95 protein-coding genes and 3 pseudogenes (1 of these 98 running past the window's edge) are annotated in these 115343 nt (G+C 66.7%); 36 read left to right on the top strand and 62 right to left on the bottom strand.

Annotated elements, in window-relative coordinates; all coding sequences use genetic code 11:
• A protein-coding gene (locus tag IPK20_10615; protein ID MBK8017106.1) for a transporter substrate-binding domain-containing protein crosses the window boundary here: on the top strand, positions 1-908 show its 3' portion. Its footprint begins 37 nt before the window's first position; the window shows 908 of its 945 coding nt (coding positions 38-945); its start codon lies beyond the left edge, outside the window; the stop codon is at positions 906-908.
• Between the two features lie 143 nt (positions 909-1051).
• On the opposite strand, the gene IPK20_10610 is transcribed toward IPK20_10615, so the two are convergent.
• The 6 genes from IPK20_10610 to IPK20_10585 form a co-directional block, all read right to left on the bottom strand.
• Positions 1052-2473, bottom strand: a complete 1422-nt coding sequence (locus IPK20_10610; GenBank protein ID MBK8017105.1) for a DUF839 domain-containing protein — start codon at positions 2471-2473, stop codon at positions 1052-1054.
• A 602-nt stretch (positions 2474-3075) separates the two neighbouring features.
• The gene (locus IPK20_10605) at positions 3076-4437 is read right to left on the bottom strand and encodes a TIGR03118 family protein (GenBank protein ID MBK8017104.1); all 1362 of its coding nucleotides are present in this window, start codon (positions 4435-4437) and stop codon (positions 3076-3078) included.
• A 135-nt stretch (positions 4438-4572) separates the two neighbouring features.
• Complete coding sequence (locus tag IPK20_10600) at positions 4573-6030, bottom strand: DUF839 domain-containing protein (GenBank protein MBK8017103.1); 1458 nt, start codon at positions 6028-6030, stop codon at positions 4573-4575.
• A 250-nt stretch (positions 6031-6280) separates the two neighbouring features.
• Positions 6281-7402 (bottom strand): PEP-CTERM sorting domain-containing protein, encoded by a 1122-nt coding sequence (locus IPK20_10595; protein MBK8017102.1) that lies wholly within the window; start codon positions 7400-7402, stop codon positions 6281-6283.
• Positions 7403-7597: 195 nt separating this feature from the next.
• Positions 7598-8104 (bottom strand): DUF111 family protein, encoded by a 507-nt coding sequence (locus IPK20_10590; GenBank protein ID MBK8017101.1) that lies wholly within the window; start codon positions 8102-8104, stop codon positions 7598-7600.
• Positions 8101-9882 carry a hypothetical protein gene (locus tag IPK20_10585; protein ID MBK8017100.1) on the bottom strand — a complete coding sequence of 594 codons (1782 nt, stop codon included), beginning with the start codon at positions 9880-9882 and terminating at the stop codon, positions 8101-8103. Before IPK20_10585 ends, IPK20_10590 begins: the two co-directional genes overlap by 4 nt.
• A 266-nt stretch (positions 9883-10148) precedes the next feature.
• On the opposite strand from IPK20_10585, the gene IPK20_10580 reads away from it, so the two are divergent.
• On the top strand, positions 10149-10352 hold the full coding sequence (locus IPK20_10580) for a hypothetical protein (GenBank protein ID MBK8017099.1): 204 nt from the start codon (positions 10149-10151) through the stop codon (positions 10350-10352).
• 46 nt (positions 10353-10398) lie between these two features.
• Here IPK20_10580 and IPK20_10575 read toward each other — a convergent pair whose 3' ends face one another.
• A complete protein-coding gene (locus IPK20_10575) occupies positions 10399-10938 on the bottom strand; it encodes a hypothetical protein (protein MBK8017098.1) in 540 nt (179 codons plus the stop codon).
• A 137-nt stretch (positions 10939-11075) separates the two neighbouring features.
• On the opposite strand from IPK20_10575, the gene thrH reads away from it, so the two are divergent.
• On the top strand, positions 11076-11687 hold the full coding sequence (gene thrH / locus IPK20_10570) for a bifunctional phosphoserine phosphatase/homoserine phosphotransferase ThrH (GenBank protein MBK8017097.1): 612 nt from the start codon (positions 11076-11078) through the stop codon (positions 11685-11687).
• 114 nt (positions 11688-11801) lie between these two features.
• Here the strand turns inward: thrH and IPK20_10565 are convergent, their stop codons facing one another.
• From IPK20_10565 to IPK20_10505, 13 genes are all read right to left on the bottom strand, one after another.
• Complete coding sequence (locus IPK20_10565; GenBank protein ID MBK8017096.1) at positions 11802-13262, bottom strand: SRPBCC family protein; 1461 nt, start codon at positions 13260-13262, stop codon at positions 11802-11804.
• Between the two features lie 33 nt (positions 13263-13295).
• Positions 13296-13736, bottom strand: a complete 441-nt coding sequence (locus IPK20_10560) for an SRPBCC family protein (protein ID MBK8017095.1) — start codon at positions 13734-13736, stop codon at positions 13296-13298.
• Between the two features lie 10 nt (positions 13737-13746).
• Positions 13747-15426, bottom strand: a complete 1680-nt coding sequence (locus tag IPK20_10555; GenBank protein MBK8017094.1) for a flotillin family protein — start codon at positions 15424-15426, stop codon at positions 13747-13749.
• A gap of 40 nt (positions 15427-15466) precedes the next feature.
• Entirely contained in the window at positions 15467-16297 is an 831-nt protein-coding gene (locus tag IPK20_10550) for a phosphoenolpyruvate hydrolase family protein (GenBank protein ID MBK8017093.1), read from the bottom strand.
• 15 nt (positions 16298-16312) lie between these two features.
• On the bottom strand, positions 16313-18559 hold the full coding sequence (locus tag IPK20_10545) for an ABC transporter permease (protein ID MBK8017092.1): 2247 nt from the start codon (positions 18557-18559) through the stop codon (positions 16313-16315).
• A gap of 8 nt (positions 18560-18567) precedes the next feature.
• Positions 18568-19323: an ABC transporter ATP-binding protein gene (locus tag IPK20_10540; GenBank protein MBK8017091.1), complete on the bottom strand. Its 756-nt coding sequence runs from the start codon at positions 19321-19323 to the stop codon at positions 18568-18570.
• Positions 19324-19442: 119 nt separating this feature from the next.
• Positions 19443-20693, bottom strand: a complete 1251-nt coding sequence (locus IPK20_10535; protein ID MBK8017090.1) for an ABC transporter substrate-binding protein — start codon at positions 20691-20693, stop codon at positions 19443-19445.
• Complete coding sequence (locus IPK20_10530; protein MBK8017089.1) at positions 20687-21682, bottom strand: branched-chain amino acid ABC transporter permease; 996 nt, start codon at positions 21680-21682, stop codon at positions 20687-20689. The genes IPK20_10535 and IPK20_10530 overlap by 7 nt, the downstream gene beginning before the upstream one ends.
• A gap of 146 nt (positions 21683-21828) precedes the next feature.
• Positions 21829-22779: a branched-chain amino acid ABC transporter permease gene (locus IPK20_10525; GenBank protein ID MBK8017088.1), complete on the bottom strand. Its 951-nt coding sequence runs from the start codon at positions 22777-22779 to the stop codon at positions 21829-21831.
• 136 nt (positions 22780-22915) lie between these two features.
• Positions 22916-24196: an amidohydrolase family protein gene (locus tag IPK20_10520; GenBank protein MBK8017087.1), complete on the bottom strand. Its 1281-nt coding sequence runs from the start codon at positions 24194-24196 to the stop codon at positions 22916-22918.
• A gap of 10 nt (positions 24197-24206) precedes the next feature.
• Complete coding sequence (locus IPK20_10515) at positions 24207-25493, bottom strand: amidohydrolase family protein (protein ID MBK8017086.1); 1287 nt, start codon at positions 25491-25493, stop codon at positions 24207-24209.
• Between the two features lie 20 nt (positions 25494-25513).
• Complete coding sequence (locus tag IPK20_10510) at positions 25514-26302, bottom strand: alpha/beta fold hydrolase (protein MBK8017085.1); 789 nt, start codon at positions 26300-26302, stop codon at positions 25514-25516.
• Between the two features lie 2 nt (positions 26303-26304).
• Positions 26305-27051, bottom strand: coding sequence for a fumarylacetoacetate hydrolase family protein (locus IPK20_10505; GenBank protein ID MBK8017084.1), 747 nt, complete (start codon positions 27049-27051; stop codon positions 26305-26307).
• A gap of 344 nt (positions 27052-27395) precedes the next feature.
• Here IPK20_10505 and IPK20_10500 point away from each other — a divergent pair, with 344 nt between their 5' ends.
• Positions 27396-28088, top strand: a complete 693-nt coding sequence (locus IPK20_10500) for a TetR family transcriptional regulator (protein ID MBK8017083.1) — start codon at positions 27396-27398, stop codon at positions 28086-28088.
• Positions 28089-28107: 19 nt separating this feature from the next.
• Here IPK20_10500 and IPK20_10495 read toward each other — a convergent pair whose 3' ends face one another.
• The 8 genes and pseudogenes from IPK20_10495 to IPK20_10460 all read right to left on the bottom strand — a co-directional run bounded on the left by IPK20_10495 (position 28108) and on the right by IPK20_10460 (position 35855).
• On the bottom strand, positions 28108-28707 hold the full coding sequence (locus IPK20_10495) for a cupin domain-containing protein (protein ID MBK8017082.1): 600 nt from the start codon (positions 28705-28707) through the stop codon (positions 28108-28110).
• Positions 28708-28788: 81 nt separating this feature from the next.
• Positions 28789-29373: a sigma-70 family RNA polymerase sigma factor gene (locus IPK20_10490; protein ID MBK8017081.1), complete on the bottom strand. Its 585-nt coding sequence runs from the start codon at positions 29371-29373 to the stop codon at positions 28789-28791.
• 960 nt (positions 29374-30333) lie between these two features.
• Positions 30334-31734, bottom strand: a pseudogene (locus IPK20_10485) (DUF4331 domain-containing protein).
• A 75-nt stretch (positions 31735-31809) separates the two neighbouring features.
• A complete protein-coding gene (locus IPK20_10480) occupies positions 31810-33042 on the bottom strand; it encodes a tetratricopeptide repeat protein (GenBank protein ID MBK8017080.1) in 1233 nt (410 codons plus the stop codon).
• 3 nt (positions 33043-33045) lie between these two features.
• Positions 33046-34164, bottom strand: a complete 1119-nt coding sequence (locus IPK20_10475) for a HupE/UreJ family protein (GenBank protein ID MBK8017079.1) — start codon at positions 34162-34164, stop codon at positions 33046-33048.
• An 87-nt stretch (positions 34165-34251) separates the two neighbouring features.
• Positions 34252-34398 carry a hypothetical protein gene (locus tag IPK20_10470; protein MBK8017078.1) on the bottom strand — a complete coding sequence of 49 codons (147 nt, stop codon included), beginning with the start codon at positions 34396-34398 and terminating at the stop codon, positions 34252-34254.
• 138 nt (positions 34399-34536) lie between these two features.
• On the bottom strand, positions 34537-35004 hold the full coding sequence (locus tag IPK20_10465) for a diacylglycerol kinase (protein ID MBK8017077.1): 468 nt from the start codon (positions 35002-35004) through the stop codon (positions 34537-34539).
• Positions 35001-35855 carry a UDP-2,3-diacylglucosamine diphosphatase gene (locus IPK20_10460; GenBank protein ID MBK8017076.1) on the bottom strand — a complete coding sequence of 285 codons (855 nt, stop codon included), beginning with the start codon at positions 35853-35855 and terminating at the stop codon, positions 35001-35003. Before IPK20_10460 ends, IPK20_10465 begins: the two co-directional genes overlap by 4 nt.
• Before the next feature lie 135 nt (positions 35856-35990).
• Here IPK20_10460 and IPK20_10455 point away from each other — a divergent pair, with 135 nt between their 5' ends.
• From IPK20_10455 to IPK20_10445, 3 genes are all read left to right on the top strand, one after another.
• Positions 35991-36521 (top strand): PepSY domain-containing protein, encoded by a 531-nt coding sequence (locus IPK20_10455; GenBank protein ID MBK8017075.1) that lies wholly within the window; start codon positions 35991-35993, stop codon positions 36519-36521.
• Positions 36522-36855: 334 nt separating this feature from the next.
• Positions 36856-38931, top strand: coding sequence for a TonB-dependent siderophore receptor (locus IPK20_10450; GenBank protein ID MBK8017074.1), 2076 nt, complete (start codon positions 36856-36858; stop codon positions 38929-38931).
• Positions 38932-38944: 13 nt separating this feature from the next.
• On the top strand, positions 38945-39628 hold the full coding sequence (locus IPK20_10445) for a Fe2+-dependent dioxygenase (GenBank protein MBK8017073.1): 684 nt from the start codon (positions 38945-38947) through the stop codon (positions 39626-39628).
• Positions 39629-39707: 79 nt separating this feature from the next.
• Here IPK20_10445 and IPK20_10440 read toward each other — a convergent pair whose 3' ends face one another.
• The 12 genes from IPK20_10440 to IPK20_10385 all read right to left on the bottom strand — a co-directional run bounded on the left by IPK20_10440 (position 39708) and on the right by IPK20_10385 (position 56204).
• Entirely contained in the window at positions 39708-40904 is a 1197-nt protein-coding gene (locus IPK20_10440; protein ID MBK8017072.1) for a DUF1343 domain-containing protein, read from the bottom strand.
• Entirely contained in the window at positions 40901-41482 is a 582-nt protein-coding gene (locus tag IPK20_10435) for a DOMON-like domain-containing protein (GenBank protein MBK8017071.1), read from the bottom strand. Before IPK20_10435 ends, IPK20_10440 begins: the two co-directional genes overlap by 4 nt.
• Positions 41482-42858 carry a sodium-dependent transporter gene (locus IPK20_10430; protein MBK8017070.1) on the bottom strand — a complete coding sequence of 459 codons (1377 nt, stop codon included), beginning with the start codon at positions 42856-42858 and terminating at the stop codon, positions 41482-41484. The genes IPK20_10435 and IPK20_10430 overlap by 1 nt, the downstream gene beginning before the upstream one ends.
• A gap of 40 nt (positions 42859-42898) precedes the next feature.
• Positions 42899-44701, bottom strand: coding sequence for an allophanate hydrolase (gene atzF, locus IPK20_10425; GenBank protein MBK8017069.1), 1803 nt, complete (start codon positions 44699-44701; stop codon positions 42899-42901).
• Positions 44702-44718: 17 nt separating this feature from the next.
• Entirely contained in the window at positions 44719-48318 is a 3600-nt protein-coding gene (uca, locus tag IPK20_10420) for an urea carboxylase (GenBank protein MBK8017068.1), read from the bottom strand.
• Positions 48319-48396: 78 nt separating this feature from the next.
• A complete protein-coding gene (locus IPK20_10415; GenBank protein ID MBK8017067.1) occupies positions 48397-49047 on the bottom strand; it encodes an urea carboxylase-associated family protein in 651 nt (216 codons plus the stop codon).
• Between the two features lie 77 nt (positions 49048-49124).
• Positions 49125-49862: an urea carboxylase-associated family protein gene (locus tag IPK20_10410; protein MBK8017066.1), complete on the bottom strand. Its 738-nt coding sequence runs from the start codon at positions 49860-49862 to the stop codon at positions 49125-49127.
• A 514-nt stretch (positions 49863-50376) separates the two neighbouring features.
• Entirely contained in the window at positions 50377-51738 is a 1362-nt protein-coding gene (gene glnT / locus IPK20_10405) for a type III glutamate--ammonia ligase (protein ID MBK8017065.1), read from the bottom strand.
• 35 nt (positions 51739-51773) lie between these two features.
• Positions 51774-52622: an ABC transporter ATP-binding protein gene (locus tag IPK20_10400; GenBank protein MBK8017064.1), complete on the bottom strand. Its 849-nt coding sequence runs from the start codon at positions 52620-52622 to the stop codon at positions 51774-51776.
• Positions 52601-53416 (bottom strand): ABC transporter permease, encoded by an 816-nt coding sequence (locus IPK20_10395; protein MBK8017063.1) that lies wholly within the window; start codon positions 53414-53416, stop codon positions 52601-52603. The genes IPK20_10400 and IPK20_10395 overlap by 22 nt, the downstream gene beginning before the upstream one ends.
• Positions 53417-53430: 14 nt before the next feature.
• A complete protein-coding gene (locus tag IPK20_10390; GenBank protein MBK8017062.1) occupies positions 53431-54420 on the bottom strand; it encodes an ABC transporter substrate-binding protein in 990 nt (329 codons plus the stop codon).
• Positions 54421-54824: 404 nt separating this feature from the next.
• The gene (locus tag IPK20_10385) at positions 54825-56204 is read right to left on the bottom strand and encodes a bifunctional diguanylate cyclase/phosphodiesterase (protein ID MBK8017061.1); all 1380 of its coding nucleotides are present in this window, start codon (positions 56202-56204) and stop codon (positions 54825-54827) included.
• Between the two features lie 507 nt (positions 56205-56711).
• Between IPK20_10385 and IPK20_10380 the strand changes: the two genes are divergently transcribed.
• From IPK20_10380 to IPK20_10365, 4 genes are all read left to right on the top strand, one after another.
• Positions 56712-57716, top strand: a complete 1005-nt coding sequence (locus IPK20_10380) for an ABC transporter substrate-binding protein (protein ID MBK8017060.1) — start codon at positions 56712-56714, stop codon at positions 57714-57716.
• A gap of 162 nt (positions 57717-57878) precedes the next feature.
• Positions 57879-58883, top strand: coding sequence for a fatty acid desaturase (locus tag IPK20_10375; protein ID MBK8017059.1), 1005 nt, complete (start codon positions 57879-57881; stop codon positions 58881-58883).
• Positions 58884-58923: 40 nt separating this feature from the next.
• Positions 58924-59721 carry an SDR family oxidoreductase gene (locus IPK20_10370; GenBank protein MBK8017058.1) on the top strand — a complete coding sequence of 266 codons (798 nt, stop codon included), beginning with the start codon at positions 58924-58926 and terminating at the stop codon, positions 59719-59721.
• Positions 59722-59931: 210 nt separating this feature from the next.
• Entirely contained in the window at positions 59932-60699 is a 768-nt protein-coding gene (locus IPK20_10365) for a 3-oxoacyl-ACP reductase FabG (protein MBK8017057.1), read from the top strand.
• Between the two features lie 499 nt (positions 60700-61198).
• Here IPK20_10365 and IPK20_10360 read toward each other — a convergent pair whose 3' ends face one another.
• Positions 61199-61672, bottom strand: coding sequence for a hypothetical protein (locus IPK20_10360; protein ID MBK8017056.1), 474 nt, complete (start codon positions 61670-61672; stop codon positions 61199-61201).
• A gap of 122 nt (positions 61673-61794) precedes the next feature.
• On the opposite strand from IPK20_10360, the gene IPK20_10355 reads away from it, so the two are divergent.
• From IPK20_10355 to IPK20_10305, 11 genes are all read left to right on the top strand, one after another.
• The gene (locus IPK20_10355) at positions 61795-62826 is read left to right on the top strand and encodes a fatty acid desaturase (GenBank protein ID MBK8017055.1); all 1032 of its coding nucleotides are present in this window, start codon (positions 61795-61797) and stop codon (positions 62824-62826) included.
• Positions 62827-62851: 25 nt separating this feature from the next.
• Positions 62852-63718: a DMT family transporter gene (locus tag IPK20_10350; GenBank protein ID MBK8017054.1), complete on the top strand. Its 867-nt coding sequence runs from the start codon at positions 62852-62854 to the stop codon at positions 63716-63718.
• 82 nt (positions 63719-63800) lie between these two features.
• Positions 63801-64571: a creatininase gene (locus IPK20_10345; GenBank protein MBK8017053.1), complete on the top strand. Its 771-nt coding sequence runs from the start codon at positions 63801-63803 to the stop codon at positions 64569-64571.
• A gap of 37 nt (positions 64572-64608) precedes the next feature.
• The gene (locus tag IPK20_10340) at positions 64609-65079 is read left to right on the top strand and encodes a nucleoside deaminase (GenBank protein ID MBK8017052.1); all 471 of its coding nucleotides are present in this window, start codon (positions 64609-64611) and stop codon (positions 65077-65079) included.
• A complete protein-coding gene (locus IPK20_10335) occupies positions 65076-65717 on the top strand; it encodes a cysteine hydrolase (protein ID MBK8017051.1) in 642 nt (213 codons plus the stop codon). The genes IPK20_10340 and IPK20_10335 overlap by 4 nt, the downstream gene beginning before the upstream one ends.
• A gap of 1 nt (position 65718) precedes the next feature.
• Positions 65719-66495, top strand: a complete 777-nt coding sequence (locus IPK20_10330; GenBank protein ID MBK8017050.1) for an N-acyl homoserine lactonase family protein — start codon at positions 65719-65721, stop codon at positions 66493-66495.
• 70 nt (positions 66496-66565) lie between these two features.
• On the top strand, positions 66566-67567 hold the full coding sequence (locus tag IPK20_10325; protein MBK8017049.1) for an ABC transporter substrate-binding protein: 1002 nt from the start codon (positions 66566-66568) through the stop codon (positions 67565-67567).
• Complete coding sequence (locus tag IPK20_10320) at positions 67564-68292, top strand: hypothetical protein (GenBank protein MBK8017048.1); 729 nt, start codon at positions 67564-67566, stop codon at positions 68290-68292. The genes IPK20_10325 and IPK20_10320 overlap by 4 nt, the downstream gene beginning before the upstream one ends.
• A gap of 164 nt (positions 68293-68456) precedes the next feature.
• Complete coding sequence (locus tag IPK20_10315) at positions 68457-68993, top strand: heme NO-binding domain-containing protein (GenBank protein MBK8017047.1); 537 nt, start codon at positions 68457-68459, stop codon at positions 68991-68993.
• Positions 68990-70333, top strand: a complete 1344-nt coding sequence (locus IPK20_10310; GenBank protein MBK8017046.1) for a response regulator — start codon at positions 68990-68992, stop codon at positions 70331-70333. The genes IPK20_10315 and IPK20_10310 overlap by 4 nt, the downstream gene beginning before the upstream one ends.
• Before the next feature lie 110 nt (positions 70334-70443).
• Positions 70444-71859: a mannose-1-phosphate guanylyltransferase/mannose-6-phosphate isomerase gene (locus tag IPK20_10305; protein MBK8017045.1), complete on the top strand. Its 1416-nt coding sequence runs from the start codon at positions 70444-70446 to the stop codon at positions 71857-71859.
• Between the two features lie 445 nt (positions 71860-72304).
• Here IPK20_10305 and IPK20_10300 read toward each other — a convergent pair whose 3' ends face one another.
• On the bottom strand, positions 72305-73198 hold the full coding sequence (locus IPK20_10300; protein MBK8017044.1) for a peptidyl-prolyl cis-trans isomerase: 894 nt from the start codon (positions 73196-73198) through the stop codon (positions 72305-72307).
• 381 nt (positions 73199-73579) lie between these two features.
• Here IPK20_10300 and IPK20_10295 point away from each other — a divergent pair, with 381 nt between their 5' ends.
• The 5 genes from IPK20_10295 (at position 73580) to bioD (ending at position 81099) form a co-directional block, all read left to right on the top strand.
• Complete coding sequence (locus IPK20_10295) at positions 73580-76708, top strand: hypothetical protein (protein MBK8017043.1); 3129 nt, start codon at positions 73580-73582, stop codon at positions 76706-76708.
• Positions 76709-76868: 160 nt separating this feature from the next.
• The gene (bioB, locus tag IPK20_10290) at positions 76869-77882 is read left to right on the top strand and encodes a biotin synthase BioB (protein ID MBK8017042.1); all 1014 of its coding nucleotides are present in this window, start codon (positions 76869-76871) and stop codon (positions 77880-77882) included.
• Between the two features lie 3 nt (positions 77883-77885).
• Positions 77886-79061 (top strand): 8-amino-7-oxononanoate synthase, encoded by a 1176-nt coding sequence (bioF, locus tag IPK20_10285; protein MBK8017041.1) that lies wholly within the window; start codon positions 77886-77888, stop codon positions 79059-79061.
• Positions 79061-80386 (top strand): adenosylmethionine--8-amino-7-oxononanoate transaminase, encoded by a 1326-nt coding sequence (locus IPK20_10280; GenBank protein MBK8017040.1) that lies wholly within the window; start codon positions 79061-79063, stop codon positions 80384-80386. The genes bioF and IPK20_10280 overlap by 1 nt, the downstream gene beginning before the upstream one ends.
• A 50-nt stretch (positions 80387-80436) precedes the next feature.
• Positions 80437-81099: a dethiobiotin synthase gene (gene bioD, locus IPK20_10275; protein ID MBK8017039.1), complete on the top strand. Its 663-nt coding sequence runs from the start codon at positions 80437-80439 to the stop codon at positions 81097-81099.
• A gap of 70 nt (positions 81100-81169) precedes the next feature.
• Here the strand turns inward: bioD and IPK20_10270 are convergent, their stop codons facing one another.
• The 11 genes from IPK20_10270 to IPK20_10220 form a co-directional block, all read right to left on the bottom strand.
• Complete coding sequence (locus tag IPK20_10270) at positions 81170-82054, bottom strand: alpha/beta hydrolase (GenBank protein ID MBK8017038.1); 885 nt, start codon at positions 82052-82054, stop codon at positions 81170-81172.
• A 4-nt stretch (positions 82055-82058) separates the two neighbouring features.
• Positions 82059-83801, bottom strand: a complete 1743-nt coding sequence (locus IPK20_10265; protein ID MBK8017037.1) for a DUF4105 domain-containing protein — start codon at positions 83799-83801, stop codon at positions 82059-82061.
• Between the two features lie 200 nt (positions 83802-84001).
• The gene (locus IPK20_10260) at positions 84002-84511 is read right to left on the bottom strand and encodes a DUF3015 domain-containing protein (protein MBK8017036.1); all 510 of its coding nucleotides are present in this window, start codon (positions 84509-84511) and stop codon (positions 84002-84004) included.
• Positions 84512-84555: 44 nt separating this feature from the next.
• Entirely contained in the window at positions 84556-85050 is a 495-nt protein-coding gene (locus tag IPK20_10255) for a DUF3015 family protein (GenBank protein ID MBK8017035.1), read from the bottom strand.
• Between the two features lie 146 nt (positions 85051-85196).
• A complete protein-coding gene (locus IPK20_10250; protein MBK8017034.1) occupies positions 85197-85856 on the bottom strand; it encodes an RraA family protein in 660 nt (219 codons plus the stop codon).
• 108 nt (positions 85857-85964) lie between these two features.
• Positions 85965-86858 (bottom strand): EamA family transporter, encoded by an 894-nt coding sequence (locus IPK20_10245; GenBank protein ID MBK8017033.1) that lies wholly within the window; start codon positions 86856-86858, stop codon positions 85965-85967.
• Positions 86855-87901, bottom strand: a complete 1047-nt coding sequence (locus tag IPK20_10240; protein ID MBK8017032.1) for an Ldh family oxidoreductase — start codon at positions 87899-87901, stop codon at positions 86855-86857. The genes IPK20_10245 and IPK20_10240 overlap by 4 nt, the downstream gene beginning before the upstream one ends.
• A gap of 13 nt (positions 87902-87914) precedes the next feature.
• Positions 87915-89039, bottom strand: coding sequence for a zinc-dependent alcohol dehydrogenase family protein (locus IPK20_10235; protein MBK8017031.1), 1125 nt, complete (start codon positions 89037-89039; stop codon positions 87915-87917).
• Positions 89040-89244: 205 nt separating this feature from the next.
• Positions 89245-91368 carry an SDR family oxidoreductase gene (locus IPK20_10230; protein MBK8017030.1) on the bottom strand — a complete coding sequence of 708 codons (2124 nt, stop codon included), beginning with the start codon at positions 91366-91368 and terminating at the stop codon, positions 89245-89247.
• A gap of 96 nt (positions 91369-91464) precedes the next feature.
• Positions 91465-92004: a carbon monoxide dehydrogenase subunit G gene (locus IPK20_10225; GenBank protein MBK8017029.1), complete on the bottom strand. Its 540-nt coding sequence runs from the start codon at positions 92002-92004 to the stop codon at positions 91465-91467.
• Between the two features lie 122 nt (positions 92005-92126).
• The gene (locus IPK20_10220) at positions 92127-93209 is read right to left on the bottom strand and encodes a VWA domain-containing protein (protein MBK8017028.1); all 1083 of its coding nucleotides are present in this window, start codon (positions 93207-93209) and stop codon (positions 92127-92129) included.
• Between the two features lie 304 nt (positions 93210-93513).
• On the opposite strand from IPK20_10220, the gene IPK20_10215 reads away from it, so the two are divergent.
• Positions 93514-93672, top strand: a complete 159-nt coding sequence (locus tag IPK20_10215) for a hypothetical protein (protein MBK8017027.1) — start codon at positions 93514-93516, stop codon at positions 93670-93672.
• A gap of 250 nt (positions 93673-93922) precedes the next feature.
• Here IPK20_10215 and IPK20_10210 read toward each other — a convergent pair whose 3' ends face one another.
• From IPK20_10210 to IPK20_10195, 4 genes are all read right to left on the bottom strand, one after another.
• Positions 93923-95104: an MFS transporter gene (locus IPK20_10210; protein ID MBK8017026.1), complete on the bottom strand. Its 1182-nt coding sequence runs from the start codon at positions 95102-95104 to the stop codon at positions 93923-93925.
• A gap of 99 nt (positions 95105-95203) precedes the next feature.
• Complete coding sequence (locus IPK20_10205; GenBank protein MBK8017025.1) at positions 95204-96031, bottom strand: DUF1223 domain-containing protein; 828 nt, start codon at positions 96029-96031, stop codon at positions 95204-95206.
• Between the two features lie 91 nt (positions 96032-96122).
• Complete coding sequence (locus IPK20_10200; protein ID MBK8017024.1) at positions 96123-97490, bottom strand: pyridoxal-phosphate dependent enzyme; 1368 nt, start codon at positions 97488-97490, stop codon at positions 96123-96125.
• A gap of 28 nt (positions 97491-97518) precedes the next feature.
• Positions 97519-98310, bottom strand: a complete 792-nt coding sequence (locus IPK20_10195; GenBank protein ID MBK8017023.1) for a DUF3025 domain-containing protein — start codon at positions 98308-98310, stop codon at positions 97519-97521.
• Between the two features lie 182 nt (positions 98311-98492).
• On the opposite strand from IPK20_10195, the gene IPK20_10190 reads away from it, so the two are divergent.
• Positions 98493-99602 (top strand): NAD(P)/FAD-dependent oxidoreductase, encoded by a 1110-nt coding sequence (locus IPK20_10190; GenBank protein ID MBK8017022.1) that lies wholly within the window; start codon positions 98493-98495, stop codon positions 99600-99602.
• Between the two features lie 599 nt (positions 99603-100201).
• Here the strand turns inward: IPK20_10190 and IPK20_10185 are convergent.
• From IPK20_10185 to IPK20_10165, 5 genes and pseudogenes are all read right to left on the bottom strand, one after another.
• Positions 100202-101035 carry a trypsin-like peptidase domain-containing protein gene (locus tag IPK20_10185; GenBank protein ID MBK8017021.1) on the bottom strand — a complete coding sequence of 278 codons (834 nt, stop codon included), beginning with the start codon at positions 101033-101035 and terminating at the stop codon, positions 100202-100204.
• Between the two features lie 5 nt (positions 101036-101040).
• Complete coding sequence (locus IPK20_10180) at positions 101041-103338, bottom strand: xanthine dehydrogenase family protein molybdopterin-binding subunit (protein ID MBK8017020.1); 2298 nt, start codon at positions 103336-103338, stop codon at positions 101041-101043.
• A 222-nt stretch (positions 103339-103560) separates the two neighbouring features.
• A complete protein-coding gene (locus IPK20_10175; protein ID MBK8017019.1) occupies positions 103561-103821 on the bottom strand; it encodes a hypothetical protein in 261 nt (86 codons plus the stop codon).
• Between the two features lie 77 nt (positions 103822-103898).
• Positions 103899-105715: pseudogene (locus IPK20_10170) on the bottom strand (tetratricopeptide repeat protein).
• Between the two features lie 78 nt (positions 105716-105793).
• Positions 105794-107197, bottom strand: a complete 1404-nt coding sequence (locus IPK20_10165; GenBank protein MBK8017018.1) for a tetratricopeptide repeat protein — start codon at positions 107195-107197, stop codon at positions 105794-105796.
• A 146-nt stretch (positions 107198-107343) separates the two neighbouring features.
• Between IPK20_10165 and IPK20_10160 the strand changes: the two genes are divergently transcribed.
• The 7 genes and pseudogenes from IPK20_10160 (at position 107344) to IPK20_10130 (ending at position 115256) form a co-directional block, all read left to right on the top strand.
• Positions 107344-108699, top strand: coding sequence for a hypothetical protein (locus IPK20_10160; protein MBK8017017.1), 1356 nt, complete (start codon positions 107344-107346; stop codon positions 108697-108699).
• Complete coding sequence (locus IPK20_10155; GenBank protein MBK8017016.1) at positions 108696-111194, top strand: AAA family ATPase; 2499 nt, start codon at positions 108696-108698, stop codon at positions 111192-111194. The genes IPK20_10160 and IPK20_10155 overlap by 4 nt, the downstream gene beginning before the upstream one ends.
• 56 nt (positions 111195-111250) lie before the next feature.
• Complete coding sequence (locus IPK20_10150) at positions 111251-111724, top strand: (2Fe-2S)-binding protein (protein ID MBK8017015.1); 474 nt, start codon at positions 111251-111253, stop codon at positions 111722-111724.
• A gap of 13 nt (positions 111725-111737) precedes the next feature.
• Complete coding sequence (locus tag IPK20_10145; protein ID MBK8017014.1) at positions 111738-112541, top strand: xanthine dehydrogenase family protein subunit M; 804 nt, start codon at positions 111738-111740, stop codon at positions 112539-112541.
• A gap of 301 nt (positions 112542-112842) precedes the next feature.
• A complete protein-coding gene (locus IPK20_10140; protein MBK8017013.1) occupies positions 112843-113727 on the top strand; it encodes a MoxR family ATPase in 885 nt (294 codons plus the stop codon).
• A 118-nt stretch (positions 113728-113845) separates the two neighbouring features.
• Entirely contained in the window at positions 113846-114859 is a 1014-nt protein-coding gene (galE, locus tag IPK20_10135; GenBank protein ID MBK8017012.1) for a UDP-glucose 4-epimerase GalE, read from the top strand.
• 69 nt (positions 114860-114928) lie between these two features.
• A pseudogene (locus tag IPK20_10130) lies at positions 114929-115256 on the top strand (endonuclease domain-containing protein).
• Positions 115257-115343 lie beyond the last annotated feature (87 nt).

Here is a 115343-nt window from a genome sequence, read left to right as displayed (position 1 = left end):
CCGCGCTCGTACTGGCCGCAGCCGCACTGGCCGGCATCAGCCGGCCTGTCGTGGCGCAGACGTCCACCGCCGATCCGTTCAAGGATCCTCGCTACATGAGCGGCCACCGGGACGTGCTGCCGCCCGAACTCCCCGAGGAACTGAAGGACGCCGATATCCTGACGCGCGTGAAGGGTGTGAAGCGGGTGACCGCCTGCGCCGACCCCTTCGCTTTCCCTTCCTCCGAAATGACCGACAAGCCCACCGGCTACGACGTCGACCTGCTCAAGGCCATCGCCAAGGAAGAAGGCTGGGAAACATTCTTCATCTGGGTCAACACGGCCGGCCGTGGCGGCATGAACCGCGCCTTCCGCACGTCCATCCGCAAGGGCATCTGCGACGTCTTCCTGGGCCTGGGTACGGGCGGCATGGAAGACATCCTCGGACGCTCCAAGCTGGCGCTGCTCAAGCCGGCCTTTGGCGTGAACTATGTGCTGGCCACGTACGATCCCGCACTGAAAGGCAAGACGCTGGCGGACATTGCGAAGGAGAAGATCCCCACCGGGGCCACGTACTTCTCGCCGACGGACACTTTCCTCACCGAACACAATGTTGCGCACGAGACGTTCCCCCAGTCTCGCCGCGCGCTCGACGCCATGGCCGAAGGAAAGGTGCGTGTGGTGCTCGTGCCGTCGACCATGCTGGCCGACGCGAAGCGTGATCACCCCGAGAAGGAAATCATCCTGCTCGAGTCCTTCGCGCCCAAGGAGATGGAACTCGACTGGAACTCGACCTGGGCCGTGAAGGCCTCCGAGAAGCCGTGGCGCGAGTACCTCGAAGCGCGGATCGCCCAGTTCTCGACGAACGGCACGCTGAAGACGATCCTGGCCGGCTACGGCATTCCCTACGTAGCGCCGTCGGTTCGCTGACGGCCTGCTGCTGCAAGCAGCCCTTCCGGCTTTGCGCAGCGCCAGGTCCGAGATGCCGTTGTTCCCACCCTCGAAAGAAAAAAGGCCGCGATCTTGCGATCGCGGCCAATGGAGTCGAACAGACTACAGCTTGCGAACTTCGATTACTTGACGCTGCGACGGCGGCCGCGCAGGAGCGCCATCAGGCCGAGGCCGGCGCCCATCATGGCGTAGGTCTCGGGTTCGGGCACGGCGGTGATTTCGATGGTGCGATCGACACCGCTGGCCGGATGCTGGATGTTCACCCAGGCACGGTTCGGGTTCATCGGGTCAAAGTACAGACCCGTGAACTCGGAACCCTGCGTGCCGTTGGAAGCCCAGCGGCCGATCCCTTCGCCGGCGTCGAGCAGGTCGCCGTCCTTGTTGAGGTCCTTGGCAAACCAGATGTCGTCGTCGACACCACCGTTGCGGTCTTCGACGATGTAGATGTTGCCTTCGGAGTCGACGGCCAGGTTGTCGGGGCTCGTCAGGGCATTGCCGACAGCAGCGCCGGTGGCGAGGTCGATCGTGTCGCGGTTGATGAAAACGGAGATCTGCTGGGTGGTCAGATCGAGGCTGTAGACCTCGTTGGTGGTCGTCGTCGCCATGTACAGACGCTCCACCCCGCCCGCGTTCTGAATCTGCAGGTCTTCCGGACGCTGGTAGTCTGTGCCCTTGAGGGCTGCCACATCGGCCGACGCGCGACCGTCCACGGAGGTTACGCCATTCGGATCGGTGATCACCACCGAGTTCGCCAACGGATCGCCAGCCGCATCGGTGATCGGGACCCACGTTAGGGCGCCCGTGGCGTTCGGCGTGAAGCCATCACCCACGCGCAGGACAGACGTCTGCCCGGCGCTGAAGTAGGTCTGGCCGTTCGTCGGCGTCATGGACGTGTACTTGAACACCGTGCCGCCGTTCAGCTCGTCGATGAAGTACATGTTGTTGGCGCTGTCGAACTGGATGCCTTCGTGCGACGTGCGCGGGATGATGTTCCGGTGCACGACATCGACGGTTCCGGAGGCCTTCAGCGGGTTCGTGACTTCGAACAGACGGCCGTAGGGCTGCGGCTGACTACCCCAGGATTCTTCCGCGGTGATGTAGGTGCCCCACGGAGTCCAGAAGGACGCATCGAAGGCCACATGGCTGTTGAGCGCCGGCGCAGCGGCCGGGCTGAACCAAAGGGTGCGGGCCGTGTTGGTGGTGAGGTCGATACGCTGGATGCCCGAACGATCGGTCTCATAGACGGTGAACAGGTAGCGGCCAGCGTCTGGGCCATTGGTGTTCACGGTATTCATGTCCCAGTTGCCGCTGTTGAACTGGCCGGCGCCGAGCTGCGTCGTGCGATCGGCAATGCTCATCTGGCTGAAGTTGGGGCTGGACAGGGTGATCGGCGTGGCTTCACCGGCGCCGTTGACCGGGATCGGACCCGCCGAGGCGGCCAGCGGCGTGAAGTTGTCGAAGTAGGTGTTGGCGGCATGGGCGCCGCCGGCGATGGACATCAGGGCGCCGGCAACGGCCAGCGCGATCCCTTTACGTTGGAACATATGGACCTCTCCTCTTGCCACATCCGCGCAGTCACGCATGTCTGCCGGATGTCGGGTGGGTGTGAAAATCGATTGCGAGTGGAAGCGTTTGCGTCCCATCGCCCTGACGACGGATTCCGTCTACGGGGCAAAGACGCGTCAGAGCCGCCCCCCGCTCAGGGAACAGCCGGAACTGCGGGTACCGAGTCTGATAGGCGGTTGTTACCTGCCGGTGAATTCGCTGGCGGGGAAAGGACAATCCGTACGGATCAGGATGCAAGACGCGACGATCGCGAGAAGGAGATCTACCTGCTGGAGTCCTCCTGACGAAGAAGATGGCCGGTGACTGGCAAGTCACCTGTGCCGTGAACGCGTCCGAGAAGCCCTGGCGCGAGCACCTCCAAGCGAGGACCGCCCAGTGCGCGGAGAACGGCGTGCTGAAGACGATCCTGGCCTGCTTCGAGATACCAAACGTTGCGCCGCCGGCGCGCTCAGCGCGGTTCCAGTCGAGGGGAGCCCGGTCATGGCAAGCCCCCCGACCGGACCTGCAATGAAAAAGGCCGCGACCTGAAGGTCGCGGCCCATCGCATCGAGGGGAAACGCCGCCTCGCAAGTACCGGCGACTAGCTGGCCCGGCGGCGACGCACGCGAAGCATCGCGATGAGTCCCAGACCCGCGCCCATCATCGCGTAGGTCTCGGGTTCGGGCACTGCGGCAACTTCCAGTTTTCCGAAGATTCCATCCCGCTCCTCGTTCGGTCCGGCCGTGAAGTAAAGGCTGTCCGCCTTGCCCAGCGACCAGCCGTTGCCGAACGTGAGCCCCCAGATCCCATCGATGCTGATCACGTTTCCGTCCGCGTCGCGAAGGTAACCGAGTTCCTCGCCGGTCTCGAGGTTGTAGGCCGCGATGGTCCCGTCACCGAAGTTGGCGATCAGCAGTGCTCCGCTGAATGCGCCGAAGCCCTGCGGCGCGATCGCCATGCCCCAGGGCGCGTTCAGCAGATCGTGATCGGAGTAGTCCTGCAGCAGATTGCCGTTCCGGTCGTAGGCGGCGATACGACCGAAACCGGCACCCGGAATCTCTTCGGTGGGCTCGTCGATCTCGTAGGAATTCTCTGCCCAGGCGACGTAGATCCGGCCGTCCGAAAGCTGCTGGACATTGAACGGCATGTAGTTGACACCCAGACCATCGGGCCGTTCGAACATGCCGGGCGCGCTGATGTCGTTCCACTGGTTGTCGAACGTCATGATCCGGCCGTTCGCGAAATCCGCTACATAGAGGCGGTTGTCCGCAACCTTGTTTCCCTGCGAATCCGTCGTCCAGCGATCCGTGGTCATGGCGACCCCGTTGAAACCCGGCAATGCGCGCAGCCCTTGTGCGGCCGGGTCGATCGTCGAGTAGTCCTTGATGACAACAGCCTCCAGCATGCCGGGGTCCGTCTTCGTCCGCCACGCGTTGATGGTGCCGTCCTGAGTGACGAAGATGAACTTGGCGGAGCCGGAATCGATACCGTAGGAGGAACCGTTCGAATAGTTGATGGCGGGACCGCTCACGTGGAATTCCATGGGCTGACCCGCGAAGTCACTCGCGGCGTTGTAGACCTGGCCGGTCACTTGTGCAATCCCGTCGGTCGGTCCCTGACTGCCTCCCAGGTCCAGCAGATCTCGCTCGGATGTCACGATGGGCACCACCTTCAGGCCGTCCTGGTACAACGGAACACCGGGGACATCGCCGATATAGGTGGTCGTCGTTCCGCTGCCGGCATTGCTTGTCCAGAAATGCCCGCCAGCGCCGGGAGGGCGCAGGGCGATTCCCCAGGGGTTGAGCAGATACGGATCGACGAACGCGGTGGGGTTGTACTTGGCGTCGTTGGCGACCAGATTGGTCTGGACGTACGCATTGGGCCCGGCCGCGAAAGTACCGGCCGAGTAGAGGATCTGCACGGCGGCCGCTACCACGGCAAGCCGGCCAGGAATGGTCTTCATGGTCTCTCCTGTATTCCGCGTCTTGCTGGCTGGCCCACCGACAGGCGGTCAGGCGCTGGCTGGCTGCGCTTCTAGTAGTTCGTGCGAACACGGAACTTCGCCTCGCGAGGCGAAATTCCGTGTTGCTGACGGCTCTTACTGCTTGCGACGACGGGCGGCGAATCCGAGGATCCCCAGGCCAGCGGCCATCAGGGCATACGTCTCGGGCTCGGGAACGGCCGTGATCTGGATCGTGCGGTCGATGTCGGAGTCGGGATGCTGCACGTTCACGTAGGCGACATTCGGGTTGAACTTGTCGAAGTACAGACCCGTGGGTTCCGCACCCGCGGTGCTCAGCGTGGCCCACATGCCGACGGATTCGGCCACACCGTCGCGATCCGCATCCTTGGCGAACCAGATGTCGGCACGGCCGCCCGGGTTGTCCTCGATGATGTAGATGTTGCCTTCGGCGTCGATCGCCAGGTTGTCGGGGTTGGAGAAGGTGTTGCCTACCGCGAGACCCGTCGCCATGTCGAGGGTGTTGCGGTCTGCGAACAGCTTGACGGTCGTGCTGCCGTCGGTGCCGAGGATCATCGAGAAGACCTGATGCGTGTCGGTCGTCGTGAAGTAGATCGCCTGCGAACCGTCGGCGCGGTCCTGAATCTCCAGGTCCTCCGGCCGGTTGTATTCCGTGCCCAGGAAGCTGGTGGTCGGGTTGGCGATCTCGGCACCCAGGTTGCCGTTGCGACCCACGTCCGCCGTGGCCCGTGCGTCGACGATCGTGATCGAACCTTCACCGGGATTCGCCGGATTGACCGGCACGCTGGCCGAGACCGTGCCGGCAAGACCGGCGCCGTTGGTGTCGGTAATCGCGATCCAGCTTGCCGAGCCCGTCCCGCCGAAGGCGGCACCGTCGCCCACTCGCATCACGAAACTCTGACCGGAGGCGAAGTAGTCGTCGCCGTTGGTGGCGTTGGGGGTGTTCGAAACGTACTTGTAGACCGAGCCGCCGTTCAGCTCGTCGATGTAGTACATGGTGTTGCTCTTGTCGAACGCCAGTCCTTCGTGAGAGGTGCGGGGAATGACGTTGCGAACGACGAAATTGCCGCCGTTGGCGCCGGCCGTCGTCGGATTCGTGACTTCGAACAGGCGGCCACGGCTGCTACCCGTTCCCCATGACTCCTCGGCGGTCAGGTAGCTGCCCCACGGCGTCCAACGGGAAGCGTCGCCGGCAACGAAGCTCTGCGTGCCGGGGGCGACGATGGTCACCGTGCGGGTGTTGTAGTTGGCATCCCACAAGTCGATCCGTTGCACGCCAGCCGTGTTCGTCTCGAACGGCGTGAACAGGTAACGTCCCGCATCCGGGCCCGTCTCGTTCGCCGTCTGCATGTCCCAGTTGCCGGAATTGGACGCCGGGACGAGGGAGTTCTGCGTGGCGCGATCGGCGATGGTGACCTGGGAGAAGTTCGGCGACGAAAGACGGAAGGGCTCCGCTTCCGGCAGGCTGCCGGCAGCGATGGTGCCCGTGAGCGGCGTGAAACTGTCGAAGTAAGTCGTGGCTGCATTGGCTTGCGACGCCAATGCCATGAGAACGGCAACGTGGAGTTTGTTCATGGTCTTCCTTCCCTTGAGCTGGCTGATGGAGGCTTGCTGCTGCAAACGCTTCGCGGAGAGCCGCTCGGGACGTCGGTCGTCCGAGGCGGCAACGGGCGCGCGTCCTCGTTGAGTTTCAAGGGCCAGGATGTAAGGCTGATGACCAGCCTGCTTCGGCAGCGTGATCCGAAAGAACCACACGACTCGCCCCTTCGGGAAAGCGAAACGGGCACCCGCGGGTGCCCGTTTCCAGGAGGGAGCCTCCGGCGTTTCAGCGCCGCTTGCGAACCGAGTGAAGGCGTCCGGCCATGAACAGGAAGCCCAGTCCCAGCATGGCCCATGTCTCCGGCTCGGGCACGGGCACGAGGTTCACGCCGGCCATCTGGGCGCCAAGATAGGCACCGCGGTAGGGAGCGACGTCGTCGTCGGTCATGTCGGCGCCGTTCAGCCCGAGGTCTTCGCAGTTGGCCTCATCACTGCACCAAGCCTCGTGACTCTCCGGATCGTACGTGCCCCCGAACTCGTAGAACTCGTAACGGATGGCCACGGACTTCTTGCCGTTCCCGGGCTTGATGTCCATCACGTGCTCCCCGGAATCCAGCACCCCGTTCTTGCTCTGCATGAGGTACCACTCGTACTCGGTCTCGGTTTCGACGTTGAACAGCATGTTGGGGTCGTCGCCGTTGAGGAGCTGTTCGAGCTTCAGCTCGTCTTCGGTTTCCACGGAGGTCTTGATGCGCTTCATCCAGAAGGCATCGCTGTAGCGGCCTTCTCCACCTTCCACTTCGTTCTCGGGGATGGGCGCCGGAATCACGGCCTGAACGACGGGAGCCTGCGCAGGATCCGCATTGGGGGTGACGTTGAAGATCGGCGCGGGCAGGCGAACGTTGTTGCCACCCACGAAGCTGCCCGGGTTGGCGACATCGGCGACCAGCCAGCGGTACGTCGTGGCGCCCTGCGGCGCCCCGAGACTTATGCCGAAGTGCTCACAGCCGCTCGACAGATAGTTGCCCACCGGTCCGCCGCTGTAGCAGTCGTGTCCGCCCGGCGAAATGCCGGCCGGTGCGATCGGTGTCCCGTGGCCACCCAGGATGTCCTTGAAAGTGGACGAGGCCGAATCCCAGCCCGCCACCCAGCGCACGATGGCACCGGTCCCCGTTCCGTTGGCGTGGACGGTGGGGTCTCCGTATCGGCTGTACGGTCCACCGAAGGTGTACAGCACGTCGGAACTGTGGATGTCCTCGATCTCGATCTCGAAGCCGATGGTCTCGCCACCGGTATCGTTGATTGCATCGAAGTTGCTCAGCGAACCCACGGTGTTGACGGCATGTGCGGTGGAAAGCGATCCGGCCAGCGCGGTCGCGACTGCAACGGACAACAGAAGTGGTCTCATGAAGGAATCCCCTGGTGGTGCGACGGACGCGCCTCTCGGAAGAGTGCGCGCGCGATGCCGGTCTTGGTCCCCTCAGCCGGTCATCTACGGGGGCAATTTTTCCACGCCATGAACTGACGCGTCAAGGAATTGTGGGAAAAAAATACACGAACAGAGAACGGTTCTCACTTCCGGAACCACGTCCGGCCCGGTTGGCTAAAGGCTGACTTCCAGCGGCCCACCATCGGAGATCTCACGCAGCCCTTCCTCCAGGGCAGCCCGCAGTCTCGGGAGCGCCACCCGCTCGCCACACGATTCGAGCTTGTCACGCAGTGCCGCGAGATCGTCGTGTTCCACCTTGAGGCCCAGAAGCCGGCCGCCGGAACTGATCCGCTTCACGCCCACCGATGCACTCGCCTCGACCTTGCCCATCCGCACCACGGCGTGCCTGCGTTCCTTGACGATCTCGAAGTGGCGATGACGCGATTCGAGCACCCGGTATCCCCACAGGCCCAGTTCGATCCCCAGCAGCAGCGCGATCTCTTCCTCCAGCGTCTCGTCGGCATCGATGAGCAGGACATGGGCAGGCCGTGCCTTCTTGCCCACGCTGGCGAGGATCTGCAGATTCCGCGCACCCAGCCCGTGCAACCGTTCGGCGACGTCCTGCAGCACTTCGCCCGAGGCATCGTCGACCTGCGCAAGGATCAGGATCTGGCGGCTCATCGACCGCCGCCCGCCATGGCCGTGGCGATGTCCCGCGCCATGGTCGCGGCACTCTCCGCGCGGGCCTTGGCGCCGGGTATTCCGGCACTCAGGAAAGCCGCGTTCACGGCGCTTTCTGCGGCCGATTCGACGGACTCGATGCCCAGCACCGCCGCCATGGCCGCGGGTACCGTCACGTTGGTGATGACGTTGCCGGCCACGAGGATCTCCCCCACGGCGGGAGCCACCAGCGGAACCGCCCAGGCGACGTCGCTGCGTTCTCCCTTCACCACGGCAGGCACGACGTCGTTCACGAAGCCCCGAAGATGCGTCGTGACCCCCTCGACGGTGATGGAAACGTCGATGGCAGGATCGAACGCCAGCCACCTGCGCGCCATCTTGCTGTCGCGACGGGCGCCGGCAGCGACGCGATCGACCGTGATCGTCACGCTCTTGCGCAGCGCCGTGCTTTGCCGGGCACTCAGGCGAGCGCAGATGGTCGTGAGCCGGGACCGGTCGAGTTCCTCGACCACTTCTGCCAGCGGAACGCCTGCCGCAAGCCGGTCGTGCGCCAGGGCCGCGCGCCGGTACAGCGCAGCGGTGGCCAGGGGCGTCGAGGCGGCCAGCAGCGCGTCGGACACCGGCCCCCGCCGCACCTGCATGGCCTTGCGGGCCACGATGTTCATCGCGGTGATCGTGGTGTCCGGGTCGATGGACGTGGCGAGGCGCGCGTCCGCCAGACGGCGCGCCACATCTCTGGGGTCGGCTCCCGGGACGATGAGTGACCGGAACGCGACCACGGCGTCGGCGCACAGGTGCCCAAGGGGCGGATCGGTGTAGCGCGCGAATTCCTCGAAGAGCTGCAGCACCTCGTCGAGCGCCATCATGCCGATCACGGTCGGGCCGCCCACGTCCTTCAGGATGAGTCCGAGGTCGCCGATGAGCCGCGCCGTCGGCACCTCTTCCCCCGTGAGCCGGACATGCAGCATTTCCGGCAGGCCCGCCGTGCGGGCAGCGGACTGCCCGGCGACGAACGCGCTCGTGACCTTGCCGTAGGGGCCGTAACGGTCCGCCACGTCGGCATCGGGATGGATGATCTCGAGGATCGCCGCGGCACCGAACATGGCCGCGGTCAGGCCCGCCACGGGCATGCCCGCACCCGCCAGCGCATCCAGCATGGCCTGAGTTCCGATGCGCGCCCCGTTCTCCGCCATGGCAGGAAAGACGACATCCTCGCCCAGAGTGCTGTGGCCGAAGATGGGACCGCCCCCCACACCCACCGGCACATTGCGGCCCGAAATCGGAGAGAGCTGGCCGGCCCGCATGGCTTCGTAGATGGCCTGCACGGCGGGGAAGCCCGAGATCTTGTTGTTCTTCTTTCCCGTGGGGATCGCCGCCACGCCACAGCGGTCGACGCCGGCGATCATCCGGGCAGTCGCGCCGAGCTTGCGGTTTCCGGCGGGAATGCCGACCTGTGCCTGCGCGCCGGCCAGGTACAGCACCACCGCGGAAAGCAGGGCTGCGTTGGCGGAATCCGCGCCGGCCGCCCGTGCCGCGCCGATGGCCTTTTCCAGAAGATCGTCCACCGGCTGCCTCTGCGCATTCGCGAACTTCACGTTCACGTCCGTGCCACGGAGGATTTCCACGGCCAGCGCGTCGGCAATCGCCACGACAGGCAGGTTGAGCATCCCATGGCCGCCGGTCAGCGCCTCGATGCGGTCGGAGGTGAGCCAGTCGACGTTGGCCGTCGCACCGGCCATGGCGGCAGTGATCGCCGCGTCACGGTCCAGCGTTCCCATGGCTTGCGTGTTCATTTTGTCTCTCGCCGTTTCGGATGAACGTGACGGTCATCATCCCGAAAATGCGCTCCGGATGCATCCCTCCGCCACCGGCGGGAGCGCGTCGTGACGGGGCCATGCACGACCGGAATCGCGGCAGGGCGAATCTCCGGCCGGCACCGCGCCCGGTCCGCTGGGGCGCTCATCGATTCGTCATGGCCGTCGCTCAAGCCCGGCGCGGGACATCCGTAAAGGAGGGTGTGTCCTGCCTGCCCTGGAGCCCGCCCATGCCCCTGGATCCCACCACGAAGAACCGGATCGCGCCGTCGCCGTCGCCGGATCTGACGCCGCGCCTGCTGATCGCCGCCGTGCTGTTCGCCACGGCGCCCACGACACCGCCCGACTACCAGGAATTCACCGGCGAAGTGTCGGCATCGACTGCCCTGGGCATCGGCTCCGCGCACCGGACCGAGCGCTCGTTCCTCGAGTAAGCCCCCGCGCGCCGGCAGCCGTCGGCCTCGACGGAGCTGGGGACCGCTACCGCTGGACCGGCGGGAAGAACAGCAGCCCCGCCTTGAACACGAGGCAGCCTTCCTGCGTGGACACGAAGGCCGCGACAACAGAGCTCGAGGTCGGATCCTCGTGCAGCGGCGTCGTACCCAGATCGGCGTAGTGCTTCCAGTCCTTGAAGCTCGTCTCCCGCAGGCGTGCGCACGTCTCCCGCAGCAGAAACACCTGAGCGAAACTCGCGTCGCAGCTCCCGGCGGTGGTCGGTGACATCCCCACGGCCGCGATCGACGAGCCGTCGGCGTACGCAGTCGTCGAGATGGTCATCACGGCGTGCCGGTTGGGGTCTTCCTGATTCCAGGTATTGAGGTAGGGGTAGTCGTCCTCCGAGTTGAGCACCCCCGTCATGGCCTGGAGCGCCTGGCCGCATTGCTTCGCACCCGCCGTCTTGAGCGCGGTGACCGAGCGGTGCTCCTGCAGGGCGGCGGGAGGGGGATCTTCCGCCCTCGCCTGCGTGAGGGCGCAAAGGGAAAGAATCGAACAGGAAATCAGGGGAATCAAGGCGCGCATGTGGTTTCCTCCGGCGGCAGATCGGAACGGTCCGAAGGTAACCCAGAATCGCGACCCGGCGCAGAAATGTCCGTTCGCCCGCGACCGCGCATTTCATTAAACTTCGGCGCTTTGCCAACCTGCCCCGGCGGCTCACCGTGAAACAATCGATCGTTACCCTGGACATGGAGGGCGTGCTGACGCCGGAAATCTGGATCGCCGTGGCGGAGAAGACCGGCATCCCCGAACTGCGGCGCACCACGCGCGACGAACCCGACTACGACAAGCTGATGCGCGGGCGCCTTGACATCCTCGACCGGCACGGACTCACGCTGTCGGCGATCCAGGAAGTCATCGGCACCCTCGAACCGCTGCCCGGCGCGCGTGCCTTTCTCGACGAGATCCGCTCGTTCACCCAGCTCCTGATCCTCTCGGACACCTTCGAGCAGTTCGCCGCGCCGTTGATGCGCCAGCTCGGCATGCCCACGCTGCTGTGCCACCGGCTGGTGGTGGAGAACGACCGTATCGTCGACTACCGGCTGCGAATTCCGGAGCAGAAGAAAGCGGCCGTGCAGGCCTTCAAGAGCATGAACTACCGCGTGATCGCCGCGGGCGACTCGTTCAACGACACGTCCATGCTGATCGAGGCCGATCACGGCTATCTGTTCCACGCACCGGACAACGTGAAGAAGCTCTTCCCCCAGTTTCCGGCGCTCGACGAGTACGGCGCCCTCTTGAACCTGATCCGGGCGGCTGCAACACGCGACTGACGGGGCCCGGGGCGAGTATGCCGGACCCACGGCGCATTCCTTCAGCTTCCACGTAAGACCGGAGTCTGGTGGTCTCGGGTCCGGGGACCAGGGACCAGGGACCCGGGCCTGCCTTCAAGGAACCAGCACCAGCGCTCCCGTCGTCGCTCTCGATTCGAGCCGCCGGTGCGCCTCCGCGGCCGACTGCAAGGGAAACGTCGTCCCCGGCGGGGGACGGATCACGCTCCTGCCCAGGGCATCCCACAACCGTTCGGCCATCGCGGACAGTCGGACCGGATCCTCGGTGTAGTGGAAGATCACGGGGCGCGAGAACGTCGCGCTCTGGTGGATGAGCGCATCCGGGGACAGGGGCGGCAGGGGACCGCTGGCATCGCCGATGCTGATCCAGTGGCCGAACCGGGCAAGCGAGGCGACGTTGTCCCGAACCCCCTTCTCGCCCAGCCCATCGATGATGAGATCGGCACCGCGGCCACCGGTGGCGCGCTTGAGCGCATCGGCGAAGTTGTACTCGCGCGTCACGATGACTTCGTGGCAGCCGCGTTCGCGCGCCTCGCGCGCCTTGCTCTCCGACGACACGGTCCCGATCACGCGGGCGCCGAGGGCACGGGCCCAGGGACACACCAGCGATCCCAGACCCCCGGCCGCCGCGTGCACTAGCACCGTCTCCCCCGCCCGCAACGGATGCAGGCGAAACAGCAGGAACTCCGCGGTCAGCCCCTTCAGCAGCACCGATGCCGCCGCGACGTCGTCGACGGAATCCGGCAGACGGACGAGTTGCGACGCCGGCACCGTGCGCACCTGGCAATAGGCGCCGGGAGGAAGCATCGCGTACGCCACGCGGTCTCCGGGGACGACATTGGCGACTTCCGCGCCGACGTCCACGACCACTCCGGCGGCCTCCACGCCCAGAGGCATCCCCGGCGACGCCAGCGGAACGCTGCCGCGACGCACATAGACGTCGAGGAAGTTCACCCCGATGGCGGTATGGCGGACGCGCGCCTCGCCGGGAGCGGGCGGACGGGCAGCGGCGCGGCCCATCACCAGCACGTCAGGCCCGCCCGTGCGTTCGAATGTGACGGCGTCTCCCTCCAGAATCCGGTCGCCCGCGACGTCGGGCTGCGCGAAACGCGCCCCCTGCTGCAGGTATCGCCGCAAGCCCGCGATGCCGCCCTCGTAGACGTCGCGCCCGACGAGATCGGCAAGCTCGCGTTCTCGTCCCGCCGGCGTCCGAAATGTCGATTGCCAGTGCCAGAACGTCCGGTTGCCGTCGGTGACCGGTTTCAGCTGAACGGTTGCCACATACCGTTCCAGCGGCACGTCGGCGTCGAGGATGCAGTACGTGAAACGGTGTTCGCGGTCCGACAGCGCGATCAGTTGCTCGCGCACGTGCGCGCCGTCCCGAAGCACGAAACTGCGCACGCAACCGACCCGGTCGGACGGTTCCCCGCCTTCGATCGACGAACTTGCGACGATCGGATGCCATTCCGTATGGCTGTTGAAATCGCGCAGGATCTCCCACACGCGCCCGATCGGCGCATCGATGATGGCCGAGCGCTGGACCCTCTGCATCGTCATGGCGGTACCTTGAACCGGCGCCGGGTGCCGCGGTCAGCGACGGCCGAAGCGCGTCTTGAGGGCGTCGAACCCGGCCTGGAACACACCCTGGCCGATGCTCTGCGCGAGTTCGCGTTCTCGAGCAGGTTCGCAATCGAACTCGGCACTCCACTCGGCGAACGTGCGCCCGCCATCGGTGACCGGCGACAGCTTGAGCGTGGCGACGTAGCCCGTGATCGGCATCGGCGACTCCAGAATGGAATACGTGCACTGGTAGTCGTAGTCCGAGAGCGACAGCAGCTGCTCCCGGATGAACCCGCCATCGCGCATCCGGAACGCGCGCACGCAGCCGACCTTGTCGGACGGCTGCGAGTTCTCGATGCGGGAGTCCGCGATGAGCGGATGCCACGCGGGCAGCGCGTTGAAGTCACGGATGACGGCCCACACCGCATCGGCGCCGGCATCGATGACGCTGGAGGTGTAGACGCGGATCACGGCACGCGCCTCACTCGGACTTCATGTCCGGCGGCGACGGCAGGGCCGCCGCCACCGATTGCGCCAGCTTGCCGATGTCCCCGCCCTCGATGCCGATCTCCCGCAGCATCTGATCGACGAGCGGCGCCTGGGCGCGGAAGCGCAGCGCGGAATTGACGACGCTGTCGGCGAATCCCGCAGGCCCCATCTCACCCCCGCCCCCGCCTCCACCCAGGCCGTCCACGTGGAGGATCTTGATGCCCTCGATGCGCTCCATGGGCTTCACCGACTCGCGGATGATCGAATCGAGGCGCTCCACCAGCTTGATCTTGAGCGCCGACTGGCGGGCCTCCAGCGTGAGGACGTTCTGCGCCTCGTTCATCATGCGCGTGGCTTCCGCCTCGATCTCGGCGCGGATCTTCAACGCGGCTGCCCGGATGCGGTCGCTGTCCGCCTCCGCCTGGGCCTGCGCGCGCAGCGCCTCTCCGCGGTCCTCGGCCGCGAGCCGTTCGGCCTCCGCCGCGAGCCGGAGCCGCAACGCGTCCCGTTCCGCCTCCTTGCGCGCCTCGACCAGCTCGATGAGCTTGCGGCGCTCCGCCATCTCCGTCTCGCGCGCCGTGAACACGCGCTCTTCCTCGGTCACGGCCAACGCCCTCGCCTTGTCCGCGGCGGCCTGCGCCTCGGACTGCGCCTTCGATTGCTCGGCGATGGCGATCGCGCGGTGCTGCTCGGCAAGTTCCACGGTCCTGCGGCGCTCGATCTCCGCCGCCTGCACATCGCGTTCGCGCGAGATGCGCTCCTCTTCCAGCACCCGTTCGGTACCGATACGCGCCCGCTCGATGGCTTCCCGGGCGGCGAGCTGCGCACGCTCGGCTTCCTGTTCCTTGTCCGCGCGCTCGCGGGCGAGATCGGCGCGCTGGTGCGCACGCCGCACCTCCAGTTCACGTTCCTGCGAAAGCCTCGCGTACTCGAGATCGCGGTCGATGTCGAGCGCCATGCGCTCCGTCTCCAGGTTCTTGTTGCGGATCTGGATCATCGTGTCCTGCTCGATGTCGTTGCGCTGCTTCTTGCGCTTCTCGATCTGCTCGGTGAGCCGTGTCATGCCCTCGGCATCGAACGCGTTGCTGGGATTGAAGTACTCGAGCGCCGTCTGGTCGAGCTGGGTGAGCGACGCCGACTCCAGTTCGAGACCGTTCTTGAGCAGATCGTCCGACACGACCACCCTCACCCGCTTCACGTATTCACCCCGCTTCTCGTGCAGCTCCTCCATGGTCATCTCGGCTGCGACGGTGCGCAGCGCATCGACGAACTTGCCCTCGATGAGCTGTTCGAGCTGGTCCGGCTGCAGCGTGCGCTGGCCCAGCGTCTGCGCGGCGGCGGCCACCGCGTCGGGACTCGCCTGCACGCGCACGTAGAACTCCGCGATGACGTCGACGCGCATCCTGTCCCGCGTGATGAGGGCCTTGTCGCGGCCGCGGCTCACCTCGAGTTTGAGCGTGTTCATGTTGACCGGAATGACGTCGTGCACGATGGGCAGCACGAATGCACCGCCGTCCACCACGACCTTCTGGCCGCCGAGCCCCGTCCGCACGAACGCCCGCTCCTTGGACGAACGCAAGTACAGCCAGTGCAGCAGCCAGATCACGATGGCCACCACGATGGCGATGGCGATCACTGCGAGAATGAAGTATCCGAAGTCGGCGCCGGTCATCTTTGCTCCTCCTGCCTGGGGCCTTCCGGCCCAGGTTCTGTCAGCGGGAAATCTGCTTGAACTTGCGGGTCTGCTCGGTCAGTGCGGTCTCGGTGGGCAGCCGCTCCATGCTCGATGCACCGTAGAAGCCGTGCACACCGGGGCACTGCCGGAGGATCCACTGCGCGTCCTCGGGCGTCGCGATCGGTCCGCCGTGGCACAGGACGATCACGTCGGGCTTCTCCTCGCGCGCGGCGCGCGCCAGGGTGTCTATCCGTGGCACGCAGTCCGCCAGCGTGAGCGCGGTTTCCGCGCCGATCGCCCCGCCGGTGGTGAGCCCCATGTGGCACACCACGATGTCCGCGCCGGCGCGGGCCATGGCTCGCGCGTCCGCCTCGCAGAAGACGTAGGGCGTCGTCAGCATGCCCAGCGCTCCGGCTGCCCGGATCATCTCCACTTCCAGGGCGTATCCCATTCCGGTCTCCTCCAGGTTCTGCCGGAAGACGCCGTCGATGAGGCCCACGGTGGGGAAGTTCTGGACGCCGGAGAAGCCGAGTTCGATGAGCTGGCGGAGGAAGTGGTCGGTGATCATGAACGGATCGGTGCCGTTCACGCCGGCCAGCACCGGCGTCCTGCGCACCACCGGCAGGACCTCGGCCGCCATCTCCACCACGATCTGGTTGGCGTTGCCGTAGGCCATCAGGCCGGCGAGCGATCCGCGCCCCGCCATGCGGTAACGGCCCGAGTTGTAGATCACGATGAGGTCGATCCCGCCCGCCTCCTCGCATTTCGCGGACAGCCCGGTGCCCGCTCCGCCCCCGACGATGGGTTCGTTCCGCGCGATCATGTCGCGGAACTTCTGCAGTATCGCTTCGCGCGCGATTCGCGGCATGGCATTCCTCCCCGGTCAGCGACCGGACTGCGACCGGTCCGGCACGGCGCCGGCCGGTTCGATCTCCCGGAACTGGTCGAGCAGACACGACACGAATTCCGGATCGTTGATGTTCCACGGCGTGCGCACGAGCCTGCGTTTCGACGTGGGACGGAACTCCTTCTCGATGGCGGTGAAGAGCGCGCGGTCGGCCTCGGGATCCCAGAAGGGCTTGCCCGGAGCATCGAGCATGGACACGCCGCCTTCCGGCAGGACGAATCGCACCGGGCCTTCCATGCGGTTCAACCGCTCGGCGATCCATGCGCCGATGCGCGCGCATTCCTCCGCCGAGGTGCGCATGAGCGTCACGTTCGAGTTGTGGCGATGCAGGGTGCGGCCGCGGAACTGACCCGGAACGGTGTCCATGGCAAAGAAATTCACCATGTCCAGCGCACCGCACGAGCCCACATAGGGCAGCCGGGTCCGGATGACGGATTCGAAACGCTCCGGTCCGGCCGAGAAGACGCCGCCCACGATCTCGTCGGCCACCTCGGTGGTCGTGATGTCCAGCACGGCGGACAGCAATCCGGAGTCGGCCAGCTTCTCCATCGACTGACCGCCTGTCCCGGTGGCGTGGAACGTGAGGCAATCGTATCGTTCCTCGAGCGCCTTGGTCACGGCCTGCACGCACGGGGTGGTGACACCGAACATGGTGAGTCCGATCGCCGGCTTGCTCGCAGGCCGCTCGCGGATGCGCCGGGCGTTCTGCACCATGCCCGCCATGGCGTGCGCGGCGTTGGCGAGCACCCGTTCCGAAATCCGGTTGATCCCCGACACGTCGGTCACGGAGTACATCATGCAGATGTCCGAAGGACCGACGTAGGGTTTGACATCGCCCGAGGCCACGGTGGAGACCATGAGCTTCGGCACCCCCACGGCAAGCCGGCGCATCGCGCGCGTCGCAAGCGCGGTCCCTCCGGACCCCCCGGCCGAGATCAATCCGCCCAGGTCACGCCGCGTGAGGATGAACCGCTCGAAGGCAGCGGCCATCGCTTCCACCGATGATCCGCGGTCGCCTGTGAACACCGCATGCGCCCCGCGCGCATGATGCCGCGCCACCTCGTTCGGCCCGACGTTGGCGGACGAAGGCTTGCCGGAAGTGGAAAGATCCACCGTGACCGTGCGCACGCCGAGCCGGTCGAGACAGCTACGCAGGTAGGCGAGTTCGCGGCCCTTGGTGTCGAACGTGCCCGCCACGTAGACGACATCGCCCATGCTGCTGGACGCGGCCTCCGGCCATGCCAGGGATGCGCTCTCCGTGGCATCGGCGTCGGGCGGTGAGAGCGTTTCCTTCGCATCGCGTCCGGTCCGGACCGGCACGTCGAGGGCCGCGACATCGGGATTCGCCTCGTTCCATCGAGTGAATCCGCGCACGTGGCCCGGTGCCTCGGTCTGGGGTGACCTGGGCAACGCATCGTCCCCGGCACGCCGGACCGTGAATACGCGCGCAGGCTCGGCAGACGGCGCAGCTGCGGTCTCGGCGGCGTCGGTGTCCTCGCTTCCCGACGTGACGCCCAGAAGACGCTGCTGCAGTTCGTGGTCGCGCGCCAGTTCCGCGGCGGGCAGCATGCGTGCGATGCGGCCGTTCACCATGACGGCGACGGTATCCGCCACCTCGAGCGCCACACCGAGATTCTGCTCGACGAGCAGGATGGTCACGTCGCCTTCGCGGGCGAGGCCGGAGAGCATCTCCGACACCTGCTCGACGATCACCGGCGCCAGGCCTTCGGTGGGCTCGTCCATGACCAGCAATCTCGGATTGAGCAGCAGCGCCCGGCCGATCGCCAGCATCTGCTGCTCCCCGCCGGAGAGCTGCGCCCCGCCGTTGCGGCGGCGCTCCGCCAGCCGGGGAAACGTGCGATAGACGCGCTGCAGGTCCCAGGCGCCGCGGCCGCCGCGTTCCACGAGCCGCAAATGCTCGTCCACGGTAAGCGAGGGCCAGACGCGGCGACCTTGCGGCACGTACCCGATCCCCAGGCCGGTGATGCGATTGGCCGGCAGGCCTCGGATCTCCTGCCCGCCCAGCCGGATGCTGCCCATGCTGGGCACCAGACCCGTGATCGCGTTGCAGAGCGTGGTCTTGCCCATGCCGTTGCGTCCCACGACCGCCAGCACACCCTTGCCGAGCGTGAACGACACGCCCTGCAGCGCGTGGGCCCGGCCGTAGAAGACATCCAGTTCCCGGACGTCGAGCAGCAGAGTGTCGTCGCGCATCGTCGGCATCGCCATGGTCAATGCCCTCCCAGGTAGATGGCCTGGACCTCGGGGTCGCGCTCGATCTCCGCCGGGGTGCCTTCCTTCAGCACCCGTCCGTTGTGCATGATCGTGACCCGGTCGACGACGCGCAGCGCGATGTCCAGGTCGTGCTCGATGAGCACGAACCCGATGTGCCTCGGCAGCGCCTCGAGCAGCGCAACCAGTTCGCGCCGCTCCGCCGGCGACAGACCGGCGGCGGGTTCGTCGAACAGGATCAGCCGCGGTGCGCCCGCGAGCGCCATGCCGATTTCCAGCTGGCGCTGCTGCCCATGCGACAGGGCATTCACCGGCGTGCTGGCGAGAGCCTCGAGCCGCGCATGCGCGAGCAGCCGTTCCACTGCGACCCGCAGCGGGTTGTTCCGTCGCATGCGCAGCAGCGAAAAGCGGCCGCGCGTGGCGCCGCGGACGGCCAGCGTGAGGTTCTCCCTCACGGTGAGGTTGCGAAACAGCAAGGACGCCTGGTACGTGCGGCGCAGGCCGCGCCGGACGTGTTCGAACGGCGGGAGCGCCGTCACGTCCTCCCCGAAGAAATACACGCGCCCTTCGGTGGGAGGGAAGTCGCCGGTGACCGCATTGAACAGCGTGGTCTTGCCCGCACCGTTCGCGCCGAGAATGGCTCGGCGCTCACCCGCGGCGACGCGCAGGCTCACGTCCTCGATGGCCTTCAGCGCACCGAACGAACGGGTGACATGCTCGAGGACCAGCGCATCGCCCGATGCGACCGGCGACATCGGCGTGCGGCTCGTGCTGGCAGGACTCGGCATCGATTCTCCCTGGGGCGGTCCGGGCACGCCGCGTGAAAGGCGCGCCCGGACTCTTTGCCTACTCTCTCTTCACGGAACCCAACCGCTCACGGACAGTTGGGCACGTCGCGCGAACCCAGACCCATCTTCTGGAATTCCGCCTTCGACAACCCCAGCGTCTGGCTCACGTTGGGCACCGCCTTGATCACCTTGTTGGCCAGCGTGCCGTCGGCATTCCTGACCACTTCGGTGATGTAGGTCGTGCCGACCCCGTTGCGGTTCTCGTCGATGTGCACGTCGCCCGCCGGACCCTTCACCACCAGCTTCTGCAGGGCGGCGCGATACTTCTTCTGGCCGTCGGACAGGTCGCCCTTGACCGCGTCGAGCCCTTCGAGCGCCGCGCGCGTGCTGATGTAGTAGAGGAACGCGAACAGCGACGGGCTCGGGAATCCGTCCTTGAAGTTGGCCTTGTAGTCGGACACGAACTTCTTCCATTCGGGCGTATCGAGCGAATCCGCCATGGGGCTGGCCGATGGCGTGCCCACCAGCGATTCGCGCCGTTTGCCCTTGAAGTTGAGCACCGTCTGGTCCACGGTGATGGTCCCGCCCACCATGGGCTTGTCACCGCCGGCCTGCTCGTACTGGGTGAGAAAGTTCACGGCATCGGCCCCGCCCAGCACCACCAGCACCGCGTCGATGTTGTCGGGAATCTTGGCCACGACCGACGAGTAGTCCTTCGTGCCCAGCGGAACCCAGGATTTGCCCACCACGCGTCCGCCCTTGGCGCAGTAGCTCGCCATGAAGCCCTGCACCTGCGAATACGGGAATCCGTAGTCTTCCGCGATGAGGTACATCCTCTTGTAGCCCTTGGACAGCGCATGCTCGCCCAGGCCCACCATCCACTGCGCGCCTTCGGTGTGGAAGCGGAAGAAGTTGGGCGAAGGATCCAGCAGCGTCGTGGCCTGCGCGCCGGAGGAACCATTGATGAAGGTCACGCCGGGCTGCGTCTTGGAGTAGTTCTTCACGGCAATGCCTTCGTCGCCGGACAGCGGCCCGATCATGATCTGGACCTTGTCCTGCTCCACCAGCTTGCGGGTGGCGTTCACCGCCTTGTCCGGCGACGCGTCCGACGAGCCCTTGATGAACTCGATCTTCTTGCCCCCGGCCATGCCGTTCTTCTGCTTGAGCGCCAGCTCCGCGCCGCGCATGCCGTCCTGCCCGCCGGCCGCGAAGGGCCCTTCCAGCGTTGCGAGCAGACCTACCTTGATGACTTCCTGCGCCTGCAACGTTCCGGCGAACGCCAGGGCCACTGCCGCTCCCAGGATGCTTCTTGCGAGACCACGTCGTTTGCTCACCATGATGACCTCCCGTTGTTGTGCGGCAAGGGCCGCGTCGATGCTCCTGCCCGCCGGTCCGTCCGGAAGCGGATGCGCGCGCGCGTCCACAGTCCGAGCAGGCCGTCGGGGGAGAACAGCACGATCAGCAGGAACACGGTTCCGATCACGAGGTTGAAGCGCTCGCGATACTCCGTGCCCAGCAGATCGATGGCAAAGTTCTGCAGCAGCACGAACACGGCCGCGCCGATGAAGGGTCCGATCGGGTGCCGCATGCCGCCCAGCACCGCGATGACGAGAATGTTGATGAGCGCGCCGGTCCCGACGGAACCGGGGGCGACGAGTCCGTTGTACCAGACGAGCAGGACACCGGCGATCCCGGCGATGAGGCCCGACAGCGCGTAGGCCGCCACGCGGTGCGCGGTCACATCGAAGCCGAGCGAGTTCATGCGCCGCGCGTTGTCGCGCACGCCCTGCAGCGCGAGACCGAACGGCGCGCGCAGCACGTACTTGACGGTGAAGTACCAGAACAGGGCCCAGAACAGGGCCAGGTAGTAGAACGGAACAGGCTCGATCCATGCGACGCCGAACGCCACTGGCGCCAGCACATGATGGAAGCCCTGATGACCGTTGAGCACCGTGTAGTTCTGCTCGCACAGGTAGTAGAAGGCCACACCGATGGCGAGCGTGATCATGATGGTGTAGATGCCTTCGGTCCGCACCGACAGCCAGCCGATGAAGGTGCTTGCGACGACCGCGATCGCCACCGCGATGCCGCCGGCGACCCACCAGGGCCAGCCCAGGCTGATCTCCGTCGTGGCGCTGGTGCCGAAGATCGCCACGGCGTAACCTGCCATGCCGGCCACGGTCATCTGCGCGAGGGAGACCATGCCGCCGTAGCCCGCGAGGAACGTGAGTGACAGGGCGATCAGCCCCAGCACGAGCGCCTGCCCCGCGACCTGGAACGTGAAGAAGGGCGACGCGATCCAGGGATAGACCAGCAGCGCCCCCATCAGCACCACGTGCCGGGCGCGCACCGCCCGGATCCAGTCGAGGGCCGGAGCGGAAGCCGGTCCCGCCGCCCCGGGGGACACCGGGAGGCTGACGATTCCCTCCTTCCGGCCTTCGCCGTTCATGGCTCTGCGCCAGTACGCGGCGCTCATGCCGTCCTCCCCATGATTCCGCGCGGCCTGAACGCGAGCACGAGGACCATGATCACGAACGTGAAGACGACTCCGTACGTGGGTGCATAGGCAAGGCCGAACTGGTCCGCGAGCCCGACGAGCAGCGCGCCGAGTGCCGCGCCCGGGATGCTTCCCATTCCGCCCACGATCACGACGACCAGCGAGGCGAGCAGGTACCGCGTGTCCTCCCCCGGCGCGATGGAAAGCGCCGTCCCGCCGACCACGCCACCGAAACCGGCCAGCCCCGCGCCGATGGCGAACGTGATGGCGAACACACGCTGCACGTTGACGCCGGACGCGGCGAGCATTCCCCGGTCGTCCACACCCGCGCGGATCATCATTCCCACGCGAGTGCGGTTGAGGAACCACCAGAGCACCAGACCGATCACGATGGCGGCCGCCAGCAGCGCCAGACGGTAGGTCGGATAGGCATTCACGATGGGCATGCGCGTGCGGCCGAAGATGGCTTCGGGGGGATCGAACTGATAGATCTCCCCGCCCCAGATCCACAGCATGAGATCGGCGGCGATGATCGAGACGCCGATGGTCACCATGGTCTGGCGGAGGTCCTCTCCCTGCATGTGGCGGAAGACGAGGACCTGCAGCAGCAGCCCCGCCAGGGCGGCCGAGCCGAAGCCTGCCGCGACGGCGAGCAGCCACGACCCGCTCGCGTCACCGACCACCCAGCCCACGTAGGCGCCCAGCAGATAGAGCGAGCCGTGCGCGAGATTCACGTTGCGCATGAGCCCGAACACGAGCGTGAATCCGCTCGCGACGACGAAGTAGAGCGAGGCGAGCGTGATGCCGTTCAGCGCGGTGCGAAGGAACAGGCGTGCATTGTCGAAGAGCGCCCAGACCACGAACATCAGCACGGGAACACCGATCACCGCTGCCACGAACCATCGCCAGAAGCGCTTCGCCGTCATGGCCGGTCCCTTCTCCCTTCGGTGGCGGCCTCAGCCGCCCCGCACCCGGTCCCGGAACCCGGGCGCCGGGCATGTCCCACCGGACGACGCCGAATGTCGGCATGCCGGGGAGTCCTGGGTCCGCACGGGCCGCGCCTCATGCTGCTCTGATCGACCGGGCATCGCGAACCTCGGGCGTCTTGTGGAAGGCGCCATCCTTCATGATCGCGAGAAGCCGGGAACGGTCGAGCAGCACACCGAGGTTGGAGAGCGGATCGCCATCGACCAGCAGCAGGTCCGCCAGATAGCCTTCCTTGACCAGACCGAGGTCGTCCGGCCGCCGCATGATCTGGCCGCCGTACCGCGTGGCGCTCACCAGCGCCTCCATCGGCGTCATGCCCAGATACTTCACGAAGTACTGCAGATCCATGGCGTTGGTGCCGTGCGGCGCCCAGGAGAATCCGTAGTCGCCGCCCGGCAGGACCCGCACGCCCCGCTTGTGCATCTCGCGCAGGCTCTTCACCGCCGCTTCCAGTTCGACCTCGTACCCCATCTCCTTCGCCTTCTGATGCGATACGCCGATCGCGTCGCCTTCGTACAGAAGCTTGATGAGCACGGACAACCCGGGCGCGACGAAGATGCGGTCGCGGTTCGCCTCCAGCATGTCCAGCGCCTCCTCGTCGGTGAAGGACGCGTGGTAGATCACTTCGCAGCCATGGCGAAGCGCCTGCTTGACCGACTCGCACGAGCGCGCGTGCACCGACACCCGCTTGCCCCGCACCTTCGCCTCCTTCACGGCCATGGCGACTTCCTCGTCGCTCATCCAGGTGGTCTCTGCCGGGGCGAAGGGCACGAAGTTGTCGCCCGACAGGTTGAGCTTGATCGAATCCACGCCGTACTTGAGGAACATGCGCACGCACTTGCGCATCTCTTCCGGGCCGCTCACGATCTGGCCGAAGCTGTACTCCGGATAGGGGATGTGCGGCAGCGTCTCGTCGCCCAGCGAGCCGGCGACCGTGATCTCCTGGCTCGCCGCCAGGTAGCGCGGCCCCTTGACGAGCCCTTCCTCGATGGCGTTGCGCACCACCACGTCGAGCCGCGGCTTGGCCGTCGCCGCGCCGACGCAGGACGTCCAGCCGTGGTCGAGATAGACCTTCGCCACGTGCGCGCACCAGAGCTGATGCTCCTCCGTGGGCATGCGCTGGATGTCGTCGAAGCTGGCGGCGTTGTTCCAGGCGAAATGCGTGTGGGCCTCGCACATGCCGGGCATCAGCGTGGCACCCGCGCCATTGATGACCGTGAGACCGGCCGTGGACATGCCCGGCCCGGTCCGGGACACCCGTGCGATCCGGTTGCCCTGGATCAGGACGTCGGCGTTGTAGGGCTGGGCACCGGTGCCGTCGAAGACGCGTACATTCGTGAACAGGACGTTGGCCATGGTCCCCTCCTCAAGCGGCCGACAGGCCGAGTCGCGAACGCCCGGGCCGCATGTCGGGCGCCTTGTGGAATTCGCCGTCCTTCATCACGGCGAGGATGCGGTCGGGGTCCTGCAGGATCGCGATGTTCGCCACGGGATCGCCGTCGACCAGCAGCAGATCCGCGAGGTAGCCTTCCTTGACGAGACCCAGCTCGTCCGGACGCATCATGATCTCCCCCCCGAGCCGGGTCGCCGACACCAGCGCTTCCATGGGCGAGAAGCCGAGGTACTTCACGAAGTACTCGAGGTCCTTCGCGTTGGTGCCGTGCTTGATCCACGCAAAGCCGTAATCGCCGCCGGGCAGGATGCGGATGCCGCGCTTGCGCATCTTCTGCAGCGTCTCCACCGCCATCTCCAGCTCGCGGTGATAGCCCATCCTCCGTGCCGCGTCGGGCGTGATCCCGAACTCTGCGGCGTGATAGGAGGTATTGATGAGCCAGGCGATGCCCGGCGCGACGAAGTGCCTGTCCTTGCGGGCCTCGAGCATGTCGAGGGCCTCCTCGTCCGCGTAGCTCGCGTGATAGATGATCTCGATGCCGTGCCGCAGACACTGCTTCACCGATTCCGAGGAGCGCGCATGCGCGGACAGCCGCTTGCCGCGCAGGCGGACCTCCTGGACCGCGGTGGCGATCTCCGCGTCCGTCATCGGGGTGAATTCGGCGGGCAGTCCCGCGAGGTACTCGCCGGAAAGATTCAACTTGACGGTGTCCACGCCGTACTTGAGGAACATGCGCACGCACTTGCGCATCTCTTCCGCACCGCTCACGACGGCACCGAAGTTCAGCTCCTCGAAGGGAAGGTGGGGCAGCGTCTCGTCGGCGAGCCCTCCCGCCACGGTGATCTCCTGCGTCGCCGCGAGGTAGCGGGGGCCGGGAATCAGACCCGAGTCGATGGCATTGCGGATCACCACGTCGAGCCTGGGCTTGGCGGTGGCGGCGCCGACGCAGGAGGTGAACCCGCGGCTCAGGTAGCGTTCGGCAACGTGGCTGCACCAGAGGATGTGCTCCTCGGGCGGCATCTTCTGGATCGCGGAGAGCGAGGGCTGGTCGTTCCACGCGAAATGCGTGTGGGCCTCGCACATGCCGGGCATGAGCGTGGCGCCGGCGCCGTCGATCACCGTGGTGCCGTTCGACGCCACGGAGCGGGTTCCCCGCCCGATGCGCGCGATGCGGTTGCCCTGCACGTGGACGTCCCCGGTGTACGGGAGCGCCCCGGTGCCGTCGAGAATCCGGACATTGGTGAACACGAGCTCTGCCATGGATCGCTCCTTGCCCGCGCTCAGCGGGCGCTTCGCAGGAAATCGCCGAGCAGGGACTGGCACTCGGCGGGTTTCTCGTAAGTCGTCCAGTGCCCGCACCTGGCGAGCACCTCCACGCGCGCTTTCGGAAAGCGCGAGCCCATCGCGCGCACCGATTGCGGCGGCGCAACGGGGTCCTCGTCTCCGGTCACCAGAAGCACAGGCACGTCCAGCGCGGCCACATCCGCCGCCTTCGCTTCCGCGAGGGCCTCGCACGTCCGTGCGTACCCTTCGGGGTCCTGGCCCATGAGCGATTCGCGCACCGCGGCCACCGCAACGGGTGCCGACTGTCTCGTGTGCGATGCGAGCGTCGCCTGCACCAGGGCATCGGCGATGCCGGCCATGCCCTCGGCACGCGCCTTGGCGGCGCGCTGGGTGATCGCGGCGCGCGCCGGGTCCGGCGGTGCGAGAAGCGGCCCGAGCAGAAACAGCCCGCGCACCCGTTTCGGCTCCCGCACAGCGACGTGAGCGCACACGATCGTGCCAAGCGAGTGTCCCGCCAGCCAGGCACGCTCGATACCCAGCGCTCCGCAGACTCGCATCACGGAGTCCGCCATCGCGTCGATGCTCAACGGCCCGTGATCGAGCGCGTAAGCCCGCTGCGACCGTCCGGAACCGGGAAGATCCACCCGTACTGCGCGGTGCCGGACCAGCGCCGGCATCAGGGGCGTCCAGGTGTTGGACGTGCCGCCCAGCCCGTGCAGGAGCACGACCGCCTCGCCGTCTCCGTCCACTTCCACTGCCATCCGGTCGACGAAGCGCTGGGCCATGGTCAGATCACCGGGTTTTCCAGAACCCCGATGCCCTCCACCTCGATGCGAACGCGGTCGCCCGGGCGGAGAAACCGGGGGGGCGTGAATCCGATTCCCACACCGGCCGGAGTGCCCGTGCAGAGGATGTCGCCGGGGTGCAGCGTGATGCCGGCAGAGATCGTCTCGATCAGTGACGGAATGTCGAAGATGAGATCCCGCGTGCTGGCGTCCTGGCTCAATTCGCCGTTCACCTCGCAACGGATGCGCAAGTCGCCGCCGTCCACGGAATCGGCCGTGACGGCACACGGCCCCATCGGGCAGAACGTGTCGAACGACTTTCCCAGGAGCCACTGCTTGTGCCGGGATTGCCAGTCGCGCGCGGTGACGTCGTTGACGAGCGTGTAACCCCACACGTGATCCATGGCGCGCGCGCGCCGGATTCCGCGCCCGCCGCGGCCGATGATCACGGCGAGTTCCGCCTCGTAGTCGACGGAGTCGGACACACCCCGCGGGAGCCGAATGGGCTCTGCGTGCGCGATCACGCACTCCGGGACCTTCGAAAAGACGATCGGATGCTCGGGAATGTCGCGTCCGGGATCGCGTGAACTGTCGTAGCCGCTCCCCGCGAACTCCTTGGCGTGATCGTGGTAGTTCTTTCCGACGCAGAAGAGATTGCGGGCGGGACGGGGAATGGGAGCTTCGAGCGTCACCGCTGCCAGAGGCAGCCGCACCCCGGACGGCCTGGGCAATCCGGCGCCTTCGGCCATCGCCCGCACGAGCGCGAGCACACCCGTTTCGGTCAGCCGCGCCGATGGCGCCAGCGGCTGGATCTCGTGGTCGTCATCGACCAGTTGACCCACGTGCCGCGTTCCACCCCAACGATAGGTGACGAACTTCACCGCCCGCTGCCGCACCTTTCCTCCCGGTCCGCTGTCCGGACTCGTTGTGCATCGCAGCTACCGCGATGCACTAGTCTTGTTCGATCTGTCTTGGTCGTTTCAGGGCACCGTAGAGGGTGCCGGCACGGCGGAGCACCGCAGCACGATCGCGCTGCATGCCCGTGGAAAATGAGACGGTCGTCTCATTTGCGCAACTAACATAAACTCGCGGCATGATCAGCGTCAAGCGTGCGAATCCGTCGGCCGAGCGTCGTGCCGACTCTGCGGGAGGCACCGCCACGGAGAGCCGGCGTGCACGCACGCACAGGCGGCTGATCGCCGAGGCGATCAAGCTGGCGCGGCATGGCAGCGTCGTGTCGGTGGCTGAAGTTGCCGCTGCGGCGGGAGTTTCCAGAGCGACGGCCTACCGGTACTTTCCGAGCCACAGCCGGCTCGTCGACGCCATCGTGGAGGAGAGCCTCGGTCCCGTGCGGCGGTTCGAATCGCGGGCGCTGGAGGGCACCGAGCGCATCCGCGAACTGTTCGAGAAGACGTTTCCCCGCTTCAAGGAATTCGAACCGCAGTTGCGCGCCGCGCTTCAGCTTTCCCTGGAACACTGGGCTCTGGAGAAATCCGGACTGCTGCAGGAGGAGCCGTTCCGTCGCGGCAACCGGCGCAAGATCCTGGCGCGTGCGGCATCGCCGCTCGAGCCGCGGCTCTGTCCGAAAGCGTTCGAGCGGCTGCTGAAGGCGTTGTCGCTCGTCTATGGCATCGAGCCCTACGTGATCCTCAAGGACATGTGGGGCGCGAGCAATCGTGAAGTGGACCGCATCGCGCGGTGGGTCGCGGAAGCGGTCATCGAGAAGTCATTGCGCGACGACGCTCCACCTGCCGCCTCGCCTCGCGCCAGGCTGCAGGAACGCTGAGTCCTCCGCTCCCCTCGGGTCAGCGGCGCGTCCGGTCTCCCCCCATGAGGCCGCTCCCCAGGGACTGCAGCAACCGCCACACGAGCCCCCCGGTGATCCTGGGATGGAATTCGCGTTCGCCGCGGATGAATACGATGCATCCCGCCGGAGAGCGCAGGACCGGATGGCTGGCACCGGCCGGACTGTAGTGGTAATCGCCCGCCGTGAGATAGAGATCGTTGCCGATCCAGGCGTCGCCTTCCAGCAGCAGACTTTCCTCCGCCATCTCGTGATGGTGCGAGGGGAGAACGCTGCCCGGCCGCATCCGGATGAGGATCGAGCGGCGCTCGGCGTCCTCCACGAGCGTGCACATCTCGACCCCTGGCGCCACGCGGTGCCATGGGCGGTCCTGCGCGCGCACGGTGACGAACTGGTCCAGGACAGTTCCGTCGATCGACGGCGGAACGACCGGAGCCGCCGCGCGGGCACTCTCCGATTCCGGCTTCGCATGCACGGCCGCCATCACACGCGCCTTGAGGGCCTCCGCGCGGCCGGGCCGGGGTTCACAGGGGGACAGCGCCTCGGCGAGCAACGCGATGTCCGCGTCGTCCAACCGGTCGTCCCGATTCGGTTCATTCATGGATCTTCTTCCGGGTACTGCCGACGGATTCGTCGCGCTTGCGCGAACGCGTACTCCGGGTTCCTCCTCCATTGGCAACGTTCATGGGTGATCGCCCTCCAATTTCTGACGCAGAGCCTTCAGCGCCTGGCGCAGGTGCGTCTTCACCGTGCCCAGCGGCAGGCCGGTGTGCGAGGCGATCTCCTGATGCGACATGCCGCGAAAGAAGGCGAGGCCCAGCAGCTGCTGCGCAATCGTCGGCAATCCGCGAATGGCATCGTGCAGCGCAGTATGTGCCTGCGTCGCCATGGCCAGGGCCATGGGGTCGTCGGCGGTCCCGCACTCTTCCTGCACCAGATCCTGGGGGTCGGGATGGGCTTCGGCCGGACCGCGTCTGCGCAGGTGATCGATGGCCCGGCTGTAGCAGATGCTCAGCAGCCACGTGAGCGGCCGGCCGCGCAGCGGATCGTACCGCTGCGCCTCGCGCCACACCTGCAGATACGTCTCGGCGACGACATCCTCCGCCGCTTCGTGCCGGCGGGTGATGCGCATCGCAAGCGCGTAGCACCGGCCCAGCGTGGCGTCGTAGAACGTCGAAAGCGCCTGCTCGTCGCCGCGCGCGATGGCCTGGAGCCATTCGGCTCCCGCCATGTTCACGTCTTCGATGAGGTCGCCAGCGATTTCCATGTTCTCGAAGGAAGCCACGCCGGCGGCGACGCGCGCCGGTCATGCGTGTTGTACGCATGTGGAGCGAAACTGGATGTGGCGAATGCACCGGCGCGACCGGACCATGCGTCCGCATCATGGAAAATTGGGCAGTGGTGGCGCGCCTTCCGGACACGAACGGACGCGCGCAAACCCGCGGACGGGTCGGACTGCCCATCCTCCGGCGCGAGGCCGGCACTGGAACGGCGCAGCCGCTGGCGACGTTCTGCAAACCGCTTCTGCGCGGATGCATTCAGGCCGATGAGCGGGGCGCCGTGCTGCGCCCCGCCCGGGCGACGCGACTTCTCGCCCGCGGAACCATGAAAAGAACCAGGGCGAGCGCCGTCACCGTGAGCATGGCCGATCCCGGTTCCGGCACTGCATTCACGGCAAACGCGACCTCGCCCAGACCATTGGCCGCGCTGCCCGGTAGACGGGCCGATCCAGGATCGCCCATTCCGGGATCCAGCAGCGGCGCGTAAGCCGTGGAGACGAGGTCCAGCCAGAGCCGGCCGGTGATGCCTGCGGCCAGACCGAACGTCTGCTCGAAGCGGGTTGTCTGCTCGATGATCCGCTCGATGCGGAATCCGTCGTCCGCAAGAAAGAGCACCTTGAGCATGGCGCTGCCGCTCGCTCCGGTCGATGTGTCCGACGCATTCTCGAAATCGATCGACAGCGAGAAAAGTCCACCGCCGGAGAGGAAATCGCCGAAGTACGAGGCCGACGCGATCGCATCAGCGTCCGCATCGAATCCGCCGACGGCCTCGGCGATCGTCGCCAGAAGACCCGTGTCGGCGAGCGCCGTGGCCGACGCGCCCACCCGTCGACGTGGCGAGAGGCAGGGGATCGCCGGGAAACGCGTTTGCCGCGACGCCGGATTCGACGCCGTCGCATCGGCGCCCAGCCAGGAACCGGGCCGCCGTGCGACACGCCGGCGTTCGGGTAGATGCCGTTGGCGGTGCTGTTCGCGCCCGGGGCCGCGACGTTGAAGTTGACGCCATCGCCCAGGGCCAGCTTGCCGGCCTGGGATCCGATCAGCGCACCGGCGACGACCCGCAGTGCGATGTCCGTCACATCGTCGTTGGGTCGGCGGCCATTGGGCCAACCGGCACCGTCGCCCGCGAGCACCGTCAGCCGCTTCTGGCCATCGGGGCCGGTCGGCGCCGTGCCGACATTCAGCCGCAGCAGTTCCGAGCACGGGCTCGCGCTGTCGCAGGTTCCCGTTTGCGGTTGCGCCGGATACTTGAGCAGGACGTTGACGAGATCGGCGCGGTTGGCCGTGGGAATCTCCAGGGCCGTGCCGCCCAGCCCGTACACGAGATTGAGCACCGTCCCTAGTCGCGAGTTGCGGTAGAAGTCGAGGAAGGTCGCTTCCTGGCTGGGCAACGTGGCATTCCACAGATCCTTGTGCGCGGTGCCGATGACGACCTCGTTCACCAGCGGATTCGCGAGACGGGACACCTGCACCCAGGGACCGCTGTCCAGCGGCCGGGAGGTCGTGTTGTAGACCTTGAACTTCTGCCGCGCCGTGGAGGCGTACATGCCGATCACCGCGGAGGGATTGGCGGTCAGCTGTGATATCGGGAGTTCGATCGCGATGGTGTTGACGTTGAATCCCGAGAAGTGATCGATGCCGAAGGGATTGGTACTGTCTGATGCATCCTCCCCCGCCGTGAGCACCGGGGGACTGCGTCTCAGATTGACGGTGTCGAAGGTCGCGCCCAGATCGATGTAGAAGCTCTCGTCGCGCTGGCCGGCGAACACCTTGCCGCCGTTGTTGAGGCCGAAGATTCCCTTGGCTGCGAGCGCCTCGTAGTCCGGCATCGTCTTCTTTCCTGCATTCGAAGGCACGGCGAACATCGATGCCGTGCCGAGATTCTTGCGCACTCCCCCGCGGACCTCGGTCACCGTATAGCTCTGCCGCACGATGAGTCCATCCGATCCGGCCCCGTCCAGAGCGGTGATGGGCGGCACGGCGGCGTACGCCACGGGAAGCTTGAGACTCGTGAGGCCTCCGCGAATCTGCGTCTGGAACCGCACCTCGTAGATCAGGTCGTCAGCCCTTCCGTCCGCGTTGAGATCCAGGTGGAAGCTGTAGAGAACGTCGTCGCCGAACCCGAAGTAGTTGGGTCCCGAACTGGGTTCCTGCCCCGGCACGACGTTCATGATCATCACGACGTTCGCCGGGTTCTGCCAGCTCCTGAAGAAGTACACGTCGGTGAGATCCGCCGTGGGATCGTTGGCGATGAGGGGCGCCTCGCGATGGCTCGCTGCGTCCGCCGGGGCCGTGTGCAGCAATGCCGCTGCGCACGCCGCCGTGATGAAACGTCCTGCGTGGTTCATGGATCCGTCTCCTCGATTCCAGTGGTGGATGTCCGGCACGTTCGGGTTTCCTGCAACGGCGTGGGAACGCCGCGTTCAGAGTTTCGAGAGCCGTTCAGCTGGTTTACGCGGAAAGCGATGGGACGGATGTGGTGTCGATGCAAGGTGGCGTTGCAGCCTTCTGTCTTCCATGCCCGTTGCAGCGAGCCACGCGCGCACGGTGCCGATGGCGTTGTCGTCGCCGGCGGCAAGCCCCGACTCCAGAAGCAGGCGCGCGTCTGCCGGTTCCTTCTGCACCGCCCAGTTCTCGGTGGCCAGCCTGAGCGCTGCCGCGGCATCGCGTTCGACGCTCAGCGCGAATCGCGCTTCCTCACGGAGGTGGACGCGGTCGGCACGGCGGCGGCTCGCTTGGAACCGTTCACGAAGCATCGTGCGGTATGTCTGCGCCTGCGCAGTGCCAAGCCGTTGCGTGGCAATGGAAAGACGCAGGAGCAAGGGATCGGAGTCGACGTGTTCCTGGAGCAGCGGCAGCACCTCGCCATTCCGTCCCGCGTCGAGCAGGAAGTCGGCATAGGCCGCGAGCAGGTACTGGTCCTGGGGATCGATCCGCAACGCTGCGAGGTAGTGCTGCCGCGCCCGCTTTCCGCGGCCGGCCCGCTCGGCGAGTTCTGCTGCGAGTCCCAGCATCCACGCCCTGGCGGCAGGGTCCGCAACGGGTGTGGCAGCGACGAATCGCTCGAGCGTACGCAGGGATGCCTGCAGCTTGCCGGTTGCGCCGCTCACCGCCAGCGCGCACGACAACGCATAGGGCATTGGCAAGGTACCCTGCATCCGTTCGCACTCCTGTGCGGCCTCTGGGTAGCGGCTCTGGACCTGAAGAATCACCGCGCGCGAGAGACGGGCCTGCCCGGTGCCCGGTCGGCGGGCCAGAAGCTTGTCGAGATCGGCAAGCGCATCATCGAACTGGTGGTTCCGCTGCTTCAGCACGGCGCGAAGCAGCAGCACGGCATCGGGGGCCTGCGCATCGTCCCACCAGGGCCGAAGGATGGCCTGCGCCTGTCCGGCGTAGCGCGGATCGCCGGTTCTCCGCCCGAGTTCCACGAGCGCTCCCGCGTCGCGAATCGCGCGATCGAGATCGGCAAGGCGCGACGTTTGCGGCGCGGCGGATGGCGAGATGCGCGGCCTGGCGGCGAAGACGGTCGCGGGCAGGCGCGCAACCGGTTCGTCGTCCCGCTGTGGAATTCGCGGCGCGGCAAAGGACAGACCCCACGCGACAAGAGTGGCGAGAAGCACTGTCGAGCGGATCGCCGGGCGCAGGGAATGGTTCATGGGTCAGCCCAGGATTCTCAGATCCAGCGAACGCTCGACCATCCACACCGCCGCCAGCATGGCGGTGGCACCCGATCCGGCACCGAGTACGAGACGCCGATAGATCCAGCCGCCTCGGAACTGCCATGCCAGGGGCAGGAACACCAGCACGATCGCGAGCTGTCCCAGTTCGACGCCGGCGTTGAATCCCAGCAATGCCAGCGCGCCCGAGCCGGCGGGCAAGGCAAGATCCGCAAGCACGCTCGCGAACCCTAGGCCGTGCACCAGACCGAAGGTAAACGCGACACCCCACCGGTGGGCGCGGACGAGAGGAAAGAGGTTGTTGAGCGCGGCAAGAACGACCGTCGCTGCGATGGCCGCTTCCACGGGCGCTGAGGGGAGACGGACGATCCCGAAGAACGCCAGGCACAGCGTGATGGAATGGGCGGCGGTGAAGGCAGTCACCACCTTCGCCGTATCGATGATCGCCGTCGAGAGATGCTCGACGGACCGCCACTCGCGTCCCGCCCGCACGAGGACCGCCGGAAGGAGCAGGGACAGAAGGAACAGCACGTGGTCGAATCCGGCCCAGATGTGCCGTACGCCATCCCGGCCGAAACCGGTCAGGGTGTCCAGAGGCGAGTGCCCCTCCAGACCGAGCGTCAGTTCCGCGGAGTCCGCGCTGAATACGTGAGTGCGGGCATCGTTGCCCACGCGCAGATCCAGCAAGCCCTTGTGCTGGGCGTCGACGTCGAAGAACAGTTCATAGCGGATACGCAGGGTCCGATCCGCGCGCGGACAGGCAGCCACGAAACCGATGACCGCGTAGCCGCCATCCGTGTGGTCGTCGACCTGCAACGACCGCGGTTCGGCGGGGCACTCGCCTGCACCGGCATCCAGCTGGAGCCGCCTCAGCGCATAGGCGAACACGTCGTTCTGCCGGCGACGAAGCTCGCCCCAGTCCACCGTAAGGTCCCGGTTCGTGTCGAGATCCAGCACGAAGTCGAGATCCCGGACCGCGATGTCCCACCTGCCCTGCACCGTGTCGCCGGCCAGGCGGAGGGAGAGATAGCTGTCGCTGGGCTTGTGGGCGTGGACCGGCGCGCACAGGAGCGCGAGACACAGTCCGAAGATCCCGCGCATGCGCACGTCCGCAACCCCCGCATTCCGCCTGAACGTGGTCCTGCTCAGGCACTTCCGCGGCGGTGGACCGGCAATGCCATGCCGGGTCTACGCAGGCGGCACGGGAATGGATGTGGGATGCTTCCGGCCGAATTCCGCGGCCTCGGCGGGCAGGAACTGGGCCCCGATGATCATGGCGGCGAATGCCAGCAGAAGAATTTCCGGAATGCTGAGTACGGTGCGAAGCGAGGGCATGTCGAGTCTCCCAGGGGTCCCCCGCCCGGTCACGGCAGTGTCGACATCTCGAAACTGCGCGCCGGGTCTTGTCGTGAGACGGACGTTAGCCGATCGGCCGTCGGGCGCGCAATGTCCGAAATTGGCGACGGCCGGGGCTCAGGATGCAAGGACGGGGGCCAGCACGATGCCCCAGACGAGCGCCAGCATGACCAGGGTCACCAGAACGGCCGCGCTGCCGAAATCCTTGGCGCGCTTGGACAGATCGTGCCGGTCCAGACCGATACGGTCGATCGCCGCTTCCACGCCGGAATTGAGCAGTTCGACGACGATGACGAGCAGGGCCGTGGCGACGAGCAGCGCGCGTTCCCCCGGCGTCACGGGAACCATGGCCGCGATGGGAAGCAATACGGCCACGAGCACCACTTCCTGGCGGAACGCGCTTTCGTGCCGCCACGCCTCCGACACTCCGGCCAGGGAATTGAGAAACGCGTGGTAGATGCGAGAAATTCCGGTCCGGCCCTTGAACGGGCTTTCCCTGCCGTCACCCGATGCGTTCTGCTGTGGCGGCGGCACGTCTGCAGGTGAGGTCACGTTCGGCTGGTACCTACCGCGCGGCCGGTTCAGTCGGCGGCCAGATAGGCCACGTGAACGCCGTGCAGATGTGTCGCGACGCCGTTGCGCAGCGCCTCGATGGCACGCCAGTCGATGAGACGCAGCTCGCCGCTTTCCAGTTCGACCAGAGCGGTGAGGCTCTCCACCCAATCGCCGTCATTGCAGTAAAGGATGCCCTCGATGTCGCGCATCTCCGCCTTGTGGATGTGGCCGCAGACGACGCCGTCGAAACGCCGCCGCCGCGCTTCCTGCGCCAGGGCCGTCTCGAAATCCGAAATGTAACTCACCGCGTTCTTGACCTTGTGCTTGAGGAACTGCGACAGGGACCAGTAGGGCAGACCGATCTTGGCACGGACGTGATTGAGCCACTGGTTCAGCTTCAGCGTGAAGAGGTACAGCTGATCGCCCACGAAGGCGAGCCAGCGCGCGTTCTGTACGACGGCATCGAACAGATCCCCGTGCAGGATCAGCAGGCGCCGACCGTCCGCTGTGACGTGTTCCGATTCACTGCGCACTTCGATGCCGCCGAACGCCAGCCCGAGAAAGTGCCGCATCACCTCGTCGTGATTTCCGGCGACGTAGGTGACCTGCGTCCCCTTCCTGGCTTTGCGGAGAACCTTCTGCACGACATCGTTGTGCAGCTGAGGCCAGAACCAGCGGCGGCGCAGCTGCCAGCCGTCGATGATGTCACCCACCAGATAGAGGTAGGTCGATTCCGTGTGCTTCAGGAAATCGAGCAGATGCCCGGCCTGGCAGGTGGGCGTTCCGAGATGCACGTCCGAGATCCAGATCGACCGGAACCGGTACGCGGGGAGCTGTTCTTCTGACAAGCGGCGACCATCGTCTAGGGATGCAACGAGCATCCGATCTCGTCGCGTCACGGCCGTTGCAGATGGATCAAGTTTTTATGACAGACGCCCCACGTGGAGTGGAACCTTGACAATGTTCACGGGGTCTGCCGCACTGTTCTTCCGTACAACCGACCAAGGAGAAGCGTCATGAAAGTCCGCTGGATGGCAGGTCTCGTCGCGTTCTGCTCGGCCCCCGTGCTTGCGGGTGGCCTGCAGTTGCCGGAAAGGAAGTTCCAGCTGGAGCACTGCCTTCAGGTCGCCCTGGAAAAGATGCCGGGCAAGGTGAAGTCGGCAGAGCTGGAGGTGAAGGGCGGCATTCCGCAATACGAGTTCGAGATCGAATCGCTGATCGACGGCAAGACCTGGGAAGTCGAATGCAGCGCCGAGACAGGTTCGCTGGGCGAGATCGAACGGGACGTCGAGCGGGACGATCCGGCGTTCGTGACGGCCGCGCGCCTCACGCTGAAGGAAGCAGTGGACCGGGCGTTGGCCAGGCACCCTGGCCATGCCAGCGAGGTCGAGTTCGAGGTTTCACCCGACGGTGGCGCCTGGTACGAGATCTCGATTCTCTCGGGCGGGCGCAATCTGGAAGTCACCGTCAACGCCGCCACCGGCGAGATCATGGAAGTGAAGGACGAGGCCGACGAGCAGGAGATCTACCAGATCGGCGGTGAATGAGGTGTTCCCGGTGAGCGATCGCTCACCTCTCTAGGTGTTCGCGACAGGGGGCAGCGGGACCGGACAGGGGCCGCTGCCCAGATTCCTTCCTCACTCTTGACACATTCCGTAACGCGAATTACTCTCATTTTGAATCGCGTGACACGGAATATCGGTTCTTCGTGCGCCGCTTGAGCGAAGCCTCGCTGCGGCCTACGGCACGACGTTCCCGCGCCCGGAACCCTTCGAACAACCAGCCAGCCGCGCGCCAGCCAATCCCTGCGGAACACCACCCATGCAATCCAGAACAGCTGCCGGAGGCGGCCTGCGCACGAGCGCGCTTCTCGCCCTTGTCATGTCCGGACCGACGCTGGCCCAGACGGCGATAGACAAGGACCAGAAATCCGACCTCAAGGTCCCCACGGTCCAGGTCCGCGGCAAGGCGGTCACCGAAACCTACCAGGCGGGCACCACCACCGTCGGCAAGGTGCCGCTGGCACCGCGTGACATTCCGCAGTCGCTCACCACGGTGACGTCCCAGCTGATGAAGGAACGTGGCGCCGACACGATGAAGGAAGCGCTTCGCAACGTGGCCGGACTCACCTTCAACGCAGGCGAAGGCGGCCGCATCGGCGACAACATCACCTTGCGCGGCTACTCGGCGGTGGGCGATCTGTATCTGGACGGGATGCGCGACATCGCGCAATACAACCGCGAGACGTTCAATCTCGAGCGCATCGAGGTCTTGCGCGGCTCCGCGTCCATGATCTACGGGCGCGGCTCCACGGGAGGGATCATCAACCAGGTGACCAAGACGCCGCTCGCCACCGACCGCTACAGTGCGTCCGTCACTCTGGGCACGTACAGCTACAAGCGGATCCTGGCAGACCTCAACAAGGGTCTGAGCGACACGAGCGGCTTCCGGCTCAATCTGATGAAGACGGACGCAGAGAGTTTCCGCAGCGGCGTATCGCAGGACCGCTGGGGTGTCGCCCCGGCGTACGTGTGGGGTGCCGGCACCCAGAACGAGATCTACCTCGCCTATTACAAGCTGCGGGAGGACAACGTTCCCGACTTCGGCATTCCCTATTTCCAGGGTAAACCCATCCCGGTGCCGACGGACCGCTTCTACGGTCTCGCGAACGTCGACTACGAGCGCAACGACACGGGCATCGCCACGGCGGCGTACACCCATCGCTTCAGCGCCGACACGAATATCCGGACCGTCCTGAGGCATGCCGACTACAAGCGGGACCTGCGCGCGGTCGCGCCGCGGCTGGCAGGCGGCACGACGATCCTCACCGACGCCACGACGATCAACCGGCAGCGGCAGTGGCGCAGCGGCGAAGAGAAGACGCTCACGAGCCAGACCGACCTCACGACGAAGTTCGACGCACTGGGCATGAACCACCTGCTCCTGGCCGGCGTGGAACTCGTCCACGAGGACGCGACGCGGTGGAACAACGCATCCTCCGTGGCGATCCCGTCCACCACGGTCGGCGGCCCGAATCCCTATCTCACGCTGCCGTCCAACTACTTCGACCCTGTCACGCGGACGGGACAGGTCTGGTACAAGGCCAACACCATCGGCATCTACGCGCAGGACGTCGCCCAGTTCGCCCCGAACTGGAAGGCGGTCATCGGCGCGCGCTACGACAACTTCTCGGCCGACTACGACCGTCCCGCGCCCGCGGGTCCGCTGTCACGGACCGACAAGGTGTGGAGCTACCGTGTGGGTCTGCTGTATCAGCCGACCGACTGGGAGTCGTACTACGCGTCGTACGGGACCTCGTTCAATCCGTCCGGCGAGCTGTACGCGCTCGACGACCGCGGCGCGAACACCCCGCCCGAGAAGAACCGCAACGTCGAGGTCGGCGCGAAGTGGGAACTGCTTCAGGGCGACCTTTCGGTCCGCTCCGCGATATTCCGGTCCGAGAAGACCAACGAGCGCAACACCGACCTCGCCGTGACCGTCGAGCAGAACCTGCTGGCCGGCAAGCGGCATACGGACGGCGTCGAACTGGAACTGGCCGGCCGCATCACGCCCGAGTGGCAGATGTTCGGCGCCGTCGCCTTCATGACCGCCAACATCGACGCCGCCACGGGCCAGCAGGCCAATACGCTGAACAAGGTGCCCATCAACACGCCCAACCACACGTTCAACCTCTGGACCGTCTACCGCTGGGGCGACTGGCGGTTCGGCGGGGGCGTCGAGGGCGCGGGTCTGCGCTACGCCAACACGACCAACACCAACTCGCTGCCCTACTATGCCCGCTGGGATGCGATGGTCGCCTACGAGCAGCCGTCGTACACCGTCCGCACCAACCTCTACAACGTGTTCGATCAGTCGTACTACGAAGGCGTGTACCAGGGCCACACGGTGCCGGGCATCGCGCGCGCCATACGCGTGACGTTCGAAGTGAAGTTCTGAGAGAGGGATCCGGATGCTGCTCCACGTTCCCGAAGTCCTGTCCGCCGAGGCCGTCGCGCACGTCCGGTCCCTCATCGACACAGCTCCATGGTCCGATGGCCGGATCACGGCGGGCACGCAGTCGGCGAAGGTGAAGAACAACGAGCAGCTTCCGCAGGAATCGGAAGCGGCGAAGGCGGCCCGGGAGATCATTCTGGCCGCCCTGGACCGTTCCGCGCTGTTCATCACCGGCGCGCTCCCCAGGGCGATCTACCCGCCTCTCTTCAATCGTTACACGGGAGCGGCGAACTTCTTCGGCAATCACGTGGACAACGCCGTCCGGACCAACCCCGTCACGCGCGAGAACGTCCGCACCGACGTGTCCGTCACCCTGTTCCTGTCCGATCCGGACGACTACGACGGCGGCGAACTCGTGATCGAGGACACCTTCGGCCTGCAGACGGTGAAGCTGCCCGCCGGCGACCTCATCCTGTATCCCTCTTCGAGCGTGCATCGGGTCGAACCCGTCACGCGCGGGGCAAGGGTCGCGTCGTTCTTCTGGGTGCAGAGCTTCATCCGCTCGCCGGAACAGCGCCGCCTGCTCTTCGACATCGACATGTCGGTGATGGAACTGCGCGCCGCGGACGGAGAGACGGATGCCGTCGTGCGTCTCACGTCCTGCTATCACAACCTGCTGAGGATGTGGGCGGAGAACTGAGGATTCCCATCCCTCGGAAAGCGCCGTCCGCGCTACGGCGCGAAGGCGGGCGGAACGCGGGGGCGCGCGTGCTCGCCGGTCAGTACAACAGCACGCTCATCCTCTCCTCCTCCCAACTGCGCTCGTCCGGAGACGCGACGGCATCGAGATCTGCGAGCGTCGACCCGGCATCGTCGACCCACGTGCGCAGGAGTTCGCTGCCGTTGATGAGATCGATGGCCAGGCGATCGCGCTCGTACTCGTACGGAAAGTCCCGCCACAGCGGATAGCCGGGCTGCAGCATCCGCAGTGCCTTGAACGCCATCGCCTGCAGCCTCCAGGGACGAAACGCCGCGTGGTCGTACGCGCCGTCTTCCACGTGCACCTGCACGCCCGAACACAGCTTGCCCACATGCTTGTGGAAGGTCGGTTCGAACCAGTATTCGCGCAGCCGGCAGCCCGCCACGTTTCCCAGTTTCCGGATCTGCCCGATCCACTGGCGCGCGTTCACGTCGGGAGCACCGAAAAGTTCCAGCGGCCGTGTCGTTCCGCGCCCTTCCGACAGCGTCGTTCCCTCGAGCATCACGGTGCCCGCATAGCAGCGCGCCATCGAGAGATTCGGCGCGTTGGGGCTCGGATTCACCCACGTGCGCCCGCCCAGCGGCCAGCCGAATCCGGGCGCGGCCTCCGGCTGCCACCCTTCCATCGTCACGACGCGGTAATCCACATCGAGCTCGAGTGTCCGGACGAACCAGTGGCCGAGTTCTCCCATCGTGAGTCCGTGGCGCATCGGCATCGCACCGGCGCCCACGAAGCTCTCCCAGCCCGGCCGCAGACGGAGCCCTTCGACGGGCCGCCCGGCGGGGTTGGGCCGATCGAGCACCCACACGCTCTTGCCGGTCGCCGCGGCGGCCTCGAGCACATAGCGCAGCGTGGTGACAAACGTGTAGATCCGGCATCCGAGATCCTGCAGATCCACCAGCATGACGTCGAAGCTGTCCAGCATGGCCGCGGTCGGCCTGCGCACCTCCCCGTACAGGCTGAACACGGGCACGCCGTGGACCGGATCTTCGTAATCGGGCGATTCCACCATGTTGTCCTGCTTGTCGCCGCGCAGGCCGTGCTGCGGGCCGAAGGCTGCGGTGATGTTCAACCCCGGGAGCGTGGCGAGCGCGTCGAGCGAGTGAGTGAGGTCCGCCGTCACGGACGCCGGATGCGCGAGCAGCGCGACACGGCGGTTTTCCAGCGGCCGGCGCAGCGCCGCATCGTCGAGCAGTCGATCGATTCCGAACTTCAAGTGCCGGTTCCTTCCTTCGAGAAGATGAGGGCATCGTCCACGGCAGCGAACGCCTGCGGATGATGGAAATCGGGTTTGCCTGCAGGATGCCGCAACGCCCAGTACGACAGCCGGCCGTCCGAATTCTGCACCACGGCGGACAGCGCAATACGCATCTGCGGGCTCCCGGCCGCCTTCGCGAAGAACGCGTGGGGCAACCGCGCCGTCAACCACAGACGGTCGCCGTCCCGCTCGAAGACGGTGGCCGCTTCGCCGTCCGGGCGCCATGCGTTGCGGACCCGGTAATCGTCGAAACCGTAGGCCGCCCATTCGCCGGAGGGCGAAAAATTGAACTCCCGGTACGCGGGTCCCGCATCGGGCTTGAGGAAGACCTCGAAGCAGGTGCGGCGCCAGAGCTCGTCCCGGAAGACCGGCGGCCTCAGCCGAGGGATGTCCAGCGAATCGGTCCGCCCGCATAGCACGTAAACCAGTGCGAGCGATCCGTCGTCCTGCAGGGAGACGGTGGCCTCGATGGAGTCCACCTCCGGTTCCGGGGTCGAGGGATGGCAGCTCAGTGCCGCGCGCGAAGTGAGGGACATCAGACGAAGACAGGCGCGAGGGCCGTCAGAAGGATGGCAGGCGGAACGACATAGCGCAGCAGCGAAACGAGCACCCGCGAGGCAGCGGCGCCCAGGCGGAGCTCGTCGACGAGAACGTTTGCGGGGAGAACCCATCCGGCGAAGATCGAGATCGCGAGGCCCGTGAGCGGCAGCATCACGTTCGACGTGAGGTGGTCCACGAGGTCATAGACGGTGGCGGTCTCGAACCCCGACACCATGCCCAGCGGATGCCACTGCGCCCACTCGTTGAACGAGAAGACGGTGGCCAGCCCCGCAACGAAACAAGCGAGCGATGCAGCAAGGCATGCGCGAGGGCGGGTCCAGCCGAAACGCCGCACGAGCGGAGCCACCACCAGTTCCAGCATCGAGATGGCGGAGGCGAGCGCGGCGACCAGCAGCAGCACGAAGAAGGCCACCGCCACGAGCGTGCCGAAGGGCATGCGCGCGAACGCGAGCGGAAGGGTCACGAAGACGAGGCCGGGACCGGCCGCCGGATCCAGTCCGTTGGCGAACACGATGGGAAACACGGTGAGCCCGGCAAGAAACGAGATGGCCGTGTCACCGAGCACCGAGACGACCGCCACCTGCCGGAGATCGACCTCGGGGCCACCGTAGGCCGCGTACGTGATCATGAGCCCCATGCCGACGCCGATGGAAAAGAACCCGAGCCCGAGCGCATCCAGCGCGCTGCGCGCGTTGAAACCCGCGGGATCGAAGCGCAGCAGGAAGTCGACGGTTCGCGCCACGTCGCCCTCCACGACCGAATAGCCGGCGAGGAAGATCATCAGCACGGCCAGCAACGGCATCAGGATTTTCGACGCCGCCTCGATTCCGCGGACGACGCCCCGCGCCACGATGGCCGCCGTCAGCGCCAGAAACACGGCCTGATAGGCGATGAGAGAAAGCGGCGAGGCGAGAAACTCGTCGAAGCGCTGCGCCACCCGTTGTGGTTCGGTGCCCGGCAGGCCCTGCACCGCGGTCTGCAGCGCGTAGCCGAGTGTCCACCCGCCGATCACCGCGTAGAAGCTCAGCACCAGAAAGCCGGTGGCCACGCCGACCACACCGATCCACGTCCACCGGCGGCTGGCGCGGTGCCGCGCAGCAAGCACACTCAACGCGGTCGCGGGATCCCCCTGGCCGCGGCGCCCGAGCGCAAACTCGGCGAACATGAGGGGCACGACGATCAGCACCAGTCCGAGGAGATACAACAGGACAAACGAGCTGCCGCCGTTGGCGCCGACCTCGTAGGGAAACTTCCAGATGCTGCCCAGGCCGACGGCCGATCCTATGGTGGCCAGGATGAAGCCGAGCCTGCCCGTCCAGTGGTCCTGCCGCCGCGCCGTTGGGTTTTCCATGGGGCCGAATCGTACGGCATCGGCCCCGGGGTTCGACCCGTCAGGATGCGCGATTCACGAAAGCCCGCCAGCTCCCCAGATGGGTGATGTCCTCCGCGCCCTCCGCCGCCACCGCCTCGCACACGAACCCGTGCACGGAACCGCCGTTCTCCAGCTGCACCGTGCCGATGCCCAGGGGTGACGGAATGCCGGTCACGAAACTGCCGAACGCGGTGGCAGGCAACGACCAGATCTCCATCTCGACGCTTCCGCCGCCTTGCGCGACACGCACCATGCCCGGCCGCTTCGGGGGCCCGCCCGGCAGCGCATAGAACCGGTAGCAGGGCGCGCTGCGGACCACGGCTTCGAGCTTTCCGCCGCGCGACGTGAGTTGGGGGTTGAGCGGCAGCCCGGACATGTGTGCCCCGCACACGGCCACGCGCACCAGGCCGCTGTCGGCGATTCGAGGCACGGCCGCCGCGTCGCGAGCAAGTGCATGGCCGGTCGCACCGCCCGTCTCGACCTTCGCGGCCTGCAGCCGTCCCGCAAGGCCCAGCAGGGCGTCGTCCCTGAATGCCGGTGCAAACAGCGTCACGCCGAATGGCATGCCCGTGGGGGTGAAACCTGCCGGCACGGCCGTGGCCGAGTAGTCGAGCAGGTTCATGAAATTCGTGTAGTAGCCGAGGTTCGAGTTGAGCCGGATCGGATCCGCCTCCACCTCGTCGATCCGGTAGTGGGAGCCGGCCGTCGGCGTCACGATCACGTCCACGCCATCCCACACCTTGTCGGCCGTGCGCTTCAAGATCATCAGGCGGTACAAGGCGTCGTAGGCATCCGCCGCCCGCCAATCGCGGCTCTTGCCCACGATCTGTCGCGTGACATCGTGCAGTTCCGACTCGTTGGAGTCGAAAAACGCGCGGATCGCCGCGTAGCGTTCCGCCACCCAGGGCCCCTCGTACAGCAGGCGGGCCGTCTCCAGCATGGGGCGGATGTCCACCTCTGCCGCGACACCGCCGAGCGCCTCCAGCGTGCGAACCGCCTCCCCGAACAGATGCTCGTACTGGGCATTGCCGAAGAATTGCAGCGCCCCGGCGTCCGGTACGCCGAAGCGGAATCCGGCGGCGAGCGGGAACCCGCCGGGTCCGGCGGGCCGCGAGAAGGGGTCCGCCTCGTCGAACGCCGCCGCGACCGCCATCACGCGAGACGCATCGGCCGCCGTGAGCGCGAACACCGAGACCGTGTCGAGCGATCTGCAGGCCGGCACCACGCCCTGTGCGGACAGCAGCCCGCGCGTGGGCTTGTGGCCGATGAGATTGTTGAATGCCGCCGGAACGCGTCCGGACCCCGCCGTGTCGGTGCCGAGGCTGAAGCTCGCGAGGCCCATGGCCACGGCCACCGCCGAACCGGCGCTGGACCCTCCGGACACATACGCCGGATCGAACGCGTTGCGGCAGGCGCCATACGGGGAGCGCGTGCCCACGAGCCCCGTGGCGAACTGATCGAGGTTGGTCTTGCCCAGCGGAAGGGCGCCGGCAGCGATCAGCCGCTGCACGACCGTCGCGCTGCCTGACGGGGTGTACGCGAAGGCCGGACACGCCGCCGTGGTCGGCGTTCCTTCCAGATCGATGTTGTCCTTGATGGCGAACGGAATGCCGTACAGGGGCAGCGAAGAAGGATCCTTGCCCGCGAGCGTCTGCGCGTAGGCGCGGAGCCGGGATTCCGGAAGACGGTGTATCCAGACCCGGTGAGCGTCTTCGGCATGGAGCCGGGGGATCAGCGCCTCCACGAGATCCACCGGAGTGAAGCCGCCGCTGCGATAGCGCTCGGAGAGCGCGGCGATGCTAAGGTCGATGCCCTTTGCCATGGTTCCTTCCTTGTCGTTCAGTCTTCCACCAGTACGGCGAGATCCTGTCCCGCCGACACCTGTCCGCCTTCCCGGCAGAACAGGCGGACCACCGTGCCGTTCGCGGGCGCCTGCACGGGGATCTCCATCTTCATGGACTCCACGATCACGATCGTGTCGCCCGCCGCCACGCGCTGCCCTTCCTGCACCGGCACGCGCCACACGTTGCCCGCCACGTGCGTCGCGATCGCGCGGCCGTTCGGCGGCAGGTCGAGTTCGCTGTCCGCCGCCGCCTGCGCCACCTGGACGTCCGTGGCAATCTCGGACTGTCCGCTCGCACGCCAGCGCTCGCGCTCGGCCTCGAAAGACGCCTGCTGCCGCTCCTTGAAGGCGGTGATGGACGCGGCGTTTTCCGCCAGGAAGCGGTTGTATTCGCCCAGGCGGAACTCGCCCTCCTCGACCTGCAGACGGTAGCGCCCGAGCGGAAAGTCCTCCCGCATGCGCAGCAGCTCGCGTTCGCTCACCGGATGGAAGCGGATCTGGTCGAAGAAGCGCAGCAGCCAAGGCTTGCCATCGCGAAAGTCCGTGGTCTGCCGGTACCGGTTCCACATCTGCACCGTGCGCCCCACGAACTGGTATCCCCCCGGACCCTCCATCCCGTACACGCATAGGTAGGCGCCGCCGATGCCCACGGCGTTCTCCGGGGTCCACGTGCGCGCCGGGTTGTACTTCGTCGTCACGAGCCGGTGACGCGGGTCCACCGGCGTGGCCACCGGTGCGCCGAGATAGACGTCGCCCAGACCCATCACCAGATACGACGCGTCGAACACGATGCGCTTCACGTCCTCGATGCTGTCGAGCCCGTTGATGCGCCGGATGAATTCGATGTTGCTGGGGCACCAGGGCGCATCCTTGCGCACCGACTGCACGTACTTCTCGATGGCGAGGCGCGTCGCGGAGTCGTCCCACGACAGCGGCAGATGCACCGTGCGCGTGGGCACCACCATGTCCTCCACGGCCGGCAACTCCCGCTCGGCTTCCTCGAGCAGACGCAGCAGCCGCTCGAGCGGCAGCGTGCGGTCGTCGAAATGAACCTGCAGCGAACGGATGCCCGGCGTGAGGTCGACGATGCCGGCAACCCGCCGCGCCTCCAGCCACGTCATGAGCGCGTGGACGCGGAAGCGCAGATTCAGATCCAGCTTGAGTTCGCCGTACTCCACCAGCAGCCAGCGATCGCCCGATTGCCGGTAGACGACGTCGGGTCGCGCGCCCTCGGCGGCGAGCCGGCCCAGAATCGGCGCGGAGAACCGGTCCGGGCGCGCCGCAGGAATGCGCGCCGGCCGGCGAAGGGTCTTCAACGTGCTTGCAGCGATGGCGCTCTGACCGGTCGCCCAGGCCTGGTCCACGCGGACGAAACGCACGCGGTCGCCAGGCTTCAGCTGGCCGGTCTTCCAGAGTTCCGTATCCGCGATCACGGCCGGGCAGACGAAGCCCCCGAGGCTCGGACCGTCGGGCCCGAGGATCACCGGCATGTCCCCGGTGAAATCGATGGCGCCGATGGCGTACGCGTTGTCGTGGATGTTGGACGGGTGCAGCCCCGCTTCGCCGCCATCGCTGCGCGCCCACTGCGGTTTGGGTCCGATGAGTCGCACGCCCGTGCGGCTGGAGTTGTAGTGCACCTCCCAGTCGGTTTCGAAGAACGTCTCCACGTCCCTGTCCGTGAAGAAGTCGGGCGCTCCGTGCGGACCGTACAGCACGCCGATCTCCCAGCATTCCTCGTAGCGGGGTATCAGATCGTCACGCAGGACGGCATCGCGCGGCCGTATCGCCTTGGCGTCCAATGGAAGGACATCGCCGGCGCGCAAGGTGCGGCCCGCGTGACCACCGAACTGCCCGAGCGTGAACGTGGAGCGCGACCCCAGGTACTGCGGAACGGCGATGCCGCCCGCCACGCCCAGGTAGGTCCGGAGCCCCGGGCCGGCGATGCGTCCGAGCCGCAGAACGCTTCCTGCCTCGACCCGATGCGTGCGCCAGAACGAAAGCGGCTTGCCATCCAGTTCCGCCGTCATGGCGGCACCCGCGAGCACGAGGGTGGTCGCACAGTTGAACCTAAGCGTCGGTCCGCTGGCCGTGCATTCGAGGCCCGCCGCATTCTCGTCATTGCCCAGCAAACGGTTCGCGAGCCGCAGCGCGAGACTGTCCATGGGGCCCGACGGCGGAACGCCTATGGCCCAATACCCCACGCGACCCGGCCAGTCCTGGACCGTGGTCTGGACTCCCGGCTCCAGCACGTCGATGGTCGCGGGCCTGTAGTCGAAACCTGCGAGATGGCGCGTGGTGACGCGGCCTTCGGTGAACACCGGTTCGGCGACCACCTGCCGCAGGTATTCGAGGTTGCACTCGATGCCGCCGACGCTCGTGCGCGACAGCACGTCCCGCAGCGTGGCGATGGCCGCCGCGCGATCCCGACCGCGCACGATGATCTTGGCGATCATCGGGTCGTAATAGGGAGGGACTTCCATCCCGCGCTGGACCCAAGTCTCGACGCGGGCATCGGAGGGAAACTCCGCCGCGGTCAGCACGCCGCTCGATGGCTGGAAGTTCTTGGCCGGATCCTCGGCGTAGACACGCACCTGTATGGACGCCCCTCGCGGCCTTGCGGCAAAGCCGGCGAGATCGAGATCCCCTGCCGCCTGCCGGACCATCCATTCCACCAGATCGACGCCCGTGACTTCCTCCGTGACGCCGTGTTCCACCTGCAGGCGCGTGTTCACCTCGAGGAAGTAGAACTGGCCCGTCTGCGCATCGAGCACGAACTCTACGGTGCCGGCCGACTGGTATCCCACCGCTTCGCCGAGTCGGACGGCCGTCTGGAGAAGGCGCTTTCGGGTCGCCGGCGCCAACCCGGGTGCGGGCGTTTCCTCGATGACCTTCTGGTTGCGGCGCTGCGCGGAGCAGTCGCGTTCGCCCAGGGCGACCACGTGCCCCCGGCCATCGCCGAAGATCTGGACTTCGATGTGGCGCGCTTCCGCCACGAACTTCTCCAGGAACATCCCGCCATCCTTGAAGTTCGCACGCGCCAGACGCCCGACGGCCTCGAAGGCCTCCGCGAGATCCTGCTCGCTCCACACGAGCCGCATGCCGATCCCGCCCCCGCCCCCGGTGCTCTTCAGCATCACCGGGTAACCGATGCGGGCGGCTTCGGCGCGGGCATGGCCGATGTCGGCCAGCAGGCCCGAACCCGGAAGCAGCGGAACGCCGGCACGCTCGGCGAGTTCCCGTGCCGTGTGCTTCAGTCCGAACGCGCGCATCTGCTCCGGTGTGGGCCCGATGAACGCGATGCCGGCATCGCGGCAGGCCTGTGCGAAGTCGGCGTTCTCGGACAGGAAGCCGTAACCGGGATGAATCGCTTCGGCACCGCTCTCGCGTGCCGCTTCGAGGATCCGCTCGACGCGCAGATAGCTCTGAGCGGCAGGCGGCGCTCCCACGCACACCGCTTCGTCGGCCTGCGAGACGTGCAGCGAAGCCGTGTCGGCTTCCGAGTGGATCGCGACCGACCCGACGCCCATCCTGCGCAGGGTCCGGATCACGCGGCACGCGATGGCGCCGCGGTTGGCAATCAGGACTTTCTTGAACATGAATCGATGACCTGCCCTATCCCGTATTGACGTTTCGACGTGCGGGTGTACCTGGCACCCGCGACCGACGGCGGACGATCACGCCGTCGCGCCGTCCCACACCAGCAAGCGCACAGGCGTCGGGTTGTAGGCGTTGCAGGGATTGTTGAGCTGCGGACAGTTGGAGATGAGGACGATGACGTCCATCTCAGCGCGCATCTCCACGTACTTGCCGGGCGCGGAGATGCCGTCCTCGAACGTGAGTCCGCCGGTGGGCGTGACGGGCACGTTCATGAAGAAGTTGATGTTGTGTGTGATGTCGCGTTTCTCGAGACCGTGCTCGTGGTGATGCGTGATGGCCTGCATGAAGTTGTCCCGGCACGCGTGCATGAAGCGCTTCTCCAGCGCGTAACGCACGGTGTTGCTCTCCTGTGCGCAGGCGCCTCCCAGCGTGTCGTGCCGGCCGCAGGTGTCCGCGACGATCGTGAGCATCGCGTTGCCTTCGGTGGAATAGAGCGTGGTTCCCACCGTGAGGTACAGATTGCGGTTGCGCTGGATCGTGTCCACCGCGCTGTATCGCTCCTCGCGATCCGCCGCGCTGTAGAAGAGCGTGTCCACGGCCTGGTTGCCTTCGAGATCCAGGATGCGGAAGACCTGACCCTGGCGGATGACTTTCATCCAGGGCTCGCCCGCGGGGCAGATCTCGTCGATCACGGCCTTGGCCGGGTTCAGCGTGCTTTCGGTCAGCATGTTCTTCGATTCTCCGTGTCGGTGGCTCGCATCGCGGGCCGCAGGCGCGCTGCCGCGTGCGCGGCCCGCGCGAAATTTCACTGGGCGAAGTAGCGCTCCGTGTTGGCAAAGGCCCGGCCGTTCTCGGCCCTGTGGCGGCGGCACACGTCAGCGGCACCGGCCAGACCGCAACGCCACGCCGTGATCTTCAGCGGCTTGGGCGCCCATCCGGCCGCATCGTCGAGCGGGTGCGGGCAAGTCGAAAGCACGACCAGCGCGTGCATGTCGAGACGCAGGTCGACGAACTGTCCGGGCGCCCGATGCGCACGGTCGAAGTGCAGGCCGCCATCGGCATCCGCGGTGACCTTGCTGAACCAGTTGAGGTTGGCATGAAGATCCCGCTTTCCGAGTCCCTGCCGCGCGAGTTCCTTCAGCAGCCCTTCGCGCCCGCTGCGCGTCATGTCGTTGCGGAATTCCTGATAGCGCCGGCGGCCGTAGCGCGCATCGAGCGTCGCATCGTCCATCACGCCGCAGACGGTGTCGTGCCAGCCGCAGGTGTCCTCGATCACGGAACCGATCACCCGGCCCATATCGGTGAACAGGGCGTTGCCCTTTGTCAGGAAGGCGGTGTGCTGCGCCTTGAGCGTGTCCGGCATGTTGTAGCGCTCGAACCGCTCCTCGTGATTGAAAAGCAGCATGGCGCAGTTGGCGCCGCCGTCCGCGTCGGTGAGCCGCAGCGCGACGCCGCGGCGCACGACCCCGGACCAATGGCAACCACCCGGCACCGTTTCTTCCCAGAGGATCTCGCCCGCAGGTGGATTCGTTGTGTTCGACATGATCGATGCTCCGTGATGTATCGCTTTGTGCGGTTGTTTGAACCCCACCCTCACCCCCGCCCCTCTACGCCACCCCAGAAAGTCTCACGACTTTCCGGGGGCCCCGCCGAAGGAGAGGGGAGTTACCTGCGCTGCGCGCGTCTCGGACTGCCCATCCTCACCCCCGCCCCTCTACGCCACCCCAGAAAGTCTGCGACTTTCCGGGGGCCCCGGCCCGAAGGAGAGGGGAGTTGCCTGCGCTGCGCGCATCCCGGACTGCCCACCCTCACCCCCGCCCCTCTGTTCCACCCCATGACGTCTCGCGGCTTTCGAGGGGCCCCGACCCGGCGGCAAGAGGAGTTGCCCGCGCTTCGCGCCTCCCGGATCACCCCTCACTTCGCCCGCAGCAGGTCCCTTCCCCTTCAGTCCGGGGCCCCCGGAAAGTCAGAGACTTTCTGGGGTGGATCGGAAGGACAGGATGGGGGTGGGTTCCCCCGTGCCCAGGGACCAGGGCCTGGAGTCCGGGGCCCCACCCCTAGAACAGCTTCATGTACCTCTTCAGTTCCCACTCCGATACTTCGGTGTGGTAGTCGATCCATTCCCTCCGCTTGAAGTCCGCGTACGTCCGGAACATCCGCTCGCCCATGACCGCCTTCGACAGCGGATCCGCCTCGAACGCGTCCACGGCCTCGTCCAGTGTCCGCGGCAGCCACGTGATGCCCCGCTCGCGCAGTTCCGCATCCGATTTGAGATACATGTTCTCGACGTTGGGCTCGCCGGGATCCAGACCCTCGCGGATACCTTCGAGCCCGGCCGCCAGCACCATGGCCGCGCCCAGATAGAGATTCGACGAGATGTCCGCGGCGCGGCACTCGACGCGGCCGCCGCCCAGGGGAATGCGCAGCATGTTCGTCCGGTTGTTGTTGCCGTAGCAGACGAACACGGGCGCCCAGGTGAATCCGGACATGCTTCCCTGCTTCACCAGCCGCTTGTAGCTGTTCACCGTCGGCGCGATCACCGCGCAGATCGCCGGGGCGTGGCGGAGGATGCCCGCGATGAATTGATATCCCAGCGTCGACAGGCCGCAGCCGCGCGGGTCCTGCGGATCCTCGAAGAGGTTGCGGCTGCCGTCGGGGGTCGCCAGCGACATGTTGTAGTGCGCCCCCGAGCCGGTACGATTTCGGAACGGCTTGGGCATGAAGGTCGCGAACCAGCCGCGCCGATGGGCAAGCTCGCTCACCATCATGCGGAAGAACGTGTAGCGGTCCGCCATGGTGAGCGCATCGCTGTACATGAAGTCCGTCTCGAACTGCCCGTTCGCATCCTCGTGGTCGAACGAGTAGACGTCCCACCCCATGTCGTTCATGGCCTGCACGAGTTCGTCCAGGAACGAATAGTTGTCCAGAAAGCCGCGCAGGTCGTAGCAGGGCTTGTCCAGCACGTCGCGCTCGCTCACCGGCACCGGCTTGCCATCCGGTCCTTCCTTCAGCACGAAGAACTCGGTCTCGATGCCCATGTTGAACCGGTAGCCGAGCTTCGCGCACTCCGCGAGCTGGCGCTTGAGGATGCCGCGCGAGCATGCCTCGAACGGCGCTCCCTGCAGCCACAGATCGGAAGCGAACCAGGCGATCTCCCGGTTCCAGGGGAGGATCGTGCACGAGCCCGCGTCGGGGTGCGCCGCGACTTCCTCATCGCTCACTTCCTGCGGCACGCCGTCCAGCGCCGCGCCCGTGAACAGCTCCGATCCCCGCATCATCTGGCCGAGATGGTTCAGCGGGACGATCTTGGTCTTGGATACGCCGTGGATGTCGGCGAAGCTCGCCAACGCATACTTCACGCCCTGTTCGGCCAGCTTTGCCCTCAGCGCTTCGACGCCGGGCAGATCTTCGGCTTTCACTTCAGCTCTCCATGTGGTGCGATACGCCGCGGCTCTCAGCCCGCGGACATCTGATCCAGCAGGTCGGTGTCGGTCTTCATCCCCGAGGTCTCGCGGATGCGCTCGAGAATCTCCCGCTTCATGTCGAGGAACTCGCGCGTGTGCTTGAGTTCCTGGTGCCGCGGTCCGGTGAAGGGCACCTTGTAGATGGTGTCGATGCGGCCCGGGCGCGGCGCCAGCAGGACGATCCGCTGCCCGAGATAGATCGCCTCCTCCACGTCGTGGGTCACGAAGACGATGGTCGCCTTCTCCAGCTTGAACACGTGCAGGATGAGGTCGTGCATCACCTCGCGCGTCTGCGCATCGAGCGCCCCGAAGGGCTCGTCCATGAGCAGGATCTCCGGCTTGGGCATCAGGGCGCGCGCGATGGCGACCCGCTGCTGCATGCCGCCGGAGAGCTGGCTCGGATAGGCGTGCGCCATGGACGACAGACCGACGAGATTGAGCAGCGCGTCCGCGCGCCCGCTCGCGCGCTCCACGTCGGCGGACGTGAGGTTCTCCCGGTTCACCTTGAGCCGGCGGGTGAAGCGGATGTTGTCCATCACGTCGAGCCAGGGATACAGGCTGTAGTGCTGGAACACCATGGCCCTGTCCGCGCCCGGACCGCTCACCTTCTTGCCGCCCGCGACGATGTCGCCGCTCGTGTGGTACTCCAGTCCGCCGATGATCCGCAGCAGCGTCGACTTGCCGCAGCCCGAGGCGCCGACGAGCGTGACGAACTCGTTGTCCTGCACGTCGAGATCCACGTTGTCGAGCGCCACGACCTTCTGCGCCCCCTCGAACACCTTGCCCAGACCGCGGATGCGAATCTTGGGAGTGATGCTCACGACTTGAGATGCATCCATGGGAACGCCTTGCGATGGCAGAAGCGAAACAGTTGATCGATGACGAGCCCGATGAGGCCGATGAGGATGATGCCGGCGAAGATCTTGTCGGTCTGCAGGAAGCGCTGCGCCTTCAGGATCGCGTAGCCCAGCCCGGAGTTGGCCGCCACCAGCTCGGCCACCACGAGATAGGTCCAGGCCCACCCCATGGTCACGCGCATCGTGTCGAGCAGCGCCGGCTTGGCCGACGGAAGCAGCACGAGCTGGATGATCTCCGAGCGCGTGGCGCCCATCGTCTGCGCCGCTTCGATCTGCGCCGTGGGGACGCGCCGGACGTCTTCCGCCACCATAAGCACCATCTGGAAGAACGTCCCGATGAAGATGATGGCGATCTTCGATCCTTCGTCGATCCCCACCCACAGCATGACCAGAGGAATGAACGCGACGGCCGGCATGTAGCGGATGAAATCGGTGAGCGGTTCCAGCAGCGCCTGAACGGGCCGGAAGGTGCCGATCATCAGGCCGAGCGGCAGCGCGATGACGGCGGACAGCCCCCAGCCGGCCGTGACGCGGTAGATGCTGATCGCCATGTCGCCCAGCAGATGGTCCTCGTCGAGCCACAGCAAGGTGCGGGACCACACCGACCCCGGCGCCGGCATGAACACCTTCTCGACCATGCCGGACGTCGCCACCAGCCACCAGACGAGCAACGGAGCGATGAGGCCGACGGACGCGAACACCCAATAGCGCCGCTGCGTCATCGGCCCGCGTATCGACCACAAGCCGGGCTTCGCGGCCGAAGCTGCTCTGGACATCTCGATTCCTCCGGCTACTTGCCTGCGACTTCCTTGACCAGAGAACCGTCGAGCGCCTTGGCGAACTCCGGTTTGCCTTCGATGAGCTTGTTGTCTTCGAGGAACTTGACGATGGTCGGAGCCGCGCCCAGCAGCGTCCTGGAGGTGGACGTGTCCGTACCGAACGCCTCGAGGTTTTCCTTGGGACCGAAGAAGCGGGTGCCGGGCAGGAACACCTTGTACTCCTCGGGCGTGAGACCGACGATCTTCGACATGATCTTCACCGCCTCGTCGGGGTTCTCGCGGATGAACTTCTCCACGTCGTACCAGGCCTTCACCATGCCGACGAAATCCTTGCGATTGGCGGCGAGCGACTTTTCCTGCACGACCAGCAGATCCGGCACCAGCCCGGGAATCTCCTTGGACGTGAACAGCGCCTTGCCCTTGCCCGACAGTTCGATCTTGTTGACCCAGGGGTTCCACACCGTGGCGGCATCCACGCGCCCGCTCAAGAAGGCGGCGGCGGCATCCCCGGCGGAGAGGTTCACGATCTTCACGTCCGCGGGCTTCATGCCGGCCTTGGTCAACCCGGTCGCGAGCAGGAAGTGCGAGACGCTGAATTCCTCCAGCGCGATGGTCTTGCCCTTGAGGTCCTTGAGGCTCTTGAACTTGGTGCCGGCCATCACGGCATCGTTGCCGGCCGAGTTGTCGTTGACCAGCACGGCCTTCAACGGCACGCCCTTGGCGATCGGCGCCATGGTGTCGGACCACGTCTGACAGTTCGCATCGACCTGTCCCGACGACAGGGCGGCGATGGAATCGCTGTAGTTCGCGAACCAGACGAGCTTCACATTCGCGCCGTGCTTCTTGAAGAAGCCCTTCTGTTCGGCGATGGCCCAGGCGACCCAGCCGGGCCAGTCGCTGTAGCCGACCTTCACTTCGGCAAGAGCGCTGACGGGCGCATACGCGCAGACGGTGACAAGGGCTGCACCGAGCAGCCGGCGGATGTGGCGGAAGGGACGCATCGCGTTCTCCAGACGGATTGGCAAAGGCGAGAGGACCTGCGAACCACTCGGCCTCCCGGGCTTTTGTCCCTCCGTGGAGCCCCGCGTCCTGCACGGGACCGTCGGCTCTCGGACCAGTCAGCGCTGCGCGCCCGGAACCCTAGCCGACAACGACAAGAGCGTCGTGGTGTCCGCTCCTCTCTGGCTTCCTGGATCGCAACGGGCGTGCCACGGCCCCACTCTGCCGCCACCACGGGCCGCAGCGATCACAAGACATTGTTTTGGTTGAGGGGCGGCGGCGTGCTTTCGAGCGGGCGAAAGGCTCACCCCGCGCGCATGGCCCCCGACCCTCGGCACCGCTTCGGTGCGGATGCGCACAAGTCCGGTGCCGGCGCGGTGCGTCGCACGCGCCGGACGGCGCAGGATCAGGCGTAGTGCATTTCCGGTGAAGTGCTGAGGGCGGCCGAGGCCATGCGCTTCCAGCCCTCCATCCACTCCTCGAGTACCGGCGCGGTCATGGGACGTGCGATGTCGTAGCCCTGGCCGTACTGGCACCCCAATGCCTGGAGCACGCTCCAGGCACTGCGTTCCTCGATGCCTTCGGCCACGACACGGGCGTCGAGCCCCTTTGCCAGCGACACGATGGACTGGACGATGGAAGCGTCGCGGCCGCTTCGCTCCAGGCGCGACACGAACAGGCGGTCGATCTTGATCTCGGCGATTTCCAGATCGCGCAGCGATTGCAGCGAGGCCCGGCCGGTGCCGAAGTCGTCGATGGACACCCCGATGCCCGCCCGCATGAACCGGTGCAGTTGTTCCCGCACGCGCGCCGGCTCGCCGCACAACGCGGCTTCGGTGATCTCCAGCGTCAGCAGTTTCGGGTCCATGGCCCGGCTGTCCAGGGCAGCCGCGATCCTCTCGACCAGGCGCTCGTCTTCGAACATGCGGCTGGAGAGGTTCACCGACACAGGGAGTTCGAGTCCGCGCGAAGCCCACTGCCTGGCCTGATCCAGGGCCATGTCCAGGATCGCGAAGGTGACGGGCGAAATGACCGACAGACGTTCGGCCGCGGGAATGAACTGGCCGGGCAGCATCAGCCCGAAGCCGGGGCTCTGCCAGCGTGCCAGCGCCTCGACGCCGACCACCGCGCGCGTTCTGAGATCCACCTTGGGCTGGAACTGGACATGCAGTTCGTTGCGCGACAGCGCGTCGCGGATATGGGAGGCGGAGACCACGGGCGCGCGTTCGGTCTGCGCATCCGCACTGTCGTGCAGTCCGATCTCGAAGCCGCGCCGGGAATGCCTGGCAGTGCCGAGGGCCCGCTGCGCATTGCGCAGCAGGGCAGGACCATCGCCTCCGTGTTGCGGATGAATCGCCACGCCGATCGTCACGCCGGCGGGTACACGAACGCCATCGACAAGAAGCGGGGCACGCAGGGCCGATATGAGCTTCTCGGCAAAGGCCGCCGTACCTTCTGCCGTGGCAGTGCCCAGAAGCAGACACGCGAAGGTTCGCGGGCCCAGCCGGCATACCGAGTCGGAGCGCCGCGCGAGATGAACGAGCCGTCCGGCGAACTGCCTGGCGATGGCGTCGGCATCGCATGGCCGGCCTTGAGCCGCTCCACCCTCGTCCGTCTCCATGTCCAGCACGGCGACGGACAGAGGTACGCTGCCCCGCCCCTGGGCAAGGATGGCCTGGCCGACCCTGTCCATGAACAGGTCCGGCGTCGGCAAGCCCGTTGCGGAATCCCGGAGACGCAATTCCCCCGGAGCGTTCTCGACCTTCATCTGCCCGATCGCTTCCATGACGACACCCTCCCTTCGTCCGGACCGCATGGCCATGATCATAGCCATTCCTGAATTGCCCGGGACGTCAATCGTTTACGCCGCGTTCATGACGATCTTGAGAAATCCTGATGCTGCATTGCAACGGAGAAGCGGTCTTCTCCGCGCCGTCTCGAGGCACCACGATCGCGCGGCGCCGGGCCGGGACGCTCTCGATCGGTGCGCCCAGACGAACGCGGCCCGATGGGGAACGGCGCGCAACCCCATGATTTCTTTAGTCCGCACGGTCCGTCACACTGCCTGGGGGAGATGGCACCGCCCTTGCAAAACACGACAGCAGACGGTGAGCGGTCTCGCGGAATGCCTGCGCGACTTCGTCTAGGAAAGCTAGGGTTCCGGTCTTCGATACGGAAGACGTCTGGTCCGAGAGCGTTCCGGCCTTGCGGCGCAAGGCTCCACGGAGGGAGAAAAGCCCGGGAGAGCGAGACGGCTCCCCATTTTTCCCGATCCGGAAACCAGGAGCCGCTCATGTCGCATCGTCTTTCCCATGTCCTGCGCCGCGCCGGCGCACTCGCCGCCGGCATTGCCGGCACGCTGTTCACCGCCGCCGCGCTGGCCGCGTCCCCCATCAAGATCGGCACCGTCATCTGGATCGGATACGGTCCGTTCTACGTCGCCGATCAGCTGGATCTCTTCAAGAAGTCCGGAGTGAAGGTGACGATGCAGGTCTTCAACGATCCCGCACTGATTCCACCCGCGGTGACGGGCGGATCGGTGGATGGCGGCATGGTCACGTACGACCAGGTGATCAGCTCGGTCGCCAAGGGTTCCACCATGAAGGTCGTGATGCCGATCGACTACTCGAACGGCGGCGACGCGATCGTGGCCACGAAGGACATCACGTCCATCGCGCAGTTCAAGGGTCAGAAGATCGCCTTCAATCCGCTGTCACCGTCGGACTTCCTGCTCTCCTACGCGCTGCAGACGAACAAGCTGTCCGAGAAGGACGTCATGCCGGTGAACATGCCCCCCGAAGGCGTGCCCGCCGGGATGGCATCGGGCGGGGTCAAGATCGGCGTCACCTACGAGCCGAGCGTGTCCGAGATCGTGGCGATGGACGGGGGCAAGAAGTTCCACGTCGTGTTCTCCTCGAAGGATGCGCCGGGCCTCATCACGGACGTGCTGATCTTCAAGGCGGAATACATCAAGAAGAACCCGGCGGTCGTGAAGGCACTGATCCAGGGCTACATCGACGGGCTCGACTACATGAAGAAGAATCCGGCCGAGGCGGCCAAGCTCATCGGCAAGGTCATGGGCGTCTCGGAGAAGGAGGTCATGGAGCAGATGAGCGGCGTGTACAACCCGACGCTCCAGGAGTTCCCCAAGGTCTTCAACAAGAGCACCGAGACCACATCGCTGTACGTGAGCGGCGCGGTCATCTCGAAGATCCTCAAGGCCAAGGGCGAGATCAAGTCCATCCCGAAGACGGAAGACACGATGGATCCGTCCATCGCCACCTCGCTCCTCAAGTGAAACGCGTCCGGATTTCCGTCGGGACGTCCGCATCGTGCCGGCACCGCGTGAGGGGGCTCGCCGCCATTGCGCGCACCGGTGCCGGGGCGCGCGCGGCCGGCGGTCGCTCCTGAAATCCGCGTCTCCAGGCCCTCGTTCCCGCACTCCATCGCCACGCTCGCCATGAAGATCTTCCGATATCCCGGTGGCGCGCTGCCGAACACGGTGGCGCTGTCCTACACCCTGCTCGGTTACGTGTGCGGAATCCATCTGCTCACGGTCGATGCCTGGCTCGCCAATCTCGCCGGCGTGCTGCTGACCGGGCACACGCTCGTCTACGCCGCCTACTACATCCACGAGTTTGCCCACCAGGCAATCTTCCGGTCCGCGGAAGCGAACACGCGCTGGGGCATTCTGATGACGTGGATCACGGGGAGTTGCTACGCCACGTTCGACGCCCTGCGCCGCAAGCACATGCGCCACCACATCGACCGCGCCGACGTCGTGACGCTGGACTACAAGAGCTTGCTGGAACGTTCGCCGCGGTGGGTCTACCGGCTGGTGCTGGCCCTCGAATGGCTGTACGTCCCGGCCGTGGAGTTCATCATGCACGGCTACGTCATGGCCCTGCCGTTTCTCAAGGAAGAACGAAAGGCGGACCGGGGCCGTCTTCTGGCGATTCTCGCGGTGCGGACCGCGGCTTTTGCGGCGCTCGCGTTCGTGAGCGTGAAGGCCGTGCTCCTCTATGCCGTCGCCTACATGATCATGATCCACGCGCTGCGCTTCGCCGATGCCTACCAGCACACGTACGACGCCGTCGCCGTGCTGGAAGGCGGCGAGATCCCCAACGACAAGGTGAGGGACCGCGAATACGAACAGGCCAACACCTACTCGAACCTCGTATCGGTGGCGCATCCCTGGCTCAATCTGCTGCTGCTCAACTTCAGCTACCACAACGCGCATCACGAGCGGCCCATCGTCCCGTGGCATCAGCTGCCCGAACTTCATGCCCAGCTCTATCCCGGCGACTACCGCCAGGTGATCCCGATGATCGATCTGCTGCGCGGCTATCACCGCGACCGCATCTCGCGCATCACCTCCGGAGACTATGGCGAAGTGGGCGACGGGCCAGGCAAGGCGGACAGTTTCCTGGGCGCGGTCGGCGTGTCGTTCCTGACGGCCGTCTGACAGTCACGCTCCGCACCGGCCGATTGGCCACCGCGTTCCCATGCCGCACGCCGCTCCCCGATATGGACTCGAAGACGTGCCCGTCGTCGTGACGGGCGCCGCCAGCGGCATCGGCCGCGGCATCGCCGAAGCGTTCGCTCGTCAGGGGGCGCGGGTCGTCATCGTCGATCGCGACGCCACGAGAGCTGCCGAAACGGCCGAGTCGCTTTCGCGGCATGCGCCAGTGTCGGGACTGGGCGCCGATCTCACCGATGCCGGCGACGTCGCCCGGGTGGCGGAGGGCATCGAGAAGGCCTTGGGACGGATCGGCGTGCTGGTCAACAACGCCGGAACGGAGTATCCGACGCCACTGGACGATGCAGGCCCCGACGCGGTATCGCGCTGGCAATGGCTCATCGACAACAACCTCACGTCGATGGTGCGCATCACGCGTGCACTTCTCCCCTGCATCGAGGACGGCGCCAGCATCATCAACCAATCGTCCATCTGGGGACATTCCGCGGTCGGCGGCTTCTCGGCCTACGTGGCCAGCAAGCACGCGGTCCTCGGGTTGACGCGGTCGCTCGCCTGGGAGCTGGCGCCGCGCCGGATCAGGGTGAACGCGGTATGCCCGGGATGGGTTCGCACGGAGGCCTCGATGCGCTCTCTCGCTTCCATGGCGAAGGACAGAGGGCTGCCGGAGGACACGGTGTTGCAGGAAATCCTCGCAGCCCAGGCGTTCCCGCAGCTGCTGGAGCCGCAGGACATCGCGGGCGCGTATCTCTTCTTGGCCTCCCGCGACGCCCGAAGCATCACGGGCCAGTCTCTGGTCGTCAGCAACGGGGAGCTGATGCACTGATGCCAGGGAAGATCCGATCGATGTGCGTGGTTGCAAGGGAGATCCGGCGGGCGAATGACGCTAAGTTCCGGGCCCGCGGGAGCCTGCGCCGCACGTCGTCGTGCCGCGAACACGCGCTGGCGGCGGTCGACTCCACGAGATGTTGATCCTCCCCTTCGCATCCTGCCTTGCCATCGCCGCTCCCAACTGACACGCGAACCACGTACGCCGATGAAACCTTCCCCACGACCCTACCCTTCACTCGACGGGCGCGTGGCGCTCGTCACCGGAGCAGCCACCGGCATCGGCCGCGCGACGGCGCTGGCGTTCGGACGCGCGGGCATGCGCGTGGCGGTCGGCCATCTGCGACAGGACGCGCTGGCGGACGAAGTGGTCGCCGCGATCCGGTCGAGCGGCGGCACCGCCATCGCCGTGGAAGCGGATGTCGTTTCGTCCGCGGAGGTGGGACGGATGGTCCGGCACGTCGAAGCGGACCTCGGCCCGCTGGACGTGTCGGTGCACAGCGCAGGCGTCATCCAGGAAAAGCCGTTCCTCGAGACGACGGACGAGGACTGGGACTTCGTGGTCGGCGTCGATCTCAAGGGTATCTTCGTATGCTGCCGCGCCGTCTTGGCCGGCATGGCAGCGCGCGGGCGAGGCAACGTGATCAACATCGCATCGGAACTGGGCCACCTCGGCCGCGCGCAATACGCACCCTACTGTGCCGCCAAGGCAGGAGTGATGGGCCTGACGCGATCCCTTGCCCGCGAATTTGCGCCTGCCGTCCGCGTGAACGCCATCGCACCGGGTCCCGTGGATACTCCGATGCTGTCCCTCGACCACATGAGCCCGGAGGTGTTCGAGTCCGAACGAGCGATCCCGGCCGGACGCGTGGGCAGGCCGGAAGAGATCGCCGCGACCGCCTTGTTCCTCGCCTCCGACGAAGCCAGTTTTTTCTACGGGCAGGTGCTGGGGGCCAATGGGGGCGCCAGCATGTGATTCGTCGTCCTCGGTGTACGCGATGCTCCGCATCGCACGTGCACCTCGGCCGGAAGTATTCGTCGTTCGTGTACGCGACCCTGCGGGTCGCACGTGCACGAACGCCGGGAAGTGATCCAACGTCCTCGGTGTACGCGATGCTCCGCATCGCACGTGCACCTCGGCCGGGAGTATTCGTCGTTCGTGTACGCGACCCTGCGGGTCGCACGTGCACGAACGCCGGGAATTGATTCGCGCGACCGCGCGAATCAACTTCAAACCCGATGAACCCGCGAAACCCTCAGTCAGAGAAAAAGCTTGGGACGGCCCGGCGCTTTTTCTTCTCGTGGTGGCGCGGCCCCGCGGGGTCCGCGGAGCGTGATTCTGCGAATGGCCTCGCGAACTCGAACAGCAGGTCCCTTCTCCTTCAAGGAGAAGGACAGGATGAGGATGGGTCCGGGGTCCGGGGTCCGGGGTCCGGGGTCCGGGGTCCGGGGTCCGGGGTCCGGGGTCCCGGGGTCTACGCCCCCATTCCGAACGCTGCCGACGCTCGATCGATCAGCGCCTCGAAACTCGACTTGAGGTGATCCGACATGCGGATCAACCGCGAACGGCCATCCTCCGGATTGTCGATCTCTTCCAGGTAACCCTCGTCGATCGCCCGCTTCACGTACTTCATCGCAGTCTGCACCCCTACGCCCTTGACGTAGCCATAGGCGTCCGTCTTGGGCACCGGACGATCACCCCGCAGCCACAGTTCGGTGAACAGACGCGAGAAGTAGATGTCCGACAGACCCGTCTCCCCGAACGTCTCCACCCACGCTTCGTCCAGCTCGCGCAAACCCTGCAGGAAGCGCCGTCGCCTGTCGTCCTCACGCACCGAAACGGAACGCGTCGACGCACGCGGTGCACCAGGTCTGCCCGCTCCCGGCGCACCCCCTTCGCGCCGCGCTAGCGCGATCCGGGCGGCCTTTGCCTGACGCGTCAGAGCCATGGCGCTTCCGCGTCCGTCACGGCGCGGGACGGAACGATATTTGCATACATTTTTACAGGTATTTTTCCTTTCACAACGGAGGCTACGCCCTCCGTGAAACGTACGCAACACCGGGAGACACCATGTCGGAAGCCATGCAGGAGGCCAGCTACCGCGGCCTGATGCGGGAACGCGAGGGGATCGTTCCTAATACGCTCGCCCTGGGTTACGCGGTCGGGGGCCACGTCCTCGGATTGGCGTTGCTCGTGCAATCTTCGTGGATCGCGGTGGTGGCCGGCATATTGCTCACGGCGCATACCATGGTGATCGCTGCCTATCTCATCCACGAAGCCGCGCACTACACGCTGTTTCGGAATGCCACCCACAACCGCGTGATCGGCGAGATCGTCTCGTGGATCTGCGGGGGTGCCTACGCGTCGTTCGAGCGCATCCGGCACATGCACATCCGCCACCACCGGGACCGGGCGGACGTCACGGTGTTCGACTACAAGTCGCTGCTGCGTGGCCATCCCCTGCTGCGGCGCGTGGTCTACGTGCTGGAGTGGGCCCACCTTCCCGCGGTCGAGCTGCTGATGCACGGACAACTCATGCTCCGCCCGTTCACCCGGCCGCGAGAGCGCGACCGCCGTGGCCGCATCGTCTTCATGCTCCTGACGCGTCTCGCCCTCTTCGCCGCGCTGTTCGCGCTCTCGCCCTGGGCCCTCCTGGGCTATGCGATCGCCTACTGGCTTCTGCTCACGACGCTCAATTTCTTCGATGCGTTCCACCACACGTTCGAGCAGTATTTCACCGACGACGAGCACGTCACCGTGCCGATGAACGGGCGGGACCGCGCGTACGAACAGGCTCACACGTACTCCAACATCGTGTCGCGCCGTTTCCCGTGGCTCAATCTCCTCACGCTCAACTTCGGCTACCACAACGCGCATCACGAACGTGCCGCCGTGCCGTGGTACCGGCTCCCCGCGCTCAATGCGGAACTGTATGGCGAGGCCTCACGCGAGCTGATGCCGCTGTCGGAACTGCTGGGCACGTTTCATCGCAACCGCCTGCGCCGCATCCTCGACGCGGATTACGGTTCCGTGGGTTCCTGCGTGCGGCGTGCGGATGCTTTCGTGGGGGCGCACGGCGTGTCGTTCCTGACCGTCGTGTGACGTGAGACGGAACGGAAACGCGCGGATGGCGGTCGCAGCCCTTCTTCTGAGCGGACTCCTGTGGGGCACGACGTGGATGCCGCTCAAGTACTTCGCCACGCAGGGCCTCACGGGCATCACGGTCACGCTCTGTGCGTACGGGCTGGTCGGCGCCGCGGCCCTCCCCTGGATGTTCCGTCAGCGTGCCGCCTGGTTGCCGCAATGGCGTCTGGTGGCGGGGGTGGGCATGTTCTGCGGACTCGCCAACGCCTGCTTCACCACCGCCATGATGTTCGGCGAGGTCGCCCGGGCGATGCTGCTCTTCTATCTCGTCCCCGTATGGGGCGTATTGGGGGGGTGGCTCTTCCTCGGCGAGAAGATCACCGCCCCACGGTCGCTGGCGGCGGCCATGGCGATCGCCGGCGCCTTGCTGGTCCTGGGCGGACCGGAGGTACTTTCGTCGGCACCGCGTCTGCTCGACTTCGCCGCCATCGGCGCAGGCTTCTTCTACGCCGCCCAGAACCTGTGCGCGCGCGCTTCGGACCGGACACCGGTCCTGCCCAAGATGCTGATGGCGTTCGTGGGGTGCACCGGCGTCGCTGCGTTGCTGTTGCCGTTCACGGGCGTAGGACGCCCCGTGCTCTCCGTTGCGCTGGGACTGGCACTGCTGGCGTTCGCCCTGATCTGGCTGGTCGCCGCCATGTGGACGCAGACCTACGGAGCCAGCCATCTCGAATCCGGCCGGGCGTCCGTGCTGGTGCTCTTCGAACTGCTCGCCGCGGTTGTGACGGCACTGTGGATCGGCGGCGAGCGTCTGGATGCGCTCGGTTGGACGGGCGCCGCTCTGATCGTGATCGCCGCCCTGATCGAGGCGCGCGGCAGCTCCGCGCCTCCGGCACTGGAACACGCATGAACCTCTCCCCCGCGGCGAAGGTTCTCATCGCAGTCGAACGAAACACCGGCACGACCGGCCGGTTCACGGGAGCCCGAACCTCATGAGCGCACGCGAAACACTGATGAACCGGATGAGCTGGACCGACTATCGCAACCGGGTGCAGCGCGACGAGTCGGTGGTTTTTCTCCCCTGCGGCGCCACCGAGCAGCACGGCCCGCATCTGCCGCTGGGGACGGACCACCTGCTCGCCACGGCCGTCGCGCAGAGCGTCGCGACCGCGGTTTCCGGGATCGTCGCGCCTCCGCTGGCCTATGGCTACAAGTCCCAGCCCAAGTGCGGAGGCGGACAGCATTTCTGCGGCACCACGAGCCTGGATGCCGCAACGCTCATCGGACAGGTACGTGACACGATCCGCGAGTTCGCGCGGCACGGTGTGAAGAAGCTGGTCCTCTGCAACGGGCACTACGAGAACCAGTGGTTCCTCATCGAGGGTATCGACCTGGCGATGCGGGAGTTCGGCGGCAAGCCGCCGCTGTCCGTCATGCGGATGGACTACTGGGACTTCTTCACGGCGCCGACACTCGCCAAGATCTTCCCCGAGGGTTTCCCCGGCTACGCGCTGGAGCACGCGGCGGTGCTGGAAACCTCAATGATGCTCCACTACCACCCGGACCTCGTCCGCCTGGATCTCATTCCGGACGATGGCCCCGCGGACTTTCCGCCCTACGAGACCTATCCGCCGCACACGGAGTGGGTCCCGCCTTCGGGCGTGCTCTCGTCGGCCCGGGCCGCCTCGCGCGAGAAAGGCGTGCTGATGGTGGAGGAACTGACGGAGCGCATCGCGGCGGCGGTGCACAAGGAATTCGATTGAGCACGCCGCGAGAGCGACGGGCGAGGCGGCGGAGATGATGCTGGCTGTCGACGAACCCTTCATGCGCGAAGCGCTCGCCGAGGCCGGCCGCGGGACGCTCATGGGCGAAATGCCCTTCGGCGCCGTCGTCGTCGATGCCACGGCCCGGATCCTCGCGCGAGCCCACGAGCGAACCGTCTCCGGGCACGATCCATCGCTTCATGCCGAGATCGAAGCGGTGCGGGCCGCCTGCCGCGTGGCGGGGCCGGATCTCACGGGCTGTACGCTGTACACCACCACGGAGCCGTGCGCCATGTGCTTTACGGCCGCGTGGCTCGCCCGGATGTCCCGCATCGTGTACGGCTGCAGGATCGAAGAAGTGAAGGCGCTGTGCGAAGACCAGCGCGAGCTCTCCCTGACGGTGGAAACGATGAATGCAGCCTCGGGGGAGCCCATGGAACTCGTGGGAGGCGTGCTCGCCTCCGAATGCCTCGCCCAGTTCCGCACGCCCTATGGAGCCGCCGCATGAAGATCGATCGGGCCACCACGGCGCTTCTGGTGATCGACATGCAAAGGGACTTCCTCGACGCGCGCGGGTATGCCGCTCAGGCGGGGCTCGACATCGACATGCTGCGCGGGGCCATTCCGGGCGTGGCGCGCATTCTGGCCGCAGCACGCCAGGCAGGGATCACGATCGTCCACACGCGTGAAGCCAACGCACCGGATCTTTCCGATGTGCCGCCCGCGTTTCTCGAGGCCACCGAACGCACGGGTGCGAGGGTGGGATCGCCCGGTCCGCTGGGCCGGTTGCTGATCCGGGGCGAGCACGGCAGCGGCATCGTCGACGAGCTTGCCCCGGCCCCGGACGAGATCGTCATCGACAAGCCAGGCTTTTCCGCCTTCGAAGGAACGCCCCTGGGGGCGATCCTGTTCGCACGCGGCATCCGGTCGCTGCTGATCTGCGGCATCACGACGGAGGTGTGCGTGAGTTCCACGTTGCGCACGGCCATCGACCGAGGATTCCGCTGCACCACGCTGCGCGATGCCTGCGCGTCGGCCTACCCCGACCTGCACGAGGCATCGATGCGGATCATCGAAGTGGAAGGGGGCGTGTTCGGCCGGGTCGCGTGTGTCGACGAAGCGGTGACGGCGCTGGGGGAAAGCTGAGATGCGCGGCAACCGCATGACCGCCCTGCTCACGGGCACCCACCGCTACGAAAAGACGCTCTCGACGCGAAACCGCGGCAGCGGCGTGATCATCCGCGCGCCGATCCTCGCCTATCTCGTCGAGACACCGAACGGACGGATCCTGTACGACGTGGGCTGCGACTACTCCAAGATCGCCGACCCGGCGAAGCGGGCGCGGTACTTCGCCCCGGACGCCTTCACCTACGGCGCACCGGACATGGAGGAGTCGCAGCGCATGTCCTCGCACCTGTCGCAGCTGGGACTCACCCCGGCCGACGTGGATGTCGTGTTCGTCGGACACCTTCACTTCGACCACGCCGGCGGCCTGTGCGATCTGCCCGGCTGCGAGGTACACGTGCAGGCCGACGAACTGGCATCGGCGCGGGCGGGGGAGGACATGGGCTATTTCGCCGACGATCTCGCGGGCGGACACCGCTTTCGCGAGATGCAAGGCGAGTACGACGTCGCACCCGGAGTCCGGGCCATCGCCACGCCCGGCCATACGGCGGGCCACATGTCGTTGTTCGTCGAATTGCAGAAGGGCCCGCCCGTTCTGCTGTGCGGCGATGCCGCCGATCTCACCGAGAACATCGAGCACGAGATCGCGCCGGGCCTGTGCTGGCGCGAACGCGAGGATCTCGCGCTCGGCAGCATTCGCAAGCTGAAGACCCTCGCCCGGGAAACCGGCGCTTCGCTCTGGCCCAACCACGACCTGGCCTTCTGGGCCGGAACGATGGCGGCGAGCCAGTGGCACTGAGGGATCGATTCCAGAAGCGGCAGGCGTCCCGGCTTTCTCCCTCTTCCCCCTGAATCGCAAGGAGTCCTCCATGTTCCGTCTCGTTGGAAAGTCTCTGGCCGCACTGGCGGCATTCCTTCTGCTCGCGGCACCAGCGGCATCGTGGGCCCAGGGCGTCAAACAGATCAAGCTGGGTGTGGTCACCTGGATCGGCTATGGACCGCTCTACATCGCGGAGTCGCTCGACCTGTGGAAGAAGTACGGACTCAAGGTGCAGCTGCAGAACTTCACCGATCCGGCGCTCCTCCCGGGCGCCATCATGAGCGGCGCGCTCGACGGCGGACTCATCACCTATGACCAGCTGGTGGGCCAGGTGGCCAAGGGCGACACCATGCGCACCGTGATGCCGCTCGACTTCTCCGACGGTGGCGACGCCGTGGTGGCATCGGTGGACATCAAGGACATTCCCTCGATCAAGGGGCAGAAGGTCGCGTACGCGCCGCTGTCTCCCTCGGACTTCCTGCTCGCCTTCGCCCTGCGCAAGCACGGGCTCAAGGACAGCGACGTTCAATCCGTCGGAGCCGGTCCGGAAGCCGTTCCTTCCGCCATGGCGTCCGGTCAGGTGAAGGTGGGCGTGACCTACGAGCCGATGGTGTCGCAGATCACCTCCATGGAAGGGGGCAAGAAGTTCCACGTGATCTATTCCTCCAGGCAGGCGCCCGGGCTGCTGTCGGATGTGCTGGTCTTCACGGACAAGGCGATGAAGACCCGTCCCGAAGTGGTCAAGGCCGTGATGCGGGGCTATCTCGACGCGCTGGAGATGATCCGCACCAAACCCAACGAAGCCGCCAAGGTGATCGGCAAGGCCCTGGGAATCAGCGAAGCCGAGGTGCTGGAGCAGCAGCAGGCGATCCACGCGCTGCCCCTGCCCGAGATGCTCACGGCGTTCACCAGATCGCCCAAACCGGAATCGTTCTATACGGCGTGCGCGGCCATCGCCGACATCCTGCTGTCCAAGAAGCAGATCCCCAAGCTGCCCAAGTGCGAGGACACGATGAACACCCAGTTCATCCAGGCGCTGCTCAAGAAATGAAGGCGACCGTGCCGGCGCCGTACCTGGGCGTCTGGAAGAGAACACTGCTGCGCACGCCCTCGGGCGACGACACGACGTCCACCGTGTATTGGCTGCAGACGCCGCGCTGGCACGCCGACATCCGCGTGCCGGCGAACCGGGACATCGGCGGCGCACGGTCGCTGGAGATGCTGGGCGATGCGGCCTGGCGTTCTCTGGCATCGCAGCAGGGATTCGCCGGTGTCACGACGGTCGAGAACGACATCTGCCGCTGGCATCGCCGCGTGGACTATCAGCCACCCTCGGGTTTCAGCGACGTGGGGCGCATCGAATTCGAATCACCCGACCGGATGCTGGAATACGGAGTGGAGCAGGATTACTTCGAGATCTGGGAACGGCAACCCTCCAGCGTCGGGTCGTGGGCGGCGCTGGAGAGCGCCAATGGAACGCCGCCGGCATGGCTCTTCGCCACAGGGGATTTCGCGATGCGTGTCCGGCCGCGCGACTGCGCACTCTCTCCTGCGCCCAGCCTGGGCACGCTGCTGGACGGTCTGGACAGCGGCGAGCGCCGGGCCTGTCTTGATTTCGAGATCAGCCTGGCTCGACGCACCTCGCCTGCCCGCTGGGACATCTATCATTCCACCTTGCCGTGGAAAGAGGGAACCGCGCTGGACGAATCATCCGTGCTCGACAGCGCACTGGGCCCTTCCGATCGCGTGCCACCCGGCTGGAAGACGCTCGACTGATCACCGCCTGACCGCAGATCGCGACATTCCCGCCGGGTTCTCCGGTTCGCGGCCCCCCGCAGTAACATCGGAAGCGGGGTTCAGTGGTGTTTTTTCCAGGTCGATAATGTCGAAGGTGCCCGCTTCGATGGGCCATTCCCTGCAACCGTATTCCGGAGGAACCCATGAAGGGCGTCGTGTTCACCGAATTCCTGGACATGGTCGGGGCGAAGTTCTCGCCCGACATGGCCGACGACATCATCGACGACGCCGACCCGCCTTCGGGGGGCGCGTACACGGCCGTGGGCACCTATGACCACGGCGAAATCGTGGCGATGGTCGTGGCGCTGTCCCGCCGGTCGGGCGTTCCCGTCCCGCAGCTTCTTCACACGTTCGGACAGCACCTGTTCGGACGCTTCGTCGAGCTGTATCCGGGATTCTTCACCGGCATCACCGGTGCGCTGGACTTCCTTGAACGCATCGAGAACGTCATCCACGTCGAGGTGCTGAAGCTCTATCCGGATGCGGAACTACCCAGGTTCGAGATCCACCGCGACAGCGCGGATTCCATGACCATGGTCTATCGCTCGCCCCGTGGCATGGGCGACCTCGCGGCAGGCCTGATCGACGGCTGCATCGCCCACTACGGGCAGCCCGTCTCGATCGACCGGACCACCACGCACGACGGTGGCGAAGTGTTCTCCCTGCGCCGGACCGAATGAGCGAAAGCGCGGAAGACCGCGTCGGCCGCCTCGAACGTCGGCTTGCCCGCGAGCGGATCGCGCGGGAGGAAGCCGAACGGATGCTGGAGAAGAAGAGTCTCGATCTGTACGAGGCCAACGAGAACCTGCGCAAGGCCGCGCGCGATCTGGAGCGCCAGGTCGCCGACCGGACCCGCGAACTGAAACAGGCGGTGGATCGGGCGGAAGCCGCAGTGCAGGCGAAGGGCGAGTTCCTGGCCATGATGAGCCATGAAATCCGCACGCCCCTGAACGGCGTGCTGGGCATGGCCGAACTGCTCGGATTGTCGGAACTGAGCGCCGAGCAGCGTCAGTACGTGGAAACCATCCGCTCCAGCGGCGACACCCTGCTGGTGCTCATCAACGACATCCTGGACTTTTCCAAGATCGAGGCCGGCCGCCTGGAGATGGAGGAGAGGGATTTCGACGTGGGGGCGGAGCTGCGCGCCGTCGTCGCGCTCTACCGGCCCCTCGCGCAATCGAGGAGCATCGAACTCACCCTGTCGCTGGACACGGCCGCGGACCCCTACGTCAGGGGCGACAGCGTGCGCGTTCGCCAGATCGTGGCGAACCTGCTGTCGAACGCCGTGAAGTTCACGCACGCCGGCAAGGTGCATGTCGCCTGCCGGACCGCACGCGAGGACGGGATTGTCCTGACCGAGATCGTGGTGCGCGATACCGGCATCGGCATTCCCGGCGACCGCATCGGGCGCCTGTTCGAGGCCTTCACCCAGATCGACGCGTCGACGACCCGCCGCTACGGCGGCACGGGGCTCGGACTCACCATCAGTGCGCGGCTCGCCCGTGCCATGCACGGCGGAATCGACGTGCACTCGGAACCCGGGCAGGGAACGACCTTCACCGTGACGCTCAGGCTGGCTCCCGGCAAGGCCCCGCTCGATACGACGCTCACGCTTGCCGGCGACCGCCCGCCGCAGCACGGCGTGCGTGTCCTGGTCGTCGAGGACAACCGCGTGAACCAGATGCTGGCGCTCGCACTGCTGCGAAGGATGGGCATGCAGCCCGAACTCGCGGAAGACGGACACGAAGCCGTGGAGAAAGTCTCGCAAGGCGACTTCGATCTCGTCTTCATGGACATGCAGATGCCGGGCATGGACGGAGTCGAAGCCACCCGGAAGATCCGCGCCATGCCGCTGCCGCGCCAGCCACACATCATCGCGCTCACCGCGAACGCCTTCGCGGCGGATCGCGAACGCTGCCTCGACGCCGGCATGAACGGATTCATCAGCAAGCCGTTCCGGCTGAAAGACCTTCAGGACACCCTGGCAGGGTTCGCGGGAGCATCACAGACTGGGGCCTAGGGCCCTCCATCGCATGACGCCGCCCCCTCCTGCCGGACGGCGCGTTGGAACAGGCCTTGCTGAACGATCCGTCTCTTCGATACAGCCCGCGCCCGGCGTAACGCAACCCCATGAAAATTCATCCAGTTGTTCTTTGCGGCGGCTCAGGCACCCGCCTCTGGCCCCTGTCGCGCAGCGCCTATCCCAAACAATTCCTGCGGCTGGCATCGGAGCACACGATGCTGCAGGAGACGCTCAAGCGGCTCGACGGCTTCGGCGACGTGGCCGCCCCGGTCGTGATCTGCAACGAAGAGCACCGGTTCCTGGTCGCGGAACAGTTGCGGTCCATCGGCGCGAAACCGGAACTGCTGTTGCTCGAACCGATGGGCCGCAATACCGCCCCTGCCGTCGCGGCGGCTGCGATCGCACTGGCGAAGAAGGATCCCAAGGCGCTCATGCTGGTGCTGCCCTCCGACCACGTCATCAAGGACATTCCGTCGTTCCACCGCGCGATCCGCCTCGCCGCCACTGCGGCCGGCAGCGGAATGCTCACCACCTTCGGCATCATTCCGGACGCGCCGGAGACGGGCTACGGCTACATCAACCGCGGGGAAACCGTCCCGCGGCTGGAAAGCACGTTCGCGATCCAGCGCTTCGTGGAGAAGCCGGATGCCCCGACGGCGCAGAAGATGATCGAGTCGGGCGACTACTACTGGAACAGCGGCATGTTCATGCTCGAGGCCGGTTCCTTCCTCGAAGAGCTGAACACCCATGCGCCTGCCATCGTGACGGCAGTGCGCAAGTCGATGGAGGCGGCAAAGATCGATCTCGACTTCTGCCGGCTCGACAAGGAGTCCTTCGCCGCCTGCCCCTCCATCTCTCTGGACTACGCAGTCATGGAGAAGACGCGCAAGGGCGCGGTGGTCCCGGTGAACATGGGCTGGAGCGACGTGGGGTCGTGGGATGCGCTCTGGGAGATCCAGGACAAGACGCCCGAAGGCAACGTCTTCGACGGCGACGTGGTGGCCTCCAACGTCAAGAACACGTTCATCAAGGCCGAGCAGCGGATGGTCGCAGCGGTGGGCGTGGAGGAACTCGTGATCGTGGAGACGGCCGACGCCGTGCTGGTGGCTAGCCACAAGGCGTCGCAGGACGTGAAGGTGCTGGTGGACAAGCTGAAGTCGGAAGGCCGCAGCGAACACGTGTTCCACCGCAAGGTATTCCGCCCCTGGGGTGCGTACGAAGGCATCGACGCAGGCGGCCGCTACCAGGTGAAGCGGCTCACGGTGAATCCGGGGCAGAAGCTGTCGCTGCAACTCCACCATCACCGTGCGGAACACTGGATCGTCGTGAGCGGTACCGCCAAGGTCCAGCGCGGTGACGAGGAGATCCTGCTCACCGAGAACCAGTCGACGTACATCCCGCTCGGCTCCAAGCACCGCCTGGAGAATCCCGGACTCGTCCCGCTTCAGCTCATCGAAGTGCAGTCCGGCAGCTATCTGGGCGAGGACGACATCGTGCGGTTCGAGGACGTGTACAACCGGTAGACGCTTCGTCGTCCTCGGTGTACGCGATGCTTCGCGTCGCACGTGCACGAAGGCCGGAGATTCGTCGTTCGCGCGACCGTGCGGGTCGACTTCAAACGCCGGATGAACCAGCGTACCTCGGTGTCAGAGATAAGCTTGGGATCGCCCGGCGCCTTTTCTGGAGTGATCCGTCGTGCGCGCCGGGTCGCATCCACGCGTCCGTTCGGCGACCGCGCGAATCTCCTGCAGGAGCTCGCTTCTCCTTCAGAGAAGGACAGCATGGGACGGCCCGGCGCTTCTCTGGGGTCTGGGGTCCCGGGGTCTGGGGTCCTGGGGTCTGGGGTCTCGGGTCAGGGGTCCCTTCTCCCCCGGGGTCCGGGGTCCGGGGTCCGGGGTCCGGGGTCCGGGGTCCGGGGGCCGGGGTCCGGGGTCTGGGTCCGGGGTCCGGGGTCTGTCCCGCCAAGACCTACTTCGTCCCCTGCAGCTTCGTGAGTTCCGCCTCGTTAATGTTGACGGGCGTCTTGTTCGTCATGAACGTGAGATAGGCCTGCTCGGTTTCCTGCGCGCGGCGCAGCCGCAGCGCGTTGGAGATCTGATCGCGCACTTCGGTCAGCGGCCGCGCACCCTTCTCGCGGACATCCTCCAGCCGGATCACGTGCCAGCCCTGGGCAGTCTTGATGGGTCCGCTCACGTCGCCCTTCTTCATCGCGGAAACGGGATCTCGCAGTTCCGGTATGAGGCTCTGGTCGGCAACCCAGCCCATCTCCCCGCCCTTGCTGGCGCTTTCGGAATGTTCCGAGGAAGCCTTGGCCAGTGCGGCGAAATCGGCCCCGCGCTTCTTGGCCTTCTCGGCGAGATCCGCGATCTTGGCCTGGGCCTTGGCGAACGCAGCCTTGTCGGTTTCCGCAGGTGCGAGCACGAAAATCTGCGCGAGCTTGAACTGCTTGGGCACCATGAACGCAGTGGGATTCTGGTCGTAGGCGGCGCGAATCTCGGATTCGGAGGGATAGCTCTCCGGAGGACGCGCCACGCTGTTCATGTAGCTGGACACCAGCACCTGCTCGCGTGCCCGTTCCATCTGGGAGATCACCTCGGGCCGCTTTTCCCAGCCTTTGGTGCGAGCCTCCACGGCCAGGGCCTTGCGCAGGAGTTCGGCACGGATGATCCGGTTGAGTTCGGCCGGCGACTGGGTCAACTGGGCCTTGGCCTCCGGCGTGGCGCCGTCGAGAATGGCCTTCAGTTCCTCGACCTTGATTTCCGCATCACCCATGCGGGCGACGACACCTGCAGGCAGCTTGTCCTGGGCGATACCTGCCACGGCCACTGCGAAAAGGCTCAAGCCCCACAAAGCAGACTTCATCAATCCGATCCTCCTGTCATTGGGCCGTCCAGGGAAATCCCGAGGAAGGCGCGAAAAAATTGCGCCGGAGCCGGTCTTCCTTCGCGACCAGCCACATCCATCGGATCCGCCCGAGGGTAACGCCCGGATGTTACAGAAATCGGGCAAGGGGATCCCAACGGATCAGCCCGCCTTCCGATCCTCCGGTTTTCGGCATGCGCGGATCGCTCCTTGAGTTCTCGCCGATGGCCGATCCTCATCCTCTTCCAGGCCCGGCCTCTACGATTTGCCCTGCGCCGACTGTAAGAATGTGAATAGTTCACATGCAACGGCCTGGCAAACCGGTAATCTCTCGGCACAAAAGGCGGCATCCGATCACGAAGTACCGAATCGGGGGACACCATGGAAGAACTCGAGCGCACATCGAGTCGTCCGGCACGAGGGAAGACCACACGGGCCAAGTACCGGCCTCCTGAAACGAGCGGGCTGCTGCCCCGGCCTCGCTTGATGGGCCTGTTGGCGGAGGCCATCGACCGGGGAACCATCCTCTGGCTGGCCGCCGCGCCAGGCTGCGGCAAGAGCGCTGCAGCCGCGCAATTCGCAGCCTCCCGCCTCTCGCCCGTCTACTGGTTCCGGCTCGACGAGCACGACTCGCAGCCCGAGCGCTTCGTCCTTTCTCTTGCCCAGGCGCTCGGTGTGACGTCGACGCCGGGCACTGCCTCCACGCTGGACCGCCTCGACGAGGTGATGAGTCTCGCGCGTTGGCCCGCCCTGCTGGTGCTGGACGCCTACGATCACGCCGACCCGGACCGGCTCGACCCCATGATCCTCGCGCTGGTCGAGTCCGTTCCTGCCGAGGCACGGCTCGTCATCACCGGCCGCGCCGAGCCGCAGGACGGATACGCGCATCTGTTCGCCTACCGCAGGTGTACACGCATGGGCTGGGAGCAGTTGCGGTTCACCGAAGATGAAATGACTTCCCTGTGCGTGCGTGAGGGTTTGCACGACGCGCAGGAGGTCCGCAGGGTCGTGGCCTCGGCAGCGGGGTGGATCACCGGTGTCCAACTGCTTCTGGCGCAAGGCGACGCCCGCCGGGGCCACATGAACGGCGGCGCACCGACGCTGCTGGCGCCCTACTTCGAACGTCACGTACTCGCCGCACTGTCTGCTCCGCAACGCGACTGGCTCGCATGCGCTTCGCTGGCGCCGCGCGTGTGCGAATCGTTCGTGCTGCACGTGACGGGCGACGACCGGATCGGGGAAGTCGTGGAACCCCTGGCCGCGCGAGAGTGGTTCGTCGAGCGCTCCGACGACGCCGCCGGCGGTTTCAAGCTGCACCCGCTCCTTCGGTCGAGTCTGCAGGAACGGCTTCGCCGCACACTGGGAGCGCCGGCCCGGACAGACCTCGTCGCCAGAGCCGCGGTCTGGCTCGAAAACCAGGGCGATCGCGAGGACGCATTGCGCCTTCGCGAAGAAATCGAAACCTGGCCCGAGATGGAGATCAACCTCGTGGCGCTCGCCCCGGTGCTCGTGGCAGGTGACCGCATGGACGAGCTGGTGGCCTGGATCCAGCGGCTGCCCGGCGGTCAGCCGCAGCATCCGTGGCTGCAGTACTGGCTTGGGATGGCCAGGGCACGCATCGATCCCGCCGACGCAAAGGCACTCTTCGAGGCGGCCTGGAACAAGTTCAGTGCCCTCGCCGATGCCATCGGCCAGGCGCTCGTCTGCGCGGCTCGTCTGGATTGCCACTTCGAATCGCGGGAGCTGCCCGACACTCTGCCCTTGTGGCTGGACCGGCTCCTGTCCGCCTGGGAAGCGGGCGCCGACAAGGCGGACGCCGCGACGCAGGCACGCATCCTCTCCCACGGCGCAGAGGTGCTGCGACGCCGCTTCGGCCATCCTGCCCTGGCCCACTGGGTGGCACGCGCACTCGAACTGCGCTGCGAAGTACAGGACGCCGGTGTCGCCGAGAAGCTCACCCTGTTCTGTGCGGGCTATCACTACTGGAAAGGCGATGTGGCCCAGGCAGCCGCCATTCTGGGCACCGCTTCGCCATCCGAAGAACGGAACACCGCGTCGCTGGCGTGCGCGCTGATCGTCGACCATCTGGTCCCGTCTGCGCCCGGCCGGCGGCGGGCACGCGACAGCGCGTCCGCTCTCTCACTCAAGGAGGGGGACCGCCGGATCCTCGAACTGTTCGTGGATCCGCCCGTGCTCGGCCCGGCGTTGCTGCCCCTGGGGTTCGACGTGCTCGCTACCCGCGCCGATCGCAATCCGCCCCCCGGCCTCGCGGGCAAGGCCCTGTTCGAACGCCGCATCGCGGAACTCGTCGAACGCGGCGTGTTTCTCGAAGCTTCCCGCGTGCAGGTTCTGGCGGTCGAAGACGAGCGGCCTTCGGGCGGACCCCTCAATCTGGCCCGTCTCAACCTCAGGGGAGGACAGCTGCATTCGCTCGCACGCGAATGCCGCAAGGCGCTGGACCAATTCGACGAGGCATTGGAACTCGCCCGGCGAATCCGCGCGGACTTTCTCTGCTGGCAGATCCAGCTCTGGCGAGCGCATTGTCTCTGCAACCTCGGCCCATCGGAGGCCGCGGACGAAGCCCTCGCCGAGGCCGTGCGCATGGGCGCGCAGATGGGCGCGACCGACAACCATCCTTGGTGGCCAGCCGGAGCCCAGGCCCGGCTCGCGGCCCGCGCCCTCGAACTGGATCTCGAACGGGAATACGTCCACCGGTGGATTCGCGCGCGCGACCTGCTGCCTCCTTCGGCGAGCCTCGAGCATTGGCCATGGCCCCTGCGCGTCTACACGCTCGGGCGCTTCTCCATCCTTGCAGACGGGGTCAATCTCGCCTTCCAGGGGAAGGCGCAGAAGAAGCCCCTCGACTTGCTCAAGGCGGCCATCGCACTCGGAGGCCGCGACATCGCCGTGAACATCCTCATCGAAACGCTGTGGACCGATGCCGAGGGCGATGCGGCCCGCAAGGCGTTCGACGTGGCACTGCTGCGGCTGCGTCGCCTGCTCGGGCGCGACGATGCCGTCTGCATCAACGATGGCAAGCTCAGCATCAACTCCAAAGTCTGCTGGGTGGACCTGGTGAGCGTCGAGCGCCTGATCGGTGCGGCCGACCGCATCGTGGACACCACGGGACGTCACCGGGCGGCGCTCGATGCACTGAGCCGGTATCGCGGCGCCTTTCTGCAGCTGGACGATCCCCAGCCGTGGATGACCGCCACCCGGGAACGCCTCGCCGGAAAGATCCGGCGCCTGGTCCTCGGCGCCGGCACGGCCCTCGAGGAAGAGCGCCGGCTGCACGAGGCCATCGGGCTGTACCAGCACGCCGTCGAAGTGCAGCCGTGGTCCGAGGTGCTGTACCGCCGGCTCATCCTCTGTCACGCCAGGGTGGGCGACCACGACGAGGCCCGTGCGGTCCTGGAACGTTGCCGCAGAGTGATGGCCGACCTGTGCGGCACGCATCTCGCGAGGGAAACCGAGCTGGCCTGCTCCGTTCTGCCGGACTGGGAAGGCTGACCCGGGATGTGGGGCCGCAGGGCCGCAGGACTGGCCGGCCGGGCTCGCCGGGGACGTGACCGCGTCGTCAGCCGGGCCGGCGCCCGACGAACCCGACCGAGGTTTCCCGGACGGCAGTCAAACGATATGATTGAGCCAATTTGACAAGTGGTCCGAGCCCATGACCCCTCTGGATTCCCCCGCCCCCGATCATCCGTCCGTCTCCGCCGCAGACGCATCGTCCGCCAAGGCCTCGCCGGGCCGGACGCGCTGGACGGTCGAAGCCGTCGAGTCGCTCTTGTCGCTGCCCCTGCCCGAGCTGCTCCATCGCGCCCAGACCGTTCACCGTGAGAATTTCGATCCGGCCAAGGTGCAGCTCTCGACCCTGCTGTCCATCAAGACGGGCGGGTGCCCCGAAGACTGCGCCTATTGCCCGCAGTCGCGGCGGTTCTCCACGGGCGTGGAAGACGAGCCCCTGCTGGACGAAGGCACGGTGCTGGAAGCCGCGCGGGCCGCCAAGGCGGCAGGTGCCTCCCGCTTCTGCATGGGGGCTGCGTGGCGCGGGCCCAAGCAGCGGGAACTCGAGCAGGTCCTCGGACTCGTCCGCTCGGTGAAATCCCTGGGTCTCGAAACCTGCGCGACCCTGGGCCTCTTGAAGGACGGTCAGGCCGAACAGCTGCGGGATGCGGGGCTCGACTACTACAACCACAACCTGGACACCTCACCCGATTTCTACCAGGACATCATCTCCACGCGCCAGTACCAGGACCGCCTCGACACGCTGTCCCGGGTCCGCGACGCGGGCATGAACGTGTGCTGCGGCGGCATCGTCGGCATGGGCGAGAGCAGGACGGACCGCGCCGGACTGATCGCGCAGCTCGTCAATCTCGATCCGTACCCCGAGTCCGTGCCGATCAATTCGCTGGTGCAGGTGGAAGGCACGCCGCTGCACGGGCAGGCTCCCGTGGACGTCTTCGACTTCGTGCGGATGATTGCCGCCGCCCGCATCACCATGCCCAAGGCGTTCGTGCGTCTGTCGGCCGGTCGCTCCGCCATGACGGAAGAAGGCCAGGCGCTGTGCTTCCTCGCGGGTGCGAACTCCATCTTCTACGGAGACAAGCTGCTCACGACGGGAAACCCGGAGGCCGCGCGCGACCGCGAGCTGCTGGCCAAGCTGGGCATGAGCCCGCTCTGAGCGATGCAGGACTTTGCGCAGAGCCTCGAGGAGCTCGAAACTTCCGGGCTCCTGCGACGCCGGCGTGTCGTGCGGGGCAAGCAGGGCGCCACGCTCGAGGTGGATGGCGAACCGATGCTCGCCTTCGCCTCGAACGACTACCTGGGTCTGGCGTCTGACCCGCGGATCTCGCGAGCTGTCGCCGAAGCCATCGAGCGCTGCGGCGTGGGCGGCGGTGCATCGCATCTCATCTCGGGTCACCACGAGGAACATGAGCGCGCCGAGGACGCACTCGCGCGGTTCGTCGGTCTGCCTCGTGCACTCCTCTTCTCTTCCGGCTACATGGCCAACAGCGGCATCGTGCCCGCGCTTGCCGGACGGGGCGATGCCGTCTTCTCGGATGCGCTCAATCACGCGTGCCTCATCGACGGGGCGCGGCTTTCGCGTGCAGACGTGCACGTCTTTCCCCACGGCGACATGGACGCTCTGAATGAGCGACTGGCTCGCAGCAGCGCGAGACGCCGGTTGATCCTGAGCGATGCAGTGTTCAGCATGGACGGCGACATCGCGCCCCTCGCCCGGCTCGTGGAACTGTGCGAGCGGCACGACGCCCTTCTGCTGCTGGACGACGCTCACGGTTTCGGTGTGCTGGGCGCCGAGGGCCGGGGAACGCTGGCTCACTGCAATGTGAAGTCGGACCGCATCCTCTACCTCGGAACACTGGGCAAGGCAGCCGGCGTGGCGGGGGCCTTCGTCGCCGGCGCGTCGCAGCTCATCGAGTGGCTGATCCAGCGCGCGCGGACGTACATCTTCACGACGGCCATGCCGCCCATGCTCGCAGCGGGCGTGCGTGCAGCGGTCGACGCCATCGCTGCCGACGAATGGCGGCGGACCCGGCTGCGTGATCACGCGCGACGGCTGCGCGACGGCCTGCGCGAGCTGCCCTGGCCGCTGCTCGCTTCGGACACCGCGATACAGCCGCTGATGGTGGGAGACAACCGGGCGTCCCTGACCCTCATGGAACGCCTGTGGCAGGCGGGTGTCTGGGTCCCCGCGATCCGCCCTCCCACGGTGCCGGACGGGACCGCGCGATTGCGCATTTCCCTTTCCGCGGCTCACACGCCGGAACACATCGACCGGCTGGTCGAAGGTCTCCGTGCCGTCGCGGCCGACATGACCGGAAACCGCGCAGCCGCCTGATGACTTCGCCGAACATCGTGCTCGCGGAACGCAGCCGCGCGGCCGTGTGGCATCCGGCCACGCAGATGAAGGCGCATGAGAGCCTGCCTCTGCTGCCGATCGTCCGCGGCGACGGCGTGTGGCTCCGCGACGCCGACGGCAACCGATATCTCGACGCCATCAGTTCGTGGTGGGTGAATCTGTTCGGCCACCGCGAGCCGCGAATCGCCGCGGCCGTCCGCGACCAGCTCGACCGGCTGGAGCACGTGATTCTTGCGGGCTTCACGCACGAGCCGGTCGTCCAGCTGGCCGAAGCGCTGTCGGAACTCACGGAACGAAAGCTCGGTCACGCATTCTTCGCCTCGGATGGCGCCTCGGCGACCGAGATCGCGCTCAAGATGAGCGCGCATTACTGGCGCAACGCGGGATACCCTTCCAAGCACCGCTTCCTCTGCGTGAGCGGTGGCTACCATGGCGAAACCATGGGGGCGCTGGGCGTGACCGACGTTCCGCTGTTCCGCCGCGCGTACGAACCGCTGCTGCGTGCGGGGGATACCGTGCCCTCGCCGGACTGGCGTCTCGCGGAACCCGGAGAGTCGCCCATGGCCTTTGCGCTGCGGATGGCCGAAGCCGTCGACCGGCATCTGGAAGCCCACGGCACGGACACGGCAGCGCTCATCGTAGAGCCGCTCGTGCAGTGCGCGGGCGGCATGGCGATGCACGATCCCGCGTATCTGCGGCAGCTGCGCGCCATTTGCGACAGACATCGGGTGCACCTGATCGCCGACGAGATCGCGGTGGGCTTCGGACGGACCGGCACGATGTTCGCGCACGAGCAGGCCGGCATCCGCCCCGACTTCCTCTGCCTGTCCAAGGGCATCACCGGCGGGTTCCTGCCGCTTTCGGTCGTGCTCACGACCGACGCGATCTACGGTGCCTTCTACGACGAGAGCGCAGCGCGCGGCTTTCTCCATTCGCATTCGTACACCGGCAATCCACTCGCTTGCCGTGCGGCGCTCGCGGTGCTGGACATCTTTCGCGACGACGACGTGATCGCGCAGAACAGGTTGAAAGCTGCCCGTTTCGACGCTATTGCAGCGCCGCTCGCTAGCGATCCGCGCACCGCGCATTTCCGGCGCACGGGGATGATCTGGGCGTTTGACGTACCCGAGGCGCCGAAGGGGTTCGCGCGCCGGTTCCAGACCGCGGCTCTGCGGAAAGGCGTTCTGGTCGTGCCCCTGGGACGCACGATCTACTTCATGCCGCCCTACGTCATGGACGACGAGCAGTTCGCGTTGCTGGTCGATTCGACCCTGCACGCTCTGGACGCCGCATTCGCGATGTGACAGACCTGCACCGCGATCCCGCCGTTCAACCGGACCTCTCCCAGCGCTCGATGTCTCACGGCTTCTTCGTCACCGGCACCGACACGGGGGTGGGCAAGACCGTCGTCGCTTCGGCGCTGCTGCGGGCGTACGTTCGTTCAGGCGTTCGCGCCGTCGGCATGAAACCCGTTGCAGCGGGTTGCACGCTCTCGAACGGCCGGTGGATCAACGACGACGTCGAGAACCTGCGCAACGCGAGCAACGTTGAAGCACCCGATTCGGAAATCAATCCCTACGTCTTCCGCGATCCCATCGCGCCCCACCTGGCTGCCCGTGCGCAGGGCATCCGGATCGATCTGCCGACGCTGGTCTCACGCTATCGGGCGCTGGCGGCGCGTGCGGACGTGGTGATCGTGGAAGGCGCGGGCGGATTTCTCGTCCCGCTCAACGACGACGAGAGCTTCGCCGATCTCGCCGCCCTGCTCGCCCTGCCGGTCGTTCTGGTGGTCGGCATGCGCCTGGGCTGCATCAATCACGCGCTGCTCACGTGCGAAGCCATCGAGCGCCGCGGTCTCGAACTGGCGGGATGGGTGGCGAACCGTGTCGTTCCGGACATGGACAGGTACGAGGAGAACGCTGCGACGCTGCGTTCCCGCTTGCATGCACCGCTGCTCGCGGAGATTCCTTACCGGCCCGGTTCGCACGTGGATCTGGCCTCTCTGCGTCTTCCCTGAGCGGCCACACACCCAGGAGACCGGAGGTACCGCTGCGCGGGGTTTCGCCGAGGCCCTCACGTACCGGCCCCTATTTGTCGCGGATGCCCGTCGATGCGTCCCCGGCCTCCTCGGCGCCCCCGGCGTTTCCGTCTCCCAGCGACTGGCCGAGCCACTCCAGAAAACGGATCCGGGCCTCCGGCTGGGACAGCGCGGCGATGTGCCCCGCGTCGGGGAAGTTCCACAGTGTCTTCGGTGCCCGGGCTGCGTCGAACAGTCGCTTGCCGTGGTGCGGCGGCACGATCACGTCCTTGCCCCCTGCCAGGAACAACTTGGGTATCGCGTCGATCTCACCCACTGCGCCAAGGGGACTGAAGCTGTCGTCGATGGTGAACCCGGCAGGCCATTTGAGCCAGCGCGTCCACCAGAGGATGTCGAGCTTCTCCCGGGCGATATCCCTGAAACCCGAAGGCGCGCTGTCGACGACGATCGCACGCAACTTCCGGCGTTCCGGACCGTGGGCCGCGTAGTACACGGCCAGCGCGCCACCGAGGCTCTGGCCGAACAGCACGAGCCGGCCCGGATCCACGTCCGGGCGCGAAAGCAGGTGGCGCATCGCGGCGTCGATGTCCCGCTGCACTCCGTCCATCGTCGGCGTTCCGGCGGACCGGCCGTAGCCGCGGTAGTCGAGCAGAAGGACCTGATAGCCGTGCTCGGGAAGCCAGAAGACGGAACCGATGTGCGTGCTGATGTTCTCCGCATTGCCGTGGAGGAACAGCACGGTGCCTCTGGGATTCCGCGCAGGCAGGAACCACGCGTGAAGCGCCACCTTGTCCGTCGAAACGAGGTTCACGTCCTCGTACGCAAGCCCCAGGTCCGCAGGCGTCCGCACAAGCCTTTTCATGGGCTGGAAGAACAGCCCCGTACAACCTGCCAGAGCCATCGCGAGAAACCACGCCAGCAGTGCGCGCCGCATCGAATCAGAAGAAGAAGTGGGCAAAGGCACCCACGGTACTCCACCGCGTGCCGAACTCGCGCCGCACGTCGGCTTCCACTCTGAGGCTCCACTCGCGCGTGAGCGAATGGTCCAGGACGAGTGCCGCGCCGCTGCGCGACGGAGATGGCCCGTCCAGATACCGCAGGCCTTGTGCGACGGCATGCACCCGCCAGCGGTCATTCCAGTCGAACAGCACGCCCGTCCGATCCCCTGCTCCGACGCTCGCACGCTGCTCCAGATGCCCGGACGCGTACGCGCCCAGTTCGCCCAGGGCATACCAGCGCAGCCGGGGCGACACATCGAAGGCGATACCTGCGCCCCCGGAGATCTGGAACAGGAGCGGCCGCGAGTTCGCCGGTCCACGCGAGCGTTCGAACCCGAAGTTCAGACGCCAGGAAGGCGAACGGGATAGCGGAGTGCGGGCGCTGATGGAGGTGACGTCGACGATCGTCGCCTTCTCCAGAAAAGGCAGTCCTTCCGCGTTCTCGCGGCGGGCCACGAGATTGCCGAACTCGATCTGGGCGCCGCGGCTGTAGCCCGCGACCGGATCGCTCAAGTCGTGATATGCGCCACGGAAGCGGATCTCCTGGAACCCGTTGCCCGCCGTGGTGCCACCGCCGATTCCCAGCCGCGCCGAGCCGTGCCCCTCGTCGGGACGCGTGTCGGGCGGGGGCGGCTGGGGCGGCTCGGGACCATCGACCGTGGCCCGGGCCAGCATCAGTTCACGCAAACGTGATGCGGAGGCATCGCCGCGCCGCTCGCCCGACAGCCGCTCGAAGTCCAGCGTCTCGAAGGCGAGGTCCAGCACCCGCGCGCGCTCGGCTGCGGGGCGCCGGGCAAGCGCCGGATCGTCGGGCTGGAGCCGGTTGTCGGCAAGCGCCCGCGCTGTGGCCACGTCCGCTGGCGGCAGCGTGCGCCCGAAATGCAGAAGCTGCGTACTGCGCGAGGGACGGAAACGGATGTCCGCCACGAGGCCCGGCACCGAGACCACAGAGCGGATCGTATCCGCCGGGATGACCCAGGCCGGGTAGTGTTCGACCAGATCGAGCGACGGGCGCGCGACGTCCAGCAGCCACAGCAGCTGGTACGAGCAGTTCTCGTCGAGAAAGTAGTAGTCGAACCGCGTCGAGCCGAGTTCCCACGCGTGTTCGAGCAGCCGCTGGATTTCGTGGGGGGCAAGCGCGAGGCGGTACTCCCAGATGTCGCGGCTTTCGATGTCGCTGTACTCGGCGATCTTCAGGTAATAGGGAGTCAGCGAGAAGCGGCCGATATAGCCGCCGGCGAGCCCCTTGTAGGCGAACGACAGTCCACCATCGTTGCCCGTGTGAGCGGCGAAGTTGAGCGCGTAGTCGAGGATGCGCGTGCGGTCGCTCTGGGCCCGGCCGTCCAGGCGCAACAACGTGTGCCCGTACATCGAAGCGGGGCTGTTGATGTACGCGGCCGGAAACACCAGCGTCACCGATTGTGGATCGAGTTCGTTGCGCCAGCGCTCGAAGCGCGGACAGGGCTGCTCAGGCAGGCGCGATGGATCGAACTGGAGGCGGGCTTTCAGCCAGCGATACCGCGCGACGAACTGGCACTGCGGGTTCTGCTGCTTGTCCGTCTCGGGCCGGTCGGAAAAGAACGCGCGCAACGTGGCTTCGAGCTCGGCCCGGGGATCGGTCTTGCCGGTCGGGGCGTTGAAGAATTCGGGATCGTCGGCCTCGCTGCGAAGCCCACCGAACACCGTCTTCCGGTAGTGGCCCAGCCGCAGCCATTCGCGGGACTGTGCGAGCTCAAGTTCGCGGGCCTTGGCGACGAGCGTCTCGGCGTAGTCCTGCGCATGCGCGGGGACGTGCTGGGCCAGCAGAAGCGCGAGCAGCGCGGTCCTGACGAAAAAACACCCGGTGCTTGCGCACCGGGTGCGGATCGCTGCGAGTCGCGGGATCAGATTCGCGCGACGTAGCCTGCGAGCTTCTCGTTCGACGCGAGGACATCGCGCAGACCGGCCAGGATGTCCTGGGTGGACGCCTCGGCGCTCGGGAAGATGCGTGCCATGTTGTCGCGCGTGGACCGAACGAAGGCCGCCTTGTCCTGCTCGGACACGCCGATCAGCTGGACGACGGCCTCGAGCGTTTCGCCGGAACCCCGCGACATATCGCGGGCAAGCTTGGACTTGTTGTCCTCGATGAAGGACGAAAGCTTCCAATTGGACTTGACCGTGCCGTCCTGCGTGCAGCCGGAGGTGCCCGAAGTGATGGCGAAGGTCTGGTTGCCGGAAGTGCCGTTGGTGGTGACGGCAAGCACCTTCGCGGCGAGACCGCCCTGGCCTTCCCACACCTTGGATCCCCAGCCGCAGCTGCCGACATCGTCGTCGCCGCCGGCGGCCTGGCTGGCCACGGGAAGAGCGGCCATGGCGGCCGCGACTGCAACTGCGCTCAGCGAAAATCGCTTCATGTGCTGACTCCTGATTGAATACGTTCTGTTCGGACGGCGCGAGTTCACACGCGCGCGGCGTAGGCGGCGAGGGAGGCGTCGGCGGCCAGCACTGCACGCAGGCCGGTGCGGATCTCCTCCGTCGAGGCCCGGGCGCTCGGGAAGATGCGGGCCATGTTGTCGCGCGCGGTGCGCACGAAGGCCGCCTTGTCCTGCTCGGTGACGCCCAGGAGCTGAGCGAGCGAATCGAGGGATTCGCCCGAGCCGCGCGACAGGTCGCGCGCCAGACGGTCCTTGTTGCCGTCGATGAACTGTGCCGTCTTCCAGTTGCTGCTCACCTTGCCGTCCTGGGAGCAGCCCGAGGTGCCGGAGGACATGGCGAACGTGTTGATGCCGGCGAACTGGTTGGTGGTCACTGCGAGCACCTGAGGGGCAATGCCGCTCTGGCCTTCGAACAGCCGGGAACCGGGTCCGCAGGCACCCACGTTGTCGCCAGCAGCATGAGACATCAGCGGGGCGGCTACCAACGCCGCGGCGACCGCCGCACGTCCAAACGACATCTTCTTCATTCGAGCACTCTTGTTCTCATGGAGAGGAAAGACACATCGGCCCGGCCCGAGCCGGGAACGCGCCATCGCCTTAACGGCACCACCCTGGCGATCTGGACACCTATCTTATTCGATCGGAATGACAGCGGCGTGCCTGATCAGAATTTGCCGAACTTCCGGTAGGCCTCCTGCGGGTCCATCCCCGCCAGGATCGCCGTGCGGACCTTGTTCTCCTGCTGCAGGACTTCCTCGGTCTTCGTCACGACTTCCGCCGCGATGCTTCCGGGAATGACCACCACGCCATCGCGGTCCGCCAGCAGCCAGTCGCCCGCGGACACCGTCACGTCGCCAATCGTGACGGGCTCGCCGAACCGGTCGGGCACCCAGCGCCCGACGATATCCTTGGGCGTATTGAAGCTGCAATAGACCGGAAACCCCAGATTCAGGATGAACTCCGTGTCACGGCAGCCGCCGTCGACCACGTAGCCGCGCACGCCGCGGAAGTGCAGTGTCTCCGCGGACAGTTCGCCCATGAGCGCGATGGCATGCGTGTTCGGCTGGCACACGAGCACCTTGCCGGAGGGCGCCCGGGAAAGCAGCCCGGTCCATTCCAGGAGTGTCTCGTGCGGATCGCGTGTGTTGTCGACGTGCCCGCTCACCGTGTAGATCTCGCCGGCCAGCTTGCGGGACGGGTCGAGCGCCCGGATCTCGGGCGGCAGAACGCAGTTCGGATACCCCATGCCGCGAAGCACGTCATGGACTGCAGCGGCGTAACAGGCTTCGAGACGTTCCGAAAGATCGGCGGGATCGGGAATCATGGCGCTCCTGACGCTATCTGGGGTTGATCGAAGACCGATGCGGCGTTGCCGCGGAGCGCCGACGCAGTGGCGGGTCGAGTATAGGCCGTGCGCCGCCGGCCGCGGATCTCAGGAAGCCGTCGCGGGACGCGCCCTGCTTCGATGAAGGAGCCCGATCGCGGTATCGACCGTGAGCGCCGCGATGACCGCGATGCCTCCGATGAGCGCTGCGCGGCTGGGCTCCTCGCCGACGACGATCCAGGTGGAGGCCACGCCGAACACGGTTTCCAGTTCCGCCAGCAGACCCACTTCCGCTGCCCGCAGGTGGCGGGATGCGATGACCATCAGCAGGCAGCCGAGCCCCAGCTGAACGACGCCGAGCGTGACGAGATTCACGAAATCGGTCCCCGCCGCCTCGAGCGGCCAGGCGAACGGCAGCGTCATGAGGCAGGAGAAGAGGCCGGACAGGAACACGGTGGGCACCATGTCCACGCGCGCGTGCATCTTCCGGTTCAGCACCACGTTGAGACCGAACGCGACGGGGATCACCAGGGCCAGAAGAATGCCGGACATGCCCTCCGTGCCCGCACCGTCGGCGAACATCAGCACGATGCCGCTCACTGCCACCAGCATGGCGATCCAGGTGCGCGTGGGAACCTGCTCGTGCAGGAACACCCGACCCATCGCGGCCGCCATGAACGGCGAGATGCTGCAGACGATCAGCGTGTTCGCCACGGTCGTCCGCGACAGCGCGACGATGAAGCACACGTACATGAGCGACCACAGGAAACCCGACACCACGCCGGCGCGGCCGGTGGCCCGGATGCGCGCGCCGAGCTCTCCGCGGTACTGGATGCCCAGCACCACGAGCAGGAACACGGCCATGAAGAACGAACGCCAGAAGGTGATCTCCCACGCATCCTTGAGCGCGAGAGTCCGCACGAGAATGCCGGCGAGTGCCCAGCAGACCGTCGCCCCGACCATCAGCACGATGCCGAGGCGATGCGATGCCGCGTGGTTCACGGTTCGCCTTGCGGCAACGGCACACCCAGTTCGCGCGCCCAGGGTTCCAGCTGAGGCAGGATGCCCGGGTGCAGGTTCACGCCTTCGGCCAGCGCACGCTCGCGGCGTGCGAGGCCCGCTTCGCCGGGCAGACGGACGCGGGCGACGCCGGGCCGCGGCACGGACCGGTGACACGCGTCTGCCACCCACTGGGTCTGCCGGGTGAAGGCCTCGACGCCAGAGAACAGGGCCGGATCGAGAATCTGCAGGAACACCTCGCCGGTCCATCCTTCGATGGGATCCGCGCGGCCATGCCCGGGAAAGCCCTGGGTCATCGCCTCCACCAGCAGGCCCAGTGCATAGCCCTTGTGTCCGTACTCCACGCCGCCCATGGGCAACAGCGCGCCCTTCGGTTCGGCCGACATCACGGTCGGATCGTCTGTGGGATTGCCTTGGGCGTCGACGAGCCATGGACCCGGCAGCCGGCCACCCTCCTTGGCCAGGCGCCCGACCATGCCGTTCGTGGTGATCGACATGGAGACGTCGATCAGCACCGGCCCTTCCTGCGTCGGCCAGCCGGCCGCGATGGGGTTGGGCGTGATGGCGCCCGTGCGTCCGCCGTGGGGCGCCACCGATTGATTCTCCGGCGCGGAAGACATCAGCAGGATGACCATCCCCTGATCGGTCACGCGCTTGAGATAGGCGGCCAGACACGCGATGTGGTGGCCGCGCCGGATGGCGACGGAGCAGGTGCCGACTTCCTTCGCACGGGGTATCGCCAGCTCGATCGCCTTGGAGACGAGCCACGTGCCCGGCAGCCGGTCACCGTCCCACGTGACCGCGGCGGGGAAGTCGGCGACCACCTTCGGCTCTCCGTGGGTCCTGAGCGCACCCTTGCGGATATCCACGAGATAAGGGGCGAGAAGGTTGAGGCCGTGGGTATCGTGCCCCATGAGGTCGGCCTCGACCAGCACCTCGGAGATGACCGGCGACTTGTGCGGGTCCATCCCCGCAGCGTCGAGGAGACGCGAACCGAATTCGACGAGCGATGATGCGGAATACATGGAATGCGCCGCTTCAGATCATGACGATCTGTCGAACGGTGTGTCCGGAGGCCAGCCGGTCGAACCCTTCGTTGATCTGGTCGAGCGTGATGCGGTCGCTCAGCAGCTTGTTCACGGGCAGCATGCCCTTGCGGTACAGCTCGATGTAGCGCGGCATGTCGCGGGGCGGCACGCAGGATCCGACGTAGCTCCCCTTCACCGTGCGCTCTTCCGCCGTGAGGTTCACGTGCTGCAGCGGCCAGCGGGCGTCGGGGTGCGGCAGACCGGCCGTGACGGTGGTGCCGCCACGCCGCGTGGCACGATACGCGAGCTCCATCGCCTGCACGGATCCGGCCATCTCCAGACCGAAGTCCGCGCCGCCGCCGGTGATCTCCTTGATCTTCTGCACCGCGTCGGGATCCTTCGCGTTGACCACGTCCGTGGCCCCGAGCTTCTTGGCGAGTTCGAGCTTGTCGTCGTGGATGTCGATCGCGACGACCTGGCTCGCGCCCGCGACCTGCGCGCCGAACAGCGCGTTGAGCCCGACGCCGCCGAGACCGACCACGGCCACACGGGCACCGGGAAAGACCTGAGCCGTGTTCAGTGCCGCTCCCACACCCGTGAGCACCGCGCAACCGAACATGGCCGCCTCGTCCAAGGGCAGCTGCTTGTCGATCTTGACCAGCGATCCGCGGTTGACGACGCAGTACTCGGCGAACGCGGACACGCCCACGTGGTGATAGACCACCTGGCCGTTCTGCGACAGGCGGATGCCGCCGCCCAGCAGCGTTCCGGCGCCATTGGACTTCTGTCCGGGTTCGCAGCGTCCGGGGTGGCCTTCCTTGCATGCCACGCATTCGCCGCAGCTGGGCGCGAACACCATCACCACATGATCGCCCGGCTCGAGATCCGTGATTCCCGGTCCCACCTCGACCACGACGCCTGCCGCTTCATGCCCCAGCACCATGGGCATCTGGCGCGGCCGGTCGGCGTTGATGGTGGAAAGATCGGAGTGGCACAGGCTCGCCGCCTTCACCTGCACCAGCACTTCGCGCTGCTGCGGTGGAGCGAGGTCCACTTCCTCGATCGACATGGGGCGGGACTGCGCGTACGGCTGCGGCAGACCCATCTGACGGATGACGGCGGCTTTGATCTTCATCTGAGAGATTCCGGTGATGACGGAGAAGGCGGAGAGGTTCGGGGATCCGGACCCCGGTCCCGAGGCCCGTACCCCGGGCCGGGGGAGGGCTGAGCCGCCTGAGGCGGCCCGGTCCGTTCGAAGACCCGCGGCCGCTGGCCGAGGCAGCCCCCGGGGGTCCAGGGCCTAGGGTCCAGGGTCTAGGGACTAGGGACTAGGGCCAAGATCAGTACGTCGCCCTTCCGCCCGACAGGTCGAACACGCCGCCGGTCGTGAAGGAGCAATCTTCCGTGCACATCCAGGACACCATCGCGGCGATCTCCTCCACCAGCCCGAACCGGCCCATGGGGATCTTGGAGAGCATGAAGTCGATGTGGTACTGGGCCACCTGGTCGAAGATGGGAGTCTTCACGGCGGCGGGCGTCACGCAATTGACCGTGATGTTGTTCTTGGCGAGTTCCTTGCCGAGGGACTTGGTGAGACCGATCACGCCGGCCTTGGACGCGCTGTAGGCGGAGGCCGTGGGGTTGCCCTCCTTGCCGGCGATGGACGCGATGTTCACGATGCGGCCGTAGTTGTTCGCGGCCATGTGCTTGGCGGCCACCTTGCAGCAGTAGAAGACGCCGTGCATGTTGATGTCGAACACGCGGCGCCATTCTTCCACCGGATAGTCGATCACCGTCGCGTTCTGGCCGGCGACGCCGGCACTGTTGACCATCGCATCGACCTTGCCGAAGGCGGCCACGGTGGAGTTGAACGCGGCTTCGACGGCCTCGAACTTCGTCACGTCGACGTTCACGGTGTGGACCTTGACGCCGGACACGGTCTTCGCCGCCGCGGCCATGGAAGCATCGTTCATGTCCCAGATCGCGACGTTGGCGCCGGACGCGGCCAGGCGCTGGACGATGGCGAGTCCGATTCCCGAGGCTCCTCCGGTCACGATGGCGGACCTGCCCGCCATGTCGAGCTTGTTCATGCTTTTCCCCTCTGCGATTGGCCGGGCAGGACGCTGCCCGTTCGGAACCCGCGATTCTACGGGATCGCCCTGCCGTTGACCCCGTACAACCGAACCTACCTGAGCAGATTCAGGAAGAGCGTGATGTTGAGGATGTTGCCGAAATCGATCAGCACAGCCCCCACGAGCGGCACGATCAGGAACGCCCGCGGCGCCGGGCCCATCCGGTCCGCCAGCGCCTTCATGTTCGCGAGGGCGTTGGGGGTGGCGCCCAGCCCGAACCCGCAGTGGCCCGCCGCCATCACGGCCGCGTCGTAGTCGCGGCCCATCAGCCGGAACGTGATCCACGTGGCGAAGGCCGCCATCAGGGCCACCTGAACGCCGAGGATCGCCAGCATGGGCAGCGCGGCGTGCGCGAGTTCCCTCAGGTTGAGACTCATCATGACGGCCGTGAGAAAGAACGCGAAGAAGATGGACGCGAGCAGATCCACCGTCTCCGGAGCGTATCCACCGCCGCCCGCCGAACTCCAGCGCGTTGCGGACGAGCACACCGAGAATCATCCCGCCCACGTGCGGCGGAATCTTGAGCCCGGTGAGCTCCATGAAGTGGCTGGCGCACGCCCCCGCCTTGACGCAGACCAGCACCACCGCCAGATGCGCGAGGGCCACACGGCGTGCCGACCACAACGCGCGCAGATCGTTGACGATGCCGGATTCCGTGGCGCTGTCCATCTCCAGGTGCACGGCACGATCGGCCTGATTGCGCAGGCCGAACCGCCGTATCAGCCGCACGCCCACGGGCCCGCCGATGAGTCCGCCTGCCACGAGCCCGAGCGTCGCGGCCGCCGCGCCGAGCACGGGCGCGCCCTGCAGACCTTCACGCTCGAGCACGGGCGCGAACCCCAGGGCGGTGCCATGGCCGCCCGTCATGGTGACGCTGCCGCAGACCAGGCCCAGCAGGGGGTCGACATCGAGCAGATGCGCCATCCCCACGCCCACGGCGTTCTGCAGGACCGCGAGGCCGATTCCCAGACCGAGGAAGGCGAACACCTGCCCGCTTCCCTTGCGTACCACGTCCCACGTCGCATTGAGACCGATGCAGGTGAAGAAAGCCACCATGAGCGGCAGCGTGGCGCTCACGGCGGGCGATTCCCGCCAGCGCGGTTCCACGGTGACCAGCCAGGTCCACCACGGGGTGTCCACCTTGGACGCGAAATCAGCGCGGCCCACGCCGGACAAGGCGCCTGCGAGCAGCACGAACGACACGAGCAGGCCGCCCACCACAGGGGAAGGAATGTGGAACCTGCCGAGCCATCCCACGCGCCGGGTGAGGGTCTCGCCCAGCAGCAGGACGGGGATGGCAAGCAGCAGCGGAATCCAGCCGGACAGGGTCATCGATGCGATGGCAGGCGCGTGTTTGCGTGACGCCCACGGAAGAGATACGTCACGCAAGGCGCACCGCACCTGCGTGGCGCGGCCGCATGCGCAGTCCTACTTTTCCGGCTCCGGCGATTCGTCTTTCCGCCGGCCGAACAGGCTCCAGCGTTTCGCCGGCTTGTCCTCGGCGGCTCCCGCTTCGGGTTCCGCGGCCGGCATGAGCGCCTGGTTGAACCGCTCGAAGAAGGCGTCGGCGATCTTGCGCGCCACGCCGTCGATGAGACGGGACCCCACTTGCGCCAGCTTGCCGCCGACCGTGGCATTGGCCTTGTACGTGAGAACCGTGACGGTGTCGGATTCCATGGTCAGGATGACTTCGGCCTGCCCCTTGCCGAAACCGGCGACGCCGCCGGAGCCCTCGAAGGACAGGAAGTACGAATCGGGCGGATTCGGTTCGAGAATCTTCAACTTGCCGGTGAACCTGGCCTTCACGGGACCGACGGCCGCGACCATGGCAATGGTGAAGTCGTTGTCCGAAAGCTTGTCCACGGTTTCGCAGCCCGGAATGCACTGCTTCAGCACCTCCGGATCGTTGAGGGCTTCCCACACCGCCTGTTGCGGCAGCGCGATGACCTGCTCGCCCGTGATCTCCATCGAATGGAACTCCTTGAGAAACGTGTGATGGGTCTCCCGCTGCCGGGATGCGCGTCCGCGCCGGCCTTCGCCCGACGCGCTGCCCTCGCCTCTGTTCGACGGCGAGACGATCCGCGCGTCGATCAGATCCCGCCCGAGGCCGCCACGGCAGCTCGAATCGAATCGGGGGAGAGGGAAGGCGTTGCGGGCGGCCGTGCCCTCGAACCGAGGACCTCGCCCAGCTGCCTGAGACTCGTCACATTATGCGCCGGAAGGAATCGGTCGACGCACGGCAGCAGCGCGCGGATGCCCGCGGCCCTGGGCTCGAAGCCCGCGAAACGCAGCAGCGGATTGAGCCACAGGATGCGCCGGCACGACTTGCGCAGCCGCTGCGCCTGCAAGGCGAGCGACCCGTCCTCGTCACGGTCCAGCCCGTCGGTGATCAGCAGCAGGGCGGCGTTCTGGCCCAGCACGCGGCGTGACCAGCGGAGATTGAATTCGCCAAGACTGGAGGCGATCCTCGTGCCACCCGACCAGTCCTCCACGGCCCCGGTCACGCCTCGCAGCGCCTTGTCGACATCGCGGTGCCGCAGTTGGCGCGTGACGTTCGTGAGCCGCGTTCCGAACAGGAACACGTGCACGCGGTCGCGATCGTTGGTCACGGCGTGCAGGAAGTGCAGGAACATGCGCGTGTAGCTCTGCATCGATCCCGAGATGTCGCACAGCACGACCAGCGGACAGTGCCGGGTGCGGGTGCTGCTGCGCCGCAGGAGCATCAACTCGCGGGCGCCCCGCAACGTCGCGCGCAGCGTTGCCCGCGTGTCCACGTGGGGACCGCGCGGTGCCGGCTTGCGGTGACGCGTGTGCATCTCGGGAATCGGCAGACGCAGGTTCGCCATCGTCCGCTTCACTTCCTCCAGCTCGTCGGCGGACATGGCCGCGAAATCCTTTTTCTGCAGCCGTTCGCTGGCCGCGGGCGCCAGAGCGATGGTCTCGTGCTCGCGCATCGCGACCGGCAGTTCGTCGGATGCCGGCAATTCGGCCGCCAGCGCCTCCATGACCCGGCGCAGGATTCCGTCCTCGTGTTCCAGCGCATCGGGATCGCGGAGCAGATCGTCGGTGGCGCTGGCCGGGCTCGATGCGCGCGCGTTCGCCAGTAGAGATCGAACGCCTGGCCGAACACGTCGAAGTGTTCGCGGCGAGAAACGAACAACGCCGCGAGGCACCAGTAGACGTCCTCCCGCCGCTCGACTCCGCACAGCGCAACAGCGCGCAGCGCGGCGAGCACCTGGTCCGTGCCCACGGGAATGCCCGCGCGGCGAAGCACGTGCACGAATCGAACAATGCTTTCCAGCATGGGAACTCCGTCCTCCGGGGACGCCTCGAAACAGGGTAGGACGGTCGCGCAAAGGCTATTGCGACGCACCATCGATTCCTATTGTCTCGTATCGCAGCCCGGGCGTAGCATGGATTTCAAGGCGGGTGGTTACCGCCTTGGGGTCCTGCACCCACCCACGCTAGGAGGTGACCATGTGCTTCGAATTCGAGTGGCTGTACTGGGCCCAGATCGCCCAGGAAAAAGCGCAACGAGAGGAAAAGGCGCAACAGGCGGCAGAAGCTGCCCGGTACGTGCCGCAGCGGCAGGAAGCCGCCAAGACACCGCAGCACGACCTGCCCGCTCACGCCTGAGCGGTTTCGCCGGCGGTCTGCAGCGGAATGCTGCAGACGGTGCTGCAACGGTGTCCCTGCGGCCCATCTTGTAACAGGATCTTTCAACCGAACCCCGCGCCGAGCCGCGGGGTTCTGCTTTTCTGGGGGCGGTCGATCCGCATTGCCGACGGCAGGCTTGGTGCACCGCACTCACAGGGCTCTCGCCGCCGAACGCGGGCATCACGCCCGCGCAGGCGGGTTCCGGCGCCCGCGCTGCTCCGTTCCCTTTCTATCTTCTGACCGTACCCAGCCGGATGAGCCGGGTGCGAAACCGCAGGGCCAGCAACAGGAGCGCCACGCCGGTGACGACGAACGGTCCCCGATAGCCTGCGTGTTCACCCAGCCAACCGTAGACGGCCACACCGACTGCCTGACCCACGAACATGGACAGCGCAAAGAAGCTCACGGCGGAGCCGCGCGCTTCGGGCGCCATTTCGGTGGCGCGTACCTGAAGCGTGTTGTGCAACATGTAGAAGCCGAACCCCATGACCACGACGAACGGCGCGGCGAGCCATGCGCTCGGCGCCACCGCCGTGAAGAAGAAGCAAAGCAGCAGCGTGATGCCGCCGTACAGCACCAGCCCCGTTTCACCGAGCCGTCGCACGAGGCGGCCGACGACGAAGCTGTACGTGAGACCGCCCACGCCGAACCCCGCGACGACGAGACCGGCCAGCGTGTCGCTGAGGCCGAACTGCTGCTTGAGGTAGGTCCCCACGAAACCGAACGCGCCGAAGAAGAGAAAGCCTTCGATGCCGACCGTGCCCAGCACCGGTCGCGCCTTTTCCGAACGCAGCATGGCGCCGTAACGCTGCCACGGCGGCGTGTAGGTTCCGCTGCCCTTGTCACCGATGGCGTGCCGCTCACGCGCCAGCATCACGCCCACGACGAGGAACGCCACGGCCAGCACCACGAAGGTGGCGCGCCAGCCAAGCGTGTCGGAGAGCACGCCACCGATCAGCGGCCCGAAGCTCTGACCAAGCAGCGTGCCCGCGATGAAGCGCCCGAGCAGCGCCTGCCTGCCCGCGTAGCTGACCTTGTCGCCGATGAAGGCGAGCGACAGGGGAATCACCGCGCCCGCCGTCATGCCGGTGAGAAAGCGGAAGGTGATGAGCGTCGGCAGATGGGCGGACAGCGCGCAGCCCGCCGCTGCCAGTGCCGCCGCCATCATGCCCAGCGAGATGACCCGCAACTTGCCGAATCGATCGCCGAGCGGACCGTGGATGGCCTGGAAGACACCGTAGGCCGCGGTGAAGGCCGTGAGCACGTAGGCGGCATCGCGAACCCTGGCGCCGAACTCGGACGCCAGCGTGGGCAGCAGCGGATCGGCCACTCGCATGGACGCGCCGGAGACGAACCCGGCGAGGGCCAGCAGGAACAGGGTTCGGAACGAGGCGTCGTTGCGGTGGGTCATGGAATGTCCGACACACGCGCAGATCGCCGTCGGCAGGGGCGCGAGGTTACCGCGTTTCCGTCCCCGCGTGATGCCCGTCCCCGATGAGGCCCGTTGCGGTCACTCCCGGCAGACCGGAACGGACAACGCCTGCAGAGTGCGGCCGGTGCGGGTGTCCTCCGCAAGGACCGTCACGTTGGCGTGCTCGAGCCGGAACTCGGCGGGCCGAGGCAGGCGCACGTCGAAGTCGATGCGCCCCGTCGCATCGGCCGTGTAGGGACCGGCCCATGCCCGCACCACGTGATCGTGCCGCAGACGTCTTCCTCCGTTCTCGCCGGCCGTCACCTGCGATTCCAGAGCGCTCTGCGTGAGCGCGACCCTGACCGCGGCCCGTGCCCGGAGGTCCGGGTCCGCCACCTCGACGCTCCCCTCGACACGGATGGTGGCCGCTGACGGTGCGCCCGTCGCGATGCGGATATGGGCCTGAGGGCCGGAGGAATCCGTTCTCCAGACCGTTCCCGCGCCCGCTGGCAGACTCGACGGTCGGACGTCCCGCCCGTCGAGGACGAACTGGGGCGTGTAGATGACTGCGGATCGCTGCCGCGCGGCGATCTCCCGCTGGCGCGCGGAAAACTCGGCGCGGGAAAACCGGTCGGGCCAGCCCAACCGGTTCCAGTAGTCGACGTGGAAGGCCAGCGGAACTGCGCCGTGCGCCACCTGCGCCGTCCCGAACTCCCGCGACAGCCAGCGGTCGGCGGGCGGGCAGCTGCTGCATCCTTCCGACGTGTAGAGCTCCAGCACCGTCAGGCGGTCATGTCCGCTCTCGGCGTGGCAGACCGCCGGCGACCCGGCCGGCACGGCGGCGATGCCGGCGGAAGCGCCCAGGCAGGACGAGAAGACCGCGCAGCGGATCAGCCCGTGGAACACCGACGATGAAGACGCATGCATGCGGGACCTCCTTGCAATGCACGCTTGTACGGAATCGGGGGCCGGGCGGATGCAAGCCCGGGGGAATGCGCGCCCGACCGCCTCCCCGGCGTCAGAGCGCCTTCAGCACGTCGTAGCCCGTGAGGATGTACGTGCGGTCGGCCGGGAAATCCCGCACCAGCACGGCCGGATGCTCCGGGGTGATCATCGGCGCCAGCAGGGAAACGGGGGTTTCGATGTCCACGAATCTGAAGGGCTTCTGCATGAGCGTCTTCACCGGCTCCGTGCGGATCTTCGGATCCCTGACCACCGCTGCGTACACGGAAGCCTCGCTGAGCGAGCCGACCATGCGGCCGTTCTGCGCGATGGGAATCTGCGAGAAGTCGTTCTCGCTCATGCACCGGATGGCGTGATCGACCGTGGCATCCGTCTCCAGCGAAACCAGCCCGGCGGCGCGCTTGTTCTTCACCAGGTCGCGGGCGGTCGGACCCTCGACCGTCTCGTAGCCCATCATCCGCATCCACTGCGGATTGAACATCTTGCCCACGTAGCGCGTGCCGTGATCGTGAAAGATCACCACCACCGTCTCGCCCTTGCGGAAGTTGTCCTTGAGCTGCAGCAGACCCGCGATGGCGGATCCCGCGGAATTGCCCGCCCAGATGCCTTCCTGCTTGACGATCTCGCGCGTGAAGATCGCCGCATCGCGGTCGGTGACCTTCTCGAAGTGGTCGACGACGGAGAAGTCCACGTTCTGCGGCAGGAAGTCCTCGCCGATACCTTCGGTCACGTAGGGGTAGATCTCGTTCTTGTCGAAGACGCCCGTCTCCTTGTACTTCTTGAAGACCGAGCCGTACGTGTCGATACCCCAGATCTTCACGCCCGGCTTCTTCTCCTTGAGGTACCGGCCCGTACCGCAGATCGTCCCGCCCGTGCCGACGCCCACCACCAGGTGATCGATGCGGCCCTCGGTCTGTTCCCAGATCTCCGGGCCCGTGGATTCGTAGTGCGCCTGCGAGTTGCTGAGGTTGTCGTACTGGTTGGCCTTCCACGAGTTGGGGGTCTCGCGCACGAGGCGCGACGACACCGAGTAGTACGAACGCGGGTCCTCGGGGTCCACATCCGTGGGGCACACGATCACTTCCGCGCCGAAGGCACGCAGCGCATCGACCTTCTCGGGCGACTGCTTGTCGGTGGTGGTGAAGATGCACTTGTAGCCCTTCACGATGGCCGCGATGGCGAGCCCCATGCCGGTGTTGCCGCTGGTGCCTTCGATGATCGTGCCCCCAGGCTTGAGCAGGCCCTGCCGCTCCGCATCCTCGATCATCCGCAACGCCATGCGGTCCTTGATGCTGTTGCCCGGATTGAAGGTTTCCACCTTGGCGTACACCGTGGCGTCGATGGAAGCCGTGATGCGGTTGAGCCGCACGAGCGGCGTGTCGCCGATGGTGCCGAGAATGTTGTCGAAGACGTTGCGGGACATGTCGATCATCTCTATGGAAATGGGCTTGTCACCGGACACCACGGCGTCCGCTGCGGAAGTATTCGCGATTATCGTAGAAGTCGTGGCGCTCGTTCGCGGCCCACCAGCCGGGGATACCCAATACCGGCAACGGTGACAGGTCCCTGGGGGTGACCAGTTCGTCCACGCGCGCCACGCACCGTTCATCCAGATGCCGCAGCTTCTCGTTCCACGGCAGACCGAAGAAGGCGTCGTCGACCGGCACGAAGACGGCCTTGGCGGTGAGTCCGACGAACGGATCCCGCAGCTTCTCCATGAGCGCATGGCCGATCGGCACGCAGAGCATCTTCGCCCGCGACACCGCCCGCGACTCCACGAACAGGCGCGTCCACTGGAAGTTTCGTATCGCGTCCTCGACGAGCGGATCCGCCGCTGCCACCACGATGCCGTCCTCGTCGAAGACGGTGAGGGCATCCCGCACGCGTGTCCTCCCGTTCGCGCCAGCTCCGGCCTGCTCCAGCTCTCTGGCGTGCCGGGCGCTGATGGCGGCCTTCGTGCGCGGAAACAGGCCCCACGCGCAGGCGTTGAACCGGTCGTGCCACGACGCCGCGTGGACCTTCAGCACACCTTCGCCATCCACGGAACGCTCGTAGTCAGCAGCTGCGACTGCCCCCGATTCCACCAGACGCAGCCGCCGGCCTGATGCATTGACCACGGGCCAGGGCACGGTCTCCATCAGGCGCTGCAATGCGGGCGTGCCGGAGGCGCGATCGAGCGCTGCCGGGTCGAACAACGCGGTGAGCGCAGCGAACGCGGGGTGATTCCAGATATCGGGGGGCACGGGAGGCTCCACGCAGGGAGTGCAAGCCTACCCGGGCACCGCGATGGCGGGAAGCTCGTTCGACGTGCCAGCAACCGGACGCGGCTATCGCCGCTGACTCCCGCGTTGGATAGACTCGCGGGAATCGCCCGGTTCCCCGTGACCTGGCCCCCCGGAATCCACAGCCACAACCGTCCAGAAGAATGACAGAACGTATCGACTGCGTCGTGATCGGCGCCGGAGTCGTGGGCCTCGCCGTCGCCCGCGGACTCGCCCTCGCGGGCCGCGAGGTCCTCGTCCTCGAGACCGAAGCCTCGATTGGCGAACACACCAGTTCGCGCAACTCGGAAGTGATCCACGCAGGCATCTACTACAAGCAGGGCTCGCTCAAGGCGCGCCTGTGCGTGGAGGGCAAGCAGCTTCTCTACCGCTACTGCGGCGATCACGGAATCCCGCACTCCAACTGCGGCAAGATCATCGTGGCCTCGCGCGAGGAGGAGATCCCCGCGGTGATGAGTTACATCCCCACGGCTGCCGCAGCGGGAGTTCACGATCTGCGCCAGCTGGATCTCGCCGAGGTGCACGAGATGGAGCCGGAGGTGATCGCAGTCGCCGCGGTACTGTCGCCCTCCACGGGCATCGTGGACAGCCACGCGCTGATGCTGGGCTACATGGGCGATGCCGAGAACGCGGGCGCCATGTTCGTGTTCCGCAGCCCCGTACTTTCCGGCCAGGTGACGCCGGACGGGATCCTGCTGCGCGTCGGCGGCGACGAACCGATGGAGATACTCTGCAACACGGTCGTGAACAGCGCGGGACTGTATGCACCGCAGGTCGCGCGGTCGATCGAGGGCATCCCGGCAGATCGGATCCCCGGCCAGTACTTCGCCAAGGCGCACTACTTCACGCTCGCCGGCAAGCCGCCTTTTCGACGTCTGGTCTATCCCGTGGGACACGGCTCGTGGCTCGGCGTGCACGTCACCATCGACATGGGCGGCCAGGTCCGCTTCGGCCCGGACATCGAGTGGGTGGATTCGGTCGACTACAGCTTCGATCACTCGCGCGAACCGCTGTTCTACGAAGCCATCCGGCGCTACTACCCCAATCTTGCAGAGGGAGCGCTGCAACCGGGGTATACAGGCATCCGGCCGAAGATCTCGTCCAAGACGGAGACTCCCGCCGACTTCCGCATCGACGGTCCGGCGGATCACGGAGTGCCCGGGCTGGTGAACCTGTTCGGCATCGAGTCTCCGGGACTCACCGCATCGCTGGCGATCGCGAAGATGGTGGGGGAGAAGCTGGCGAAGGCATAGAGGTGCCGGGCGTTGGGATCCTGGGAATTGGCGTACTGGAGCAACCCACCCCCATCCTGTCCTTCCCCCTGAAGGGGAAGGGACCCTTCGGTCACCGGCACGCGACGGTTCCCGGCGAGTCCGGGCCGTTGCAGCAGATCTCTTCCCTGAAGGGGAAGGGACCTTCGGTCACCGACACGCGGTGGTTCCCGGCAAGTCCCGGCCGTTGCAGCAGATCTCTTCCCTGAAGGGGAAGGGACCCGCCCGACCCCCGGCAGTCCCGCGTTGCAGCAGCTCTTCCCTGAAGGGGAAGGGACCTTCGGTCACAGACACGCGATGGTTCCCGGCGAGTCCCGGCCGTTGCAGCAGGTCTCTTCCCTGAAGGAAAAGGAACCCCTCGGTCATCGACACGTGATGGCTCCCGGCGAGACCGGAGATTGCAGCGAGTCTCTTCCCTGAAGGAGAGCCGCCTCTCGGTCCGGCGCTCGGCGCTTTCCGGCGAGTCCGGAGGATGCTTGCAGCAGGTCCCTTCCCCTTCAGGGGGAAGGACAGGATGGGGGTGGGGGTCCAGGGTCCAGGGTCCAGGGTCCAGAGCCTGATAGTGTCCGTTGCCCGGTCCCCTACCGCCTGTCCTCCAGAATCTCGGTCACGAACTGCACGGGAACCGCAAAGGAAATCCCGCTCGGCTGGCTGATGGCCGCCTCGCGCGACTGCTTGACGAAGGTGGAATTGAGTATGCCCACGACCTCGCCGGTCGCGGCATCGTAGAGCGGGCTGCCGCTGTTGCCGGGGTACGACACGGCGTCCAGCTGGATCATCGTGAGCGGCGGTCCCGACAGACGCTTGATCCGTGCCGGGTCGAGCTTGGACGAGTCCGGCTCGGGCATGGCCAGCGGCGTCAGCGCGGACACCATGGCGCGGTGAGTGGCGGGAACGAAACCCAGCACGGTGCCGATGGGAAAGCCGGTGAACAGCAGCTCCTGTCCCTCGGCAGGGAGCCGGTTCGCCGCCGCCAGCTTGAGCGGTGGCAGTTTTCCGCCCTGCAGATACAGCAGCGCCACGTCGCGGTCCTTGTCGACCTTCACCGCCTTCACCGCCCGGAACTGATCGCTGGAGCTGCCGGCATTGGGCAACACCACGATCAGCGCCTCGCGATGTTCGGCGTTGACGTTCGCCGGGAGCACGTGCGCGTTGGTCGCGACGACGGATCCGTCCTCGATCGCAAAGCCGGTGCCCGAGAAAAGGAAAGGCGGCTTGCGCAGGCGGTCGTAGGTGCCGATGGCCACCACCGACTGCTTGGTGCGCGCGATGATCGCCGCGCGGTCGGATCCGGACTGCGCCTGTGCCAACGCCGGGAAGGCCGCCACCGCCGCCAGTACTGCCAGCAGACACCGCCGGCCTGCGCGCGAGGCAACAGCCCCTGGCGCCCCGCCTCGGCCTCGCGCCGGGGACATCACGGTTACGCCGCCGCCTTCATCGCCTTCCATACGCGCTCCGACGTGGCGGGCATCTCGATGTTCGTCACACCGAAAGGCCGCAGCGCGTCGACGATCGCGTTCACGATCGTCGGCGTTCCGCCCACCGTGCCCAGTTCTCCGACACCTTTCGCCCCCAGCGGATTGATCTTGCAGGGCGTGGACTCGTCGCAGTGCTGCACCAGGTCAGGCAGGTCGTCCGCACGCGGTATGCAGTAGTCGAGCAGCGAACCCGACAGGAGCTGGCCGCTGTCCGGGTCGTAGCGCGTGTCCTCGAGCATCGCCTGCCCCATCGCCTGGGCGATGCCGCCGTGCACCTGGCCCGCCACGATCATGGGGTTGATCACGCGGCCCACGTCGTCCAGCGTCGTATACTTCACGATCTCCACGACGCCCGTGTCCGGATCGATCTCCACCTCGCACACGTGGCAGCTGTTCGGCCACGACGGACCGTCCACCTTCTGCAGCGTCGCGATCGCGATGCGCTTCTCGGGCTGGCGTCCCGCGAGTTCGAACATGTCGATGCCCACGTCCGTGCCCGCAACGGTGAAGCGGCCATCCTTGTATTCGATGTCCGTGGCCGACGCCTCGAGCGCATCGCCGGCGAGTTCGCGGCCCTTCTGGATGGCTTCCTTGGACGCCGTCATCATGGCCGAGCCGCCGATATACAGCGACCGGCTGCCCATGCTGCCGATACCCTGGGCGACGTCGCTGTCGCCTTGCACCACCACGATCCGGTCCGGATCCACGCTCAGCGTCTCGGCGATGATCTGCACGTAGCTGGTCTCGATCCCCTGGCCCATCGCCTGCATCGCGGTGTACACGATCACCTTGCCATCGCCCGTCACCTCCATGCGCACCGCTTCCTCGTGCACCACACCCGTCCATTCCAGGAACGTCGAGATGGCGCGGCCGCGCAGCTTGCCCTTCCCCTTCGATGCTTCCTTGCGGGCTGCGTAACCCTTCCAGTCAGCGAGCTCCAGGATGCGATCCAGCATGTGCGGAAAATTGCCGCTGTCGAACTTCTCGCCCATGGGCGTCTTGTAGGGCATTGCCGTGGGCTGGATGAGGTTGCGCCGGCGGATCTCGGCCGGATCGATCTTCATCTCCGCCGCGGCCTGGTCCATGAGGCGCTCGATCAGGTAGATGGCTTCCGGACGCCCCGCACCGCGGTACGCTCCGACCACGTTCGTGTTGGTGATGACCGCCGTTCCCTTCAGGTCCAGAGCCGGCACGTGATACACGCCCGTGATCACCTTGGGCCCCACGGCCACCACGATGATCGCGCCCGGGCCGATGGCGTACGCGCCGATGTTGCCGACGATGTTCACGCGGAAACCGAGGATCTTTCCGTCCGCATCCAGCGCAAGCTCCGCCTCGTCGTATTGATCGCGCCCGTGATTGCCGGCGAGGAACTCGTCGGACCGCGACGCCCGCCAGTGCACGGGGCGCCCCGTCTTCTTCGCGGCGTAGGCGCACACGGCATCTTCGGGATACAGCTGCGTCTTCATGCCGAAGCCGCCGCCGACGTCACCCACGATCACGCGCACTTTCTCCGCGGGCACGTTGAGCAGGTTCTCGGCAAGCGTCTTCTGCAGACCGGCGGGGTTCTGGCAGCTCGTGCGCACGGTGTAGCGGCCGGTGGCGGGATCGAACTCGGCGATCGTGCCGCGCGGTTCCATGCTCACCGGAACCAGCCGCTGGTTCATGAAGGAAATCTTCGTGACGTGGGCGGCGGCCGCAAAGGCAGCATCGCACTGGTCGCGCTTGCCGAACCGCATCTGCGCGGCCACATTGCCCGGAGCATCGGGCCACAGCTGCAGTGCGCCCTCGGCCGTGGCGGCCTCGAGCGTCGTGACGGAAGGCAGTTCCTCGTATTCCACGATCACCTGCTCCGCAGCATCCTCGGCCTGCAGCCGGGTTTCGGCGATCACCGCGGCGACGGCCTGTCCCACATAGCGCACCGCATCGGTGGCGAGCGCGTAGTAGGGCGGCGCGGACATCGGGTTGCCGGCAGGGTTCTTGAGCGCGGGATTGATCGGGAATGCGCCGATGCCGTCCGCAAGCATCTGGGCGCCGGTGATCACGGCGACCACGCCAGGAAGCGGCTGCGCGTTGGTGGTATCCACCGAGACGATCTTCGCGTGCGCGTGCGGCGAGCGGACGAATGCGACGAAGGTTTCACCGGGCACTGCGACGTCGTCCACGTACTGACCCTGCCCCGTGAGCAGACGTTGATCTTCGCGGCGGGTGATCGCCTGTCCGATTCCGAACTTGACCATGGTGTCGACCTCTTGCTGGTGTGCTGGCATGCCGGCGGGTCCCGGCCCTCGACCGCAATGATAGGCGATCCGGATGGTGCGAAGCGCGGGAATGCGGCCGGTGGCGGACCGCACGCCAGCGCCGGAACGGGCGGCGCCTGCCCGGCAAGGGAACGCACCGTCACGGCGCGCAACGGCGACAAGCAAGGAGGCCGGCGGGGTCGACACCGCCGGCCCGGGGAATCACGCGCGCGGCGACCACGCGGGCGGGCGTTTGCGGACGGGCACCCGGCAGATCGAGTCCGACCGGTTCCACAGCTGGTCGAGCTGACGATCGTCGGACAGCGCGATGCGGGTGCCCTCCAGTACGCATGCGGCAGGTCGCGGCTCCACCGGAACCCCGACATTGCGGGGCCCGCCGATGGTGGACTTGGCATCGGCTGCCAGAGGGAGGGATGCGCAGAGAATCAACGCCGCGCCGGACAACAGGGTCTTCGTGTTCATGAGGGGCTCCAGGGTCGAGAAAGTGGAAGTCCGCGCATCGGACATCCGCCAGGCCGCGAAAGCGTCGCGGCAACGCGTCACAGACGGTCGAGCCGCAACAGCGCCCGGTCGCCCGCCCATGTCCTGTCCAACCGGGCGTGGAAGGCTTCCGCCGCCTTGCGGTCTCCGCGGCGTTCGAACACCGTCGCGAGGCCGAAGAGGGCCCAGCCATTGTTCGGCGAGCGCTGCAGACTTTCGCGGAACACGGCTTCTGCACGATCCGTCTGTCCTGCCGCTGCCAGCGCCGCTCCGAGCGACTGGCGCACCGGGTAGTACCAGAAGGGCGGTTCCATGTAGGCGAGCTTGTCTTCCAGCGCCACGGCAGCCGTGAAGGCTTCGATGGCCGCGCCTTGATCGTTCTTCGCCTGCGCGATGCGTCCGCGGATCACCTGCACCGCGATCGCGAGCACGTCTCTCGCCGGCACGCCGCCTTTCTCCAGATCATCGAAGTCCGAACGGCGCGACAGCCGCTCGATCGCGGCAATCTCGTTCTGCGCCGCGAAGACATGCCCTTGCGCCGCGTGCGCGCTGCCGCGGGCGTAGTGCCACAGCGCGGTCACGTAGGGAAACCGTGTGCCCGGGTCGGGCAACGCGAGCACCGTTTCCAGCTCGCTGAACTGGGCATGGACGAAGTACGGCGCCGCCTTGATCGGCTGGGTCCACGGCACCTTCCGCACCACCTCGTCGGACAAGGTCGCGTCGAGCTTTCCGGCGGCGTCGATGGCGGTCGGGCCGTCTCCGGCCATCTGCGCCGACACCATCAGGAAGTGGATGTTGTGCGGGTAGTACGCGTGGCGGTAGAGCGGGTCCGCGCCGTTCTCGCGCAGGTGGCGTTCGTCCGCCGCCACGGCCGCCTTGTTGGCCCGGAGAGAATCCAGGTAGCGTCCGACACGGTAATAGATGTGCGAGGGCATGTGCACCAGGTGCCCGGCCCCGGCGCGAGACCGCCCAGTCGATCGGCGTGCGGCACCGCACGTTCCGGATCACCCGAGGCCTCCGTCATGTGGATGCGGAAGTGCAACGCGCCCGTGTGCCGCGGGTCAAGCTGCAATGCCCGATCGAGCAGCGTCAGGATCTCCGCCGTTCGACCTTTCGGATTCCCGCCGGCGTCCCAGTAATCCCACGGCGAGAGATCCATGAGGGCTTCGGCGGTCAAGACCGCGATTTCAACGTCGTCCGGATAACGCCGCTGCACCTCCCCCATCGCCGCGGCATAGGCCTGATCGAGCGCAGCCCTCTGCGCGCCGTCGTCGTTCGAGTAGCGCCGGGCGAGCGCAGCGATCAGCAACCGCTCCTTCTCGCTGGCGTGCGCCTGGAAGGCCATGGCCTGCCGGATGGCCGCGAAGGCCGCCGCATGCGCATCGGGTTCCATGGGTGCATTGATGTTGGGGCCCAGCACCAGCGCCATGCCCCACGCGCACATGGCGCATTGCGGATCCAGGCGCGCCGCCTCGCGGAACGCCCGCAGGGCGGCGCCGTGGTCGAACGCGTAGGCGAGCCGCAGTCCCTGGTCGAAGAACGCCTGCGCCCGGGGCCGGTCCGTCGAAACGGCGAAGTGCACGCCGCCCAGACCGTCGCGCAATTGCGGCGGCTGTGCGTCCACGTCGTGCGGCCGGCCCGAGTCCAGCCTGGAGCCGAACGGCTTCGTCTCACTGGTCACGGCGGCGACCTTGCGATAGGTTTCCAGCAGGCGCCGCCTCGCCTTCGCGTCCGGCAGGCAGGTCTGTGGCGGCGCCAACGCCGGATCGAAGTACGTGCTCTCGCCGTCCTGTGCCGAGGACAACGCGATGATCGCGATGCCGGAGGCCGCGAGCAGCGCAGCGATGATTCGTGCCTTGAAACGTGCAGGTTTCATGATGCGTTTCCGCTGAAGGAAGTACGAAGGAACGGTCGTGAGAGGAGCGAGAGAGCACGGCAGCGTGCTCCCTGCGTCTCAGCCGCGCGCAGAGGCAAGTTCGGCAGGGTTCGCCGCGGCCGGAAGGGCCTTGCCGGGAAGAGAGACCGCATCGTCCGGACCGATCCCCCAGGCACGCGTGGCGAAGCGCCAGTTGAGGCCGCTCGACGGCTTGTCCCGCAGGCGGGCATGCGCCAGCTCCTCCGCCGCGCCGTGGATTCCACCGCGCAGTGCGGCCTCGAGGAGCGTCTGGGCCAGGAGATCCCGCTGCGCGTGACTGCCGCCGAAGCGGTGCGCGACGAAGCGTGTGGGCGCGAGCAGGTCCACGCACATCTCCCAGTCGCCGCGACCGAAGGCCTGCAGCGCGCGGCAGACCGGAATGCCCACCGTCCACGTCATCATGGCGTTGGTGCCGCCGCGCTCGATGCGTGCCGTCTGCGCGCGCAGCAGGGCCGCCGCTGCCGCAGGCCGGTCGGCCGCCACGAATGCCGCCATCGCGTGCATGTCGTTGAAGGCGTAGTGGCCGTCCTGTGCCAGCGGCTCCCACGCGTCGGCGACGGGCTTCCAGCGGTTGCCGACATCCACGCCGCGCAGCATCAGGCGCCACAGCAGCGCCGTGGCATCGACGAGTTCGAGCACCACGCGCGAATCTCCGGGCCGGACGCCCTGGTCGTACAGCTCCAGCACCTTCCTCTCGTCGCCGATGTCGAGGTAGTACAGCGCCAGGTGCCACCAGTTGTGGAACGCGAACCCGTTGTCCGGCGCCCAGTCGTCCGCGCGACTCTCCAGCCAGCGCACGCCTTCCCACGCACGGCCCTGCATTTCCATCACATGAGCCACGGCGTGGATGGCCCAGGGGTCGCGGGCGTTCAGATCCAGCGCCGCGCGCCCCTGTTCCTCGGCCAGTGCGTACTCGCCCATCTCCTCCAGACCGAACGCGTGCATGCCCAGCACGAAGCCGTAGCCGGTCACGTTCCTGTCCCAGTGCGGCAGCACGCGGGCCACGCGGTCGCGCAACATGCGCGACGACCCGACGAAGAAGTCGCCGAGGTGCGCCATCTGCAGGCCGAACGAATCGCGCGGGTAGTGCTCCAGCAGCACGCCATAGCGCCAGAGCGCATGTTCGACATCGCCGTCGAGCCACGCGCGCAGCGCGGTCAGGTGCATGCGCTCGCGCTCGTTCGCTTCCGCCATGCGCGCCTCGCCCGCCTCGATGGCCTTGCGGGCTTCGGGCAGGAAGGCACGTTCAGTCGTGGACAGCATCAGGCCCGCGGCAAAGCAGTGGCCCATCACGAAATCCTTGTCTTCCTGCAGTGCGGCCTGGTTCGCGCCGAGCGGGTCGCCGTAATAGCCGTGAAAGAGATCGACGGCAGCTTCGTGCAATTCGAGCGCGGCCCGGCTCGTGGTCGAGACGGGATTGCCGCGGCGGTCTGTCAGATTCATCACGTGTTCCTCCGTTCAGGGTGTCTTGTCGTGCCCGGCGGGAGCACCGGTCGATGGAGGCATTGAATCGAAGACGCGTGAGAGAGCCGTTGTGATTGGCGTGAATAAAGCGTGAAAATCCGTGCTGGCCACCTTCCGGTGCCGTGATGATGTCATTCCGTTTGCATCTGCTGGGCGGCTTCGAGCTGACCGGTCTCGATGGCGACCCGTGCGCCCTGCCGCCGAAGAAGTGCCGCGCCCTGCTCGCATGGATCTGCCTGTCGCGAGCGCGCTCGGCGTCCCGCGCCGCCATGGCATCGATGCTGTGGCCCGAGGCGAGCGAAGAGCAGGCGCGCACGAGCCTGCGCCAGTGCCTGGCTGCGCTGCGCCGGGTCGCGCCGCTGCTGGAGGCGGACACGGAATCCATCGCACTCTCGTCCGCGCTGACGGATGTCGACGTGTGGCAATTCGAGCAGGGGGCCGGGCACGACGACTTGCGCGTCGCGGAGCCTGCGCTGCAGCGTTATGGCGGGGAACTGCTCGCAGGTCTGCAGCTGGACGCGCCCGAATTCGAACAGTGGCGCCGCGTCGAAGCGGAACGGCTGCGCCGGCTGGCCACCCAATCGGGCACGCGGATCGTGGACGTGCTTGCGCGAAGCGGCGATGCCGGCCGCGCCGTCGAAAACGCGCTGCGGGTGCTCGCCATCGATCCGCTGCAGGAGGATCTGCACCGCCGCGTCATGCAGCTGTATGTGGCGCTGGGGCGGCCGGCCGATGCGATCCGGCAGTACCGCCGCTGCCGGGAACTGCTTGGCACGGAGCTGGGCACGCGGCCGGAACCCGAAACGGAGTCGCTGTACCGCAAGCTGGTCGATCCGGAGCGCCGTCAGACGCTCATTCCAGGCACACCACCGACCGCCCTCGACGCGCCCGCTCGGACAGAGACCGGCCGTACGGAGGCCGACGCGGCAGCTTCCGATGCGCGCGAGGCATTCGTCGCGATCGCCGACGTGTCCGGCTTCGCCGCGTATTCGGCCACGCACGACGTGGATCTCGTCCACGAATTTCTCACGCGCTATCGCAGTGCCGTGCGCAACATCGTGCAGGCGCGCGGCGGCATGCTCGCCAACTTCATCGGTGCGCGGGTCATGATCGTCTTCGGCGCCCCCGTGGCCAGAGGCAACGACGCGGCGCGCATCGTCGATGCGAGCCTGTCGATCCTCGCAGCGGTGGAAAATCTGCAGGGGATGGCGGGATCCGCGCTCAAGGCGCGCGCCGGTGTGGCGACCGGCCGCGTCATCGCGGCGCTTGAAGAGGGGCAGTGGATCATCAGCGGAGCGCCAGTGAGCGCGGCAGGCCGCATCGTCGAAGCGGCGCCTGCAGGCGAAGTATGGATCGCAGACCGCATCGCGCAGGCCCTGGGCGAGCGCCTGGCGGCCGATCCGGTGGAAGGCGCCGTCGTCTCGGCGTTGGGCAGCGATCAACGCCTGTGGCGCGCGCCCGCCTGGGGCGGATCGACATGAAGCGTGCGAGCGCGTTCGTCGGGCGGCACGACTGCCTGGAGGCCGCGTGCGGGATCATGCGATCGGTGCAGGCCGAACGGCGGGGGCATCTCCTGGTGATCGGTGGCGAGGCCGGCATCGGCAAGAGCCGTCTGCTGGCCGAGGTCCTGCTGCGCGCCGCGCAACGCGATTTCGCCGTGCATCTGGTGCGTGCCACCGATGTTGAGAGCACGAGCGCCTTGAAGCCGGCCGCCGCGCTCGCGGCATCCATGCTGGATCTCGATCCGCCGTCGGCACCCACGGGCTCGTCGCTGGACGAATCGCTGGCGCGCCTGGCGCTCCCCTCCACGCTGCGGGCGCCGCTCGCCCACCTGCTGGAGGTTCCGATGCCCGCACGGGACGCCGGTCTGTGGCAGGCGATGGACGAAACCGCCCGGCAGCGGGCGGTGGAGTTCGCGCTCGTGAGACTGACGACCGCCGCGGCACGGCACGCGGCACTCGTGCTGGCCGTCGACGACCACCATTGGACCGACGAGCTGTCTGCGGACCTTCTCCGGGCCGTGGCGCTCGGCGCGAAGACGGAGCCCGTGCTGCTGGTGCTGTCGACTCGCCGCGGTCTGGACCTGGAGACGGACGCGTGGAGCGACGCGATCGGCGCGGACGCCATCACCGAGCTTTCGCTGTCCCCGCTGTCCCGCGACGACTCGCGCCGCCTGGCGTGGAGCTATGGAGTCGACGATGCCGGATTTCTCGACTCCTGCGTGGAGCGGGCGCAGGGCCATCCGTTCTTTCTCGACCAGTTGCTCCGGCATGGCGCAGGCGCGGCAGGAACGTTGCCCGGCTCCATCCAGAACATCGTGCTGGCGCGCGTGGATTCGCTGGAACCGCGGGACCGCGCTGCCCTTCAGGCAGCCGCCATCCTGGGACATCGCTTCGATCTCGATGCCCTTCGCGCGACGCTGGACGATCCGCTGTACGAACCCCAGCCGCTGATCGCCAGGGCACTCATGAGCGCAGAGGGCGACGAACTGCGCTTTGCGCACGCGCTCATCCGGGATTCGGTGAGCGACGCGTTGCGCACACCAATGAAGCGGACGCTCCACCAGCGAGCCGCCGCGCAGTTCGCCGGGCGCGACCCGGCCGTCGCTGCCGGACACGCCGCGGCCGCGGGCGATCCGGGAGCCGCCACCCGGTTCCTCGAAGCGGCTGCGCTCGAGGCGTCGCGCGGGCACTTCGAGCGTGCACTGGCGCTGGCCGAGCGCGGGCTTGCCTGCACGGCGGACCCGCCGCTGCGCGCCGAACTGGGGTACGTGGCGGGAGAGTCGCTGCTGGAATGCAACGATGCCGCCGGGGCGGAAGTCAGGCTGCGCGAGGCGCTGAACGGCACCGTGAACGAAGAGCTGCGCTGCAGGATCCGCATCGCCCTGGCCGAATGCCTGCGCCTCACGGACCGGCAAGCGGAGGCGCTCGCCCAACTGGACGACGCCACGGTACTGGCCCATCGCCTGGAAGACACGCGGCTGACCGCGCGCGTGGAGCTGCTCAGAGGCAATGCACTGTTTCCGTTGGGCCGTGCGACGGAGTGCCTTGCCGCCTACGCCAGAGCGCACGCGCTTTCGCGACAGGTGAGCGCCATCGAGCTTCAGGCCCAGGCGCTCGGCGGTCTCGGCGATGCGGAATACCAGCGCGGCCGGTTCGCCACGGCTCACCGCCTCTTCGGCGAGTGCGTGGAGGTCGCACGGGGGCGGCACCTGCGCCAGGTGGAGATCTCCAACCTGCCCATGCTGGCCGTGACACACGCCTACCAGCTGGAGCTTCAACTGGGAGCGAAGCTGAGCGATCACGCGGCGGAGCTCTCGCGCGCGATCCGCAGCGTGCGCGCGGAAGCCATCGCCCAGGCCGTGCGGGCGGAGATCGGCTGCATCGCAGGTCAGTGGAACGAGGTCGCGGCGGCCTCGGACCGCTGCATCGAACTGTCCCGCCGGATCGGTGCCCGCCGCTTCGAGGCCGACGGCATCACCTACTCCGCCATGGCGATGTGGGCGCTGGGCAGCCGCGAGGATGCCTGCCGTCAGCTGGAAAACGCGCTGGACCTGGTGCGCGCGTCGGCACTCACCTACTGCGGTCCGATCGTGCTCGCATGCCTCGCCTGGATGAGCCACGACCCCAGGCAGCGCGCGCGGGCGCTCGCGGAAGGGCGGGACATCCTCGGCAGGGGCGCGGTAAGCCACAACCACCTGCACTTTCATGCCATCGCCGCGGAAATCGCCCTGTCGGAACGCGACCCAGGGCAGGCGCTCGAGGAGGCCCAGGCGCTGGAGCGCTATCTGGACGGGGAGGTCACGGCCTGGCCGCAGCTGGTGATCGACCGCACGCGCGCGCTGGTCCGCCATCTGGAAGGCGAGCGTACGGACGCGCTGCGGACGGAACTCGCAGGCCTGCACTCGCGGTGCCTGACGGCCGGGGCGAGGCCCGCGCTGGGCCGGCTGGAGGCCGCCCTGGGGGCCTTTGCGTGACGGTTATCAAGTATCCTTAAGGACTGTCTTCCGCAGCCGGCTTTCTGGAGCACTACATGCCTGCCAAGCTCACTCTCAAGGTCAACGGCCGCGACGTCGCGGCCGACGTCGAACCGCGCACCCTGCTCGTGAATTTCCTCCGCGACGAACTGCGCCTCACCGGCGCCCACATCGGTTGCGACACCGCCCAGTGCGGCGCCTGTACCGTCCACCTGAACGGCCGCGCCGTGAAGGCGTGCAACGTCCTGGCCCTTCAGGCCCAGGGCGCCGAGGTGCTGACGATCGAAGGCGTGTCACCTGCCGACGGTTCTCTCCATCCCATGCAGGCCGCCTTCCGCGACCATCACGGCCTGCAGTGCGGCTACTGCACGCCGGGCATGGTGATGAGCGCGCTGGACCTCGTCGCGCGCAACCCGGAGCCGACGCGCGAGGAGATTCGCGAAGAACTCGACGGCAACCTGTGCCGCTGTACCGGTTACCACAACATCGTGAGCGCCATCGAAGCCGGCGCGAAAGCGATGCGTTCCTGAATCCGGAGACGCCATGTACGAATTCCAGTTTCAGCGGGCCGCGAGCGTGAGCGATGCCCTCTCCAAGTTCTCCGATGCGGACGATGGCCGGTTCCTGGCTGGAGGCCAGACGCTGCTCGCCGCGATGAAGCTGCGGCTCGCGGCGCCATCCGATCTCGTGGACCTGAGCGGCGTCGCGGAACTCCGCGGGGTGTGTGTCGACGGTGGCAATGTGGTGATCGGTGCCATGACCACTCACGCCGCGGTGGCGGACTCCAAGGACGTGCAGAAGGCGATCCCCGCGCTGGCCAGGCTGGCGGGTGGCATCGGCGACCGCATGATCCGCAACGTCGGGACGATCGGCGGATCCGTCGCCAACAACGATCCGGCAGCGGACTATCCGGCGGCGGCGCTGGCGCTCGGTGCGACGATCGTCACCGACAAGCGCAGGATCGCGGCGGACGATTTCTTCACCGGCATGTACGAGACGGCACTGGAGCCGGGAGAACTGATTACCTCGGTGTGGTTCCCGATACCGAAGAAGGCGGGATACGCCAAGTTTCCGAACCCGGCGTCGCGGTATGCCCTGGGGGGCGTTTTCGTCGCGCAGACGGATGCGGGGGTGCGCGTGGCCGTGACCGGCGCGGGGCCGGGCGTGTTCCGTGTGCCGGCGATGGAAGCCGCGCTGGCAAAGTCGTTCACCGCCGATACGGCAAAGGGCATCGCGGTGCCGGCCGACGATCTCAACAGCGACATGCACGCAGGCGCGGAGTACCGGGCGCATCTGATCGGCGTGATGGCGGCAAGAGCGGTGGAGGAAGCGCTGCGCGGAGGGTGATTTTCTGTTTGTCTACCCCATCCTCACCCTGTCCCTCTCCTTGAAGGAGAGGGGACGCATGGGGAAGCGCCGAGCCAGTGATTAGCAGATCTCGTTTCGCGGCGATGGTTGGACCGGACCGACCGATGCAGCAGGTTCCCTCTCCTTCAAGCCGGGGCCCCTGGAAACTCGCAGACTTTCCGGGGTGAATCAGAGGGACAGGGTGAGGATGGGTTCAGCAGCTTTCGGCAACTTCTCCCGTGTGAAGCATGGAGACCGAGATCTCCTTCATTTCGACTCGCCGCCTGCCATCGCCTGAACCATGCCCCTGCCCCCAGACATCGACAGCACCGCCGCCCTCCTCGCCTCGGCCGACTACGTCGCCGAGCGCAGCCTTGCGACCGCGGTGTTTCTGGCGCTCGCCCTCGGCCGGCCGCTCTTTCTCGAAGGCGAGGCCGGCGTCGGCAAGACCGAGATCGCCAAGGTGCTGGCCCGCACTCTGGACCGGCCCTTCGTGCGGCTGCAGTGCTACGAGGGCCTCGACGTGGCCTCCGCGGTATACGAATGGAACTACGCGCGGCAGATGATCGAGATCCGCCTGCTCGAAGCGCAGGGCGTGCATGACCGCAACGCGATTTCCGCCGACATCTTCTCCGAGCGATTTCTCATCCGGCGTCCCGTGCTGCAGGCGCTGGAACCGGGGCCGCAAGGCATGCCGGTCCTGCTCATCGACGAACTGGACCGTGCCGACGAACCCTTCGAGGCCTATCTGCTGGAAGTGCTGTCCGACTTCCAGGTGACGGTCCCCGAGATCGGCACCGTCAAGGCGCCGTCCCCGCCCATCGTGGTCATCACGTCCAACCGCACGCGCGAGATCCACGACGCCGTGAAGCGCCGCTGCGTCTACCACTGGGTGGACTACCCGGACATGGAACGCGAACTTTCGATCGTGCGGCGCAAGGTCCCGGACCTGGAGCAGCGGCTGGCCCGGCAGGTCGTCGACTTCGTCCAGCGGCTGCGGGGCATGGATCTTTTCAAGCCGCCAGGCGTCGCCGAGACGCTCGACTGGGGCCGTGCCCTGGTGGCGCTGGCCCAGCCGTCCCTGTCACAGTCCGTGGTGGGCGATACCCTGGGCGTGCTGCTCAAGTACCAGGACGATCTTGCGGCCGTGAAGGCCAAGCTGGCGAGCCTTGGCGTAGTCGCCTGACCCGGCGTTCTGCCGGCCGCCGGATTGCCCGGAGCTATCACTTGCTGTGCCCGGCCGGTCCTCCCTGGCTCGTCCCGTGCATGGTGACCCCGTTCGTTTCCATCGCGACAACTCACCCATGAAAGTGCTCGTCACCGGCGGCGCCGGCTACATCGGATCCCACACCTGCGTCGAATTGCTCGCCGCGGGGCACGAAGTGGTGGTGATCGACGACCTGTCCAACAGCCACGAGGAAGTCCTCCGGCGCATCGAAACCATCACCGGGAAGAAGGTGCCGTTCTACCGCGGCCGGGTACAGGATCTGGACCGGGTGACGGCCATCGTCAAGGAGCACGCGGTGGACGCGGCGATCCACTTCGCCGCGTTCAAGGCGGTCGGCGAATCGGTGGCCAAGCCCATCGACTACTACGAGAACAACCTGACCAGCCTCACGTCGCTCGTTCGCGCGCTCGACGCCGCGGGCGCAAGGCATCTCGTGTTCAGCTCGTCCGCCACGGTGTACGGCGACCCGGACAGCGTGCCGATCCGTGAAAGCGCTCCGATCCGCCCCACGAACCCCTACGGCCAGACGAAGGCCATGGCAGAGCAGATCCTGCAGGATCTGGCGGTGTCGAATCCGGCCTGGAAGATTTCTCTGCTGCGATATTTCAATCCCGTGGGCGCTCACAAGACCGGCCTGATGGGAGAAGACCCGCAAGGCATCCCCAATAACCTGATGCCGTTCGTGGCGCAGGTGGCCGTGGGCCGGCGCGAGTTCCTGAGCGTGTTCGGCGACGACTATCCCACGCCCGACGGAACCGGCGTGCGCGACTACATCCACGTGGTGGATCTGGCGCTGGGACACGTGAAGGCGCTGGAGCGGCCCGGCGAATCGGGCCTGCTCACGGTCAATCTCGGAACGGGCCGCGGCTACAGCGTCCTGGAGATGGTGAGCGCGTTCAAGAAGGCATCGGGGCGGGACGTGCCGTACAGGATCGTGGCGCGGCGACCTGGCGATGTGGCGACGGTGTATGCGGACCCCTCTACGGCACTGCGCGAACTGGGATGGAAGGCGACGCTGGACATCGACGACATGTGCCGCGATTCGTGGAACTGGCAGAGCCGGAATCCGAAGGGATACGCGGCGGACTGACCGGTCGTGGACGGGCAGGCGAGTCGCCGGGCGCGGGGAAATTCGCTGCAACGGAAGCTGCGGCGGGGGATGACGGACGCGGAGCGGCGGTTGTGGGGGGCGTTGCGCCTGGAGCAGGTCGGTGGGTACAAGTTCAGACGCCAACATCCATTCGGGGACTACATCCTGGATTTCGTTTGCCTGGAGCGCCGGCTGGTCGTCAGTCGATGGCGGACAGCATCTCGAGATGCGAGAACAGGATCAGGCACGAACGGAGATTCTGGAGAAGGCTGGATTCCTGGTACTGCGGTTCTGGAACAACGAGGTTCTGGAGCAGCTGGACGCGGTGATGGAGCGAATCTGGATCGAGCTGAATGGGAACTCTCCTACCCCACCCCCATCCTGTCCTTCCCCCTGAAGGGGAAGGAACCCTTCGTCAAGCATGTCGAGGAGGTGCGCACGACCGATGCAGCTACGGCAGAAACGCAGCATGTATTCGAAAGAA

It is taken from the genome of Betaproteobacteria bacterium (assembly GCA_016713305.1).
Taxonomy (GTDB): Bacteria; Pseudomonadota; Gammaproteobacteria; order Burkholderiales.
Note: the sequence above shows the minus strand (reverse complement) of the source record. Positions and strands in the feature narration are given on the sequence as shown.

What these genes read in the sequence shown, in the direction of transcription:
- IPK20_10215 (MBK8017027.1), top strand. Translation starts at nt 93,514, where the DNA reads ATGTGCTTCGAATTCGAGTGGCTGTACTGGGCCCAGATCGCCCAGGAA.
- IPK20_10240 (MBK8017032.1), bottom strand. Translation starts at nt 87,901, where the DNA reads ATGTATTCCGCATCATCGCTCGTCGAATTCGGTTCGCGTCTCCTCGAC.
- IPK20_10175 (MBK8017019.1), bottom strand. Translation starts at nt 103,821, where the DNA reads ATGAACACGAAGACCCTGTTGTCCGGCGCGGCGTTGATTCTCTGCGCA.
- IPK20_10460 (MBK8017076.1), bottom strand. Translation starts at nt 35,855, where the DNA reads ATGCTCGTTGCATCCCTAGACGATGGTCGCCGCTTGTCAGAAGAACAG.
- IPK20_10300 (MBK8017044.1), bottom strand. Translation starts at nt 73,198, where the DNA reads ATGAAGTCTGCTTTGTGGGGCTTGAGCCTTTTCGCAGTGGCCGTGGCA.
- IPK20_10445 (MBK8017073.1), top strand. Translation starts at nt 38,945, where the DNA reads ATGCTGCTCCACGTTCCCGAAGTCCTGTCCGCCGAGGCCGTCGCGCAC.
- IPK20_10160 (MBK8017017.1), top strand. Translation starts at nt 107,344, where the DNA reads ATGATGTCATTCCGTTTGCATCTGCTGGGCGGCTTCGAGCTGACCGGT.
- IPK20_10210 (MBK8017026.1), bottom strand. Translation starts at nt 95,104, where the DNA reads ATGACCCACCGCAACGACGCCTCGTTCCGAACCCTGTTCCTGCTGGCC.
- IPK20_10590 (MBK8017101.1), bottom strand. Translation starts at nt 8,104, where the DNA reads ATGAGCCGCCAGATCCTGATCCTTGCGCAGGTCGACGATGCCTCGGGC.
- IPK20_10140 (MBK8017013.1), top strand. Translation starts at nt 112,843, where the DNA reads ATGCCCCTGCCCCCAGACATCGACAGCACCGCCGCCCTCCTCGCCTCG.
- IPK20_10480 (MBK8017080.1), bottom strand. Translation starts at nt 33,042, where the DNA reads ATGAACCATTCCCTGCGCCCGGCGATCCGCTCGACAGTGCTTCTCGCC.
- IPK20_10580 (MBK8017099.1), top strand. Translation starts at nt 10,149, where the DNA reads ATGCCCCTGGATCCCACCACGAAGAACCGGATCGCGCCGTCGCCGTCG.
- IPK20_10380 (MBK8017060.1), top strand. Translation starts at nt 56,712, where the DNA reads ATGTCGCATCGTCTTTCCCATGTCCTGCGCCGCGCCGGCGCACTCGCC.
- IPK20_10330 (MBK8017050.1), top strand. Translation starts at nt 65,719, where the DNA reads ATGCGCGGCAACCGCATGACCGCCCTGCTCACGGGCACCCACCGCTAC.
- IPK20_10530 (MBK8017089.1), bottom strand. Translation starts at nt 21,682, where the DNA reads ATGGGGGCGCTGCTGGTCTATCCCTGGATCGCGTCGCCCTTCTTCACG.
- IPK20_10370 (MBK8017058.1), top strand. Translation starts at nt 58,924, where the DNA reads ATGCCGCACGCCGCTCCCCGATATGGACTCGAAGACGTGCCCGTCGTC.
- IPK20_10495 (MBK8017082.1), bottom strand. Translation starts at nt 28,707, where the DNA reads ATGAATGAACCGAATCGGGACGACCGGTTGGACGACGCGGACATCGCG.
- IPK20_10400 (MBK8017064.1), bottom strand. Translation starts at nt 52,622, where the DNA reads ATGGATGCATCTCAAGTCGTGAGCATCACTCCCAAGATTCGCATCCGC.
- IPK20_10200 (MBK8017024.1), bottom strand. Translation starts at nt 97,490, where the DNA reads ATGTCCCGCAACGTCTTCGACAACATTCTCGGCACCATCGGCGACACG.
- IPK20_10325 (MBK8017049.1), top strand. Translation starts at nt 66,566, where the DNA reads ATGTTCCGTCTCGTTGGAAAGTCTCTGGCCGCACTGGCGGCATTCCTT.
- IPK20_10600 (MBK8017103.1), bottom strand. Translation starts at nt 6,030, where the DNA reads ATGAACAAACTCCACGTTGCCGTTCTCATGGCATTGGCGTCGCAAGCC.
- IPK20_10320 (MBK8017048.1), top strand. Translation starts at nt 67,564, where the DNA reads ATGAAGGCGACCGTGCCGGCGCCGTACCTGGGCGTCTGGAAGAGAACA.
- IPK20_10305 (MBK8017045.1), top strand. Translation starts at nt 70,444, where the DNA reads ATGAAAATTCATCCAGTTGTTCTTTGCGGCGGCTCAGGCACCCGCCTC.
- IPK20_10525 (MBK8017088.1), bottom strand. Translation starts at nt 22,779, where the DNA reads ATGACGGCGAAGCGCTTCTGGCGATGGTTCGTGGCAGCGGTGATCGGT.
- IPK20_10270 (MBK8017038.1), bottom strand. Translation starts at nt 82,054, where the DNA reads ATGCGGCGCGCACTGCTGGCGTGGTTTCTCGCGATGGCTCTGGCAGGT.
- IPK20_10510 (MBK8017085.1), bottom strand. Translation starts at nt 26,302, where the DNA reads ATGGCCCAGCGCTTCGTCGACCGGATGGCAGTGGAAGTGGACGGAGAC.
- IPK20_10310 (MBK8017046.1), top strand. Translation starts at nt 68,990, where the DNA reads ATGAGCGAAAGCGCGGAAGACCGCGTCGGCCGCCTCGAACGTCGGCTT.
- bioD (MBK8017039.1), top strand. Translation starts at nt 80,437, where the DNA reads ATGTCTCACGGCTTCTTCGTCACCGGCACCGACACGGGGGTGGGCAAG.
- IPK20_10505 (MBK8017084.1), bottom strand. Translation starts at nt 27,051, where the DNA reads ATGGCCGAAGGCGCCGGATTGCCCAGGCCGTCCGGGGTGCGGCTGCCT.
- IPK20_10205 (MBK8017025.1), bottom strand. Translation starts at nt 96,031, where the DNA reads ATGCATGCGTCTTCATCGTCGGTGTTCCACGGGCTGATCCGCTGCGCG.
- IPK20_10355 (MBK8017055.1), top strand. Translation starts at nt 61,795, where the DNA reads ATGTCGGAAGCCATGCAGGAGGCCAGCTACCGCGGCCTGATGCGGGAA.
- IPK20_10145 (MBK8017014.1), top strand. Translation starts at nt 111,738, where the DNA reads ATGTACGAATTCCAGTTTCAGCGGGCCGCGAGCGTGAGCGATGCCCTC.
- IPK20_10180 (MBK8017020.1), bottom strand. Translation starts at nt 103,338, where the DNA reads ATGGTCAAGTTCGGAATCGGACAGGCGATCACCCGCCGCGAAGATCAA.
- IPK20_10470 (MBK8017078.1), bottom strand. Translation starts at nt 34,398, where the DNA reads ATGCCCTCGCTTCGCACCGTACTCAGCATTCCGGAAATTCTTCTGCTG.
- IPK20_10225 (MBK8017029.1), bottom strand. Translation starts at nt 92,004, where the DNA reads ATGGAGATCACGGGCGAGCAGGTCATCGCGCTGCCGCAACAGGCGGTG.
- IPK20_10250 (MBK8017034.1), bottom strand. Translation starts at nt 85,856, where the DNA reads ATGATTCCCGATCCCGCCGATCTTTCGGAACGTCTCGAAGCCTGTTAC.
- IPK20_10410 (MBK8017066.1), bottom strand. Translation starts at nt 49,862, where the DNA reads ATGTCGAACACAACGAATCCACCTGCGGGCGAGATCCTCTGGGAAGAA.
- IPK20_10550 (MBK8017093.1), bottom strand. Translation starts at nt 16,297, where the DNA reads ATGCCGCGAATCGCGCGCGAAGCGATACTGCAGAAGTTCCGCGACATG.
- IPK20_10295 (MBK8017043.1), top strand. Translation starts at nt 73,580, where the DNA reads ATGGAAGAACTCGAGCGCACATCGAGTCGTCCGGCACGAGGGAAGACC.
- uca (MBK8017068.1), bottom strand. Translation starts at nt 48,318, where the DNA reads ATGTTCAAGAAAGTCCTGATTGCCAACCGCGGCGCCATCGCGTGCCGC.
- IPK20_10280 (MBK8017040.1), top strand. Translation starts at nt 79,061, where the DNA reads ATGACTTCGCCGAACATCGTGCTCGCGGAACGCAGCCGCGCGGCCGTG.
- IPK20_10185 (MBK8017021.1), bottom strand. Translation starts at nt 101,035, where the DNA reads ATGTCCCCGGCGCGAGGCCGAGGCGGGGCGCCAGGGGCTGTTGCCTCG.
- IPK20_10390 (MBK8017062.1), bottom strand. Translation starts at nt 54,420, where the DNA reads ATGCGTCCCTTCCGCCACATCCGCCGGCTGCTCGGTGCAGCCCTTGTC.
- atzF (MBK8017069.1), bottom strand. Translation starts at nt 44,701, where the DNA reads ATGGCAAAGGGCATCGACCTTAGCATCGCCGCGCTCTCCGAGCGCTAT.
- IPK20_10455 (MBK8017075.1), top strand. Translation starts at nt 35,991, where the DNA reads ATGAAAGTCCGCTGGATGGCAGGTCTCGTCGCGTTCTGCTCGGCCCCC.
- IPK20_10365 (MBK8017057.1), top strand. Translation starts at nt 59,932, where the DNA reads ATGAAACCTTCCCCACGACCCTACCCTTCACTCGACGGGCGCGTGGCG.
- IPK20_10595 (MBK8017102.1), bottom strand. Translation starts at nt 7,402, where the DNA reads ATGAGACCACTTCTGTTGTCCGTTGCAGTCGCGACCGCGCTGGCCGGA.
- IPK20_10540 (MBK8017091.1), bottom strand. Translation starts at nt 19,323, where the DNA reads ATGTCGCCGGTCGCATCGGGCGATGCGCTGGTCCTCGAGCATGTCACC.
- IPK20_10535 (MBK8017090.1), bottom strand. Translation starts at nt 20,693, where the DNA reads ATGGTGAGCAAACGACGTGGTCTCGCAAGAAGCATCCTGGGAGCGGCA.
- IPK20_10575 (MBK8017098.1), bottom strand. Translation starts at nt 10,938, where the DNA reads ATGCGCGCCTTGATTCCCCTGATTTCCTGTTCGATTCTTTCCCTTTGC.
- IPK20_10555 (MBK8017094.1), bottom strand. Translation starts at nt 15,426, where the DNA reads ATGACCGGCGCCGACTTCGGATACTTCATTCTCGCAGTGATCGCCATC.
- IPK20_10415 (MBK8017067.1), bottom strand. Translation starts at nt 49,047, where the DNA reads ATGCTGACCGAAAGCACGCTGAACCCGGCCAAGGCCGTGATCGACGAG.
- IPK20_10335 (MBK8017051.1), top strand. Translation starts at nt 65,076, where the DNA reads ATGAAGATCGATCGGGCCACCACGGCGCTTCTGGTGATCGACATGCAA.
- IPK20_10340 (MBK8017052.1), top strand. Translation starts at nt 64,609, where the DNA reads ATGCTGGCTGTCGACGAACCCTTCATGCGCGAAGCGCTCGCCGAGGCC.
- IPK20_10260 (MBK8017036.1), bottom strand. Translation starts at nt 84,511, where the DNA reads ATGAAGCGATTTTCGCTGAGCGCAGTTGCAGTCGCGGCCGCCATGGCC.
- IPK20_10490 (MBK8017081.1), bottom strand. Translation starts at nt 29,373, where the DNA reads ATGGAAATCGCTGGCGACCTCATCGAAGACGTGAACATGGCGGGAGCC.
- IPK20_10315 (MBK8017047.1), top strand. Translation starts at nt 68,457, where the DNA reads ATGAAGGGCGTCGTGTTCACCGAATTCCTGGACATGGTCGGGGCGAAG.
- IPK20_10475 (MBK8017079.1), bottom strand. Translation starts at nt 34,164, where the DNA reads ATGCGCGGGATCTTCGGACTGTGTCTCGCGCTCCTGTGCGCGCCGGTC.
- IPK20_10515 (MBK8017086.1), bottom strand. Translation starts at nt 25,493, where the DNA reads ATGGCAGAGCTCGTGTTCACCAATGTCCGGATTCTCGACGGCACCGGG.
- IPK20_10545 (MBK8017092.1), bottom strand. Translation starts at nt 18,559, where the DNA reads ATGCCGACGATGCGCGACGACACTCTGCTGCTCGACGTCCGGGAACTG.
- IPK20_10610 (MBK8017105.1), bottom strand. Translation starts at nt 2,473, where the DNA reads ATGTTCCAACGTAAAGGGATCGCGCTGGCCGTTGCCGGCGCCCTGATG.
- IPK20_10395 (MBK8017063.1), bottom strand. Translation starts at nt 53,416, where the DNA reads ATGTCCAGAGCAGCTTCGGCCGCGAAGCCCGGCTTGTGGTCGATACGC.
- IPK20_10385 (MBK8017061.1), bottom strand. Translation starts at nt 56,204, where the DNA reads ATGGAAGCGATCGGGCAGATGAAGGTCGAGAACGCTCCGGGGGAATTG.
- IPK20_10520 (MBK8017087.1), bottom strand. Translation starts at nt 24,196, where the DNA reads ATGGCCAACGTCCTGTTCACGAATGTACGCGTCTTCGACGGCACCGGT.
- IPK20_10565 (MBK8017096.1), bottom strand. Translation starts at nt 13,262, where the DNA reads ATGACGATGCAGAGGGTCCAGCGCTCGGCCATCATCGATGCGCCGATC.
- IPK20_10165 (MBK8017018.1), bottom strand. Translation starts at nt 107,197, where the DNA reads ATGAATCTGACAGACCGCCGCGGCAATCCCGTCTCGACCACGAGCCGG.
- IPK20_10155 (MBK8017016.1), top strand. Translation starts at nt 108,696, where the DNA reads ATGAAGCGTGCGAGCGCGTTCGTCGGGCGGCACGACTGCCTGGAGGCC.
- IPK20_10435 (MBK8017071.1), bottom strand. Translation starts at nt 41,482, where the DNA reads ATGTCCCTCACTTCGCGCGCGGCACTGAGCTGCCATCCCTCGACCCCG.
- IPK20_10230 (MBK8017030.1), bottom strand. Translation starts at nt 91,368, where the DNA reads ATGACCCTGTCCGGCTGGATTCCGCTGCTGCTTGCCATCCCCGTCCTG.
- IPK20_10235 (MBK8017031.1), bottom strand. Translation starts at nt 89,039, where the DNA reads ATGAAGATCAAAGCCGCCGTCATCCGTCAGATGGGTCTGCCGCAGCCG.
- IPK20_10605 (MBK8017104.1), bottom strand. Translation starts at nt 4,437, where the DNA reads ATGAAGACCATTCCTGGCCGGCTTGCCGTGGTAGCGGCCGCCGTGCAG.
- bioF (MBK8017041.1), top strand. Translation starts at nt 77,886, where the DNA reads ATGCAGGACTTTGCGCAGAGCCTCGAGGAGCTCGAAACTTCCGGGCTC.
- IPK20_10430 (MBK8017070.1), bottom strand. Translation starts at nt 42,858, where the DNA reads ATGGAAAACCCAACGGCGCGGCGGCAGGACCACTGGACGGGCAGGCTC.
- IPK20_10360 (MBK8017056.1), bottom strand. Translation starts at nt 61,672, where the DNA reads ATGGCTCTGACGCGTCAGGCAAAGGCCGCCCGGATCGCGCTAGCGCGG.
- IPK20_10150 (MBK8017015.1), top strand. Translation starts at nt 111,251, where the DNA reads ATGCCTGCCAAGCTCACTCTCAAGGTCAACGGCCGCGACGTCGCGGCC.
- IPK20_10350 (MBK8017054.1), top strand. Translation starts at nt 62,852, where the DNA reads ATGGCGGTCGCAGCCCTTCTTCTGAGCGGACTCCTGTGGGGCACGACG.
- bioB (MBK8017042.1), top strand. Translation starts at nt 76,869, where the DNA reads ATGACCCCTCTGGATTCCCCCGCCCCCGATCATCCGTCCGTCTCCGCC.
- IPK20_10190 (MBK8017022.1), top strand. Translation starts at nt 98,493, where the DNA reads ATGACAGAACGTATCGACTGCGTCGTGATCGGCGCCGGAGTCGTGGGC.
- IPK20_10345 (MBK8017053.1), top strand. Translation starts at nt 63,801, where the DNA reads ATGAGCGCACGCGAAACACTGATGAACCGGATGAGCTGGACCGACTAT.
- IPK20_10450 (MBK8017074.1), top strand. Translation starts at nt 36,856, where the DNA reads ATGTCCGGACCGACGCTGGCCCAGACGGCGATAGACAAGGACCAGAAA.
- IPK20_10585 (MBK8017100.1), bottom strand. Translation starts at nt 9,882, where the DNA reads ATGGGAACGCTGGACCGTGACGCGGCGATCACTGCCGCCATGGCCGGT.
- galE (MBK8017012.1), top strand. Translation starts at nt 113,846, where the DNA reads ATGAAAGTGCTCGTCACCGGCGGCGCCGGCTACATCGGATCCCACACC.
- IPK20_10500 (MBK8017083.1), top strand. Translation starts at nt 27,396, where the DNA reads ATGATCAGCGTCAAGCGTGCGAATCCGTCGGCCGAGCGTCGTGCCGAC.
- IPK20_10375 (MBK8017059.1), top strand. Translation starts at nt 57,879, where the DNA reads ATGAAGATCTTCCGATATCCCGGTGGCGCGCTGCCGAACACGGTGGCG.
- IPK20_10255 (MBK8017035.1), bottom strand. Translation starts at nt 85,050, where the DNA reads ATGTCGTTTGGACGTGCGGCGGTCGCCGCGGCGTTGGTAGCCGCCCCG.